Raw genomic sequence first — 113391 nt, forward strand, 5'->3', positions numbered from 1 at the left:
CCTGCGCGTGAACTCGCGCTGAGACCCGCTCGGGCGGGGATCCTCCGGCCGGAGGGTCCCCTGGTCCCCGGCCGGGGACCAGGGGACGGCTCCTACGTTCGGCCCGTTCAGGGCCGGTGGCTCACTCCGCCAGTTCGGCGAGGACGGCACCGAGCTGGTCGATCGCCCAGACGAGGTCCTCCTCGGAGATGACGATCGGCGGGGCGAGACGGACGGTCGAGCCGTGCGTGTCCTTGGCCAGGACGCCATGGGCCATGAGCGCCTTGGAGACCTCGCGCCCGCTGGCCAGGGACGGGTCGATGTCGACGCCCGCCCACAGGCCGCGCCCGCGGACGGTGACCACGCCCTGGCCGATCAGGCCGCGCAGCCTCTCGTGCATGACCTCGCCGAGCTCCCTGGCCCGCGCCTGGTACTCGCCGGTGCCGAGCATCTCGATGACCGCGTTCGCGACCGCGCAGGCGAGGGGGTTGCCGCCGAAGGTGGAGCCGTGCTGCCCCGGCCTGATCACACCGAGCACGTCCTCGTTCGCGGTGATCGCCGAGACCGGGACGACGCCGCCGCCCAGGGCCTTGCCCAGCACGTAGATGTCGGGGACGACGCCCTCGTGGTCGCAGGCGAAGGTGTCGCCGGTGCGGCCCAGACCCGACTGGATCTCGTCGGCGATCATCAGGATGTTCTCCGCGGTGCACAGCTCGCGGACCTGGGTGAGGTACCCGTCCGGCGGGACCAGCACGCCGGCCTCGCCCTGGATGGGCTCCAGCAGCACCGCGACGGTGTTGGCGTCGATGGCCTCGTGGATCGCCTCGACGGAGCCGTACTTTACGATCTTGAAGCCGGGAGTGTACGGGCCGAAGCCGTCGTGGGCGTCGGGGTCCGTGGAGAAGCTGACGATCGTGGTGGTGCGACCGTGGAAGTTGTCCTCCATCACGATGATGTTGGCCTGCTCGGCGGCCACCCCCTTGACCTCGTAGCCCCACTTGCGGGCCACCTTGATCGCGGTCTCCACGGCCTCGGCGCCGGTGTTCATCGGCAGGACCATGTCCTTGCCGGTGAGGTCGCCCAGCCCGGCGGCGAAGGTGGCGAACTGGTCGTGAAAGAAGGCCCGGCTGGTCAGGGTGAGCCTGGACAGCTGCTCCTGGGCCGCTGTGATGATCTTCGGGTTGCCGTGCCCGAAGTTCAGCGAGGAGTAGCCGGACAGGCAGTCCAGGAACCGCCTGCCCTCCACGTCGACCACCCAGGCGCCCTGCGCCTCGGATATCACGACGGGCAGGGGATGGTAGTTGTGAGCGCTGCGGCGCTCGCTGAGCTCGATGAAGTCGTTCGTGCTGGTCATTCGGTATCCGCCCCTCCTTGGTCCGTGGCCGTTTCGCCCGGCACTATCCCCTGATCTCCAGAGTGCAGCACTTCGGACCGCCCCCGGCTTTGCGGAGCTCCGACAGGTCCACGGGGATGACCTCGAAGCCCCGGCGCTTGAGCTCCAGCTGGAGGTTGGCGGCCTCGACGTTGATCACCACGTTGGTGCCGTCGCTGACCGCGTTGAGGCCCAGCACGGCGGCGTCGTCCTCACTCGCGATGATGGCGTCGGGGAAGAGGGTGCGGAGCACCTCCTGGCTTCCAGGGGAGAAAGCCCCTGGGAAGTATGCCACGTTGTGTCCGTTTAGCGGGAAGAGGGCGGTGTCCAGGTGGTAGAACCGCGGATCCACCAGCTGCAGGGTGACCACCGGTCGGCCGAGGAACTCCTGGGCCTCCTTGTGGGCGGTGATGTCGGTGCGGAAGCCGGTGCCGGCCAGCACCAGGTGGTCGAGGGTGAGGAAGTCCCCCTCGCCCTCGTTGGTGAAGGTCGCCTCGCGGACCCGCTGGTAGCCGTTGTCGACGAACCAGTCCAGGTAGGCGGGGCCCTCGGCCGCCCGCTGCGGGTGGGTGAACCGCGCGCCGTACACGCGGCCGCCGACCACCAGCGCCCCGTTGGCGGCGAAGACCATGTCCGGCAGGCCCTCCACCGGGTCGATGAGGCTGACGCGGTGACCGAGCTCCTGGTAGGCGCTCCTGAGCGTCTCCCACTGCCTGATCGCCACCTCACGGTCGGCTCCGGCCTCGGGATGCATCCACGGGTTGATCGCGTACTCAACCGCGAAGTGGTCGGGCCGACACATGAGGTAGTGCCTCGTCATGAATAACCCCGTATCGAAGGTCGTGAGTGAAATGCCGGCCCAGTGGCGGCGACATCAGCCTAGGAAACGGTGTTCTCGCAGGCCAAGAGCTTGCTCTTGCGTTCTGGCGCGGGTTTCTTGCGCGCTTCAGGCGATGAACGGTGATTCGTTGTGCGGGGCGACGAACGGTTCGCCGCGCGAGGTCATGAGCGGTGCCTCGATCAGCCGGGAGAGCACGATGGAGCTCTTGGTCCGCACCACGAACGGCTCCGAGGCGATGCGCTCGATCACCCTCTCCACGTGCCGCACATCGGTGGCCCTGACGTGCAGCAGCGCGTCGGCCTCGCCGGTGATGGTGCACGCCGAGACCACCTCGGGATGGCGGCCGATGGCCACTCCGATCTCCGACGGCGAGGTCTTCCCCGCGCAGAACAGCTCCACGTAGGCCTCGGTGGTCCAGCCGAGCGCCGCGGGCTCCACCCTGGCGGTGAACCCGGTGATGGCGCCGGTCTCGCGCAGCCGGTCCACCCGGCGTTTCACCGCCGACGCCGACAGGCCCACCCGCTGTCCGATCTCCGCGTATGTGGCTCGGGCGTCCTCGACGAGCGCCCCGATGATGTCGCGATCCAGCCTGTCCAGTTCCACGCTGACCTGTATATCGCTTCGGGTCCGTCCGGGCTCACGGCGAGTGGCGGCGACCCGCGGTCACCCCCGGTGAATCCGTGTCGCCGCGTGCCCGGTCCTGCTGATGAATGGAAATGCCGCCGGACAGGTGACCTGTCCGGCGGCATCCGCCAGGTGTGCGGTTTCCGGTCAGGTCTGCTCGGCCTCGCCGCTGGCCTGCTCCTGGGCCTCCTCGGGGGAGGCCTCCAGGTCGTCGCCCGCCTGGGCGAGCGCCGTCTGCTTGTCCAGGCCGACCCAGCTCGTCACGCTCTCGACGGCGAACAGCACACCGAGGTAGACGGTGAGCGCGGCCAGTACCCAGGTCAGCACGCCCAGCGCGGCGCCGGCGCCGATCAGCAGCAGCCTGAGCTCCCAGCCCAGGCCGGCCCGGAAGACCCAGGGGGCCGGCCAGATGCTCTGCCGCGTCCGGTACACCGTGTCGTAGGTGTGGTAGCCGATCACGTAGATCAGCACGTACAGCAGCCACTTGGGCGCGTCGGCCGCCAGGCCGATCAGGATGATCGTGAGGAACTCGGCCCCGCGGATCAGCGGCGGCGCCAGCCAGTCGAGCTTGCCGAGATGGTCGCGGGCCGCGGTGGGCAGCACCAGGACGATCATGATCAGCACCGGGACGAGCAGGATCGGCCCGTCCACCAGCATCCCGGTCACCGCCATCGCGATGGTCGCCAGCAGCGCGGCGAGCGTGGCGGGCACCGGGGGCAGCCCGGGTCCGACCTTGTCCCGCAGCAGCGTCACCAGCGGGCCGTCGTCGCGGTAGGCGAGCAGCCGCGCGGTCTGGACGCGCAGCCGCTCCTCGTACGGGTCCGGAGCGGGGATGGTCTGTGGCTGGGTGATCATGCGAGAGACCTCATCAGGCGTCCGGTGAGCGAGTAGGCGGCGCCGATGCCACCCCAGATGATCAGTGTCAGGAAGGTGATCCTGGCGTCGAACAGGGCGCTGACGATCGCGATGGCGGCGAAGCGCTCACCGATGGGGAACACGATCATCTTGCGGGCCCAGTGCACGGCCCGGAACCTGCCGGCCCTGCCCCACAGCTTCAGCAGGTTGCGGATCCCGCCGGCCTGGGCGACCCTGCGCTGCTCCAGCGCCTGGCGAAGGCCGGTGTCGGCGCTGACCGACAGCGGCACCGAGGGCAGCGGCGACGGGGGCTTGCGCCGGTTCGCCGCGCCGTAGGAGAAGTCGAGCAGGTGCTTGATGGACTGCACGCCGAGCGCGATCAGCGCCAGCGTCCACACGTCGCCCACACCTGAGACCGCCGCGCCGACCGCCAGACCGGCGAAGACCACGTACTCCTTGAACCGGTCGAAGGTCGCGTCCAGCCACGCCCCGAGCACGCCGAACTTGCGGGCGTACCGCGCCACCTGGCCGTCCACGCAGTCGAACACGAACGCGAAGTAGATCAGCACACCGCCCGCGACCATCCCGGCCCGCTCGCCGGTGGCGAAGCAGAGCGCCGCGGCCACACCCAGCGCGATCGAGATCAGCGTGACCTGGTTGGGGGTCAGTCCCCGCCTGGCCGCCCAGCGGGCGATGAACCGGGAGTAGGTGCTGACGAAATAGGTGGTGAAGAAACCGTCGGCGCCCTTCACCGCGTTGTTCAGCCTGGCCCGGTCCTCGTTGAACGTGGCCATCTCCGCCGGCGCCTCGGTGGCCTGCTCGGGAGTGGACACCCGGCGGTAGAACAGGTCCCGGCGGCCGCGGACGCCGACCGAGACGCCCTTGCGGACCAGGCCCAGGACCAGCAGCTGGACCAGGTCGTCGTCGGGGCCCAGCAGGTGGGCCATGTCGGCCAGCTCGCGGGCGGCCTCGGCGAGGACGGGTGCGTGCTTGTGGTGCAGGTGCAGCGGGCCGAGCAGGACCGCGTTGGGCCTGGTCACCGCATGGAAGGCCGAGCCCACCGAGATGATGCGGGACTTGCGGGCGCGTACCCGGACGGGCAGGTCCTCCAGCCTCCGGTCGCCGATCTCCGGCTGCGCCTCGTCGATCGGGACGTCGGGGACGATGGCGTCGCCGTTCTCGTCCTCCTCCCGCGGCTCCCTGACGATCAGCGCGAGCGCCCCGCGCTTCGACTTGGTGATCTGGTAGATCAGCTCGTCGTGGATCAGCGAGTTGGCGGGCAGGATGAGCAGGTTCTCGGTGGCGTCCTCGACCGCGTCGGCCAGGGCGCGCAGGTCGCCGGCCAGGTCGGAGGTCTCGACGAGCCTGCCGGGGAAGCCGCGGTAGGCGGCGGCCTCGCTCGATCGGGCGATCGTCACCGGCTCGGAGTCGAGCGAGGCGAGCTGGCCGTGCAGCTTGCCGATCACCGTGGGGCAGCCGGCGAGCGCGGGCAGGGTCAACGCGGCGGGCGGCGTCGCCTGGCCGGTAGCGGCATCGGGGCCGGGCGATGAGCCCAGCAGGACCACGCGGGGCATGGCACCCTTTCGTGCGGAGACGGGTGTGAGGCGGTGTAGCGGAGGATACGTTGCGTCAGAGGCCAAAGTTTAGTGAGTTTTGGGCGAACAACACGCACCAGTGATCTATCCGTGTCGTTTGATCATGGTTGCACCTCTGCCAAGTGAACCGTCCCGCGCCCCCACTACACTGAGCGGGTGAGTCTGTACCGTGATGACGGCATCGTGCTGCGCACCCACAAGCTGGGCGAGGCCGATCGCATCGTCACGGTCCTGACCCGGCGGATGGGCAAGATCCGGGGGGTCGCCAAGGGCGTCCGGCGCACGACATCACGATTTGGCAGCCGGCTCGAACCGTTCACCCATGTCGATCTCCAGCTGCACACCGGCCGTACCCTCGACGTGATCACCCAGGCCGAGACCATCCAGCCGTACGGCCGGCCGCTCGTCGCGGACTATCCGCGCTACACGGCGGGAACCGCGATGCTGGAGACCGCCGACCGTCTGATCATGGGAGAGAAGGAGCCGGCCCTTCGCCAGTTCCTGCTGCTGGTCGGCGGCCTGCGCACGCTCGGTTCCGGCGCCCACGAGGCCAGGCTCGTCCTGGACGCCTACTTCCTGCGCTCTCTCGCGGTCGCCGGTTACGCCCCCGCCCTGGAGGCCTGCGCCCGCTGCAAGGCGGTCTCGGTGCGGGCCTTCGCCATCGTGGCCGGCGGCGTGGTGTGCGGGGCCTGCCGTCCCGCGGGCGCGGCGGTGCCCGAGGGGGAGACCCTGGCCCTGATGGTCGCGCTCCTCAAGGGGGACTGGCCCACCGCCGACGCCTCGGGGCCCAGGCACCGGGCCGAGTGCAGCGGTCTGGTCGCCGCGTACCTCCAGTGGCACCTAGAACACGGCATACGCTCTCTTCGACACGTAGAAAGGGAGCTCGCCACGTGAACGTCCGCCCGCCCGTCCCGCACCCCTCCGGCGCAACCCCGCCCCCGATCCCGCGCGACCTCGTGCCGCGGCACGTGGCGATCGTGATGGACGGCAACGGCCGGTGGGCCAAGCAGCGGGGCCTGCCCCGTACCGAGGGGCACAAGGCGGGCGAGGCGTCGCTCTTCGACGTGATCGAAGGCGCGATCGAGCTCGGCATCCCCTACCTGTCGGCCTACGCCTTCTCCACGGAGAACTGGAAGCGCTCCCCTGACGAGGTCCGCTTCCTGATGGGTTTCAACCGCGACGTCATCCGCCGCCGCAGGGATCAGCTCCACGCGATGGGCGTGCGGGTCCGCTGGGCGGGCCGCCCCGGACGGCTGTGGCGGAGCGTCATCCAGGAGCTGCGCGACGCCGAGCAGATGACCGAGGGCAACTCCAAGCTGACCCTGCAGTTCTGCGTCAACTACGGCGGCCGTGCCGAGATCGTGGACGCCGCCCTGCGCCTGGCGCAGGACATCGCCGAGGGGAAGGTCAAGCCGGGCAGGGTGAAGGAGGAGACCTTCGCCCGCTACCTGGACGAGCCGCAGATCCCCGACGTCGACCTGTTCGTACGCTCCTCCGGCGAGCAGCGCATCTCCAACTTCCTGATCTGGCAGACGGCCTACGCCGAGATGGTCTTCCTCAACCGCCTCTGGCCCGACTTCGACCGCCGTGATCTGTGGGAGGCCTGCGAGACGTACGCCAAGCGCGACAGGAGGTACGGCGGAGCCGTGCCGAACGTGGTCGCGGAATAACGGCGTGTCCCGGGCGCCCTCGACGCGCCGCCAGGTGCGCCCGGCCGAACGCGGAGAGTGACGTCAGGCCCGGCGTCGCGCGCGATAGGCGGCCACGTGCATCCGGTTCCCGCAGGTGCGGCTGTCACAGTAGACCCGCGAGCGGTTGCGGGACTCGTCCACGAAGACGTGGTCGCAGTCCGGCGCCGAGCAGGTGCGCAGGCGCTCCCACTCGTCCTCGACGAGCAGGTGGGCCAGGGCGACCCCGATGTCGGCCGCCAGGTGCTCGTGGAGTGAGGCGTCCGGCGCGAAGTAGTGGACGTGCAGGGGGTGGCCGTCGTGCTCCGCCAGGCGCGGGGTGATGCGGGTCCCGCTCAGCAAGGTGTTGAGCCGGATGACCGCGGTGGGCTGGTCCGGGGCGGTGAAGACCTTGTGGAAGGCCTCGCGCAGGGCGCGCACCTGGGCCAGGTCGGCGGCGTCCAGTTCACCGATCCCGCTGACCTCCCAGCGTGCCACGAAGTCGCCGAGCTCCCGCAGATCGGTGAGGGTGTCCTCGCCTCCGGTGGAGGGGGAGGTGTTGACCAGGTCGACCGCGGTGGCGAGTGAGTGCACCATGTCATGTCCGAATGGCATGTTGACTCCTGTAGGAAGCGGTTACAGCGTGGGCTCGCGGTGGCTTGCCGTGTCGGAAGCGTATCTCTCCGGTGGACCTTCGTGCCTTCTCTCTCGCGCTCACATCGCGATGGCGCGCCATGTGAGCGCCCGGCGGGCGTGATCTTCAGTGGCGCTGCGTCCGGTGCGCCCCGCCGCGTGCGCCGTGTCGCCCGGTGCGGTGCTCCGGGCGCGGATCGGCCACCCGGGACCCGGCCCGCCAGGGGATCATCCCGGCGGGCTCAGGTGCGGCTCGGCGTACGGGCCGGTTTGGCGGCTGTGGAGCAGACGGTGCAGGTCCCGAAGATCTCCAGGGTGTGGGTGATCTCGGTGAACCCGTGCTCGGAGCCGATGGCCTCGGCCCAGCGCTCCACCGCGGGTCCGGCCACCTCCACCGTACGGCCGCAGGTGCGGCAGACCAGGTGGTGGTGGTGGTCGCCGCTGGCGCACGCCCGGTAGACCGACTCGCCGTCGTCGGTTCTCAGCACATCGACGTGACCGGTGTCGGCGAGCGCCTGGAGCGCCCGGTAGACGGTGGTCAGTCCGATCTTGGCGCCTTCCGCGCGCATCTCCGCGTAGACGTCCTGCGCGCTGCGGAAACCCTCGCTCTGACGGAGGACCGCGTGGACGGCGTCACGCCTGTTGCTCATGGGCTGGACTCCTGAGGTCGACTTCGGCGTATGAATCTACCGAGCCCGAGGGCGAGGACGAACCCCGTGAGAGCAACGATCACGATGACCGCGCCCGGCGGGACCTCGACGTAGAAGGAGGAGGTCAGGCCGCCGACCGTGGAGATCATCCCGAAAAGCATGGAAAGCAGCATCGTGCTCGTGAAACCCCGGGTGAGCTGCTGGCTGGTCGCCACCGGCACCACCATCAGCGCGCTGACCAGAAGCAGTCCCACCACGCGCATGGCGATGACCACGGTCAGCGCGGCGGTCACGGCGATCAGCAGGCTGAGGAAGCGGACCGGCAGGCCGCTGGCCCTGGCGACCTCCTCGTCCTGGCAGAGCACGTAGAGCTCCCGCCCGAAGACGGCCAGCACGCCGAGGACCGCCGCCGCCAGCAGGCCGATCACCCACACGTCCTCGACGGGAACGCTGCTGATCGAGCCGAACAGGTAGGACGTCAAGGTGGCGTTGCTACCGCCCGGGGCCAGCGAGATGAGCAGCACGCCCCCGGCGATGCCGCCGTAGAACAGCAGCGCGAGTGCCACGTCACCGCTGGTCCTGCCGCGCGCGCGGACCAGTTCGATGGCCACGGCGCCGAGCACGGAGACCAGCACGGCGGTCAGCACCGGGGCGGTCCCGGTCAGGAAGCCCAGGGCCACGCCGGTCAGCGCGACGTGCCCGATGCCGTCGCCCAGCAGGGCCAGGCGGCGCTGGACCATGAACGTGCCGATGGCGGGCGCGACCAGGCCGACGAGGAGGGCGGCGATCAGCGCCCGCCGCATGAAGTCGAACTGCAGAAGCTCGATCACGACGTGGGTCTCCAGTCGAGCGGGCTCACCGGCTCCTCCTCGGCGTGCGGGTGCACGTGGTCGTGGCCGGGCAGCGCGTGGGCGCCGACGGCGTGGGGCGGCGGGCCGTCGTGGCAGACGTACCCGTCCCGCAGGACCACCGCGCGGGTGATCAGAGGTTCCAGCGGGCCGAGCTCGTGCGCGACCAGCAGGACCGTCTTGCCCTGCTCCACGAGCACGGACAGGGTCTCGGCGAGGAGCTTCTGGCTCTCGGAGTCGACGCCGGCGGTGGGTTCGTCCATGACGAAGGTGTCGGGCTCCCCGGCGAGGGCGCGGGCGATCAGCACCCGCTGCTGCTGGCCGCCGGACAGGGCCTGCACCGGGTCGGCGGCACGATGGGCCAGGCCGACGGCGGCCAGCGCCCGGCCTGTCGCCTCCCGGTCGGCCGCGCTGGTCGGCCGCAGGCGCCGCTGCCTGGCGATCCGTCCCGAGGCGACGACCTCGCGGATCGTGGTCGGCACGCCGCCGCCCACCGAGAGCCGCTGGGGCACGTAGCCGATCCGCCACCACTCACGGAACCGGGCGGGTGGCCTGCCGTACAGCAGGGTCTCGCCGCCGGACAGGGGGATGAGGCCGAGCAGGGCGCGGATGAGGGTGGACTTCCCCGACCCGTTCGCGCCGAGCACGGCCACCGCCTCGCCGGGCTCGACGGACAGGTCGATCCCGCGGAGCACCGGGCGGCGGTCCAGGTTGACCTGGCCGCCGCTCATGGTGAAAACCGTTTTGCTGGATGTCACGTGTGGCCCTTACGAGCAGCTGAGCGCAGATTGGAGGACTTCAAGGTTCCGGCGCATGGCGGACGGGTAATCGCCGTTCGCCGGCTGGCTTTCGACCGGGTCGAGGACCGCGGTCTTCGCACCGACCTCCTGGGCGAGAACCTCGGCGACCTTGGGGCTGACGAGGGTCTCGGTGAAAATCGTAGTCACTTTCTCCTGCTTGGCCACTTTTGCCACTTCAGCGAGGCGGGCGGGAGAAGGATCGGCCTCGGGATCGATTCCGCTGATGCCGACCTGGTGGAGCCGGTAGCGGTTGGCGAGATAGCCGAACGCGGCGTGGCTGGTGACGATCGTGCGTGCGGAGCAGGTGGCCAGGCCCTTGGCCAGCTCGCCGTCCAGGGCGGTGAGGCCGGCCGCGGTTTCGGCGGCCCGCTCCCGGTAGCCCTGCGCGTGCGCGGGGTCGGCGGCGGCGAGCCTCTCGCCGAGCCGGGTGGCGACCGTCGCGAAGCGGGCCGGGTCGAGCCAGAGGTGGGGGTCGTAGTCGACCTCCTCGTGGCCGTGCTCCTCCTCGCCTTCGTGGCCCTCCTCCCCGGCCGCGGGCAAGGTCGGGACCGAGGAGGCCACCTCGAAGCTCCGGTCGGCGGCGTGCTGTTCGACCGCCTCGTCCACGGCGGGCTGGATGCCCTTGATGTAGACGACGAGCCTCGTCTCCTGCAACCCGGCCACCTGGAGCGGGGACAGCTCCAGGTCGTGTGGCTCGACGCCGGGCTTGGTCAGGCCGGTGACCGTCACGTCGGGGCCGCCGACCTGCTCGGCGAGCCACTGCAGGGGATACATGGCCGCGGTGACGACGGGCTTGTTCGCCGCGGAGACGCCTGACGCCCCCCCGGGCGATTCACCGGCCGAGCCGATTTCGGCGCCGCAGGCGGTGGTGGCGACAAAGGCGGCGGCCACGACCAGGCTCGCGTTACGTATGCGGATACGTCGGGAGGACTCGGACATCATGTCATCCAGTATGCGCGCAAATGAAAATGGTTGTCAAAATCACCTGCGGGCTCGATGATCACCGGCCCGGCGGACGGGGGCGGTCTCCGCGTCAGCCCGGTCGCCCCCGGTGCGACGGCTTCACGCGCGGGGTGCCTGCGACGTACGGGCGCCGCGGAGCCCGGGAGCGCGGCGAGGGCCGGGCGGCGTCAGAAGGCGCCGAAGCGGTCGGCGGCGAGCAGGATCAGGAAGGTGAGCAGCGCGACGCGCAGCAGACGGCCCCCGGTCCCCAGGGACGGCCACGACATGTAGGCGAGCCAGCCGACGAACCCGATCACCGGGAGCACGGCGACGCCACCCCAGAAGGAGGCCACCGCGAAGCCGGTCAACAGGAGGATCACCAGCACCACCGGGGCGATCCAGCGGGGGAGCTGGAACAGGAAGACCAGCGGGGCCGCGCTGCGCCGCTCGGCCCCGCGCCGCAGCCCGGTCGCCCCCGGTGTGAAGAACTGCTCGCCCGCGGGCAGCGGACGCCCGCCTCGCGGGCGTCGGGGCTGTGCCAGCGGATGTGCGGGGCGTTTCCCGTGCTTGTCGGCCACAGGCCGAGCCTAACGCCACAGCCCCCGCCGCGACACGCCCCGATGCCCGGTACGACACCGCGGCTCTCGCCCCGCCCGGTACGGGGCCGGAGGCGGGCTCTGGCATGCTGGGCGGATGCTCGCTCTCATCCGTTATTCGGTGCCGCCCGGCCAGACCGAGGAGTTCCTGGCCCGGGCCCACGAGATCGTCGACACGCTGGCCGGGCAGCCGGGCTACCTGCGCGGCAGGGTGTCGAGATCGGTGGACGAGCCGGAGCTGTGGGCGCTGGTCAGCGAGTGGGAGGGCGCCGGGTTCTACCGCAGGGCGCTGGGCGCGGCGCGGATGGCGATGTATCCGCTGATGACGCTCATGATCAACGAGCCGAGCGCGTTCGAGGACGTCGACCGTCCCTGAGATTCCGCGGAAGCTTTGCCGGAGTGAGGCGGGCGTCATGGTTTATCCGCACGTCCCGAGGGTCCGTCTCCCCTAAGCTGGATGTTCAATCAATTCCTCGCCGACCTCCAGCCGGATGGAGATTTTCCCTTATGGCACGCCGTACGGACATCATGGACACCATCGTCAGCCTCGCCAAGCGGCGCGGTCTTGTGTATCCCTCCAGCGAGATCTACGGCGGCCTGCGCGCGTCGTGGGACTACGGTCCACTGGGCGTGGAGCTCAAGAACAACGTGAAGCGGCAGTGGTGGAAGACCGTGGTGCAGGGCCGTGACGACGTGGTCGGTCTCGACTCCTGTGTGATTCTGGCCCGCGAGGTGTGGCAGGCCAGCGGTCACGTGGACACCTTCACCGACCCGCTGACCGAGTGCCAGGCGTGTCACAAGCGCTACCGCGCCGACCACCTCGAAGAGGCGTACAGCGAGAAACACGGGAAGGACCCCGTCAACGGCCTGGCCGACATCACCTGCCCCAACTGCGGTAACAAGGGCTCCTTCACCCAGCCCAAGCAGTTCAGCGGCCTGCTGAAGACCTACCTCGGCGCGGTCGAGGACGAGTCGGGCCTCGCCTACCTGCGGCCGGAGACCGCCCAGGGCATCTTCATCAACTACCTCAACGTGCAGCAGTCGGCGCGCAGGAAGATCCCGTTCGGTATCGGCCAGATCGGCAAGTCGTTCCGTAACGAGATCACCCCGGGCAACTTCATCTTCCGTACCCGTGAGTTCGAGCAGATGGAGATGGAGTTCTTCGTCAAGCCGGGCAGTGACGAGGAATGGCACCAGTACTGGATCGACGAGCGCTTCCGCTGGTACACCGACCTGGGTATCAACCCCGACAACCTGCGCATCTACGAGCACCCGCAGGAGAAGCTGTCGCACTACTCCAAGCGGACCGTCGACATCGAGTACCGCTTCAACTTCACCGGCAGTGAGTGGGGCGAGCTCGAGGGCATCGCCAACCGCACGGACTTCGACCTGACCGCGCACGGCAAGGCCTCCGGCACCGACCTCAGCTTCTTCGAGCAGGACACCGGCGAGCGCTACGTCCCGTACGTGATCGAGCCGGCCGCCGGTGTCGACCGCGCCACGCTCACCTTCCTGATCGACGCCTACACCGAGGACGAGGCGCCCAACGCCAAGGGCGTCATGGAGAAGCGCACGGTCATGCGGCTCGACCACCGGCTCGCGCCGGTCAAGGTCGCGGTGCTCCCGCTGTCGCGCAACGCCGATCTGTCGCCCAAGGCCAAGGACCTGGCCGCCCAGCTCCGCCGCCGGTGGAACGTCGAGTTCGACGACGCGGGCGCGATCGGCCGCCGCTACCGCCGCCAGGACGAGATCGGCACGCCGTTCTGCATCACCGTCGACTTCGACACTCTCGACGACCAGGCGGTGACCATCCGCGAGCGTGACTCGATGGCCCAGAAGCGGGTGGCCCTCGACCAGGTCGAGTCCTACCTCCGCCAGCACCTCAACGACTGAGGAAAGGCCCGCCCCGCGACGACACGGGAGCGGCGGGGGCGGGGACGGTGGTGGCAGCCGGGTTTCGGGCCGTGCACGATCTAGGTTCGTACCATGCGACTGCTCGTTGTCGAGGATGAGGAAGACCTGGTCGAAGCCCTGCGGGTGGGGTTCGTCCGGGCTGGTTACGCGGTCTGCGTCGCCCGGGACACGGCGCAGGCCGCCGAGAGGCTGCAGGCCGACCCGTACGACGTGGTCCTGCTCGACCTCGACCTGTCCGGCCGTGACGGCTTCGAGCTGTGCCGCGCGCTGCGGCGGACCGCCCACGGCCGGACCGCGCGGATCATCATGGTGACCGCGCGGGACCGGCTGGACGACCGGCTTCTCGGGCTGGACGAGGGGCCCGACGACTACCTGGTCAAACCGTTCGCCTTTCCCGAACTGCTGGCCAGGGTGCGCGCGCTGCCGCACCGGGAGCAGGGCGACGACACCGCGATCTTGCAGGTGGGGGACCTGCGGCTGGACATCTCCAGGGCCGAGGCCCGAGCGCGGGGACGGGAGCTGGGGCTCACCCCGAAGGAGTTCGGCGTGCTGCGCTACCTGATGGCCCGCTGCGGGCACGTGGTCTCGGCGGAGGAACTGCTCGAGCACGTCTGGGGCGAGCACGCCGACCCCTTCACCAACACCGTGCGGGTGACGGTGGGCAATCTGCGGCGCAAGCTCGGCGCCGAGGGCGTGATCGAGACCGTGATCAGTAGGGGGTACCGGCTGCGGGAGGGCTCCTGAGGCCGTCCCCCGGGGCTCTGTGTGAAAAGCCCGATTTATGTGGCGGTGTAGCTGTGAGAGGGATCCTGAGGCGGCTCCCTCCTACCACAGTTCTGTGTGAAAATCCCGAGTCATGCGGCGGTGTAGTTGATGCCCGGCCGGTCGCCGAGCGCGCCGTGAACGGCGTTGAAGCCAGAGAAATTGGTTTACACCAATTGGTCGGAGTCGGTTTCTGAGGTGATCAATATCATCGCGTATTTGGCCCAGATTTGAATTGGATTAGACCGGTTCACCTGCTCTGAGCTGGGACAATGCAGTGTTGCCTGATGGGTGCCGTTTCGTCGTCTTGTTCGTCGGTAGAGTCCGCAGGGAGGCGGAATCAGACGCCGGTTTTGAAGTCGAAGAAGGAGCAACCGTGCCCAAGTACGTTTACGACTTCACCGAGGGCAACAAAGATCTCAAGGGTCTTCTCGGAGGTAAGGGGGCAAACCTTGCGGAGATGACCAATCTCGGGTTGCCGGTTCCCCCCGGCTTCACCATCACCACCGAGGCCTGCCAGAACTTCCTGCGGGACGGGGTCATTCCCGAGGGAATGCGGGAGGAGGTCTCCGCGCACCTGGCCGCGCTGGAGGCCAAGATGGGGCGCCGACTGGGCCAGGCCGACGACCCACTCCTGGTGAGCGTGCGCTCGGGGGCCGCGTTCTCCATGCCCGGCATGATGGAGACCGTTCTCAACATCGGTCTGAACGACGAATCGGTCCACGGACTGGCCAAGCAGGCGAGTGGCAACGAGCGTTTCGCCTGGGACTCCTACCGGCGCCTCATCCAGATGTTCGGCAAGACCGTCCAGGGCATCGACGGTGAGCTCTTCGACGAGGCCCTGGAGGAGCTCAAGGCCGGCCGCCACGACCTGGAGCTGGAGGCGGCCGACTTCCGGCGCCTGGTCGCGACCTACAAGGACATCGTCCGTGCCCAGACCGGCGAGGACTTCCCCGCGGACCCCCACCGGCAGATGAGCATGGCGGTGGAGGCCGTGTTCAAGTCGTGGAACGCCCCGCGAGCCGTCCTCTACCGCCGTCAGGAACGCATCCCGGCCGACCTGGGCACTGCGGTCAGCGTCTGTTCGATGGTCTTCGGCAACTGCGGCATGGACTCCGGAACCGGTGTGGCCTTCACCCGCGACCCCGGCTCGGGACAACAGGGCGTCTACGGCGACTACCTGCAGAACGCCCAGGGCGAGGACGTGGTCGCGGGCATCCGCAACACCATGCCGCTGCAGGAGCTGGAGAGCCTCGACAAGGCCGTCTACGACGAGCTCATGCGGATCATGGAGACGCTGGAGAACCACTACCGGGACCTGTGCGACATCGAGTTCACCGTCGAGCGCGGCAGGCTCTGGATGCTCCAGACCCGGGTGGGCAAGCGGACCGCGGGCGCGGCCTTCCGTATCGCCGTGCAGCTCGCCGACCAGGGTCTGATCAACCTCGACGAGGCCGTGACCCGGGTGACCGGCCACCAGCTCGCCCAGCTCATGTTCCCCCGCTTCGCCGCCGACTCCGGCGGCGAGGTGATCGCCAAAGGGATGAACGCCTCGCCGGGCGCGGCCGTCGGCAAGGCCGTCTTCTCCACCGAGCGGGCCGTCGAGCTCGCCGCGCGGGGAGAGGCGGTCATCCTGGTCCGCAGGGAGACCAACCCCGACGACCTGGCCGGGATGATCGCCGCCCAGGGCGTCCTGACGAGCCGCGGCGGCAAGACCTCGCACGCCGCCGTGGTCGCCAGGGGCATGGGCAAGACCTGCGTCTGCGGGGCCGAGGAACTGGAGGTCTCGGTCAAGGACCGCAGGTTCACCACGCCTTCCGGCGTCGTGGTCTCCGAGGGTGACGTCATCTCCATCGACGGCACCAGCGGGACCGTCTACCTCGGTGAGGTGCCCGTGGTCCCCTCTCCGATCGTGGAGTACTTCGAGGGGGTGGGCGACCAGGACGACGAGCTCGTCGGCGCCGTGCACCGGATCATGTCCCACGCCGACGAGGTACGCCGGATGGCCGTGCGCGCCAACGCCGACAACGCCGAGGACTCCGCCAGGGCGCGCAGGTTCGGTGCCCAGGGCATCGGGCTCTGCCGTACCGAGCACATGTTCCTCGGCGAGCGTCGCAGCCTGGTCGAGGACCTGGTGCTGGCCACCTCCGAGGCGGGGCGTGAGCGGGCACTGGCCGCGCTGGAGCCGCTGCAGAGGGCGGACTTCACGGGGATCTTCCAGGCGATGGAGGGGCTGCCCGTCACGATCCGCCTGATCGACCCGCCGCTCCACGAGTTCCTGCCCGACTTCACCGAGCTGTCGGTGAAGGTCGCCCTCGCGGGCGACGGGGCGGAGAAGAAGGACCGCGAGCTGCTGGCCGCGCTCAAGCGGCTCCACGAGCAGAACCCGATGCTGGGCCTGCGCGGTGTCCGGCTCGGCCTGGTCATCCCTGGCGTGTTCGCCATGCAGGTCCGGGCGATCGCGGCGGCGGCCAAGGCCGTGCCCGGCAGCCGCGCGGAGATCATGATTCCGCTCGTGGCCGCGGTCCAGGAACTGGAGCACGTCAAGGACGAGGCGCGGAAGATCCTTGCCGAGGCCGGAGTCGAGGCGCTGATCGGCACGATGATCGAGGTGCCGCGCGCGGCGCTGACCGCCGGCCAGATCGCCGAGGCCGCCCAGTTCTTCTCCTTCGGTACCAACGACCTGACCCAGATGACCTGGGGTTTCTCTCGCGACGACGTCGAGGCCGCGTTCTTCTCCAAGTACTTCGAGCTTGGCGTCTTCGGTGTCTCCCCGTTCGAGACCCTGGACCGTGACGGCGTCGGCAGGCTCGTCGGCATCGCCGCGGAAGAGGGCCGCAAGGTCCGGCCCGACCTGAAGCTGGGCATCTGCGGCGAGCACGGCGGAGACCCCGACTCGATCCACTTCTGCCACCAGATGGGGCTGGACTACGTGTCCTGCTCGCCGTTCCGTGTCCCGGTCGCCCGGCTGGAGGCCGCTCGCGCCACCCTGGCCCGCGCCGGATCCGACACTCGCTGACCTCCGGATCTCACCCGGAACTTCGCGGGTGTGTCGCCTCCGGCACCGCCGGAGGCGACACCCGCGGAGCCGGGCCCCGTGGTCGTCCCACCGCACCGGGGCGGCCTCGGGGTCCGGTACGAGCCGGGGCAAAGGTCACGGGTCCCGGTAACCAGGTGTTTTCTCGCCGTTCCGCATAGTGCTCTCCTATCGCGGATAAAATCACTGCACTTATGCATGGCTATGACGAACACGACCAGGTCAGGTGGGTGCCGGAACCTCCCGGCAACCCTGGCAGAAACCCGTTCGGGCGTGATCGGGCACGCGTGCTGCACAGCGCCGGGCTGCGGCGGCTCGCCGCCAAGACCCAGGTCGTCGGCCCGGGAGAGACCTTCGGCAGCGGCCAGCACATCCCCCGAACCCGCCTTACCCACTCCCTGGAGTGCGCGCAGATCGGCCGGGAGATGGGGGAGGCGCTGGGCAGGAACCCCGACCTGGTGGAGACCGCCTGCCTGGCCCATGACCTCGGCCACCCGCCGTTCGGCCACAACGGGGAGACGGCGCTCAACGAACTCGCCGCCGGGTGCGGCGGCTTCGAGGGCAACGCGCAGAGCCTGCGCCTGCTGACCCGGCTGGAGGCCAAGGTGGTCACCGAGGACGGCCGTAGCGCCGGCCTCAACCTCACCCGCGCCGCTCTGGACGCGGCGGTCAAATACCCGTGGACCAGGGAAAGAAGTGCCAAGTACTGCGTCTACGACGATGACCTGCCGGTCTTCGAGTGGATCAGGGAGGGCGCACCCGAGGGACGGGTCAGCTTCGAAGCCCAGATCATGGACTGGGCCGACGACGTCGCCTACTCCGTGCACGACCTGGAAGACGCCCTCCACTCGGGCAACGTGGTGCTGGAGGCGATGCGCGACCCGGCGGAGCGCCGCGAGGTCTGCGCGACCACCCGCGAGTGGTACGCCCCCGACGCGGAGCCCGGCGAGCTGGAGGATCTCTTCGGGCGCCTGATCACCCAGCCGCTCTGGCCCCGCCACTTCGACCGCTCGCTCGCCGACCTCGCCGCGATCAAGGGGCTCACCAGCTCGCTCATCGGCCACTTCTGCAGGTCCGCCGAGGTGGCCACCCGCGAGGCGTACGGCCCGGCCGCCGGGCGCTACAGCGCCGACCTGATCGTGCCCAGGGCCACCCGGCTGGAGTGCGCGCTGCTGAAGGGGGTCACCGCCCACTACGTGATGGCCAGCGACGCGCACAACGCCAACCAGGCCAGGCAGCGCGAGCTGATCCACGACCTGGCCCACCAGATCATGCTGGGTGCCCCCGGCACCCTGGAACCGGCTTTCAGGCCCGCCTTCACCAGGGCGGCGGGGAACGCCGGTCGGCTCCGCGTGGTCATCGACCAGATCGCCTCGCTCACCGACACCTCCGCGGTCGCCTGGCACCGCCACCTGGCGGGTCACTGACCCGCTGTCGCGCTCAGCCGCCGCCCAGTGTGATCTGCTCCTGCTCCTCGGGCTCTTCCGGCTTCTTGGTGGGCTTCTTCGTCGGCGCCGGCTTCGACGCGCAGAGGGTGACGCACCTGGGAGCCGCCCCGGTCCGGTTCATCACGGCCCGCATCTCGTCGGCCGGAGAGAGCGTGGGGTTGCCCTTCAGCCAGGCGTCCAGATAGTCCCACGGCTTGACCATGCCCCGGCGGACCCACCACAGCGAGGGATCGGCCTTCCAGGAGATCGCGAAATAGAGGTTGCTGGCCGTGGAGCGGGCATTGCCCGAGTTGCCGATCTGGCCCAGGACCTGGCCGGCGCTGACGCGCAGCCCCGGCCGGACCTCCGCGGCCACCTTGTCCAGGTGGCCGCCCAGGTAGCGCACGCCGTCGTCGCCGATGACCGTGACGAAGCGCCCCTCACGGTCGGCGCCGCGATCGGTGGACGGCTTCCAGCGGTTCTTGACGTTGACCTCGTCGACCACGCCGTTCACCGGCGAGACGAAGGAGCAGCCCTTGGCCGCCCAGATCGTGGTCTTGGGCAGTACCAGAAGCCTGCTCTGGTAGTTGACCGAGCAGCCCTTCACCGGGAAGACATAGGTGTGTTCGGAAACCTTCGGCGGCGGAACCCGCACCGGGGGGTCGGCCTTGGGGCGGTCGACCGCCGTCTGCGGGGCGGGGGTCGGCGTCGCCTCGGGCATGGTCGCGGTGACCGAGGCCGGTGCCCCGGCGGCGGCCTCGGACTCGAAGCTCGGAGCCGCCGTGCCGATGCCCGCCACCCCACCCGGCGACGCGCAGGCTCCGGTGACGAGCACCGCACCTGTCACAGCGGCCAATCGTGCTATATGCCCCGATCGCATGATCTCCACCCGCGTACATTATCGAGAATCCGCCTTTACCTTTGTAACCGACGTCATGGTTGGTCACGACCGCTTCGGGAAAGTCATCGTTCCTCCTGTCCCTCCCATCCCGGCGGCACCGCTGCCACCCGTCCGGAGGCGGACCGGGCCGACTGCTCCGACCTGTCGGGGGGCCGGACTAGACTCGCGGCGTGGCAGGCCGGATCAGTGACGAGGACATCGCGCTCGTACGGGAGCGCTCACCGATCGCCGACATCGTGGGCGAGCACATCCAGCTCCGCAACGCGGGCGGCGGCAACCTGAAAGGGCTCTGCCCCTTCCACGAGGAGAAGAGCCCGTCGTTCAACGTGACCCCCACCCGGGGGTACTGGTACTGCTTCGGCTGCGCCGAGGGCGGTGACGTCATCACCTTCGTCCGGCGCCTGGAGCACCTGTCGTTCGGCGAGGCGGTCGAGCGGCTGGCCGGCCGGGCGGGCATCCAGCTCCGCTACGAGCAGGGCGGATACGTCCCGGGGCGCGAGCAGGGCGAGCGCATTCGCCTGATCGAGGCCCATCGGGCGGCGGCCGAGTTCTACGCCTCGAAGCTGTCCGCGCCCGACGCCGCGATCGGGCGCAGGTTCCTGTCGGAGCGCGGGTTCGAGCGGGTCGACGCCGAGCGTTTCGGCGTCGGGTACGCCCCGGCCGAGTGGGAGGCGCTCTCGCGGCACCTGATGGCCAGAGGGTTCACCAGCGCGGAACTGATCAAGGGGGGGCTGGCCAAGGAGGGGCGGCGCGGCCCGATCGACCGCTTCCGGGGACGGCTGGTCTGGCCTATTCGCGATATAACCGGCGATGTCATTGGTTTCGGCGCGCGGAAGTTGAACGACGCCGAAGACGGGCCGAAGTATTTGAACACCCCGGAAAGCCCGCTCTATAAGAAGAGCGAGGTTCTCTACGGCGTCGACCTGGCCAAACGCGAGATCTCCAAGCGCTCCCAGGCCGTGATCGTCGAGGGCTACACCGATGTGATGGCCTGCCACCTGTCGGGCGTGCCGACGGCGGTGGCCACCTGCGGCACCGCGTTCGGCGAGGAGCACATCAAGGTGCTCCGGCGGCTGCTGCTCGACCACACGGGCTCCCAGGGCGAGGTGGTCTTCACCTTCGACGGTGACTCCGCCGGGCAGAAGGCGGCGCTGCGCGCCTTCGCCGACGAGCAGAAGTTCGCCACCCAGACCTTCGTGGCGGTGCAGGCGGACGGGCTCGACCCGTGCGACCTGCGCATCAGGCACGGCGAGGCGGCCGTGCGCGACCTGATCGCCGGCCGGGAGCCGCTGTTCGCCTTCGCCATTCGCAGCGTGATCTCCCGCTACGACGCGAGCACCAACGAGGGGCGGCTCGCCGGACTCGACGCCGCGGCACCCATCGTGGCCCGGATCAAGGACCAGGGGCTGCGCAAGCTGTACGCGGTGAGCCTGGACCGCTGGCTCGGTTTCAACGACGAGAGCTTCGTGCTGGACCGGATCATGGAGGTGTCCCTGCGGGCACAGCCGGGCCCCCGTCAGAAGGCCAGGCCGAGGAAGGTCGCGGACCTGACCGATCCCACCGTCAGGACCGAGGCCGAGGTTCTCAAACTGGCGGTGCAGCGTCCCGCGCTGCTCGGCCCGGAGTTCGACGTGATGGGCGGGGAGGCGTTCACCCTTCCCGAGCATCTCGCCCTCTACAAGCTCATCGCCGACGCGGGCGGCACGGCGGCGGCCGGAGCCGGTGGGCGAGAGTGGGTGGACCGGTTGCTGAACGGCGTGAGCGACTCCCTGAGAGGGCTCCTGACCCGTTTCGCGGTCGAGGAGATCCGCGCCGACCTGACGAGCGAGGAGCGGTACGCGGCGGGGCTGCTGGTGGCACTCGAACTGATCGCCGTCACCCGCGTGCTCGATCAGCTCAAATCACGCATGGAGCGGACCAATCCCGTCGAGGAGCCGGAGGAGTACAAGCGGCTGTACGCGGAACTGGTCGCGCTTGAGCAGCAGCGGCGCGTGCTGAGGGAACGCGCCGCCGCGAGCTGATCGCGTAATTGGCTTTAATATCCGCGAGGCGATTCCACCAAACCCGAATAAGGTCTCAATTCGATAATGATCGCGGCCTTACCTTCGGTGACAAAAATAGGTCTGCCATTTAGGGGACCCAATACAGCAGACTGTCTCCCGTGGGTGCATCGGTGCTGCCAAGTGGGCCGCCATCGGTAGACCAGGTGGCCGACCTCGTCACGAAGGGAAGGGAGCGCGGAAGCGTCACGGTCGATGACGTGGCCGCCGCTCTCGACAAGTCCGAGCTGCCGTCCGACGCGCTTGAACGCGTCGTCCGCATGCTCGCCGAGCACGGAGTGGAGGTCCTCGAGCCTCAGAGCGACGAGGAACCCGCCCGGTCCGATGAGGAGGATATCGGGAAAAGGGCTCCTACCAGCGATCTCGTCCGGATCTACCTGCGGGAGATCGGTCGTGTGCCCCTGCTCACGGCCGAGGAGGAGGTGGAGCTCGCCAAGTCCATCGAGGCGGGCCTGTTCGCCGAGGACAAGCTGACCAGCGTCGTCTCACGCCTGGTCTTCCCGGAGTTCAAGGAGCTCGCCTGGCAGGGCACGCGAGCCAAGCAGCGGCTGATCGAGGCCAATCTGCGGCTGGTCGTGTCAATCGCCAAAAGATATGTGGGGCGCGGCATGCTGTTCCTGGATCTCATCCAGGAGGGCAACCTCGGGCTCATCCGGGCGGTCGAGAAATTCGACTACACCAAGGGCTACAAGTTCTCCACATATGCCACCTGGTGGATTCGCCAGGCGATCACCAGGGCCATCGCGGACCAGGCGCGCACCATTCGGATTCCGGTGCACATGGTCGAGACGATCAACAAGCTGGTGCGTGTCCAGCGCCAGCTCCACCAGGACCTCGGCCGCGAGCCCGCGCCCGAGGAGATCGCCCTGGAGATGGACCTGCCGATCGACAGGGTGATCGAGATCCAGCGGATCGCCCAGGAGCCGGTCTCGCTCCAGTCGCCGATCGGTGAGGAGGACTCCGACCTCGGTGACTTCATCGAGGACGCGGACGCGGTGGTCCCGATGGAGGCGGCGGCCTTCATCATGTTGCAGGACCAGCTCGACGACATCCTCGCGACGCTCTCGGATCGGGAACAGCGCATCATCCAGCTGCGCTTCGGGCTCGCGGACGGCCACCCCCGGACGCTGGAGGAGGTCGGCAGGGAGTTCGGCGTGACGCGCGAGCGCATCCGTCAGATCGAGTCGAAGACCCTCGCCAAGCTACGCCACCCGACGAGAGCGCAGATGCTCCGCGACTACCTCGACTGAGGAGCCGTACGGCGCGGGCCCCGGGAACCTCGGTTCCCGGGGCCCGCGCCGTTTCGTGGCCCTTTTTCCCGCGTCCGGAAAGGCGGGCTGTTCTCCCGGCCGATACAGGCGCAGACTGGGCGAATGGAGTCGCGAGCGGCGGTCGACGATGCCGCGCTCGGGCGCGAGGCGTGGTCCGTGCTCGACGCGAACTCGACGGGTGCCGCGACCGTGCCCGCGCCGGGCCTCTATCCGCACCAGTGGAACTGGGACTCCACCTTCGTCGCGATCGGCCTGGCCCGCTGGGACACCCGCAGGGCCGGGACCGAACTGCTCAGCCTGCTGGCGGGGCAGTGGCACACCGGGATGGTGCCGCACATCGTCTTCCAGCCCGCCCGCGAGGAGGTCTACTTCCCCGGCCCGGCCGTCTGGCGCTCGACGGAGCACCGGGCCGCTCCCCACGGCGTGTGCACCTCCGGGCTGACCCAGCCGCCGCTGCAGGCGCTGGCCCTGTGGTGGGTGTGGCGGCACGCGGCCGACCGCGACACGGCCGTGGCCCTCGTACGGCGGATCTACCCGATGCTGGTCGCCCAGCACGACTACCTCGCCACGTCCAGGGACCTGGGCGGGGGAGGGCTGGCCGCGATCGTGCATCCATGGGAGTCGGGGATGGACGACAGCCCCGTCTGGGACGCCCCGCTGGAGGCGCTGCCCCCGGTCCGTCACGCCTACCGGCGCGAGGAGCCCTCCCAGTGGCATCCCGACAGCCACCATGACCGCTACATGGCGCTGGTCCTGGGCTACCGGAACTCCGGCTACGACCCGGCCTACCTGAGAGACGAGCACCCGTTCGCGGTCGAGGACCCGATGTTCAACGGGATCTGGCTCGCCTCCTGCCAGGCGCTCGTCGAGCTGGCACCGGTGGCCGGAGCGGACGCGGGTCCGCACCGGGAGGCGGTGGAGCGGATCCGCGCCGCGCTGCTGGACCGGCTCTGGGCCGACGGCGTCTTCCGCGTCCGTGACCTGCGCGCGGGGCGGCTCAGTTCCATCCGCACGGTCGGCTCCTTCGGGCCGTTGCTCGACCAGGGACTGCCGGCCGACAGGATCGCGGAGCTGGTGGGGGTGTTGGAGTCGGCGAGCTTCATGGGAGCCGCGGGGTACCCGGTGCCGAGCTGTGAGATCCGCGCTCCGCAGTTCGACCGGTCCTGCTACTGGCGCGGGCCGTCCTGGGTGAACACCAACTGGCTGCTGCGGCGGGCGGCGGAGGTGCACGGCCTGGTGGGGCTGGTGCGGGTGCTGGGCTCGCAGACCCTGCGCCTCGTACGGCAGGCGGGTTTCCGCGAGTGCTTCGACCCCTTCGACGGCAGCGGACGAGGCAGCCGGGACTTCTCCTGGTCGGCCGCGCTCACCCTCGACCTGCTCGCAGATACCGTGGAGTGTTGAGGTACGGCCATCGCCGGACACGACACCGAACCATGCGGGGCCGCACCGCGCCTCTCCACGCTGTGAGGATTCAAATGAAGCTCTTCCGTCGCCTGCCCGCCGAGATCCGCGGGGCCATCGATCCCGGTGACCGGGTGCTCACCTATGCCGAGGGCCCGGGCGGTTACGTGATCGCCGCGGACAGGGCGCTTTACCTGGGCGGCGAGCGCCTGCCCTGGTTCCAGGTGGACCGCGGCGCCTGGGACGAGGAGGGACTGACCGTCGTCACCACCGACGGGCGGTCGTACCGGGCGCTGCTGCCCGAGCCCGGCCGGATCCCCGAGGCCGTGCGGGAGCGGGTGACCGCCTCGATCGTGGTCAACCACTATGTCCCGCTGGACGCGCGAGGGGGGGTGCGGCTGGTGGCGAGGAGGGCCGACGCCGACCGGTTGGTCTGGGAGTTCGTCTTCGACGCGGGTCTTGACCCGGACGACGCCGGGCTGCGCGCTCTCGCGGAGCAGGCGCTTGAGGAGACCCGCAGGAGCTTCGGCGTCTGAGCCGGGGTCTGAGGGTGCCCGGACACGCGAAAGGCCCCTGGAGGGGCCTTTCGCGCCTGCGGGCCGCTCACGGGGCCCGCGGGCGCCGACAGGGCGGCACCGGCAAGATCAGTGGGGCGTGTCGGTCCTCTGGTTCTCCGGCCAGCCGGTGCCCGTGTCGTCGTGCTCGTCGCCGGGCCAGCCGTTCGCCGAATGCAGGAAGGGCAGCCGGTTTCTGGCTGCGTCGCTCACCTTGGTCCTCGCCACGCCGGTGGCCTTGGAGACCTTGGCGCCCATCAGGCCGGCCGTCTCCTGCACGGTGGGGTTGTCGAAGACCCGCTGGGCCATCCTCTTGATCTGCTCGTAACGCTCCCGACCGGCGCGGCTCCCCAGGATGTAGCCGGCCGCGAAGCCGATCCCGAACATCAACCGATAACGCATGTCCACCTCCACAAGCATGTTCCGCCGGTCCCTGTCCTGTGATCACCCGCGGATGGCCATTCGTCTCGCACCTACCCCGGACTATCGATGCGACACACACCCATGGAGTGCGCTAATCTATTCCTGCGCCGCGAGGAACGGGGGACACCCGGTCCGACCAGCGCAAAGCGCAATCCCGTGTAGCTCAATCGGCAGAGCAGCCGGCTGTTAACCGGCAGGTTATAGGTTCGAGTCCTATCGCGGGAGCCAGCGTCAGAGCCCCGGAAGCCCGGCTTCCGGGGCTTTTGGCATCTCATGTCCCGGTTTGGTGGCCTGCTCATGCCCCGATTCAGCGGACAAACCACGGTGAATCACAGAAAATGAGTGAGGCCATGCCCGGTGTCGCCGCGATCGTGGCGAGTGAGCCGGTGCGCGGTCGCCGCGGACCAACAGTGATCGCAGCGGGGAAGGGCCGCCGCGTTCAGGGCACCACGCCGCCCGGAACGGCAGTCGTGCTCGTGAGCCACAATGGGTGGTTTTTCTGTGCTGACCTGGCGAAGGTCCCGGCGGCGTGCGCCGGATCCGTTCCACGAGGTTCCCAAGGTCCCCGAGGTGCCTCCAGCCGACGTGATGGCGGCGGCCGAGGACTACCTGCGGCTGTTTCACGCGGAGAATCCCGGTGCGGGGGTCCTGCGGGAGCGCCTGCGCGAGGTCCGGCAGGAGATCGCCGACACGGGAACGTACACGCACACCAGTGGTGAGCTGGTCTTTGGCGCCAGGGTGGCCTGGCGCAACAGCGGCAGATGCATCGGGCGGCTGTACTGGCGCTCGCTGCGGGTGCGCGACCGGCGGCATGTCACCACGGCCGAGGGCGTCGCCGTCGAGTGCGTGAACCACCTGCGGGACGCGGCGCCCGCCCGGCGGATCCGCCCGACGATCACCGTGTTCCCCCAGGACCGGCCGGGGGCGCCGGGACCGCGGATCTGGAACGAGCAGCTCATCCGGTACGCCGGGTACGCGATGGCGGACGGTTCGGTCATCGGGGACCCCCGCTACGTCGGCTTCACCGCGATGCTGCGCGAGCTGGGCTGGCCCGGCGGCCCCGGAAGCCCCTTCGACGTCCTCCCGCTGGCGATCTCGGTCGGGAACGGGCCGCCGCTGCTGTCCACGATTCCCGGCGACGCCGTGCTGGAGGTCGCGCTCTCGCATCCCCACCACCCGTGGTTCGAGCAGCTGGGGCTGCGCTGGCACGCGGTACCGGTCATCTCGAACATGTGCCTGGAGATCGGCGGCGTCTGCTACCGGGCGGCGCCGTTCAACGGCTGGTACATGGGCACCGAGATCGGCGCCCGCAACCTGGCCGACGCCGACCGCTACGACCTGATGCCGTTGATCGCCCGGCGTCTGGGCCTGAACACCGGCACCGACCGCTCGCTCTGGCGGGACCAGGCGCTGGTGGAGCTGAACGTGGCGGTCCTGCACTCCTTCGAGCGGGCGGGGGTGACGATGACGGACCACCACACCGAGGCCAGGCACTTCCTGATCCACCTGGAGCGCGAGGAGCGGGCAGGACGGGTCTGCCCCGCGGACTGGACCTGGATCGTGCCGCCCATGTCGGCCTCGGCCACGCCGGTCTTCCACCGTTACTACGAGGACAGGCAGCTGTCGCCGAACTTCGTCCACCACGCCGACTCCCTGGAGCGCGCGCTCGGTCACCGGACTGCAACGGGAGGTTAATTCAGGGGAAACGTATCGGCGCTGCACTTGCAGTGACCCACCGAGTGGTGGGGCGCATCTAGGGTTCCGCCGCCGCCGACGCCGGGCGTCACGACCGTGAGGCCGTACGGCGACGGCGCGGGACTGGTCCGAGAGGTGCAGGCGGCCGCGTGGCCGTTCCACGGCGGGACAAAAGCCCGGGAGGCCGGCCGATCCCGGCTGTCCTCCAGCCGGGGTCCGAGCTGATCGGAGCTCCATGCACTGGCACCCGTCCGCTTCCGACCCCGCCCGCCAGGGCCCCTCCGGCGCGGCCCCCTCGGGCCCCGACCGGTACGGTCCCGAGGCCCGCTTCGCCGTCGACCGCGAGGCCGAGCTGCCCACCGCCAACTGGGAGCGCGAGGTCGCCTGGGCCCTGGAGGTGGGCCTGCAGGGCGCCGACTCCATCGTCGACCGGCGCATCCCGACCTTCTCCCGCGGAGAGCTGCCGCACTTCGCCGGGATCAACACCTTCCTCAAGGCTCCGTACGTCGAGGACGTGCGGCGCTGCGGCGCGTACGACGTGGCGATCCTGGGCGCGCCGTTCGACGGCGGCACGACCTACCGCTCGGGCACCCGCTTCGGCCCGCAGGGCATCAGGAAGATCTCCGCCCTGTACGGCCCCTACAGCTTCGAGCTGGGGGTGGATCTGCGCGAGTCGATCACGATGGCCGACCTCGGGGACGTGTTCACCATCCCCGGCAACATCGAGAAGACCTTCGACCAGATCTCCAAGGCCGTCTCGCATGTCTACTCCAGCGGGGCGTTCCCGGTCGTGCTGGGAGGCGACCACTCCATCGGTTACCCGACCGTGCGCGGCGTGGCCGAACACCTGTCGGGCAACCTCGGGATCATCCACTTCGACCGGCACGTGGACACCCAGGAGACCGACCTCGACGAACGCATGCACACCACGCCGTGGTTCCACGCCACCGACATCCCCAACGTGCCGCCGCAGAACCTGGTGCAGATCGGCATCGGCGGGTGGCAGGCGCCCCGACCTGGGGTAAAGGTCGGTCGTGAGCGCGGCACCACGATCATGACGGTCACCGACTGCGTGGATATGGGCATCGAGGCGGCGGCCGAGCGCGCGCTGGAGGTCGCCTGGAAGGACGCCGAGGCCGTGTGGCTCTCCTTCGACGTCGACTGCCTGGACGCCGCGTTCGTCCCCGGCACCGGCTGGCCGGAACCCGGCGGCTTCCTGCCGCGCGAGGTACTGAAGTTCATCCAGATCATCGCCGACGCGGCGCCACTGGCCGGGATCGAGGTCGTGGAGTGCTCGCCACCCTACGACAACGCGGAGATCACCTCGCTGATCGCCACCCGCGTCATCTGCGACACCCTCGGCTGCCTGGTCCGTTCCGGGCACCTGCCCGCGAGGAAGGGAGCCGCGTGATGCTCCGCCGCCTGCTCGTCTCGCTCTGCCTGCTCGCCGCCTCCGCGGCGTGCGCGTCCGCCCCCGGCGGGTCCGCCGAGCCGGCCGCGTCCGGCGGGAAGAAGGTTCTCACCCTGGGCTTCTCCGCCTGGCCCGGCTGGTTCCCCTGGCAGGTCGCCCAGGAGAAGGGGCTGTTCGCCAAGAACGGCATCGAGGTCGAGCTGAAGTACTTCGACAGCTACACCGACAGCCTGACCGCGCTGGCCACCGGCAACGTCGACGCCAACAGCCAGACGCTCAACGACACCCTCGCCTCGGTGTCCGGCGGGGCGAAGCAGACGATCGTGCTGGTCAACGACAACTCCACCGGCAACGACCAGATCATCGCCAGGTCCGGCATCGCCACGGTGGCCGACCTGAAGGGCAGAACCGTCGCGGCCGAGCAGGGCACCGTCGACCACTACCTGCTGCTGCTCGCGCTGCGGAAGGCGGGGCTGACCGAGAAGGACGTCACCTTCAAGCCGCTGCCGACGGACGCCGCCGCGGCGGCCTTCAAGGCGGGCCAGGTGGACGCGGTCGGCGTGTTCGCGCCCTTCACCACCACCGCCCTGGGGCTGCCGGGTTCCACGGCCGTCGCCACCTCCAGGGACTTCCCCGGCGCGATCCCCGACCACCTGGTGGTGGCCGCCTCGCTGGTCGCCGAGCGGCCGCAGGAGGTGCAGGCGCTGGTGAAGACCTGGTTCGAGACCCTGGAGTGGATCGCGGCCAACAGGGCGGACGCCACCGCGATCATGGCCAGGCGGGCGGGGGTGAGCGAGGCCGACTACGCGAGCTACGACGCGGGAACCACGATCTTCTCCCTGGACGACAACCTGGCCGCCTTCGAGCCCGGCGGCACCGACGACCACCTCGACCACCAGGCCGCCCTGATCGCGAAGTTCCTCGTCGCGTCGGGCCTGGCCGACACCGAGCCGTCACTGGACGGTCTCTTCGAGCCAAGGTTCGTCAGGAGCCTCAAGCCGTGAGTGCGGGAGCGCCGATATGGAGAGCATGCCGGGCGGCCGGTTGCGGCCGGGGCGGGTTCAGCTCGCCCTGCTCGCCACCAGGAAGGTCGCGGCAGTCATGAGCGCGGGGACCGCGGAGCCCGTCGCGCCCCCCGAGGCGGGACGGCGGGCCTGGGAGCCGCTGCCCCGGCGCGCGGGCTGGCCGGGTCCGGCCTGGAAGCGGAGCTCCGGGATGTCCGTCCGTGCCCGCTGGGGCCTGCGGGCGGCCTCGGTGCTGGTCCCGCTCGCCCTCTGGACCGTCGCCGCCATGGCGGAGCTGGTCGATCCGACCTTCCTGCCGTCCCCGCTGGCCGTCCTGGAGGCGTTCGCGGAGATGCTGGGCACTGGCCTGCTGCTCGACGACACCCTCGCCAGCCTCGGCCGGGTCGGGGCCGGGTTCGGGCTGGCGGTGGCGATCTCGGTGCCGGTGGGCGTCGCGATGGGCACCTCGGCCGTGGCGCTGGCCCTGCTGGAACCGGCGGTCGGCCTGCTCCGCTACATGCCGGCCGCCGCGTTCATCCCGCTGCTGATCATCTGGCTGGGTCTCGGCGAGCCGTCCAAGGTCGCGATTCTGCTGCTGGGCGTGGTGTTCTTCAACACGCTGATGGTCGCCGACGCCGTACGGCGGGTGCCGGGCGAGCTCGGCCAGGCGGCCGCCACCCTGGGCGCCCGGCGCGGCGAGATCCTCCGGAAGGTGATCTGGCCGTACGCGCTCCCGGCGGTGGTGGACGCGGCGCGGATCAACGCCGCCGCCGCGTGGAACTTCGTGGTGGTGGCCGAGCTGATCGCCGCCGAGTCCGGGCTCGGCTACCGGATCGTCCGGGCCCAGCGGTTCCTGCAGACCGACAAGATCTTCGCGGTGCTCATCGTGATCGGGGCGGTCGGCCTGCTGATCGACGTCGTGCTGCGCGTGCTGCGCGACCGTCTCGGAAGGTGGACGGCATGACCCTCGTGCTGCGCGGCGTGGCCAAGGACTACGGGACCACCCGCGTCCTGGACGGCATCGACCTGTCGATGGAGCCGGGCGAGTTCGTGTGCGTGGTCGGGGCGAGCGGCTCGGGCAAGTCAACGTTGCTGTCGCTGATCGCCGGGCTCTCCCCGGCCAGCGCGGGCTCCATCACGCTCGGCGGGGCACCCGTCGTCGGCCCCGGTCCCGAGCGCGGGCTGGTCTTCCAGTCGGGAGCGCTGTTCCCCTTCCTCACCGTCGCGGAGAACGTGGCCTTCGGACTGCGGCTACTGCCGATCTCCGGGGCCGACCGGGAACGGCGGGTCCGCTGGTATCTCGGCGAGGTCGGGCTGTCGTCCCTGGCGGGCGCGCTGCCCCGGCAGCTGTCCGGCGGGCAGCGCCAGCGGGTGGCGATCGCCAGGGCGCTGGCGTGCGAGCCGGCCGTACTCCTGCTCGACGAGCCCTTCGGGGCGCTGGACGTGCAGACCAAGGAGGACATGCAGCTCTTCCTGCGCGAGGTGTGGCGCGACACGGGCACGACCGTGCTGATGGTCACCCACGACGTGGAGGAGGCGGTCCTGCTCGCCCAGCGGGTCCTCGTCTTCGCCTGCGGGCCCGGCAGGGTCGCCGCCGAGGTCCCGATCGACCTGCCCGCCTACCGGGCCCTCGCCGTCAAGCGGACCTCCCTCTTCCTGGGCCTGCGCGCAGGCGTCGAGGACCTGGTCCGCTCGCACATGCTGACACCGGGGAGGGAAAAGGTGTAGAACGATATTCTGTAGCTCTCCGGGCGGGGAGCTCCTGTGCGGGAGCGCCCCGAGGGCTTCCGGGAGGGAGAGGCGATGGTCGACCTGGTGCTGCCGTCGATCGAGCGGGGCGTGCTGACGCTGACGTTCAACCGGCCGGACCGGCTCAATGCCTGGACCGACGAGATGGGCCGCCGCTACTTCGACCAGCTGGCCGAGGCGGAGAAGAATCCCGAGGTCCGGGTGATCGTGGTCACCGGGGCGGGAAGGGGCTTCTGCGCCGGGGCGGACTTCCAGACGCTCACCGCCATCCGGGACGGCTCGTACGCGGGGGAGCCCGACCGGCGTCCCAACACCTTCCCGACCACGATCCGCAAGCCGATCATCGCCGCGGTCAACGGTGCCTGCGCCGGGCTCGGCATGGTCCACGCCCTGGTCTGCGACCTGGTCTTCACCGCCGCCGAGGCCAAGTGGACCACCGCCTTCGCCCGGCGCGGCCTGGTCGCCGAGTACGGCCTGTCGTGGATCCTGCCCCGCCTGGCCGGGCAGGCCAGGGCCATGGACCTGCTGCTCTCCGGGCGCACCTTCACCGGTGCCGAGGCCTGCGAGCTGGGCCTGGCCAACCGGGCGGTGCCGGGAGAGCGGCTGATCGAGGAGACCCTGGCCTACGCCCACGAGCTGGCGACGTACAGCTCTCCGGCCTCGATGGCCGTGATCAAGCGTCAGATCTGGGGCGACTGGCAGCGAACCCTGGAGGCGTCGGAGTCGGCCGCGGCGCGCCTGATGGTCGACTCCTTCACCCGGCCGGACTTCGCCGAGGGCGTCGCCAGCTTCGTCGAGCGCCGCACCCCCGGCTTCCCGCCGCTGTAGTCACTTCGGCGCATCTCAGCTGACCAGAGTGAGCCAGCGCGGGGCGGCGTCGAAGGGGGCCGTGCGGGCGGTGACGGCCTCCATCAGCCAGGCGGCCGAGGCGCGGGCGCTCCGGACGACCTCGGGCGGGTAGGCGTACCTGACCCGGTGCTCCTCGAACTCGTCCTCGTCGTCCAGGAAGACCCGGCTGGTGCGGCCCTTCGCCGGGTTCCGGCGCGTCCGGATCACGTCGAGGTCGAGGTCGACCATGGTGACCTCGCCGTCGCTCCACCGTGGCACCGTGGAGATGTCGCAGTAGATCTCGTGCTTGTGCGGGGCGGAGTTGAAGGCGGCGGTCCACCAGGCGTCGCGGGGGAAGAGCATCACGAAGGCGTGCGGGGAGGCCACCTCGGGCCCGTGGCCCTTGCGGCCGACGGAGTTGGCCGCGCAGCCGGTCCACACCCCGTGTTCGTCCTCGCCGAGCAGGAGGCCGCTGTGGTTCCAGTGCAGTGATCCGTCGTATTTGCGGTAGACCACCTTCACCATCTCATAGGACATTCCCCAACATTAAGCCTTGACAGAGATCTATGTATTTCCTACCTTCTAAATAGGTTAAGAGTGTCAGTGCGAAGCCCCGGCTGGCTGACCGGCAACCCTCGCACCGCGGCGGGGTGCCCCCGGGGGAGACCTGGCGGCACGGTCGGCGTGCCGCAAGCGCGGACCCCCTCACCGGGGTCACCGAGACATGTCCGGGAGTGCCACATGTCGAAGACCAGCACACTGAACTGCGCGAGCCCCGTCGACCCCGACACCCACGGCCACTACCGGCCGCACCGTAGAGCCGCCGTATGAGCGCCTCGATCGCCGTCGTCGGCGCCGGCCCGACGGGCACCTGCCTGGTGGAGCGCATCTGCGCCAACGCCGCCGACCTGCTCGGCTGGCCCTCGCTCGACGTCCACGTGATCGACCCCCACCCGCCGGGGGGCGGCCGCGTCTGGCGCCGTGACCAGCCCGAGCTGCTCTGGATGAACTCCGCCGCCGCCGACGTGACGCTCTTCACCGACGAGTCGGTGCGCTGCGAGGGGCCGATCCGTCCAGGCCCCACGCTGGCCGAGTGGCTCGGCGGGGACCCCGGCGCCTTCGCCTCCCGCCCGGCCCAGAACGGCTACCTCTCCCATGTCTTCAGGCACGCGGTGGCGACCGCCCCGCGCGGGGTCCGGGTGCACGTGCACCCGGTCCGCGCCGTCGATCTCGCCGACATCCCCGGCGGCCAGGCGGTACGGCTGGAGGACGGCCGGACGATCGAGGTCGACGCGGTGATCCTGGCCCAGGGACACGGCGACGTGACCCCGAGCGGGGAGGAGCGGGCGCTGGCCGACCTGGCCGCGCGCGGCGGGCTGCGTTACCTGCCCACCGGATACGCGGCCGACCTCGACCTGGACGGCATCCCCGCCGGAGAGCCGGTGATCGTGCGGGGGATGGGGCTGGCCTTCGTCGACCTGATGGTGCTGCTCACCTCGGGCCGGGGCGGCCGGTTCGTCCGCGAGTACGACGGGGAGCTGGTCTACCTGCCCGGCGGGCGGGAGCCCCTCCTGCACGTGGGATCGCGGCGCGGCGTGCCGTACCACTCCAAGACCGGCTACCCCTTCGGGGGCGCACACCCGCCGGTGCCGCGCTTCCTCACCCGTGAGGCGCTGGGCGAGGGCCCGTGGAACTTCCGCCGGGACGTGTGGCCGCTGGTCGCCAAGGAGCTCGCCTTCGCGTACTACCACGAGCTCATCACCGCCCACCCCAAGCGCGCCAGGCTGGACTGGGCGGCGTTCGCGGAGGCGTTCGCCGACCAGGAGTGGCGCAGCCCGGGCATGCGCAAGCTGATCCGTACGGCCGTGCCCCGGCACCTGGACCGGCTCGACTTCGACCGGCTCGACCGGCCGTTGGAGGGCATCAGGTTCGGTGACCGGGCGGGGCTGCAGAAGTGGATGCACGGCTACCTCGCGGTCGACCTGGAACGGCGCGCCGACCCGGCGCACAGCGCCGACCACGCCCTGATCCTCGGGCTGCTCTCCGTCTACGGGGTCCTGGCCGAGCTGGGCATCTCCGATCCGTGGTTCCACGGGTTCTTCAGCTACCTCGCCAGCGGCCCGCCGGGACCCCGGCTTGCGGAGCTGCGCGCCCTGGCCAAGGCAGGGGTGCTCACCTTCCTCGGCGCCGGCCTCAAGGTCGACCACCACGAAGGGCGCTGGCGGGCACAGAGCCCCACCGTGCCCGGCGGCGTGACGGCCACGACCCTCGTCGAGGCCAGGCTGCCCGCGCCCAGCGTGAGCCGGGCCACCGACCCGCTCATCGGCGCGCTCCGCGACCGGGGCGAGCTCGACGAGAAGTCGGGGCTGGTGAACGTGCGGGCCGCGGACCGCCGCCTGGTCGACAGGTCCGGCACCCCGCACTCGCGCAGGTTCGCCTTCGGCCCCTGGGTCGTCGGCGGCCAGGTCACCGGCGGTTTCGCCAGGCCCCGCCGCAACGCCCCGCTCTTCCGCCACGCCGACGCCCTCGCCCGGATCGTCCTGTCCGAGGCCGTCGGCACCCAGATAAGGCGGCACGTCGCGTGAACCCCGCGACAGATCGCATGGACCCGGTCCCGAACGAGCACGACGCACCACAGCACAAGGAGAAGAACGTGAAGTTGCGATGGGGCGCTCTGACGCTCGCCGGGGTGCTGGCGCTCGCGGCCTGCGGAGCCGAGAGCGGGACCCCGACCACGGCGGCCGGCGCGAAGGGCGGCACCGGCGGCGACGGAGGATCGCTCGTGTGGGCGGTGGAGACGCAGCCGATCACCTTCAACCCGCACCAGTGGGGCCAGAACAAGGCGCGCCTCCTGGTCCACAACCAGTTCGACGCGTTGATCGCCCGAGGCGGGAACGGTGATTTCCTGCCGTGGCTGGCCACCTCCTGGCAGGTTTCCAAGGACGGTCTGACCTACACCTTCGAGCTCCGTGACGACGTGACCTTCCACGACGGTGAGCGGTTCGACGCCGCCTCGGTGAAGGCCAACCTCGACCAGCTCGTCTCGCCCGGCTACAACGCCGCGGTCAGCGCCATCCAGCTGCGCAACTTCGACCACGCCGAGGTGAGCGCCCCGTACACCCTGAAGGTCACGCTGAAGGCCCCGGACGGACTGTTCCTGGACTTCCTCTCCTCCCCGCTCGCCGGCCAGGTCTCCCCGAAGTCGCTGAAGAACGCCAAGGACCTCAAGGCGGGCGGCGTCGACGTGGTCGGCACCGGGCCGTTCATCCTCGACCGGTTCACCCCCGGCCAGGAGGTCCACTACCGGCGCAACCCGAACTACAACTGGCCGCCCGCCGGCGCCGCCCACCAGGGACCGGCACACCTGGCCGAGGTCACCTACCGCTTCCTGCCCGAGGCGGCGGTGCGGGTCGGCGCGCTCACCTCCGGGCAGGTACAGGTGATCGAGGGCGTGCCCGCCACCGAGATCGGCCTCATCAAGGGCAACCCGGAGTTGAAGCTGGAGACCAGTCTCAACTCCGGCAGCGCGTTCTCCTACTACTTCAACGTCTCCCGCCCCCCGTTCGACGACAAGCGGGTCCGCGAGGCGTTCCGCGACGCCGTCGACGTGGACGCCGTGCTCAACTCCGTCTACCAGGGCACCGCCAAGCGGGCCTGGAGTGTCATCGGCCAGGGCAGCCCGCAGTTCTACGACCCCTCGCTGGAGAACACCTTCGGCAACGACCCGGCACGGGCCAACAAGCTGCTCGACGAGGCCGGCTGGAACGGACGTGACGCCGAGGGCTACCGGGTCAAGGACGGCAAGCGGCTGACGGTCCGCACGGTCAGCGCCGCGCCGTTCGTCCGCGACCGCCGTGACATCCTCGCCCAGGCCGTCCAGGCGGCGGTCAAGCAGAGCGCCGGCATCGACTTCCAGGTCAAGCTCGTGGACCAGGGCACCGCGCAGAAGGCGGCCGACGAGAACGAGTACGAGATCTTCGAGAACTCGCGCGGCGACACCGACGCCGGGGCGGCGCTCAACCTGATCCTGCCGAAGGGCGCCGCGATCAACCGCACCAGGTTCGAGAGCGCGGAGCTGGACAGGCTGCTCGCCGACGCGTCGGCGACCTCCGACCTCGCCGAGCGCAAGGAGCTCTACGCCAAGGTGCAGAAGACCGTGGTCACGGACGAGGCGCTGCTGCTCCCGCTGTACGTGCCCGCAGACCAGATCGCCTACGGCGCGGGCGTCACCGGCATCACCTTCGAGCCGGTCTCCGGCACCCCCAACAGTGCTTATGACCTCCGGATCGGGACATGAGCACCCTCATACTCACCCGGCGGCGGGGGCTGGCCGCCGCCGGGTGGCTCGGCCCGGTGGCCAGGCGGCTCGGAGCGGGTGTCGCCGTGCTCTGGGCCGCCGCCACCGCGGCCTACCTCGCGCTGATGCTCGCCCCCGGCGACACGATCGACGTGCTGATCGGCGACGGTCTCGACACCCCCGAACGGCGGGCGCAGATCATCGCCGAGTGGGGGCTGGACCGCTCACCGCTCCAGCAGTACGGCGACTACCTGCTCCGCCTCCTCCAGGGCGACCTGGGCCACTCCTACGTCCTGCAGCGCGGTGTGGGGGAGATCCTGGCCTCCCAGATCTGGCCGACGGTCCAGCTCGCGCTCACCGCCGCGACCTTCGGGGTGCTGCTCGCCCTGGTGCTCGCCCTGGCCACCGCCGGGCGCCGGTCCTGGCTCGGCGGCCTGGTCGGGCTCTCGGAACTGGCCGTCGTCTCGGTCCCGCCGTTCCTCGTCGGCATCCTGCTGCTCGCCGTCTTCTCCTTCACCCTCGGCTGGTTCCCCGTCTCCGGTGACCGGGGGTTCGTCTCGCTCGTACTGCCGGGACTGGCGCTCGGCCTGCAGATCGCCGGGGTGCTCGGCCAGGTGCTCCGCGAGGGCCTGGAACGCGCGCTGGAGGAGCCGTTCGCGGTGACCGCGCGCTCGCGCGGCATCACCGAGTGGCGGCTCGTCGCCCGGCACGCCCTGCGCCACGCGCTGCTCCCCGCCGTCACCCTCACCGGCTGGTTCACCGGCTTCCTGCTCGGCGGCGCGATCATCGTGGAGGCCGTGTTCGGCCGCCCCGGGCTCGGCCAGATCACCGTCGGCGCGGTGAACAGCAAGGACCTGCCCCTGGTGATGGCGGTCGTGCTGATCTCCGCCCTCGCCTACGTGACGGTCAGTACGATCGTCGACCTCGCCTACCTCGCGATCGACCCCCGCCTGAGGAGGAGCAGATGAAAATGCCGATGGCGCCCCGGTCGCCGTACCGTCCGGGGAGAAGCCGATGACGACGGTCGCCGAGATTCCCGGTGTCGTGACCGCGGCTCCCGCCCCGGCGCGGCGCCGCCACGCCTTCAGGGTGCCGCTGGCCGTGCCGCTGCTGTTCCTGGCGGTGGCCGCGGTCGCCGCCGTCGCGCCCGGCCTGCTGACCGGCGTCGACCCGTTGGCCGCCGACCCGCTGCACGCGCTCGCCGGGCCGAGCGCCGAGCACTGGTTCGGCACCGACCATCTCGGCCGCGACGTGCTGTCGCGCGTCGTTCACGGCGCCGGGCACTCGCTGAGCATCGGCGCCGCCGCCATCGGCCTCGCAGCCGGGGCAGGTGCCCTGCTGGGCGTCCTGGCCGGACTGTCCCCCCGCTACCTCGACGAGCTGCTCAGCCGCCTGTTCGACGTGGTGGCCACCTTCCCGGAGCTGCTGCTCGCCCTGCTGGTCATCGCCGTCACCGGTCCGGGAACCGGCAACGTGATCCTCGCGATCGGCATCGCACAGATCCCCAACTATGCCCGCGTGATCCGTGCCCAGACGTTCGTGGTGCGCCGCTCCGGCTACGTCGAGCAGGCGGTCACCTTCGGCCTGGCCAGGCCGGTGCTCGTCGCGCGCCACGTGCTGCCCAACGTGCTGGGTCCGCTGCCGGTGCTCGCCACGATCGGCATGGGCACCGCCATCATCGCCACCTCAGGTCTCAGCTTCCTCGGCATGGGGCCGCAGCCGCCCAGCCCCGAGTGGGGCTCGATGCTGTCGGAGGCCCGTAACTACCTGCGCGTCGCCTGGTGGACCGTGCTCTTCCCCGGGCTCTCCGTCACCCTGACCGTCATCAGCCTGACGCTCGTCGGGCGCCGCCTGCAGCGCCGTTTCGAAGGGAGAGACCGGTGAGCCTCATCGACATCGAGGACCTGCGGGTCGGCTTCCCCGGGGCCGGGGTGGAGGCCGTACGGGGGGTGAGCCTGTCGATCGAGGCGGGCGAGTGCGTGGCGATCGTCGGGGAGTCGGGCTCGGGCAAGAGCGTCACGGCCAGGACCCTGGTCGGGCTGACCGGCCCCGGTGCCTCGGTCACCGCCTCCCGGTTCACGGTCGACGGCCGGGACGCGCTCGGGTTCGGCGCCCGGGACTGGCGGCGGCTGCGCGGCCGGTTCGCCGGGTTGGTGCTCCAGGACGCGCTGACCTCGCTGGACCCGCTCCGCACCGTCGGCGACGAGATCGCCGAGGTGCTCGCCACCCACGATGTCGTAACCCGTGCGGCCCGGAGGGAAAGGGTGCTCGAGCTGCTGGACGCGGTCGGGGTGCCGGAGCCGGAGGTGCGCGCCCGGCAGTACGCCCACCAGCTGTCCGGGGGGTTGCGCCAGCGGGCCCTGATCGCCTCCGCCATCGCCGCCGACCCGCCACTGATCATCGCCGACGAGCCGACGACGGCGCTCGACGTCACCGTGCAGGCCCAGATCCTGCGCCTGCTCGCCGCCCGCAAGACCACCGGGACCGCACTGCTCATGATCAGCCACGACCTCGCCGTGGTCTCCGCCATCGCCGACCGGGTACTGGTCATGAAGGACGGGGTGATCGTCGAGGAGGGGGAGACGGGGCGGGTGCTGGCGCGGCCCCGGCACGACTACACCAGGCTGCTGCTCGCGGCCGTACCCTCCGCGATCTCGCGCGGCACCCGGCTGTCCGCCATCGCCGCCGGGGGCGTCGCGCTGCGCACCCCGCTGCCGGAGCGGACCGTGGACCACGCCGCGCCGATTCTGGAGGCCTCGGGGCTCTCCGCCGCGTACGGCTCGCGCACCGTGGTCGACGACGTGTCCTTCGAGGTCTTTCCCGGCGAGACGCTCGGCATCGTGGGGGAGTCCGGTTCCGGCAAGACCACGGTGGCCCGGCTCGTCCTCGGCCTGCTCGAACCCGCCTCGGGAGAGGTCCTGCTGGGCGGTGAGCCCTGGTCGGGCATCCCCGAGCGCGGACGACGCACCCGCAGGTCCCGCATCCAGGTGATCTCCCAGAACCCGCTCGGGTCGTTCGACCCCCGCTACACGGTGGGCCGTCTGGTCGCCGAACCGCTCCGCGGCGCCTCCTCCGGGAGCGGATCCCACCGCGGGGCCTCCTCAGGGAGTGGTTCCCGTCGCGGGGCCCCGGCCTCGTGGCGGAAGGACCGGGTGGCCGAGCTGCTCGACCGGGTCGGGCTACCGGCCGACGTCGCGGGACACCATCCCCGGCGCCTGTCGGGCGGCCAGCGCCAGCGGGTGGCCATCGCCAGGGCGCTGGCCACCCGTCCCGACGTGCTCGTCTGTGACGAGCCGGTCTCCGCGCTGGACGTGTCGATCCAGGCCCAGGTGCTCGACCTGCTCGCGGAGATCCAGGCGGCGGACGGGACCGCGCTGATCTTCATCTCGCACGACCTGGGGGTGGTCCACCACGTCGCGGACCGGGTGCTGGTCATGCGCGCCGGGCGGGTCGTGGAGGAGGGGTATGTGGATGAGGTGTTCTTCCTGCCCGAGCACGACTACACCCGCGAGCTGCTCGGCGCGGTGCCCAAGCTGGTCTCCGCGGGGCCCTGACCGAGAGCGCGGACGTCGGGCAGGAGCAGGACGCCCAGGCAGGAGACGGCCAGCAGCGCCGCCGCCCCGTAGAGGGTGGCCGCCGCGCCCGCCGCGCCGGCCAGCGGTCCGGCCAGGGCCATGCCGAGGGGCGTCAGCCCGAGGGAGAGCAGCCAGTCGTAGGCGGACACCCGTGAGATCGCCTCGGTGGGGATGTGTTCCTGCACGGCGGTCTCCCAGAGCGGGGACATGAATGCCAGGCCGCCGGTCGCCAGCCCGAAGGCCGCCGCGACGGCGAGCGCGGGCGCGCCGGCGGCGAGCAGGGTCAGCGGGAGCGCGCCGAGCGCGAGCGCGATGTTGGCCACCACCAGGGGGCGTCGGGGCCTCGCCCGGAGTGCCAGCAGCGCGCCGCAGAGGGCGCCGACCGTGCCGCCCTGCACGATCGTGCCCCAGGCGAGCTCACCGCCGAGGCTCGTGACGGCGATTACCGGCCCGATCGTGATCATGGCGCAGCGGGCCAGGTTCCACAGCGAGTGGCCGATGAGGTTCGTCCAGTACCACCGGTGGCTGCGCAGCAGCGCCCAGCCCTCGGCGAGCTGCCTGAGGAACCGCTCGTGCGGCACGGGCGGGATCGGCCCGAGCCGGAGGCGGCCGAGCAGCACCGCGCTGGTGGTGAAGGTCGCGGCGTCCAGCAGCAGTGCCCAGCCGGGGCCGGCGGTCAGCGCGAGGGCGGTGGCGATCCCCGGGCCGAGCAGTACGGACCCGCGCTGGGCGATCGCCATGAGCGCGTTGGCCCCGGGGAGGTGCTCGGCCGCCACGGTGGCGGGCACCAGACCGGTCGTGGCGGGCAGGAAGAACGCGGAACCGGCGCCGGAGATCGCGGCCAGTGCCGCCAGGTGGACGATGTCGACGGTGCCGGTGACCAGCTCGACGCCCATGGCGGCGTGGGCGAGGCCGCGGACCAGGTCCGCGCCGATCATCACGCGACGGCGCGGCAGCCGGTCGGCCCAGACGCCGCCGGGCAGCATCAGCGCCACCATGGCGATCGACTGGGCGGCCAGTACCACCCCGAGGTCGGTGACCGAGCCGGTCGCGGTGACGATCGCCAGCGCGAGGGCCACCGAGGTGACGGAGTCGCCGAGGCTCGACAGGGTCTGGCCGGCCCACAGCAGGCGGAAGCGGGGGTCCCGTAAGGGGACCCAGGAGTCTCGCAGGGGGGTCATGGGGCGAAATTACTACGAAATCAAAATATATGCATCCGTATAAATGATGACCCGATGGAGCGCCGTGTCACCCGAGGGCGACCGGGACGGTTCCCGGCATCGCGGCGGCGAGGGGTCGCGGGTGTCCACCGTGATGACGCCGTGATGACAGCCGTGATGACAGCCGTGATGACAAGGGGGCATTGGTGCACCGGCCCGTCAGGGCCGCGGGCGACCGCCTCGGCGGCGGTTCGGGGTGCCGCCGGGGCCGAGGCCGGGCGCCGCGACGAGGGCCGCGTTACCCTGTGGGCATGTCAGAGCCTGACTCCGTCGACCGGCACATCGCGCACTGGTCCCGGGAGCTGTCCGACCTCGACCCGCAGATCGAGGGGATCTTCACACGGATGCAGATGATCGTGCGGCTGCTCAGGCGCAACAAGGACAGCTGGCTGGCCGCCGGAGGACTCAAGCACTGGGAGTTCCAGGTCCTGCAACACCTGGTCGCGGCAGGGCCGCCCTACCGGGCGACCCCGTCTCTGCTGGCCGAGTGGCTCGACACCCACCCGGCCACGATGACCAACCGGCTCGACCGGCTGGAGCAGGCCGGATACGTCGACCGCGTGCACGACCCCGGCGACCGCCGCCGCCTGCTCGTCGCGCTGACCCCGGCCGGGCGTGCGATCTGGCAGGAGCGGATGGACGACAGCGGCCTGGAGGAGCAGGTCCTGCTCGCCCCGCTCGACCCCGGCGACCGTGAGCTCCTCGACGACCTTCTACGCCGGATGGTCCGCGCGGCGGAGGCGGGCGGACCGCCGCTGATGCCCGACTGGCCGTCAGGCCCGGACGCGGAAAACCGCATGTCGAACCGGAGAACGGGTGGTTAGCATGAGAGCATGACCTTCTTGGTGATGCTCTCCCCCGCAGCCGGGGTCACCTGACGTCTTCTTGAGGCCCTGAAACGGGGCCTTGATCTGTTTTCGGGCTCCAGCGGAGGTTCCGATGTCCCGAATCCTGCTCACCACGACCATCCCGTACGTCAACGCCCGTCCCCACCTGGGCTTCGCCCTGGAACTCGTCCAGGCGGACGTGCTCGCCAGGCACCACCGCCTGCTCGGCGACGAGGTCAGGTTCCAGACGGGCACCGACGACAACTCGCTCAAGAACGTGCGGGCCGCCGAGGCCGAGGGGATCGCCGTACGGGATCTCGTCGACCGCAACGCCGCCGAGTTCGCCCGGCTGGCGGGACCGCTCTCGCTCTCCTGCGACGACTTCATCCGTACCAGCGCCGACCCCCGGCACCGGCCCGGTGTCGAGCGGTTCTGGCGGGCCTGCTCCGCCGACCTGTACCGCAGGCACTACGAGGGCCTCTACTGCGTCGGCTGCGAGCAGTTCTATCCGTCCGACGAGCAGTGCCCCGAGCACGACGCCCCGCTCCAGCGCGTGTCCGAGGAGAACTGGTTCTTCCGCCTGTCCCGCTACCGCGACGAGCTGTACGGCCTGATCGACAGCGGCCGCATTCGCGTCGAGCCCGCCGAGCGCCGCAACGAGATCCTGGCCTTCATCGCCGCAGGGCTGTCCGACTTCAGCGTCTCCCGCTCCCAGGCACGGGCACGCGGCTGGGGCATCCCGGTGCCGGGCGATCCCGGACAGGTGATCTACGTGTGGTGGGACGCGCTCGGCAACTACCTGACCGCGCTGGACTACGCGAAGGGAGAGCACGACGACTGGTGGTCCGGCGCCGACCGGCGGATCCACGTGCTCGGCAAGGGCGTCCTGCGCTTCCACGCGGTCTACTGGCCGGCGATGCTGCTGTCGGCGGGGGAGTTGCCGCCGACGGACATCCTGGTCCACGACTATCTGACCGTGGACGGCCGGAAGATCAGCAAATCGACCCTCTCCGGCGGTGTGGGCGCCTCCACCGGAGTCCTCGACGTCTCCGGCGGTCCCGGCGCTTCGGGAGGCCTCGATGTCTCCGGCCGCTCCGGTGGCGGCTTCGCGGGAACCGATCTCTCGGCCGTCGACCCGGTCGGACTCGTCGAGGCGTACGGCGTGGACGCGGTCAGGTGGTGGCTGCTGCGGGAGGTGCCCAGGGTCGGCGACGTCGACTTCACCGCGAGGCGGCTCATCGCCCGCCACGACGGCGAGCTGGCCGACGGGCTGGGCAACCTCGTCAACCGGGTGGTCAGCATGGTTCACCGCTACCGGGACGGGATCGTGCCCGAAGAGCGTGAGACGGCTCTGGACGAGGTCAGAGGTCAGGCCCGAGGCGTGATGATCGAGGCCCTGGAGGCGTTCGACTTCCGCGCGGCCACCGCCGCCGTCTACGCGGTCGCCGAGGAGGCCAACCGGTACGTCAACCGCACCGAGCCGTGGCGCCTCGCCCGTGAGGGCTCGCCCCGGCTCGATGCGGTCCTCGGCACCCTGGTCGCCACCTGCAGGGAACTGGCGGACCTGCTGGCCCCCTTCCTCCCGGACGCCTCGGCGCGGATCGCCGGCCAGTGCAGGGGAGAGCGGCTTGCCGACCCGGTCCCGCTCTTTCCTCACCACCGCCCTCGGGGTCCCGCTCCGGCCCGTGCGGAACAGCGGAACGAGGACGCGCGGCTGACGTCATCCGTGTCCGCACCGCACTCAAACACCGTCACCGCGAGGAAATCCGGCGGGTGAAGCGGGTTTCGGAAGCCGCTCGCGGGGAGAAACGCCACCGACGATCTTCTCGGCCCGCGCGGCGGCCGCCGTACGCCGCGTGATCCCGAAGCTCTCGGCACCGGTTCTCGTGGGGCCGGTTCCCACCAGGAGGAAAAGAAGGCGCGGTCTACGCGATGGAGTACGGGCCTTTTCGGCGAGCAGGGACACGGCAACGGAAAGGAGAGAGCGTGAGTCGTTCGTATGTGGTGACAGGAGGAGGCAACGGCATCGGCAGAGCCGTGGTCGAGCGCCTCCTCGGCGACGGAGGCACCGTGGTCGTCATCGAGCGCGACCCGGCGGCGCTGGCCTGGCTGGACGGTCATGGTGCCGGCCCGCGCGCGGTCGGCGTCGTCGGTGACGCCGCCGACGAGACCGTGGCGGAGCGGGCCGCCGATGCCGCCCAGGCCACGGGCCCGCTCGCCGGCTGGGTCAACAACGCCGCGGTGTTCCGGGACGCCTCCATCCACTCCGCCACCACCGGAGAGGTGCTGGATCTCATCACGCTGAACCTCAACGTCGCCCTCGTCGGGTGTGCGACCGCGATCCGCCGCTTCCTCGCGACGGGCACGCCGGGGGCGATCGTCAACCTCTCCTCGCACCAGGCGCGGCAGGCGGTCAGGGGCTGCCTGCCGTACGTGACGGCCAAGGCGGCCATCGAGGGGATGACCCGTGCGCTCGCGGTCGAGTACGGGCCGCGCGGCATCCGGGTCAACGCCGTGGCGCCGGGCTCGGTGGACACCGAGCGCTATGCGGAGTTCCTCGGTTCCCAGAAACCCGATGTCGTCGCCCGCATCGAGCGGGAGATGGCGCTCCTGCACCCGCTGGGCCGGGTGGCGCGAGCCCGGGAGGTCGCGGCCGCGATCGTCTACCTGCTCTCCGACGACGCCGGCTTCATCACCGGTGCGACCGTGCCCGTCGACGGCGGGCGGTCGGTGCTCGCCCGCGATCCCGAGTCATCCGGATGAGCACGGAGTGTGATGGACCCATCGCGTCGGGGCCGGCCGGGTGGGCCGCTCAGGCCAGTCGCCGTGCTCCCGCCGCCGGGGTCGCCGGGTAGATCTCCGGTGCGGCCCAGCCACGCTCGGCGTAGGCCCGGGTAACGGCCTCCCGTACGGACTCCACCCGCTCGTCGGTGACCAGTGCGATCGCCGAGCCGCCGAACCCGCCGCCGGTCATCCGCGCCCCCCGGGCGCCGCCCCTGACCGCCGACTCCACGGCCACGTCCAGCTCGGCGCAGGACACCTCGAACTGGTCGCGCAGCGACAGGTGGGAGGCGTTCAGCAGGGCACCGATCTCCCGTACCGCTCCGGCCCGCAGCAGCCCGATCACCGCCTCGACCCGGTGGTTCTCCGTCACCACGTGCTGGGTGCGCCTGCGCTCGTCGCCGCTCAGCCTGGCGAGGGCGCCACCCAGGTCGGTGACGTCGCGAAGCGCGTCGAGGCCCAGATACTTCGCGGCGTTCTCGCAGTCACGGCGGCGGCGGGCGTACTTCCCGTCGGGAAGCTCGTGGCGCACCCCGGTGTTGATGATGAGCAACTGGAGGCCGTGGCTCGCCAGGTCGAACGGGATGCTCCTGGTGCTGAGGCTCCGGCAGTCCATGAACAGGGCCTTCCCCTCCTCCGCGAGGGCCGAGGCCGCCTGGTCCATGATCCCGCACGGCATGCCCACGAAGTCGTTCTCGGCCTTCTGCGCGTCCAGCGCGATCTCCATCTTGGTGAGGCCGAGCTCGTACAGCTCGTTCAGCGCCGTACCGACGACCACCTCAAGCGCCGCGCTCGACGACAGCCCCGCTCCCTGGGGCACGTCCCCGTCGATCACCACGTCCGCGCCCCCGACCGGGTGCCCGGCCCCGCGGAGCACCCAGAACATCCCGGCCACGTAGCGGGTCCAGCCCTCGGCCTGGTCGAGCGTCGCGAGCGTGACCGGCTCGTCCACCTGCAACGACCGCAGCCGGATCACCTCGTCCTCGCGCGGTGAGACCGCCGCGGTCACCCCCCACGGCACCGCGAACGGCAGCACGAATCCGTCGTTGTAGTCGGTATGCTCCCCGATCAGGTTGACCCGCCCCGGCGCGTGCCACACCCCGGCGGGCTCCGTTCCGTACGACTCCCGGAAAGCTTCAACAACGCGCATGATCCAACACTCCTCAACAAGGTCCACCGTTAGGGTAGCGAGTCCCTGGAACCAGGCTCCGCCAAAGGTCACATCTTGAACCCGTCCCGCCCGGCAAGTGTGCGAACAGCGCCCACGTTTGGTTGAATGCCGCAGTACGGCGTGCACGAGGGGCGGTAGCTCAGCCGGTTAGAGCAGGGGACTCATAATCCCTGGGTCGCGGGTTCGAGTCCCGCCCGCCCTACCCCTTGTGATCATAAGAAAAGCGCCCCTGACCTGCGTGTTCGCGGTTGGGGGCGCTTTTTCGCGTCCGGTGGTGTGCGGCTGTCGCCGGCTGTGGTCACGTCCGTGGACGTGGCGTACGAGCATCCAGAACCCGCACGCGGGGCGCCACGCCGGAGGGTGGGCCGCTGTTGAAGGTGCGGCACCGCGCATGGTGAGAAGCGCGGCGAGGGTGAGTGGAAGGTTCGAGGCCGCGCTCATCGGGACCCGGCGGGTGCCAGGCGGAAGGTGATGGCCGGTGTCGAGGGGTGGGGTGCGGGTGATCCCACGCGATCAGGTGGCTCCAGAGTCAAGTGTCAGTAAAGAAGTCAAGAGTTTGTATGGCCAGGTCAGCGCACTCCTTGACCAAAACCGTAAGGATTTAGTAGAAAATCCTAGTAAATCCGGATTGGAGGAGTTCGAACATGCGAAGTCGACTGGCCGGCGCCCTGGGCGTGGTGGTCCTGGCGCCGGTGATCGTTGCGATCCTCGGGGTCGAGGCGGCCGGGGCCTCCACGTGCACGGCGACGTACCAGGAGGTCAACTCCTGGTCCTACCAGGAGAACGGGTCCTGGGTGACCGACAACATGGTCGAGATATCGATCAAGAACACCAGCACCTCGATCATCGACGAGTGGCAGCTGAACTGGACGTGGCCGGGCAAGCAGAAGGTCGCCGTCTCTCTGGCCGGCCGGACGGATCAGTCGGGGGCCGATGTCACCGTCCACAGCAACGGGTCGTGGAATCCCATGAAGCCGAACACCGCGGTCCAGCTGGCCTTCATCCATCGGGGGGCTTCCGCCGTCCCTGCCCCGACCGTGACCTGCACTCCCGTCCAGTAGCACCCGGGACCCGATACCTTGACCCTCCTCACCCGATCTCCATCCGCAGCGGCGGACGGCATCGTCCATCGGGCCGCTCGCTCGCGTCGCCAAGTAGGAGGGCGGCATCCGCGTCTGGGGGCGCACGTGGAGCGAGATCGTCGCTGCCCACCCCCTCTCCCCGGGCGTGAACCCGCGTACGCACAGGTCGGTGGCAACCGCTGAACCTCGCCCGCCGGGTGGAACCACCCTGGCCATGGCTCGTCCCCCGAGACGAGCCGGCAGGGGGCAGGCGACCTTCGAGGCGGGAGCCTTCCAGGTGTTGCAGGCGCCCGGCTTCTTCGACGCGTAGCCCTGCTCGAACCAGTGGAGACGGTTGGCGGGCTTGCCGTACCAAGGGAGGGCTTGATGCCCCCCGGTCTCGGCCTCGACGGTTTCTCCTGACCGAGACGGGGTCAGCGGTCGAATTCGCCGGCTTTGATGCCGTGGACGAAGGCGGTCCACCCGGTGGGGGTGAGGAGCAGTTTGGGGCCGTTGGGGTCTTTGCTGTCGCGGATCGCGACGACTCCGGGCAGGTTGGCGGCCACCTCGACACACTGGCCGCCGTTGTCCGAGGAACGTGATGATTTTCGCCAGATGGCAGCGCTCAGGTCCATTCCCGCTTCACTTCCTCGATTTTTTTGAGGGATATGTGCTCAGGATAAGCCCATAGCCTTATTGCCTCATAGCGCTTCCAAATGGAAGCCACAAGATCTTGATTGGTCGTGATGTGTCCCTGAGCGGGTGAGTCTGAATGGACAGCGTCTGGTTCCCCGTTCGGAAGCTCGGCAATCATGAAGGCTCCTGCCAGGCCCGCCACGCACTCCGAATCGACGACCTGGATGGAGATGGCGGACCGCTGTGCGGCCTCCAGCAGATGACCAAATTGCTCCCGCATCAACTCGGGGTTACCGATCCGACGATGCAGTACACCCTCATCGATAAGGGCGAGGAGCGTGGGTGCATCTTCCTGATCAAGGATCCGTTGCCGCTGCATGCGGGCTTCGACACGTTGCTCCAACTCCTCAGACGTGATTTGTGGTCCTCGGCTGAAGAGATACCTGGCATATGCCTCCGTCTGAAGCAGGCCGGGTACCAGGAGAGGATCCCAGGAGCGGATGACGGTGGCTCTGGGTTCGATCTCCTCGGCCCAGTTCCAGAACCAGGCCGGTCCGCCGGGTTGGGCGACGATGTGCTCACGTATCCCGGTGAAGGAGATGCCGTTGGCGGTCCCGTAGAGCAGATCCAGTCTTTCGGCGTCGGACTTGGACGGCGTTCGGCTGGCGCTCTCCAGGCGGCTGATCTGGGTCTGGGTGCAGCCGAGGCGTCTGGCCACGGCGGTCTGCGAGAGCTGTGCGGCCTCCCGCAGGCGGCGCATCTCGGCGCCGAACCGCACTCGGGGGGATCCAGGGTCGAGAGACGGCGCACTGTCCATCGTATTTCCTCTCGAATTGGAAAAAACGGACTTAATATCCAGCCGGTGATATCGAATCCAGTCCGGGTAGACCAACGGCTGTCATCATCCGCTCTAGCCTGGACTGCCGATCCGGTAGCAGGCCAACTACCGGTAAGGCAGTCTAGGCACAGAAATCCTCTTCACGAAAGCACAAGAAAGAAAGTGGTTAATCACCTTCTTGATCAGAGAAAGGTCGGGCCGCACATGAATAAGACAGCACTCTTTCACTCTCCGGCCGCGAACATCGGAAATCACCCGAAAAGGAGGCCCGCGACGGCAGGTGACCTTTCGGTTGGCCAGATCGCAGCTTTGGTCGGCGAGAACATCCCTCCGCCGGGGTCGGCGCCGGTGGCCGGAACCTGCGGATCGCTTCGAAGTCACCCTTTTCTGCGGACGGGCATGTGAAGGGTGTGGCGAAGGCGGGCCGGGTGAGTGAAGATTGGTACGTCTCGACGTCAACCGCCTCGGAGGTACCGTATGCGCGTCGCCCGGTTGTTGACCGTCAGCCTGGCGCTGGTGATGCTTACCTCGGGATGCACTTCCGAGCCCTCTCTGGGAGAGGCGGTGGCGGAGCTACAAAAGGACACCCAACGCCTGGAGGGCAATAGTATCTTTAAGAATCCGCTCAAGAAACTGCGCATTGTGCAGCGCCCGGACAAGGACATCCGCTGTGACAAGGATAAGTTCAAACGATCGCTGCGAGCTACGGCCGATTATGAGCGCGTCGATGAACCATTGGATGTTCACCTGGATCGAGCCCAAACGCTGATGGAGAACACCCTTGCCCGAGTTCTCGGCTACAAGCTGGAGTTCGATTTCAGTCAAATGGAGACAGAGGAAGGGCGGTTCATCTATGGTGTAAAGAAGGATCCTGATATAACGATGACCGTATATGTGGCCCCCGAGGCTCCCACCTGGCGGCTGCATGCGGTGACTGCCTGTCTGTCGCGGTAAGGAAGCGGCTCAGTCCCAGATGCTTATCTCCTCCTTGGATCGTTCGCTGGCCTGGTAGGTTGAGGCGTCCTCAGCCTTGTCGTCGAGTTTTCTGTTGCTGTCCATCCAGCGTTCATAAGGTTCCAGCTTCTCCTGTAACACCTGCTCCCATTTCTTGTCATCGCTGGCTTCTTGTTTCGCCTCTGCCGTGAGTTCGTCATAAGACTTGAGGTTTCCGGTGTTTTTGTTGATGAGTTCGGCAGGTGGGGTGCTCGCTGGATAATCGGCATTATGAAGGAGGCTGGCCATATTGTATTTCAGGCGCAGAACGAAGTCCGCCCGAGCTCCGGTAGCTTTCTCTACCCGTGACTCGATGCTGTCAGCCACATCGAGGATTGTGCCGACGCCATATGCCTTGGTCAGTTCCCATCCCGCTGCGACGACCTCACCCGCAATGGGGATCCCGTCGATTCCGAAGGAGACGGTGTTCTTGACGATGTCACGGATCAGGTCGTCAGTGGCGTCCATTTCGCCACGTACCTCCAGTGTCGCCTTGAACTGCACGCCGGCCAGGTCACCGAACATCTTCGCTGTGTCCTCGAAATATCGGGTCGAGCCTTGCGCATCCAAACGAGCTGCTGCTGTCAGCGTGTCATGACGGAACTGTGCTGCGGTCGCGTCGAAGTCGTCGGTAACCCTCTTGTCGCCAACAAAGGTCTTCAGAAAGCGATACGTGTCGCCCGGGCTGAGGTAGAACATCGGGGTCACGACGGAAAGGGCGCGCCAATTCTCCGGGACCTCCATGCCAGAGGTTCGGTAGACGGCCTTGTCGAATCGGGCTCCCGATGCCAACTCATGGATGTACGACTTCGCGATCACGCCCATGGAGTCGCTGGCGACCGTCGGCAGGTCGGCGCCGAAAGAGCCCGTGACCCTTATCGCGTCCAGGGCGAAGGCGGCGGCCTCCGGGCTGTGCTGCCCGGCCTTCTCGGCCGTGGCCTCGGAGCCCGCCTCCAGCACCCGGCCGAAGGCGTCGGCCACCTGATCCCCGGTGCCCGCCTCCTTGGCGTAGTCGAAGAACAGCTTCATCTTGTCGGTCCGGCTCAGTGTGACCTCTGCCCCGCCCATTTTGGCGAATGCGTCTCGTACCGCCGTACCGTCTCCGGCGAGCACCTCCAGCCCCATGGCGACCAGGTCGGAAGGCAGGCCGTACGCCTTCGTCTCGGCAGGCCCGCCGGCGCGCCAGTCCTGCCGGGGCTTCTTCGCGAACTCGTCCAGGACCAGTGCGTGGGCCGCCGCGCTGCGAACGGAGGAGGGGGCGTTGGCGCCGCTGAGCAGCGCGAGCCGGTTCCAGGCGGCGGCCTTGTTATCGGCGGGTTTCACCAGGTCGTCTTTGACCTTGGCGAAGGCCGGGACCAGGGCGGGGGCGTTCAGAGCCGCGCCGAGGGCCTTGCTGAAGGCGGCCAGGTCCTGCTTGGCGGTCTTGCTGCCGGTGCTCGCGATGAGGTCGGGCAGGCTGTTGCGGACCTTTGGGGAGAGCAGGGCGAAGAAGGCGGCGGCGGCCTGGGGGTTGTCGGCGAGTTCGGCGACGTCGTCGATGTGCTCGTGGATGAGCTTGGCCTGCGACTCGCCGTGGAAGTTCACGAGGATGTCCTCGCCGTACATTCTGGCCAGACCTTGGGCGATATCAAAGTCCTTCAGCTCGTCGGGGAGCCGGATGAGCCCCTGTCCGCCCGCCGCCATCGAGGCCGCGCCCCCCGCCCCGCCCAGCTCCGGGGCGCCGTTGCCCAGGTTTTTGATCAGGTCGATCCGGTCGTGGAGCATGGAGACCTGCCTCCCGCCCCAGTCGGCGATGTCGGTGATCTCCCGGAGTGCGGGGGCCTCGACCCCGTTCTGGCGGAGCTTTCCCTCGAACTCCATGCTGAACGCGGTCAGCCGGTCGGCGGCGCCGCGCAGGGAGGTGGCGAGCTGACCCATCTGTTCGGGGTCGATTCCGCAGAACTCGGCGGTCGATGCCATGGAACGTTCCCCCTCATGGTCATGACGGTCACGTGCGTCCGGCCATCTCCCGGCGCATGGCGTCCGCCTCTGCCTCGGTCACCAGCGGGGGAGAGCGGCGCAGCTCCTCCTCGACCGCGTCCACCACGTTCTGGGCGAGCCGTCCGAGCCGTTGATGCCGGTCTTCCAGCTCGGTGGTCCAGGTGGTGGCCGTCGGCCCCGTCCACACCCGCCCTGAACGCATCGCCGAGGAGGCGTGCTGGTATGCCTGCCGCACCTCATGAGCCCTGTATTCGGCTTCGACGAGCAATTGCCTCAGCCGTTCGTGCCGGGGACTGGGCACCATCCGCTCGGCCACGCCACCCCCGTCCTTTTCATGACCCCGTGATGAAGGAAAAAGTCGCATACCAGAGTAGGTATTGATCATCTAAATCGGCAAGTCCCGTACCCGGCTGGCATCGCGCTTCCGCTGCTGGAACCATGACCACCCGAACGGGCGAAACCAATATTTCGGTCATTCCTCTCATGCTGGAGCGACTACTCCCCCCAACACCATCGGAATAAGGGATGACGCTGTTCGAAAAGCACATCGATGCGATAGAAATCGCTGTCAAGACCGCGTACTGGATGTGTTTCGTCGCCGGTTTCGTGCTGTTCTTCGCCGGTCACGTGACCGTGCTCATGGCCATCGCGATCGGCATCGTGTGGCTGTCCCGCGTCACCCTGCATCACATCCAGGCGACCCGGGCGCGCTGGGACGACGCGACCGCCGAAGAACTGGAACTACGGCGCGAGCAGCAGCACGCGCACCGTGAACGAGAACTGCGCCTCCAGATCCGGCGACTACAGCAGCCGGAGGGCCGTAGCGGTGGGTCATCCGCCGACGGCACATGAGCCATGCCGCTTACCCTCCGGTGAGCGCCTGCGGAATGTCATGGTCTGCCCCCACAGCGATCGGCCTGAGCAGTGACACGATGCTCGAACGTCTAGATGAGGCCCCGATCCGGGATGAGCTGGAGAAGCCGGTTGCCCACGATCTCCACGGTTCTTCGGAAAGGCTCCCCGCCGGGGAACGAGGGCGAAGTCCCTCCCGGCGGCTCGGCCTCGACCCGGTTCAGCCGTTCCCCGGCGCCAGCTGCTCGTGGAGGGTTCTGATATGCCGGAAGAAGCGACCGGAACCCTTGCGTGCCGCGAAGGCGGCCAGCTCGGGGATTCGCCCCCGCGCCTGTGACCGTCGGGCGAGGCGGGCGGCCAGGGCGACCAGGTCGATGTGGGCGGTGGTGGGGCGGCTGCCAGGGGCGGGGAGCAGGGAGGGCAGCGCCGCGGCGAGGGCTCGCCAGATGTGACGGTGGGTTCCGTTAGCGGACTCGGCCTCCAGGGTGTCGACCAGGAGGCGGAGCGTGATCTCACCCTCGAGCACCCGCCGGGCGAGTTCCGCGCCGATCTCCTCGGCGGGCAGGTCGCCGGTGGCGGCCAGGCTCCGCAGGGCGCGGAACGCGTGGGAGGTGTCGCCGGAGGTGAACGGGCCGGGGAGGATCCGGTTGGCGAGGAGAACGCCGATGGCCCGCCCGGCGGGTCCCGCCGCGCCGGCCAGGTCGATCAGGCGCAGGGAGTCCATCGCCGCGCTCCAGCCGGGCACCGGCTGGTGTGGTACGAGGTGGGCGGCGACCACCTCCCGGTGCGAGGGCAGGACGGCGGCCCACCACTCCATCATCCCGCCGAGGTGCCCGCCCGTCACGGGGTTGACGTGCCGGGGCTGGTCGGCGAGCAGTTCGTCGACCAGCGGCAGGCCGGTGGGGGTGGCCTCGACGGTGCATGCCATCCAGACGCGCGAGCCGAGCCCGTCGTCCTCTCCCGACCGGTTCACCCGCACCTCGGGGTCGGGCATCCCGCCCTCGGCCAGCCAGCGGGCCGCCCGGCGGCCCGCCTCCGATGTCAGCGCCCCGGCCCGTACGGTCACCGCCGGGTCGACCCGGCGGGGCAGCCTGAGCAGAGCCTGCTGGAAGTCGGCGGGCAGCGGCGTCGCGCCCGACGCCTCCAGGACCTCCAGTCTGGCCACCAGCTCGGCCGGGTCGAGGAGGCCGTTGGACAGGCTCGGCGTGGCGAGCAGCAGTGGCGGCAGGGATCCGGCACGCAGCGCTGTGAAGATCTCCGCGTGGCGGAGCAGCACGAAGCGGTGCAGAGGCGAGACGCGCCGGCGCTCCGGCAGGTGGTCGGCTTCCTCGTACGCCAGGGGAGGGAGCCCGTGCTCACGACGGGCCTGGTTGACGAACGCGGTGCGGCGGGTCTCGTACGTCCGCCCGGGGTCGGCCAGTTCGGCCGCGAAGGCGATCATCCAATCGCCGTGCTCCTGCCACTCGCCCAGGCGCGGCCGCCGCTCGTCGCGCTCGACGAGCGGCGCCAGCGCGATACGCAGCGACTCCCTGTCCCGCGCGACGAGCCGGACAAAGGCGGACAGGCAGCGTTCGGCCGCCCGCCAGTCGTCGTGCAGGTACATGATGGCGAGCCGGCTCGGAGTGTTCGGTGGTGCGATGGCCGGCACCGGCCGGAGCGGCGCGGGCAGCGGACGCGGCACGAAGACCTCCTCGGCCTCGGCCTCGGCCTCGGGTTCCGGCTCCTCGACGCGCTCGCCGCCAATGGCCGCGGCCAGCCGGTTGTGCAGGTCGGGTGGCAGCGTGCCCGTGCCGCCGCGGAGGGTCTCGGCGCCGAGCGGGGTGAGGCGTCCGGCGTGCCGGACCGCCAGGTGCACGGCCCGTTCCTGCACGGCCCGTGCCCGGTGGCCGAACGCCATGGCCAGGGCAGGGGCCAGATCGTCGGCCCGGTCGGGCGCCCGCCGCACGGACTCCTCCAGCCAGGCCAGACCTGCGCGCACCAGTCCGCCCTCCGCGCGGAACAGCAGCCCCTCCAGCCCCTCCACCACGTCCGCCGGATCGAGGCCGGTCAGCCGGCGCAGGTGCCCCAGCGACAGCTCGGCCACCGGCCCCGGCGTGGCCGGCAGGAGCCGCAGGTAGTCGACGGCGTGCGGCTCGATCTCGGCCGGAGTGGGATCCAGCAGCTCGTGGAGGCGTGCGAAGAACCGAAGGTCGGGGCCCTCGCCGCCAAGCAGGAAGCGGCGCCGGCAGCCATCGAGCAGCAGCGCTCGCGGCACTCGGCCCTCGGCGGCGAGGGTGTGGAGGGCGCCGAGCCAGGAGGTCGTGCCGTCAGGACCCGACCGCTCGTTCCGCAGCGCCCGGCCGACGCCCTCGGCCTCGAAGAGGCTGGGCAGCAGGTGGCCGAGCAGCGGATCGGCCCGCAGCTCGCTCAGCCTGGCATCCCGGGACACCCAGCCGACCACGAGCGGGTCGTGCGCGGGCGGGGTGGTGCCGGTACGGCGGAGCAGAGCGAGCGCCAGCGGCAGGTTCCGGTCGCGAGGGGCGCGGCGGCGCCGGGGACGGAGCCGGCGCACGAGCCGTACGGCCAGGTCGGTCTGCCACGCGGCGGGCCGCGAGGCGATCACCTGAAGCAGCGGCTCGATCTCGTCGGCCATCGGGGCGCCGGCGAGGTCCCAGCGGTCGAATTCCCTGCGGTTGATCCACGTCACCACGGCCGCCGCGCCGCCGATCGTGCCCGCGCCCGCGACCCGCATCGGCTCGGCCCAGCCGTCGTCCCCGGAGCCGCCCTCCTCGTCGTCATCGTCGTACCAGGTCATGGACCACGCCTGCTGGTAGTGATGCTCGGAGATCTCCCCGCTGTCGCGCCGCCCTTGCAGCTCCGCCTGCAGGGTCTGCCGAACCTGGTCGCGTTCGGCCTCGCGCTCCGCCAGGGTCCGCCGCTCCCTTTCCTGGAGCACGGTGACGTATCCGGGCAGCTCGCGCGCCACCTCGCGCCGTCCGGCGTCGTCGAGCGCCGTCACCGCCTTCACGACCCCGGCCACGTCGCCGATGTCAACGCGCTCGCGGACCTCGTCCCAGGCGGCCGGCCTGACGTCCTTCGCTTCCATGACGCGGATCTCCAAGATCGTGTGTTCGGTCGGGTGGCGCGATCCTGGCAGGGCCCGCCGACATTTTCGGTGCCGCCGCCAGGGCTCGGCGCTGCGTGCGTGTTGATTCCCGGGCCGCTCGGTCGTCGTGTTCGCAGACGGCAAGGGTCCCCTGGAACTTCCGGGGCGCGCCTGTCGGCTGTCGATTTCGCACATGCCCGTGCGTCCTGGTCGGTGAGGACCGACCCACGCGTCCGTACAACAGGCAGGACAGCTCACATGCCGCAGTACGCGATTCCGATCTACGAGGAAGTCCCCGTCGCGGACATTCCGGCCGACGTCACGGAGGCCGACATGGCCGTCACCGCGAAGATCGAAGCGAGGGTACGAAGGTCGTCGGCATGGCGACGACGATCCGGAAGGGCGGCATGGTGACGGATGGGCCGTTCATCAAGAGCAAGGAGGTGTTCGCCGGGATCTTCCCGGCCGAGGCGAGGGACCTGGACCAGGCGATCGCCATCGGCGAACCGCCCCCCAGCGTGGAGGGCGGTGTCGAGATCCGGACGCTGTACGAGGAGTGAGTGTCTCGAACCCGCCCGTCGGCCTTGCGATCCGGCGGTGCCATCCCCGCTCCCGGCCCTCGCGTCCGCGAGTCCTGTCTCACGACTCGGTGTCCAGGGCGTCGCGGGCGTCCATGAGGGCGAAGCCGAGCAGGTTCAGGCCCCGCCAGGTGGTGGCGGAGGTGGCGCGTTCGTCGTCGGCGGTGAGGCCGATGCCCCAGATCCGGTCGACGGGGCTGGCCTCGACCAGCACGCGGGCCCGGGTGCCGAGCAGGAAGTCCTTCAGTTCGGGATGCTCGCCGAACTTGGCGATGTTGCCGCGTACCACGATCCCGTAGCGGTGCTCGTTCCAGATCGCCTCGTCGAAGCCGCGAACCTCGCGGCCGAGTTTCTTCGCCTCGCCGGGGTGCTCGGCGGCGAGGACCCGCGTGGCGGTCTCGTCGTCGCCGAACAGCCACGCCTTGTGCGCCATCATGTAGTGCTCGGCGGACCGGAAGAGGTGCCCTTCCGAGGTGAAGCCGATCTCCCACCACTGGCTGAGGCATCCGGCGCCGACCCCGCCGCCGCGCGCCGGCCGGTGGCCCCAGAAGAACAGGTAACGCAATCGCTCACCGTCCCGTTCGGCGGCGATGGCCTCGGCGACCGAGCGGGGAAGTCTGCTGAGATCGGACACCGGTACACCGTGTCATGGCCGATCATTGTCCGGCCAGTCCGTTTTCCGCACGTGAGTGATCTTCAGAGGAGTTCCGGGGGATGGCGGATGGTGACTGGCCGGGCGCGACCGGCAGAAGCCCTCGGACGGCGTCGGCGATCACGGCGTCGACGGCGAACCGCTCCTCCAACCAGGCCAGGGTGACACTGGCGGCTTGCCTGTTGTGCTCGTATCCGGGAACCATCTCGGCCAGCGGCAACACGTCCGGCGAGTACGCCTGCTCCACGCGCCGGCTCGGCTCGAACGGGTCGCGGCGGTGGTGCGCCCGAGCGGAGGTGAGGTGCAGCAGGGCGATCACCCGATCGACGGCGAACGACTGGATGAAGCGGGCCGCGGCCAGCCGCTCGCCGCGCAGCTCGCGGTGCAGGCCGATGTAGAGGTTGGTCAGGGCCTCGTTCAGGTGGAACTCGACCGTGTCGCACCACGGGCCGGCGGGTGGCGTTCCGTAACCCGCCAGGTCGGTGGGCGCGTCGTCGCGCTGCCAGACGACCCGCACGCCGTGTAAGGGGAGCAGGGCCAGCTCATCGAGCGTGAAGATCGCGTACTCGACGAAGATCCCGTCGGCGAACAGCGCCTTGCGCCCGTCGCGGTCGTTGCTGAAGCTGTACGCCACCGGGCAGGGCGCCCGCAACCAGTCGATGGACTCCAGGTAGCGGGGCTTGGCGGTGTCCTCGACGACGACGAAGAAGTCCAGGTCGGAGTGTTCGTCGAGCCGGTCGTGCTCGGCGCCGGCCGAGCCGAGGCCGAGCAGCGCGAGAGCGTCCCCACGCGTGGCCAGGTGGGCGGCGAGGTCGTCCAGCCGTCGCAGCATGGGGTGCATCCACGTCGTCCCTTCGGGAGAGTCGACGTTTCAGCCCGTACGGCCCCTGTGGCCGCCGAGGTCGCGACACCTGCTCCTGCGAGCGTCGGCGAGGCGGCACATGGATGTCAAGTGACGGCGCACGACTCAGGAGGCGGGCGGTGGTGCGCTTCCGTTGTGGAACGGGTTCTCGGGCAGGCGTTCGGGGGTGACGAGCAACCGGATCACGCCGGCCTTCACCTGCCACGCGTGCCAGACGATCCAGCCGCGTCCGACCCGGTCCGCGGGTAGCGGCTCGAAGGACAGGCCGCCCGTCTCCTCGTCCGTCCGAATGAGGCTGAACACCGCGGTCAGCTCGCGCTTGCGCGCCTCGGCCAGCATGTCGTGCACGGAGCGGCCGTCTCTCAGCCGGACCCCGGCGAACATCTCACCCGGGGCCAGGGCCGCGTCGAAATTCGCATACTCCTCTCCCGGCTTCGCCTGGCGCCCCAGCCTGACATTCACCCCGCCGGCGAAACCTGCGGGGATCCGCATCACCATGACGCAGTGGCTGCTCCGTCCCGGATGGCATCCCCTGGGCGCCGTCTCCACCGAGAGGGCGACACCCCCGAATCGGGGGCCGGAGGGGTCTGGTGTGCCCTGCGGGTCGGGGGCGAGAGAGTCCTTGCCGGTGATGACCATCCCCAGGGTCTTTCCCACCGCGCCCGGCGAGACGGGCACCGGGCGCAGATCGACGTTCAGGCCGACCGCGTGGAACGCCTCGGTGTACCTGTCGTAGTCGGCGAACGGATCCTTGATGCGGGCGACGTACTGGTCACCTTCCCGGTGGATCTCCACCGCGGAGTTGGCGTAGGAGGTAGCCGCGCCACCCCCGTCCTCCAGCAGGCTCGGCCCCACGACGATGCCTGTCGCGAGCACGACCGCGGCGGCCAGGATCGGCGCGAGACGGCGGGGGCCGCGCGGGAGGAGGCCGGGTCGACGGGCACGTCCCGGCTCCCGGACCGTGATCGAGGTCAGCAGCGCCCGTGCCCCCGCACCGGACGCGTGGCCGTCCGGCTGCCCGGGTTCGATCCGGGACAGCGGCCTCAGCAGCTCACTGATCTCATCGGCGTTCCTCACAGCGACCTCCCCGCCGGAACCATCCGGCTTTCCGTGGTGGACCGGACACCGGCTTCGTCGAGCGCGCGGGAGAAACGCCTGCGGGCACGGTGCAGCCTGATGCGTACGGCGTTGCGTGACAGACCCAGCATCGTGGCGATCTCCTCGCGTCCCAGGCCCTCCCAGGCGACCAGCGAGAGGAGCTCACGGTCGTCATCGGACAGGCTCCCGAACACCTGGGCGATCACGCTCAGCTCGACGCCGCTGTCGGGTGAACTCCCGTAGAGGTCGGCCATCTCGGTGTCGAGCTCGACGCTGCGCTGCCGGCGCCGGGCCGCGCTCCTGCGGTGGCCGGCCAGCACCTTGCGCGCCACGCCGTACAGCCAGAGCCTGGCCTCCGGTCCCGGTGGCAGCTCGCTCACCCGGCGCCAGGCGATGGTGAAGGTCTCCGCCACGACGTCGGCCGCGTCCTGCGGCGAGTCACAGCGGCGTACGGCGTAGGCCGTGATCTGGTGGTATGTCTCCCGGTAGACGGCCTCGAACCTGGCCAGCCAGTCGTCATCCACGGGCGCTTCCCAAGGCAGGTCTCCTTCGTGGGTACGAAAAGTGGACACTCCCTACATGGCGCGGGCGGCCCCATCATTTCGCGCGGATTCCGGAAATCTTCGGCGTGTCTTCCTGCCGTGGCTCACCATCGCCGACGTCGACAATGGGGCATGCCTTTCACACTGAGCCATACCGTTGCGATCCTGCCGCTGCGGCGCCGGCTGCCCCCCTCGGCATTGGCGGTAGGTGCGATGGTGCCCGATCTGCCGTACTACCTGCCGTTGCCCTTCTCCTCGAACACCACCCACGGCTGGCCGGGCGGGTTGCTGGTGGCCCTGCCGGTGGGAGTCGCGGTGCTCGTCGTGTTCCACCTGCTGCTCCGCGCGCCGTTGACGGCGCTGGCCCCGCAAGGGTTACGTGATCGGCTACCTGATCGGGCGCCCTCCGGGATCGGGATCGCGGTGCCGGCCGCGCTGCTGACCGGTATCGCCACGCACCTGGTGTGGGACGGGTTCACCCAGGTGGGCGGCTTCGCCGTGGTGCACTGGCCGGCGATGCGCGTCTCGGTCGTCGGAGCGCACCGGGTGTTCAACGTGGTGATGTACGTCAGCTCGCTGGGCGGGCTCCTGGTCCTGGCCGGTTGGTTCGCGCTGTGGTACCGGCGCGCCGCCGTACGGCCGGGACGCCGGCCCGGCGTGACGGGACGGGTGCGCGGGTGGGTCCTGGCCGTCGGCGTGGGCGCCGCCGTCCTCGGCGCGGCCGTGCTGGGGAGCGGCGACCGTGCCGCGGTGAGCCTGTACGACCTGGTGCGCTGTGTGATTCTGGGCGGGATCGGTGGGTTCGGCGCGGTGATGGCCGGCTACACGGCCGCGTGGCACGTGTGGTCGGTAGTGCGCTCCAAACAGTGGGGTCAGGTCTGAGGGTCCAGGTGCGTCCTGACCGCTTCGAGCACCTGGCTCTTCGACGGGTTCACCATCGCCTTTCCGGCCACGGTCACGGTCGGTACCGTCTCGTTCCCGTCCGCGACCGAGCGGACGAACGCCGCCGCCTCGGGATCTCCCCAGATGTTGACCTCGCTGTAGCGCAGCCGCGTGAAACGCAGGCGCGTACGCAGCCTCATGCAGTACGTGCAACCGGGCCGCCAGTAGACGACCACGCCCCGGTGGTCGGCGTCCTGGTACGACGTGGCCCGACCTCGGCGAGGCAGGTTCGTGATGACCAGCACCACGAACGCGATGATGAGGAGGAAGGTTGTGGGGGACATGGGACAAGTATCGCAAGTCCGCCCATCCGGGCACCCTCACCTCCCGCGGACGGGTAGTGCTCAGCCGATGAGCAGGGGAGCCAGCAGTCGCAACTGTTCCAGTTGCTGATCGAGTGTCCGGGCAAGGGGTTGCACGGCGACGTGGTCGGCGCCGGCCGTGTGGTGGGCGCGGACACGTTCGGCGACGGTCTCCGCGTCCCCCGTGGGCACGATCGCGTCGACGAGCGCGTCACTGCCGCCTTCCTCGAAGTCCGCGTCGGAGAAGCCCAGGTCACGCAGGTTGTTCAGATAGTTGGGCAGGGCCAGGTACAGGGCCATGTAGTGGCGCGCGGTGGCACGGGCGCGCTCGGGGTCGGTGTCGACCACCACCGCCTGCTCGGGAGCGAGGACGGGGTCGGGGCCGAGGATCCTTCTGGCCTGGGCGGTGTGTTCGGGGGTGACGAAGTAGGGATGCGCTCCCTGGGCACGGGTCGCGGCCAGTTCCAGCATCTTCGGGCGCAGCGCGGCCAGCAACCTCGGTGCCTCCTCCGTCAGGGGCGCGCTGAAGGCGGTGGTGTCCATGGCGTCCAGGTAGGCGCGCATGGCGGACACCGGTCTGCTGTAGTCGTGCCCGCGACTCGTGACCAGCGGGGCGTGGCTCACGCCCAGGCCCAGGACGAAGCGCTCCGGCCACGCGTCGGCCAGGGTTCTGGCCCCGTTGGCGGCGGCGGTCGCGTCTCGTCCGTAGATGTTGGCGATGCCGGTGGCCAGGATCAGGCGCTCGGTGGCGCACAGCAGGACCGCGGCGTTGGCCAGGGCCTCCTTGCTGTTCGGGGTCTCACCGAACCACAGCGTGGAGTAGCCGAACCGCTCGATCGTGGTGGCCGCGCGCCGCGCCTCGGCCGCGGGCACCGCTGAGATCGACCCCAGCCACACACCTGTGCTGCCGAGGCGCCGCTTGAGCGCGGGCAGATCCACCGGAGGCGGCACCGTACGTTCGGCCATCTTCGCGTACCTTCTTTCCGAGCCCCTGCCAAGATCGGCGGAGGATCCCCACGTTCGCCGGGTGCCGCGGAGCGGAGAGCTCCAGGCCGCCTGGCTCGGCGGCCCGGCCTCCGTCACCGGGGCGCAGCAGGTTCTGTACCCGGTCGCGGGTCGGGGAATCGGCTGCCGACCTGCCATGAGCAGGGAAAACCGTCCTATCGGCGATCTCCATGCCGGAGTGGTGCGCGGTCTCGCACGATTTCCCCGCTCACGTCGCGAGGGCCAGTCGACGCCGGCGGAACCCCCGCACATCGTTCATGTCGGTGAGAACGCGGTCGAGTCGTGCGGCGCGGGCACGGAGTGGACACCTCTGGCCATCGACCTTCGGCGGATGAGAGGTCGTACCCGAGTGTCAACCGATCGGTTGAGGTGATTTCGAGCGTGACGGGCGATGTGCCGGACCGCCGCCCACCAGGATTCTCAAGGTATGACGATCATCGAAGTCAGCGGGCTGCGCAAGGCGTACGGGGGCAGACCCGCCGTGGACGGGGTGTCCTTCGCCGTGCAGGAGGGGGAGATCTTCGGGATCCTCGGCCCGAACGGCGCGGGCAAGACGACGACCGTGGAATGCGTCGAGGGACTGCGGGTGCCCGACGCCGGCACGGTCCGGGTCGCCGGTCTCGACCCGGTCTCCGAGCACGCACAGGTGACCCGGTTTCTCGGCGCCCAGTTGCAGGAGAGTGAGCTGCAGGCGAAGCTCACCGTGCGAGAGGCGCTGGAGCTCTACAGCGCCTTCTACCCGAGACCGGCCGACTGGCGCTCGCTCGCCGACCGGCTCGGTCTCACCGATCGGCTGGCCACCCGCTTCGGCAAGCTCTCGGGCGGTCAGAGGCAGCGGCTGTTCATCGCCCTGGCCCTCATCGGCAACCCCAGGGTCGTCGTGCTCGACGAGCTCACCACGGGCCTGGACCCGCGCGCTCGCCGCGACACCTGGAAGCTCATCCAGGAGGTCCGGGACGGAGGGGTGACCGTCCTGCTGGTCACCCACTTCATGGAGGAGGCCCAGCAGTTGTGCGACCGCGTCGCCGTGATCAACGCGGGCAGGGTCGCCGCCCTGGACACCCCGGCGGGACTCATCGGCCGCACCGCGAACTCGACGGTCATCTCGTTCACGCCCTCGCGGCCGCTGGACGACGGTGAACTGGCCATGCTGCCCGCGGCCACCTCGGTGGAGCGGAAGGGCGACCGGCTGGTCATCAACGGGACCGACGAGACGGTCAACGCGGTGATCTCACTGCTCGCCCGGCATCAGATCACCGCCCGGCAACTGCGCGTCGCCGACGCCACGCTGGACGACGCGTTCCTCGACCTCACGACAGACCTCACGACAGACCTCACGGAACAGGAGGACTGACATGTCCGCATCCACCGCCGTGCTGAAGTCCGAGACCAGGCTCTTCGGCCGCGAGCTCGGCAGCCTGTTCTGGATAGTCGTCTTCCCGACCCTGCTGCTGACGATCCTCGGCCTGATCCCGTCCTTCCGGGAGGCCGACCCGGAGCTCGGTGGCCTGCGGGTCATCGATCTGTACGTCCCCGTGGTCGTGCTCCTCGCCATGATCATGGCCGGGCTGCAGGCCATGCCGCCCGTCCTCACCGGCTACCGGGAGCGTGGCATCCTGCGTCGCATGTCGACCACCCCGGTGCGGCCCGTCTCGCTGCTGGGGGCGCAGATCGTGCTGCACGGCGCGGCCGCCCTGTGCGCGGCGGTCGTCGCGATGGCCGTGGGCCGCCTCGCCTTCGACGTGGCGCTCCCCGGGCAGCTCTTCGGTTACGCGCTGGCACTGGTCCTCACCACGCTCGGCGCGCTCGCGATGGGAGCGACGATCGCCGCGTTCTCCCGCACCACGAAGATCTCCGCCGCCCTCGGCTCGGTGGTCTTCTTCCCGGCCATGTTCACCGCGGGCGTCTGGTTTCCGGTCCAGGCGATGCCGGATATCCTGCGGCGCATCGTCGAGTTCACCCCGTTCGGGGCGGCCTCGCAGGCGCTGAACCAGGCGGCGGCGGGTGACTGGCCCGGTTGGTCGCACCTCGGTGTCACGGCACTGTGGACTGTGATCCTGCTCGGTGCCGCGTCACGCTGGTTCCGTTGGGAGTAGCGCAGATAAGGAGGGCCGCGCGGATGGCGGGCGACACGACTGCCGAGAAGTGGGGGAACCAGTTCTTCCGCTGGGGGCCGTACGCCCTGCTCGGTCTTGCCAGCCTGGTCTCGATCGCCTCGGGCGACATGCTGATGACCCGTGACGAGAGGCACGCGGTCTTGGCGCTCGCCGTGGCCGCGCTGGCCCTGCAGCTGTGGTGGAGCGGCACCGGTCCCGGCCTGTCCGAGTACGACATGGTGGGCCGGGTCTACTACGTCGCACGCCTCGTGCTCGGCTCCGTGCTCACCTGGCTGAACCCGTTCTTCGCCATCTACGTGGTGATCGGCTACTTCGACGCCGAGCGGCTGCTGCCACGCCGCCAGATGTACGCCGGACTGCTCGCCACCGCCGTGACCATGGCCGGTTCGCAGTCCGGCGGTATGCCGCCCGCCGACGGAACGCAGTGGGTCGCCTTCGGCGCGCTCTTCGCGCTCAACGCCTCGCTCACCCTCGTCTTCGGCAGCATCGGGGTCAAGGAGGCCGGGCACGCCAGGGCGAGGGCCGCCACCATCGCGGAGCTGGAGGGTGCCAACACCCGTCTTGAGCAGGCAATGAGGGAGAACGCGGGGCTGCAGGCCCAACTCCTCGTCCAAGCCCGCGAGGCAGGTGTCAACGACGAACGCAGGCGCCTGGCCGCCGAGATCCACGACACCATCGCCCAGGGCCTGGCCGGTATCGTCACCCAGCTCCAGGCGGCCGCCGACAGCGCCGACCCCGCGGTCGCCGGCGACCACGTCGAGCGCGCCGCGGCCCTCGCCCGCCACAGCCTGGGAGAGGCCCGCCGCTCGGTCCAGGACCTCGGCCCCGGAGCGCTGGAGCACGACACGCTGCCCGAGGCGCTGAAGAACATCGTCGAGACGTGGTCCGTCTCGACGGGCGTGCGGGCCGAGTTCACCGTCACCGGTACCGTCGAGGCGCTGCACGGTGAGATCGAGGCGACCGTGCTCCGCATCGCCCAGGAGACACTCGCCAACGCCGGTCGGCACGCCCGTGCCACGCGGGTCGGCGTCACCCTTTCGTACATGGAGGACGAGGTGAGCCTGGATGTCCGCGACAACGGCTGCGGCTTCGACCCGCACGCGCTGCCCCGGCGCGAAACCGCACGCGGCTTCGGCCTCGGCGGCATGCGCGCCCGCGCCGAACGCATCGCGGGAACGGTCGAGATCGAGTCCGAGCCGGGACACGGCACAGCCGTCTCGGCTCGCGTACCGTTGCTGAGCCATGGCTGAGCGGATCATCACCCTGCTGATCGTCGACGACCATCCCGTGGTACGCGACGGGCTGCACGGCATGTTCGCCGCGTCCGCTGACTTCGAGGTTCTCGGCGAGGCCTCCGACGGAGCCGAAGCGGTCGCGCTCACCGCCCGCCTCGACCCAGACGTGGTCCTGATGGACCTGCGGATGCCCGGCGGCGGCGGAGTCGAGGCGATCGCCGAGCTGACCCGCCGCGGGCTGCGTAGCAGGGTGCTCGTCCTCACCACCTATGACACCGACTCCGACACCCTGCCGGCGATCGAGGCCGGTGCCACCGGCTACCTGCTCAAGGACGCGCCGCGCGACGAGCTCTTCACCGCCGTACGAGCGGCGGCCGAGGGCCGGACGGTGCTGTCACCCGCGGTGGCCTCGCGCCTGGTCTCGCGGATGAGGGCGCCGGGCAACGAAACGCTCAGCGCCAGGGAGCGTGAGGTGCTCGTACTCGTCGCCAAGGGCACGTCGAACCGCGAGATCGCCGCCGTGCTGTTCATCAGCGAGGCGACCGTCAAGACCCATCTCACCCATATCTACGGCAAGCTGGGGGTCAAGGACCGGGCCGCGGCCGTCGCGGTCGCGTACGAACGCGGCATCCTCGGCTGACCGATCGCTCCTTTCCGGGCCGTCGTGCACGCGCACATGGTGTTCTCCGGGGCGCGGCCGGGTGATCCGAGTACCGCCCTCCCCGGAGTCACAGTGGCATGACAGGCTGAACGCATGGATGAGTCGACGCTCCGGCTGAGCGCTCTCGCTGTGGGCTGGGCCAAGGACGGGCACGGGATCTCGTGGGCAGCGGTGTGTCGCGGATGAGCGAGCCGATGATCTGCTCGGCGAAGGGTTGCCAGGAGGCGGCGGTGTACGCCGTGATCTGGAACAACCCGAAGATTCACCCGCCCGAGCGAGAGAAGATCTGGACGGCCTGTGAGGAGCACCGCCGGTCGCTCGCCGACTTCCTGGACGTGCGCGGATTCCTGCGCAGGGTGGACAGGCTGTAGGCATCGGCTCCGGACGGAGGGTGGAGAAGCTCGAAACAGCCGTTGCGGAGTCGCTGAGGGGCCACCCGCGGCATCCCCCGAACCGCCGGGCCCGCGCCCTTGCCGGACAAGTCGTTCGACGTCGGACCGGCGATCCTCACGGTTCATCACTGGACCGATCTGCGTGCCGGGCCATCCGGCCGGGTCCCGCGCGGGTGCTCACGGATGGCCGGGGCCGGTTACGGTGGGAGGGATGGATGAGAATCGGGCCAGGCGGGTGGTCGACGCGTTGCGTGACCGTGGCATCAACGCTCAACTGGCGAGAGGCGGCTACCAGTTCGGGGTCCGGGTCCTGCTGCCCGGTGGGCGTGAGGCGGACTGGGACACCGACGGTACGGCGGGGCTCGAAGCACTGGTGATGCGGAACGGGATGCTGGTCGGTTTCGTGCCGGTGATCGAGGGGTCCGAGGACTTCGACGAGGCCCAGATCGTCGACGCCATCGCGCGGACCGACTACGATCAGCCCATCGCCAGGCAGCGCGCGGTGGCACCGCCGCCGGCCGAGCCCCTGCCCCGGGTGGGCGGTGTCTTCCGCCGGTTCCTCGACGGCTTCCGCTACCGGTGACGCCGGTTCCTCCCCAACGGCTCTCGTTCGAGTGTGAATATCTCTGATTTTTCGTGAATAGTCCGGCTGGGCTTTTCCTGAAAGCTGTCAGAATTTCTCGTTCTTTGGTTTTTTTGTTGCTCCGCTACGGGTATTTCGGCCACAGAAGTAGGCCGTCATATGAATGGAGCAAATAATGGCTATAGACGCTATTGCCCGCAAATCGGACCACTGGTTCAAGCTGGTCGACGTCAACGGCGACGGCAGGATCCAGCACAGCGACCTGCAGGCTCTGGCGGACAGGACCCTCAAGCACTTCGGCTACGAGAAGGGATCCGCCAAGGGACGCCGCCTCACGGAGGCGTACGACCGGGCCTGGGTGGCCATGGCCGAGGCCATGGACGCCGACAGGAACGAGGAGATCTCCAAGGAGGAGTTCCGCTCCTACATGGAGAACAACGCCAAGAAGGAGAACGCCGAGAAGCTCCTTCGCCCGGTGACCGATGCCGAGTTCGCGGCGGCCGACATCGACGACGACGGACTCCTGTCCCCATCCGAGTACGCGAAGCTGCTGCAGGCCTGGGGGCTGTCCAGCAGCGAGGCGGAGAAGGCGTCGGGCAATATCGACACCAACCGCGACGGCCAGATCAGCAGCGAGGAATACTTCAGGGCCTGCCGCGACTTCTTCGTCGGCGAGCTCACCTCACGTACCGGCCAGGTCTTCGGTCAGGTGAAATAGCCAGGATGATGAGGGTGGCGGTCGTGCGGTCGGCGACCGCCACCTTTTTCACGCGGTCCTTCTCCGGCGAGTGCCGGGCGCGGCGTCACCGGGTGACGGGCAGTGTCTCCACGCGGCGGATCAGCAGATCCGAGCGCCATGGCAGCTCGTCGTCCGAGACGGCGAGGCGCATCGGCGGGCACTCCGACAGCGAGGAGATCGCGACCCCTATCAGCATGCGCACCAGGGGCGCCCCCATGCAGTGGTGCGTTCCGTACCCGAAGGACAGGTGCGGGTTGGAACCGCGGTGGAAGTCGAGCTCGCCGGGGTTGGCGAACACCGACGGATCGTGGTTGCCCGAGGGGAGGGCGGGTAGCACCTGCTCTCCCGCGCGCACCAGCGTTCCACCCACCTCCACGTCCTCGGTGGCGTAACGGGCGAAGGTGACGTGTGAGGGGAACGGTGCGTAGCGTATGAGTTCGTCGACGGCCGCCGGGATGAGCCCGGGATCCGCGCGCAGCTCCGCCAGCTTCCCGGGCGAGGTGAGCAGGAGATAGAAGGCGTTCGTCAGCTGTGTCGAGACGTTGTCGATCGCCAGCAGGATGTCGTTGACCAGTTCCTTGATCTCCGCCTCGGCGAGCCCCCCGTCCTCGGCGGGAGCGCCGTCGGGACCCTCCTCGTCCAGGGCGTGGGCGAGGACGCTGACGAGGTCGTCCCTTGGCTCCGCGCGCCGGGCGGCGATGAGCCGGTCGGTGTAGCGGGAGATCTCCTCGACCCTGGCCTCCACGACGTCGGCGGCCAGTGTGGTGCTGGCGAACCCCTCGAACCAGTTAAGGAAGATCGCGAGGTCCTGCTTGGGGATCCCGATCAGCGGACACAGCACCTCCACGACCAGTGGCTTGATGTAGTCGCCGACCAGATCGTACGGGGGAGGCGTGTCGGCGAACCCGGCCATGAGCGTAAGGGAACGCTGCTCGGCGATCGATCGGAGCAGGTGGATCCGCTCGGTGTTGAATCTGAGCCCGCTCGCCAGCACCCGGCGCAGCCGGGTCTGCTGCGGCGGGTCGGTGTTGAGGATGCTGTCCTGGAGCGGCAGGACGGTGAGGCGCGCCTCGTCGCCGCCGGTGGGGGGCGTCCGGACGAAACGGCGGTCGCGCAGCACCGAACGCATGTCGTGGTAGCGGGTCACCAGCCAGGCGTCGTCACCGTAGGGTGGGCGGACCCTGGTCAGCCCCGGCCGCTCGCGGCACCGCGTGTATTCGGAGTCGACGTCGAGACGGATGGGCTTACCGAAAGGGTAGTCGACGGGCTCGGGAATGATGTCCACGGTCTCTCCGGTGAATGACTCGGTTCGCTGGCTTGGGTTCAAGTCCGGAATCGGCCACCGCGCCGGACCTCGGCGTCGCCGTTGACGCCCATCAGCCTGAGTCGGTTATCCGTTTTGTGGGCAATGGTGCCGACAGTCGTTTGGTTCACCATCCGCGGAGGCGGTCCGGCTTCCGTAGCGGGATTACCCGTGAAGCGGGAAAGGCAAAACCAAGAAAGACAGATCCGATTTTCGGTGCCCTTTGTCGATAAATGGTTTTATGGCGAAAGGGTGGTGTACCGGTACCGACGTTCGTGGAAGTGTTGACCCGAATGGGTGGGAAACCGATATTCGAGGTCGTCGACTGTGTCGGCCCCCGCTGCTACTGTTTCGCTCGGCCGGGGAATTAATTCGATCGGCAATTTAAGGTTATTGGTGCCGGTTCGGGAGGTTTCTCATTTCTGGTCTGGATGGTGAGGACTCCGAACTCCGGGTGGACGCGGGAAACGTCAGAACGGCTCCCTCGGAGATCGAGTCAACCTACAACGAGCTCGCCGCACTGGTGGGCGAGACGGCGGGACCCGACCGGCACTACGGCTTCTGGGCGGGGCCCGACGACGACACCACAATCTCCGAGGCCACGGAGCGGATGACCGACTTCGTGCTGGCCCGGCTGGACGTGGGCCCCGGCTCGCAGGTGCTGGACGTGGGCTGCGGCAACGGCCGTCCGGCGGTGCGCCTGGCCCGGACATTCGGGGCGCGGGTCGTCGCGATCGACATCGACCGGCAGGCACTGCGCAACGGGGCGGAGCACGCCGCGGCGCACGGGGTGGCGGAGATGGTGGACTTCCGGCGCGTCGACGCGCTGGACCTGCCGTTCGCCACCGCCTCGTTCGACGCGGTGCTGGCCTTCGAGGTCACCCCGCACTTCGACATCGCCGATCTCTACCGGAACGTCGCCAGGGTCCTGCGCCCGCAGGGGCGCCTGGTGGTCGAGACTCCCTACCTGCGGGTTCCGATGACGGAGGAGATTCGCGGGCGCATCGGCCCCTATCTGGCCATGCTGAACGCCGTGTCGCTCGACGCGCCCGAGGACCACCTGTCGGCGGCGCGGGAGGCGGGGATGGCGATCACCGAACTCGTCGACATCACGGAGAACGTGCGCGGTTCCTTCCCCCGGCTCGTATGGGCGCTCCGGGAGCGGCTTGAGAGCAGGGCCGGCACCGAGCGGCTGCTGGACACCTTCGCAGCCTGGGCGGACGCCACCGAGGTCGGTGGAGTGGTCATGACCTTCAACAGGATGGAGCACTGACATGGCGGACATGACAGTCATCGGAACCGGCGTGATCGGTTCCGCGGTGGTGCGGGCCTGCGCCGACTCCGGCCTTGAGGTCTCGGTCTGGAACCGCACGCCCGAACGGTCGGAGAGGCTCGCGGGAAGGAACGTCCACATCCACGAGAAGGCGGCCGCCGCGATCGAGGACTCCCCGATCGTGCTGTTCTGCCTGCTCAACTACGAGATCACCCACCGGGTCCTGGACGGGGCCGCGGCCGATCTCTCCGGCAGGCTCGTCGTGCAGAACGCCAGCGGCGTCCCCGACGACGTCACCCCGCTGCGAGCGCGGGTCGAGGCCGCGGGAGGCAGATACCTGGAGGCGGCGATCCTCAACTACCCGGACGCCATCGGTACCGAGGACTGCTTCACCGTCTACGGCGGGGCGGCCGAGGACTTCAAGGAACTGGCGGGCGTGACCGAGGCGCTCTCCGGCAAGCAGGTGCGTCTGGGCTCCGATCCCGGTTACGCGAAGGCCTACCACGTCGTGTCCAGCGCCTTCTACTACGCGTTCGTCAACGGCTTCCTGGAATGCTCGGCCATCGCGGAGAGCCTGGGCGTCCCCCTCAACGACTTCGCCGAATCCGTGCCGCTCTACGACCCCGGTTTCCAGAACACGATCGGCGTCGGTCTCGGTCTCATCGCGCGCCGTGACTACACCTTCGAGCAGGCTCCGCTGACCTCGCACCTGGACGTCCTCGACAACCTGACCGGCATCGCGGAGCGGGCCGGGATCGACCAGTCCTACCTGGGTGTGATGCGTGAGCGCGTGCAGAGGGCGATGGACCAGGGCTACCGGCGCGAGCACGTGGCGGTGCTCACCGAACAGTTCCGCAGCCGCCGAGCGGCCGTCCATAACCGCTGAGGGGAAGCATGCACGGGTTTGAACCGGCCGGCGGCGCGGCCGGTGCCGGCCGCCTCTGCGAGGGGTGGGCAGAGGTGGGTGCCGACCATCTCTTCGAGAGATGGGCCGAGGTCGCGCCCGAGCGTGACGCTCTCGTCCACCCGGGCGGGCGGATGACGTACGCGGAGCTGCGCGAGCACGCCACGGTCCTGGCCGGTGAGCTCGTGGCGGCGGGGGTGCGGGCGGGCGACACGGTGGGGGTGCTGATGGAGCGCTCCTTCCTGCTGCCCGCTGCGGTCCTGGCCATCTGGAAGGCCGGTGGCGCCTACGTGCCCCTGCCGCCGTCGCACCCGGTGGGACGGAACGAGCTGGTGCTGTCCGACACGGGCGCCCGGATCGTCGTCGCCGACCGGGACCCGGAGGAACTGCTGCCGGGACACGGCCTGCGCTCGGTACGGCCGGACCTCGGAAGGCCGGATCCCGCCACGGGATCGGCGAAGGGAAGCGCCGCACCGGCGACCCGGGCCGACAGTCTCGCCTACGTGCTCTACACCTCCGGATCGACCGGTACCCCCAAGGGCGTGCTGGTGGACCACGGCGGCGTGACCAACCTGGCGGAGGGGCTGCGGCTGCTCTTCGGCGACCTCGAAGGGGCCCGCGTCCTGCAGTTCGCGCCGGTCACGTTCGACGCCTGGGTCTGGGAATTCGCGATGAGCCTGCTCAACGGCGCGACCCTGTGCGTCCCCGGGGCCGGGGTGCCGCTGTACGGCCGCGAGCTGAGCCGCGTCCTGTGCGAGCTGGACATCACCCACCTGTCCGGCGCTCCGTCGCTGCTGGCCACCCTGCCCGAGGACGTCCCGGTACCGGTCACCACCCTCACCTCGGGCGGCGAGGCGCTGCCGGAGTTCCTGGTGGAGCGGTGGGCGTCCAGAGTGCGCCTGTTCAACGCCTACGGTCCGACGGAGGCCACCGTGTCCGCGACGGCGGGGCGCTGCCGGCCGGGGGCGGGCAGGCCGTCCGTCGGACGCCCGCTGGCCGGGGTCGAGGTCCACATCCTCGACGCGGCGGGTGACCCGGTCGCGGAGGGGGAGACCGGCGAACTGTGCGTCGGAGGGCGCGGTGTGGCGCGGGGATACCTGAAGCGGCCCGACCTGACCCGCGAGAGGTTCGTCCCCGACAGGTTCGCGAGGCGCCCGGGCGCGCGCCTGTACCGTACCGGCGACCTCGCCCGGCGGCTGCCCGGGGGAGAGATCGACTTCGTGGGGAGGATCGACGAGCAGCTCAACGTCCGGGGATACCGGATCGAACCCGGCGAGGTCGAGGCGGCCCTGATGCGCCACCCGCGCGTCACCGGAGCGGCGGTGACCACCACCGGTGAGGAGACCGGAACCGCCAGGCTCACCGCGTACGCGCAGCTCTCGCGGGGGCCGGGGGTTCCCGCCGGCGAGTTGCGCGAGCTGCTCGCCGGTCAGCTCCCCCCGTACATGATCCCGTCGCTCTTCGTGACGCTGGACCGGCTCCCGCTGACCTCCCACGGCAAGGTCGACCGCGCGGCGCTGCCGAGCCCGGCGGGCGGCCGGCCGCGGCACGGCCACGCGGTGTCCTCGCGTCCGGGAGAGCGGGAGGTGGCCGAGATGGTGGGGCTGCTCCTGGGACTCGACGAGGTCGGCGCGGAGGAGAACTTCTTCGAGCTGGGCGGGACCTCGGTCGATCTCATCACCCTCCAGGCCGACATCCACGAACGCCGGGGGGTCCTGCTCCCCGTCGCCGACCTCATCGCGGCCCCCGACGTGCGGTCGCTCGCGGCACTTCTCGACACGCGCGCCGGGGATCGTGACCGGTCCGGGCGAGACCTCGCGACGGCCGCGGCGAGCAGGAGGAACCTGCTCGCCGGAAGCCGGTCACTGGAGGAACGCCGCTGGAAAGGACGACAGAGTTGAAACCGACGAACGCGGACGGCGCCGACATCGCGGGTGTCGGCGTCTCGGGCGCCGACATCGCGGTCGTCGGCATCGCCTGCCGCTTTCCCGGCGCGCGCGACGTCGCCGAATACTGGCGCCTCATCGCCGAGGGCCGCCGGGGCATCTCCGAGCTCACCCCGGACGAGCTGCGGGAGGGCGGGGCGAGCGAGGCGCGCCTCGCCGATCCCGAGCTCGTTCCCGCCGGTGGCATCCTCTGGGACGCCGACCGGTTCGACGCCTCCTTCTTCGGCTACTCGGCGCGCGAGGCGGCCCTCATGGACCCGCAGCAACGCATGTTCCTCGAAGCCGCCTGGCACGCCCTGGACGACACCGGCCACGCGCCCGACCACTTCCCCGGCACCATCGGCGTCTACGCGGGGCAGACCCTCGGCACGCACCGGGACAGGGACCGCGGGGCCTTTCTCGGCACCTCCGCGGACCTCCTGGCGGCCGCCGACGACAAGGACTTCCTCTCCACCCGGGCCTCCTACAAGCTCGGCCTGACCGGGCCGAGCATCACCGTGCAGGCCGCCTGCTCCACCTCGCTCGTCGCGATCCACCTCGCCTGCCGGGCGCTCATCACCCACGACTGTGACATGGCCCTGGCCGGCGGGGTCTCCTGGACGCCGCTGCGCAGGCAGGGCTACCTGCACCAGGAGGGCGGCGTCTGGTCCGCCGACGGCCATGTCCGGTCCTTCGACCGGGACGCGTCGGGGTTCGTCCCCGCGGACGGCCTCGGGATCGTGGTGCTGCGCAGGCTCGGGGACGCCCTGGCCGACGGCGACCGCGTCTACGCGGTGGTCACCGGAAGCGCGGTCACCAACGACGGTTCGGACAAGCTCAGCTACGCGGCACCCGGCGTCCGCGGCCAGCAGGCCGCGGTGGAGGCCGCGCTCGCGGTCTCCGGTGTCGACCCGGACACCGTCGCCTACGTCGAGGCCCACGGAACGGCCACGGCGCTCGGAGACGCGGTGGAGGTCACCGCGCTGACCCGGGCCTACCGGGCGGCGGGGGCGACCGGGCGTGGATACTGCCGGCTGGGCTCGGTGAAATCGAACATCGGGCACACCGACGCGGCAGCCGGAGTGGCCGGTTTCATCAAGGCCGCGCTGATGGTCCAGCACGGCCGGATCCCGCCCAGCCCCGTCGTCTCACCGCACCCCAACCCTGAGATCGACTTCGAGACGAGCCCGTTCCGTCTCGCGGCGGCGGAGGAGGACTGGCCGCTCACGGATGTCCCCCGCCGGGCGGCCGTCAGCTCCTTCGGTATCGGTGGCACCAACGCCCACGTGATCCTTGAGGAGCCGCCGCCGCGCCCGCCCACCGCCCCGGCCCCTCCGTGGCAGCTCGTCGCGCTGTCCGCGCGTGACGAGACGGCCCTCGCCGAGATGGCCGGAGCCTGCGCGAACGCCCTCGGTGACGTCTCCGATCCCGAGTTCGCCGACCTCGCCCGTACCCTCGCGGTCGGCCGTCGCCATCTCCCCTTCCGCCATGCCGGAGTCTTCCGCGACCGCTTCCACGCCGTGGCGGAGCTGCGCGGGCGCGCGGCCGGCGGAACCGCCTCCGCTGGCCGTGCGGGCAACGCCGACGTGGTGTTCATGTTCCCCGGTGGCGGAACGCGGTATCCCGGGATGGGGCGCGAGCTCTACCACGAGGAGCCGGTCTTCCGCGTGGCCGTGGACGAGTGCCTGGACCTGCTGCCGGACCGCTCCGCCGCCGGGCGGTTGGGTGCCCTGTGGGCGGACGGGCCCGGCGCGATGCCGGTCGCCGTCCCGGACGGGGAGAGCGACCCCTCCCTGGAGCTGCCCGCCGTGTTCGTCATGGAGATCTCGCTCGCCCGGCTCCTCATGTCCCAAGGGGTGATCCCCTCCCTGCTGATGGGGCACAGCCTCGGTGAGTACGCGGCGGCCTGCGTCGCGGGCGTCATGTCGCTGCGCGACGCCCTCGCCGTCGTGTCCAAACGCGGCGAGCTGCTGGCCTCGCTGCACGACGGGGCGATGCTGGCGGTTCCGGCCTCCGAGCGGGAGGTCGAGCCCTTCCTCGGAGAGGGAGTGTGCCTGTCGGTGGTCAACGGCCCGGCGTCCTGCGTGCTCGCCGGCCCCGCCGCCTACATCGCCGAGGTCAGGGAGCTGCTGGACCGGCGCGGGATCACCGGCCGCCTCCTGCCGCTCGGCACCGCCGCGCATTCGGCCCTGGTCGACCCCGTACTCGGGGAGTTTCGCGGCTTCCTCGCCGGGATCGCGCTGCGTGCCCCCTCGATGCGCCTGATCTCAGCTGTGACGGGGACCGACGACGCCGACTTCGCCGACCCTGAGTACTGGGTGACCCATCTGCGGGCGACGGTCAGGTTCGACGCCGCACTCGACCACGTCCTGGCCGACGGGCCGAAGATCCTCGTCGAGGTGGGTCCCGGCACGACGCTGAGCACGCCGGTCCGGGTACGGGCGGGCACGGACTCCGTGGTCGTCAACGTCACCCGCCACCCGATGGAGGAGCGGGCCGACAGGGAGGTCCTGCTCCGCGCGCTGGGCCGGTTGTGGGAGGCGGGCGTCGAGGTCGACCTGCCCTCGCTCTGGCCGGAACGGCGGCTCCGGCTGCCCGCGGTGCCCTATCCCTTCGCGCCCACCGTCACCCGCCCGCCGGACCCGGTGCGCGCCACAGAGCCCGCCGCCCTCTCCGGTGCGGAACGCTCACCCGACGGCCTGTACGGGGTCACCTGGAGGAGGGCCGTGGAGGTGCCGGCGGATCCGGGGCCGGCGGTGCGGGAGCACCGCTGGATCCTGCTCTCCGACTCCTCGCCCCTCGCCGAGGCGATCAGCGTGAAGCTGGCGGAGTACGGGGCCACCACGGTCGTCGTCACCCCGGGACGCGCGTTCCAGCGCGCGGCCCCGGACCGGATCACGATCGACCCCGGGTGCGGGGAGGACTACGAAAGGCTCCTGAAGACGGTGGAGGCCGACGCGGCCGGACCGCTGCGGATCGTCTGCCTCTGGGGATCGCCGCCGCTCTCGCGGACCTGCCCGCCGCTGGGCCACGTCGTCGGCCTGGCCCGTGCCCTGAGCGGCCGGCCGCGGGCCGATCTCTCCCTGGTCACCAGGGGTGCCCTGGAGATCACCGGAGGCGAGCGGCTCGACCCGCGCGCGGCCCTCACGATCGGAGCCGCGGGGCCGCTCCGCCACGAGCTGGCCGACGCGCGCATCCGGCTCGTGGACCTGGATCCCGGTGACGGAAAGGAGCACGGAACCCGGGCCACGGAGCTCCTCGCCGAGCTCTGCCGCCCTTCCCGCGAGGATCCGGGCGGGGATCCGGGCGAGGACCCGATCGGCCTGCGGGCAGGACACCGCTGGCTGCGCCACTTCGAGCCGCTGCGGGTGACACCGGGAACGGGCCCCCGGATACGCCGGGGCGGGACCTACGTGATCACCGGGGGGACGAGCGGGATCGGGCTGCGGCTGGCCGGGCACCTCGCGGACACGTACTCGGCACGGCTCGTCCTGATCGGGCGCGGAGCATCCGGGGAGTTCCCGCCGCACGGGCCCGGAAGCCGGGAGGGCGAGGCGGTGACGGCTCTCCTCGCGGGCCGGGGAGACGAGGTCCTGGTACGCGGCGCGGACGTCGCCGACGCCCGGCGCCTCGGGGAGGTTCTCGACGAGACGCGGTCGCGGTTCGGCGAGATCCACGGAGTGATCCACGCCGCCGGTGTGCCGGGGGGCGGCATGGCGGAGTTCCTGGCCGAGGACGACGTCGCCACCGCGTTGCGGGCCAAGACCGAGGGGACCTCCACCCTGGTCTCCGTCCTGCGGGAGGTCGGCGCGCTTCCCGACTTCGTCGCGCTGTTCTCCTCGCTGGCCTCGTTCTCCGGGGTTCCCGGGCTCACCTGCTACGGGGCGGCCAACGCCTTCCTCGACACGTTCGCCCTCTGCGCGCGGCGCGACGGCCTGCCGGTGCTGTCGATCAACTGGGACCGCTGGAACGGGGTGGGAATGGCCCGTGACATGGAACTGCGCCACCGTGAGCTCACCGGTGAGGGGCTGAGCGGCGGGTTGAGCCCCGAGGAGGGAGTCGAGGCCTTCGAGAGGTGCCTGGCGGCCCTTCCCCTGGGACAGGTGGTCGTCTCCGCCCAGCCGCCGGGGAGCGCGGGGCAGGCCGCGCGGCGCCCCGCCGTGCCCGCCGCCCGGTCACGACCTCCTCGCCCGCGCCACCCCGCCGTGCCACCCGCCGGTGGCACCGACGAGTGGAGTCCTCGCGAGCTGGAGCTGCTGGCCGTCTGGCAGGACGTGCTCGGCGTCGACACGATCGGGAGGCGCGACGACTTCTTCCTCCTGGGCGGGCACTCGCTGAGCGCGCTGCAGGTGGTCCAGCGCTGCAAGGAGCGATTCGGGGTTCAGCTTCCGGTCAAGGCACTGTTCGTCGCTCCGACGATCGAGGGCCTGGCGAAGGCACTCGCCGTGACGTGGGCGGACGGCGAGGGAGAGACCGGGGCGGGCGGTCCGCGCCCGGTTCTCGAAAGGAGTGATCTTTCATGACCGAGACGATCCCGGCGGATCAGTGCATGTGGCTGCGCCGGCGGCAGGTGCTCGCCGAGCCTCGGCTGCGCCTGATCTGCTTTCCCCACGCCGGGGGGTCACCGAGTTTCTACCGGGGATGGCAGGACCACCTGCCCGAGGACATCGAGCTGTCCGCCGTGTGCTACCCGGGCAGGCAGAACCGCATCAACGAGCGGCCGATCGACCGGATGGAGCCCCTCGTCGACCATGTCTGCCAGGTGCTCCTCCCCATGGCCGACCGCCCGCTCGTCCTGTTCGGGCACAGCATGGGCGCCGTGGTCGCGTACGAGGTCGCGGTCAGGCTCGCCGGGGAGCACGGGATCTCCCCGGCGTCGCTGCTGGTGTCCGCGCACGCGGCGCCGCACCTGTGCGCGAGCGACGCGCGGCGGATTCCCATCGGTGACGAGCAACTCGCCGAGCAGGCCGCGGCCGCGGATCCGGCGCTGCTGCGCTTCCCCGAGCTGATGGACCTGGCGATGATCGCGTTGCGGGCGGACCACGACCTGCTGTACGCCTACCGGCCCGCCGCCACCCCGAGGATCGCCGCTCCGATCACCGCCTACCTGGGGGCGGACGACCGGCGCGTGAGCCACGACGAGATGCGCGCCTGGAACCGCGTCGCGTCCGCGGGGTTCGAGCTGCTGACCTTCCCCGGGGACCATTTCTATCCGGTGGACGCGGAGGCGGCACTCGTCACCGACATCGTGACCCGCCTCGGCGACCTCGGTGTGCGGCACCGCGACGACCCGCTCTCCCCCTCCCCGCACGCGTGACCGCCGTGATCGACGACGGCCCGCCGGTACCGCTCTTCGTCCGCCGCTCCAGCGTCTGCCCCCTCGACCCGGCCGAGGAGTTCGCCCGGTTGCGGGCCGAGGAGCCGGTGGTCCGGGTCACCCTCTCGACCGGGGCGAGCGCGTGGATGGTCACCCGCTACGCCGACGCCCGCCGCGTGGTCGCGGACCAGTGGCGATTCAGCTCCAGGGCGGCGGTCGACGGCCCGATCCCGCCGCCGGAGCCTCCGGGAGGGTTCCCGCCGCCGCGCCCCGGCTTCTTCTCGACGTACGCCCCCCGCGAGCACGCGCGCCTCCGGCGGATGCTCAACGCGGAGTTCGGGGCCCGCCGGCTGCGGGCGCTGCGCCCGCGTGTCGAGGCCGTGGCCGACGAGCGGATGGCGGCGATGTGCCGTTCCGGGCCTGGCGCCGACCTGATCGCGGACTTCGCGCTCCCGGTCCCGGCACGGATCTTCCTCGAACTCCTCGGGATCCCCGAGCCCGACCGGGAGGGGCTGCGGCGCAATGCCGACGTCCTCCTCGACTTCACCCCGAGGCCGCTGGAGCAGGCGGTCGCCTTCGCAGAGCTGGACACCTACCTGAGCGCGTTCGTCTCCCGGTGCCGCCGCGATCCCGGCGACGGCGACGGCCTTGTCGGCAGGCTGATCTCGTCGTACGGCGCGGATCTCTCCGACGCCGAGCTGGCCGGGATCGCCGCCCAGTTGCTGCTCGCGGGGTACGCGACGACGGCCGGCACGATCGGGCTGGGAGCCCTGCTCCTGCTGCGCCACCCCGGCCAGGCCGCGGCGCTGCGCGCCGGTTCGGCCGACGTGGACCGCGCGGTCGAGGAGATGCTCCGCCATCTGTCGGTGGTCTCCTTCGGCAAGGTCTTCACCGCCGAGGAGGACGTCACGGTCGGCGGCCAGGAGATCCGGGCGGGGGAGTACGTCCTGTGCTCCCTGCCGTCGGCCAACCGTGACGCCGTCCTGGGGCCCGACACCGACCGGTTCGACATCACCCGCGAGCCGCTGCCCCATCTCGCCTTCGGGCACGGCGCCCGTTACTGCCTGGGCGCCGAGCTGGCCAGGCTGGAACTACGGGTCTGCGTTCCCCGCCTGCTGAACCGCTTCCCCGGCCTGCGGCTGGACGTCCCGTTCGAGGAGCTCCGGTTCACCCCGATGAACGCGGCCTACAGCCTCGAATCACTGCCGGTGTCCTGGTAGCCGGTGAGCCGGATCAGCGTACGGAGGAAAGATGCCCAGCACGCCGTATCCCACGACGGGTTCCTACGACTACCTGGCCTCATTGACGGAGAAGGTCGGCGGGCTCGACCTGCACTACGGCTACTGGTCGGGACCCGACGACGACACGCCGATCGAGGAGGCCACCGACCGGCTGACCGGGGTCGTGGTCGACCGCCTGGACGCGCGGGCCGGTGAGCTGGTGCTGGACGTGGGCTGTGGGAACGGGCGTCCCGCGGTGACGGTGGCGGAGCGCACCGGGGCGCGGGTGACGGCGATCGACGTCGACGAGCGGGCGCTGGAACGGGGGAGGGCGTGGGCGCGCGAGCGGGGCGTGGAGCCGCTGGTCTCCTTCGAGCGGTGCGACGCGCTGGCCATGCCCTACCCCGACGGTGCGTTCGACGCGGTACTGGTCTTCGAGTCGACGCCGCACTTCGCGCCGGAGCCGCTCTTCGCCGAGCTCGTCCGGGTGCTGCGGCCCGGTGGCCGGTTGGTGGTGGAGGCCCCGTGCCTGCACGTTCCCGTCACCGACGACCTGCGGCCTCGGCTGGCGACGTACTTCGAGATGTTCCAGGTCCACTCCATCGAGCAGGCCGGGGTGTACCTGGAGATCCTGCGCGCGGCCGGTCTCGGCGTCGACGCCGTCGAGGACCTCACCGAGCACACCGAGCCGTTCTACCGGCGGATCCTGGAGCGGCTCGACGCCCATCGCGCGGAGCTGGCGGCCGAGTACGGCGCGGGGACCGTGGCCTGGATCCGCGACGGCATCGCCGACTGGGCCACGATCCCCTCGGGCAGCGTCCTGATCACCGCCCGCGGACCGAACCGTCCCGCCTCAGCGGACGGGGTCGAAGTCCCGTAGGGCCACGGGCTGCTTTCCGGTGGTGATCTGCTCGGCCAGCATGCGACCGGTGACCGGCCCGTGGGTGAATCCCCACATGCCGTGGCCACCGGCGACGTACCTGCCGGGGGCACGGGTGGCGCCGATCAGCGGCCTGCCGTCGGGGGTGACGGGGCGCGGACCGACCCAGGTGTCGGTGCGCTCCTCCCAGGAGACGCCGCTGAGCAGCGGCCGGGCGGACGCGATGATCGCGTCGACGCGCCTCTGGTACAGGGGGGCGTCGGCGTCCCGGAACTCCATCGTGCCGGCGACGCGCAGCTTGCCCTGGTAGGGCGTGCAGGCCACCCGCACGGCGGGCAGGTAGATCGGCCCGGGTACGGGCTCGTCCGTCGGCACGGTGAACGAGTAACCGCGTCCGGCACGTACCGGCACCCGGACGCCCCAGGAGGCGCCGAGCTGGTTCAGCCAGGCGCCGGTGGCCAGCACGACGGCGTCGGCGCTGACGGAGTCCCCGTCACTCGACCGGACGGCGATCCCGCCGGAGTGGGAGTAGACGTCGATCACCCGGAAGCCGGACCGGATCGTGGCGCCCCGGGCGACGACGGAGCGGGCGAGAGACCGGGTGAACTCTCCGGGGTCGACGTAGCGCTGCCCGTCCAGCCGGATCCCGGCCCGCGCGCGCGAGGAGAGCTGCGGCGCCTGCCTGCCGAGATCGTCACCCTCGAACGCGCTGTACTTGATCTCCAGGCCGGACTCGTTGATGCGCTGGAGCTCGTGCAGGAGCGCCACCGCCTGCCGCGGGGTCTCGAAGGCGGCCATGATCGGGGCCTCGACCGTGGGGGCCTCGACGCCGTTCGCGGTGAGCACGTCGAACGCCTCCAGGCACTCCTCGTTGAACGGGAGGTTGGCCCGTACGGCACGGCCCCAGGACTTCCAGCTGCAGTTCAGGGCGAACCGGGTGAGGAACGACAGCAGCGCCGGGTCGGGGGTGGCCGGTATGTGCAGCGGGGCGCTCGGGTCGAGCAGGGAGCGCAGGCCGTAGCGGAGGATGCCGGGCTCGTTCAGCGGTATGGCCAGCCCAGGGGAGAGCCAGCCCGCGTTGCCCCACGACGCGCCCGCGGCCACGTCGTCCCGGTCGACGACCGTGACCTCCACGCCGCGCTCCTGCAGGAACCAGGCGGTGGACAACCCCACCACGCCGGCGCCGATCACCACCGCCGTACGCGGCCCACCGTCGATGCCCATGACCATTTTCTCCGCTCTGACATTCATTGCCTGTTTCGAGCATCGCTGGCATGGACAGAGAACGGTGTGTGCGTTTCGGACAAGCACAATGATGTGTTTTGTCGTGCGGCGACAAGCGCCGGGAGCTGGGCCCCGGATCTGGCGCCCACCGCGGCTCCCTCCTCCGCCCCGCGAGGCTAGGCCCGGCCGACGGCCAGCGCGATGATCATCGCCAGCCGCTTCTCCGGTAGTTCGAGCTGGAGGTTCGTGATCTCGGCCATCTTCCGCAGCCGGTAACGGACGGTGTTCGGGTGGACACTGAGGCGGCCGGCGGCGACGGCCAGATCGCCCTGCGCCTCCAGCCACGCGCGCAACGTCGCGATGTACTGGGTGCCGTGCTCGGAGTCATGCCGGGTCAGTTCGGCGACCGGCCCGCGGGCGGGGGTACGCCCCGCCGAGGCGGCGGACCGGAGGCGTTGCAGCAGGATCTCGTCCCACGCCTCGTCGTAGACGACCGCCGGGGCGCCGGCGGGCCGCACCGCCCGGAGGGCGAGGCTCTCGTCGGCCTCCTGCCTGCTCGCGGCCAGCTGGGTGGGCCCCGCCGGGCCGCCGACACCGGCGAGCACGGTGACCCGCCGCGGCAGCACGTTCGCGATCGCGGTGAGCCAGTCCAGGACGGGCGTGGCGTCGTTGTCGCAGGGCAGCACCGTGTACAGGGTGTTGCCGAACAGTGCGCTCCGTCCCGGCCGCGACCAGCCGAAACCGGTGGTCGCGCGTTCGAAGGCCAGCAGGATCGCGGCATGCCGCTCCTCGGCGATGTGCGCCTGGAGCGCGATCACCCGGAACCGCTCCCGGGGCAGGCCGAGCCTGCTGATCACCGCGGCCGCGTCGGCGGTTCCCTCCAGCAGCTGGATGACGAGATCGGACTCCACCTGACGCTCCAGGTCCGCGCTGACCCGGGAACGCAGCAGGTGCAGTGCGACCGCCCGCGCCCCGTCCTCCAGGATGGTCCGGCGGGTGTCGGACAGCGGGCTCTCGCACTCGACCCAGATCGATCCCAGCAGCTCGCGCCCCGCCCGCACCGCGACCACCATGCGGCCTCTGAGGCCGTGTGCCGGTGAGGGGTCGACGAACAGCGGCTCGTCGGAGGTCGCCAGATGGGCGAAGACGCCCTCCCGCTCGAACAGCCGGCGCATGGCGTCCGGCACCCGCCTGCCCAGGATCGTCTCCAGCCGTGCCGGATCGGCGGTCTGCTGCGAGCCGGAGTAGGCCAGGACCCGCGACATCTGGTCCTCGATCGTCACCGCGTAGCCGAGTTCGGCCGCGAGCGTGTCCGCGAAGGCCAGCAGATCGTTCGGCCCCCGCCCGGCCTGGCTGCCTTCGAGCACCAGGCCGTACACCACGCCGAGGAGCTGGCTCCAGGACACCGCCGGTTCGACGAGCAGCACGGCGATCCCACCGGCACGAGCCTGTTCCAGCGCGCTCTCGTCGAGGGGAGGGTTCCCGTGCACCAGCACCGTGACGGCCCGTGCCGCCTGTGCCAGGCGTACGGCGTCGGACGCCGACTCCACGCCCACCGCCAGGAACACGTCACCGGTCGCGGGGCGGGTGTCGGTCGGATCATGCACCACCACGCTGCGCAGCTCGACGTCCCGCGACGCCGGAGCGCAGCACAGCCGAGCCCCGTAGCCACCGAGAACGTTCACCAACCGGTCCAGCTTCAACATCTACGCGACCTCTGCGTGCCCTCTGTGGTGCCCGCCTGCCGGCGGGTTTGCGGCATGAACACCGTTCTAGCAGATCAGCGGTACGGCGATCCGCCGGGAACCGCCGAGGACCTGTGCGGCTTGGGCCGAGGTGAAATTTTCACCGGGCGGCGGGTGGGCCGGGGCGAGTCCGTCCAGGTAGCCCGGTGAATGTCGGGACGGCAGGCCGGTGAGGAGGTGGAGTTCCCTTGGCCCCCGTTCTATGGTGCGAGATGTGGGAGCGCTCCCACAGTGGCCTGTGCAAGCCGTGCCGCCGGTTCGTCGGCCATCGCGCCGCCCTGCACCGTCCGACCCGCTTTTCCGGAAGAACTCCCCGAAGGGGCCTGATGTGCGCACCTCCCTCCTGACCGACCGGCCGGGCCGGCCGGGCCGCCGTCTCCGCGTCGGGCTCGCCGCACTGCTGCTGGCGGCCGGGATATCCGTCCCGGCGACGGCGACGGCGACGACGGCCGTGAATCCCTACCAGGATCCCGGCCTGCCGGTGGCGACCAGGGTCGCCGACCTCCTCTCGCGGATGACGCTGGATGAGAAGATCGGCCAGATGACCCAGGCGGAACGCGGCTCGGTCGGCAACTCCGACGTCACCACCTACCGGCTCGGCTCGGTGCTGTCCGGCGGCGGTTCGGTGCCCTCGCCCAACAACGCCACCTCCTGGGCGAACATGTACGACGGCTACCAGAACGCCGCCCTCGCGACGCCGCTGGGCATCCCCATGATCTACGGCGTGGACGCGGTGCACGGCCACAACAACGTGGTCGGCGCGACGATCTTCCCGCACAACATCGGGCTCGGCGCCACCCGGGATCCCGCCCTGGTGCAGCAGATCGGCCGGGCGGTCGCCGAGGAGGTCACCGGGACGGGCGTCGACTGGAACTTCGCCCCCTGCGTGTGCGTGGCGCGCAACGACCGGTGGGGCCGCACCTACGAGTCCTTCGGGGAACTGCCGGAGATCCCTTCGTCGATGACGAGCTTCATCACGGGCACGCAGGGCGCGGCGCTGAACGGGCCGGCCTCGGTGCTGGCCACCGCCAAGCACTATGTCGGCGACGGAGGCACCGCGAACGGCGTCGACCAGGGCGACACGCGGCTGACCGAGACCGAGCTGCGGGCGGTCCACCTGCCGCCGTTCAGGGCCGCGGTGGACCGCGGGGTGGGTTCGGTGATGGTCTCGTTCAGCAGCTGGAACGGCAGCAGGCTGCACGGGAACCAGTATCTGGTCACCTCGGTACTCAAGGGCGAGCTGGGCTTCACCGGCTTCGTCGTCTCCGACTGGAACGGCGTCGACCAGATCGACGGCGCTCTCGGGCTCTCCGCCGTCGACGTGCGAACCGCGATCAACGCCGGCATCGACATGGTGATGGAGCCCGAGGCCTGGCGGCAGTTCATCGACCTGCTCCGCGCCGAGGTGCAGGCGGGGCGGGTGCCGCTGTCCCGCATCGACGACGCCACGAGGCGCATCCTGACCAAGAAGTTCGAGCTGGGACTCTTCGAGAAGCCACTGGCCGACCGGACCTACACCTCGACCGTGGGCAGCGGCGCGCATCGCGCCCTGGCCCGCCAGGCGGTGGCGAGGTCGCAGGTGGTGCTGAAGAACGGCGGGAACGTCCTGCCGCTGGCCACCGGCGGCGGCAAGATCTTCGTCGCGGGCAGGAGCGCCGACAACATCGGCTACCAGAGCGGCGGCTGGACGATCTCCTGGCAGGGCTCGTCGGGGAACATCACTCCCGGCACCACCATCCTGCAGGGGATCCGCAACACCGTCGGATCCTCCACGACGGTGACCTACAACCAGACCGGCAGCGGCATCGACTCCTCCTACCGGGCGGCGATCGCGGTGGTGGGCGAGACCCCGTACGCGGAAGGTCAGGGAGACCGCACCGGAGCCATGGGGCTGGACAGCGCGGACCTGAACACCATCAACACGCTGCGCGCCTCCGGTGTGCCGGTGATCGTGGTCCTGGTCTCCGGCCGCCCGCTGGACATCTCCTCCCAGCTCTCCGGGTGGAACGCACTGGTGGCCTCCTGGCTGCCGGGCACCGAGGGGCAGGGCGTCGCCGACGTGCTCTTCGGCCTCACCCAGCCCACCGGCAGGCTCCCGGTGACCTGGATGAACAGCGCCGGCCAGCAGCCGATCAACGACGGGGACGGCAAGACCCCGCTCTTCCCCTACGGCTACGGGCTGACCTACGAGTCCGCCGTGGACACCAGCCCGCCGACGGCGCCGGGCACCCCGACGGTGTCGAACGTGACCTCGTCGTCGGTGAACCTGTCGTGGACGGCGTCCGGCGACAACGTCGGCGTGACGGGCTACGACGTGGTGCGGGTGCAGGGCACGACCGAGACCACGGTGGCGACGCCGACGACCAACTCGGCAGCCGTCACAGGGCTGTCGGCGAGCACCGCCTACACGTTCGCGGTGTACGCGCGTGACGCGGCGGGCAACCGCTCGGCCCGCTCGGCCACGGTGACCGCGACCACGGGCGGCGGTGGCGGCGAGGGCGGCACCTGCAAGGTCACCTACACGGTCAACGACTGGGGAGGTGGCTTCAGCGCCAACCTGGCCATCGCCAACACCGGCACCTCGGCCGTCAACGGCTGGACGCTGCGGTTCACCTTCCCCGGCAACCAGAAGGTCACCCTGCCCGCCTGGTCGGCGACCTGGTCGCAGTCGGGCGCCGCCGTCGCCGCGACGAACCTGTCGTGGAACGCGAGCATCGCGCCCGGCGCCTCGACCGGCATCGGGTTCAACGGCACCTACACCGGCGCCAACCCCAGGCCGACCGAGTTCACCCTGAACGGCACACCCTGCACGGTGGGCTGACCCGCACCTCACCGCGGCCGACCGGCGGATCCACGTAGCCGAATGCGTGGATCCGCCGGACCCGGTCACTTCCCGGTGGTCGCCTCGATCTTTACCGCCACCTCGCCCTGGAGCATCACCTTGGCGTTCAGGGGCTTTCGCGCGTTGAGCGCCCTCTCCAGTTGTGCCGCGGTGCACCTGTGCGGGACCTTGCCCGTGTCGCAGATCGTTCCCCGCGCGTCGAGCACCACCGCGTCCGGGCTGAGCATGACCGACTGCACATCGCCGTCACCGGTCTGCACGGTGATCCAGCCCGGCTGTCCCGGACTCGTGCCGAGTGGTCCGAGCAGGTAGACGGCGGGTCCGGTGTCCCCGGCGCCGTCGCCCGGCTCGTCCACCGCGAGCTCGGCGGGGGAGTCGGTCGAGCCGGCCGGAGACGAGGGCTCCGCGGTGACGGTGACGGTGACGGCAGGAGCAGGGGTGGGGGTGCTCTCGGGGCCGGAGGGAGAGGCGGAGACGGCCGGAGCGGTGGAGGAGGCGGACGAGCCGTCCGCCGCCGAACAGGCGGAAAGGCCGGCGGCGAACGCGGCCACCAGCAGGATGTGTGTCATCTTCAACGACCTACTCATAAGCCGCAACACTCCCACGGAGTCCGGCACAACAACGAATCCGCCGCGACGGTCCGTGGGAAAACCGGTCTGGTGCGCTCGAACGGGCGAAAGGGGGAGGCGGGCAGGACGGTTCCTCCGGCGCCGGGTGCGCCAGTCGACTCCACGCGGGCCATAAGCGTCCGGGATCACGATGAGGACGTCCTGATTCTCCGGAAAGAAGGAGTGGCAATGCGAAAGATCGCACGCCTGTACGCGCTGATCCTCACGGCGGCGGTACCCGTCCTCCTGGTGCTGCAGACCGGCAGCGCCACCGCGGAGGCCATCCGCATCGCCAATCACTGTGAGCCGTCTGCCTGACGGTGTTCGAACGAGTCGTCCGCCGTCATCGGATCAAGGTGATCCGCCGGTGCCTGCTGCGCGGTGCGTACTGCCGAAGGCGCGGCTGGTACGCCGAGGGTGAGCGGTGGGCGCGGCGGGCGGGTGAGGTGGCGGGCCAGGTGGATCTCACCGGACATGCCGCGCTTCTGGTGGATCTGGCGTCACTCTGGCACGGGCTCACCCGCTACCCGCAGGCACACGAGTGGGCCCGGCGGGCTGTGGAGTCGCTGGCCTCGGCACCCGCCGGGGCGGACGCGACGCATCACTCGCCGACGCGCTGATCCGGATGGGTGACATCGAGCGCAGGCAGGCCCGGCACACCACCGCGGAGGCGCACCTGCGCCGGGCGTTCGAGCTGGTGGACGAGGCGGAGCGGCCGCGGGGCGCGACGGTGCGGCTGGCCCTGGGAGTGCTCTGCAAGGAACTCGGCCGCTACGGCGAGGCCGAGACCCACTACCGCGGAGCGCCGGCCTGCCTGGAGCGGCACGAGGTGGACGACCCCCTGGCACGCGCCGACGTTCTGCACAATCTCGCGGGGCTCGCGCATGCCCGAGGTGACGACGATCCCGCGGGAGAGCACCACGCGCGAGCCGCGATCGAGATCCGGCGCGGGGTGCTCGGTCCCCGTCACGACCAGGTCGCGGCGGACCTGGCGGTGCTCGGCGCGGTACTCGCGAACCAGGGCAGGCTCGCGGCGGCGGAGGAGGCGCTGAGCCGGGCCCTGGACATCTTCGTTGAGCGCCTGGGCGCCGATCACTACGAGGTGGCGGTGTGCCAGGTGAATCTGGCACACCTGGACGATCTTCAGGGCCGTCCGGAGGAGGCGGGGCGACGCTACCGGGACGCGCTGCGCGTCAAGCACCTCGCCCTCGGGCCCGATCACCCTGAGGTGGAGCGCCTGTCCGCGCTGCTGAGGGCGAGGTCCGGGCGGTGAACCGGTCTCATGCCCCGTCGGGTGCGTTCACATCCGGGGGCGGTGCGCCGGAAGGTCGAACCAGACGCCGGTTCCGATCTGCCCGGTGCCGCACAGCCGGGTCCAGCGCGCCCCGCAGCGCCCGGAGGTGAACTCCTCGACGATCCGCAGGCCCCGTCCGCCGAGTGACAGCTCGTCCAGGTGGCCGGGGAGTGTGAACGGGCGACGCAGCAGACGTTCGATCAGCGGGACCCCGCCGCCGGCGTCGGCCACCTCGGCCCTGATCGGCAGGTCGCGGTCGTGCAGGACGCGCAGCTCGTAGGGGCCGGGGGCGTAACTGCCGGCGTTAGTGGCGAGCTCGGTCACCACGACCTCCAGGTCGGCGACGTCGTCGGGGGCGAAGGGCGGCCGGGACAGCAGGTCGTGCAGCAGCTTGCGGGCCCGGCGGGCGGCGTTGCCCGGGGGGAGACACCAGGCGGTCACTCGAAAGCGTCCGCGGTGCCTGCCGCGCACGCCGACCTCCAGAGCTGGAGCGTGCTCGGTGAGCATCGTTGCTCCTATCGAGTAGGACACCAGGGCCGCGGGATCGCGCTCGCTGGTCTGAATCCCCCATCCTGAGGGACAAGGCCGATATACGGAGAGTCGCAGGACCAATACTGTCCGCAGATCGGTCGGGTGATAGGCCGAGCCGATCACCTTGGGTGATCGGTCGCACCGATACGGCTCCGGCGACGCCGCATCGCTGGTTACCTTGGCGGCAAGGGAACTCCGCCGTGGGAAGATCGGGATGAACGTCAGCAACGCGAACGCGCGGGAAGTCGATCCCGCACTCTGGGAACGCCCGCAGATGCGACAGGCTCTGGCCGCCCGCGACATGGCCACCGTATACCGGTTACTGCAGCGGATCGGCGTCTCACAGCGTCACATCGCCGCCCTCACCGCGCAGTCCCAGTCGGAGATATCCGAGATCCTCAAGGGCCGCCAGGTGATGGCGTACGACGTGCTGGGCCGGATCGCCGACGGTCTGGGGATTCCCCGTGGCTACATGGGTCTGGCCTACGACGCCTCCTGCACGACACTGGCCCCGGCGGCGGCGGCCGACCAGCGCGACGACTCCAGCGAGGACGAGCAGGTGCGCCGCCTGCTCGCGCACGCCGCGCAGGTGACCATCGGCGCGGCATCCGGGGACGCGGAAGAGTGGACCGAGCCGGTCACGCCCACGGAGACCCCCGTCCCGCACCGCATCGGCATGGCCGACGTCGAGCAGATCGAGACGGTGACCCGCACGCTGCGCGCCCTGGACTACCGGCACGGGGGCGGGGTCTGCCGCGACGCGGTGGTGGCACAGCTGGCCTGGTCACAGCGGCTGCTGCGGGCCTCATGCCCGGAGTCGGTCACCCTCCGCCTGCACCAGGCGCTGGCCGACCAGCACAACCTCGCGGGCTGGACCTCCTTCGACGTCGGCCTGTACGGCTCGGCCAGAAGCCACCTGGCCCGCGCGCTCGAACAGGCCAAACACGCGAGGAACTCCTCGCTGGCGGCCAACGTCCTGTACCGGATGGGCCGCGTCCACCTGCACTGCGACCGAATCCTGGACGCGCTGCGGTTCTTCCAGCTCGGACAGATCTGCGCGCAGGACGCCAGCTGCGAGCGGACCGTGGCGATGCTCTTCGCCAACGAGGCGTGGGCCTACGCCCTGCTGGGCGACAGCGATCTCGCGCTCAAATCGATCAACCGGGCGGCCGACGAGTTGGCTCGCGCCCGTGACCGCGAGTCTCCGGCCTGGGTGAGCTTCTTCGGCGCCGCCGACCTCGACGCCACGAGCGGCATGGTGCACGCCGACCTCGCCGAGACCCACCTCGACAGCCACCTCGGCATCGCCGAGCGCTTCCTCGCCGACGCGCTCGGGCAGCGCGATCTGAGCATGGCCAGGAGCAGGGCCTTCGAGCTGACCGCTCTGGCGACGGTGCAGCTCAGAGCCGGTGACATGACCGCCGGGATCGCCAACGGCAACGAGGCGGTCACCCTGGCGACCGAGATCCGCTCGATGCGGATCACCGACCGTCTCGCGCCGCTGCAGGCGGTCGCCATGATGCGGGCGCACGCCGGTGACGCCCAGGACCTCGCCCGGCGCATCTCGGTGGTGCGTGCGGCATGACGATGACCACCGACCATGCCGCCGGTCAGGCCGGCGGCCTCACCCGCGACCGGCTCCACTCGCTGCTGGCATCGGTCTGTGACCGGGCCGGGCTCGCGCCCGGTGACGCCGAGCTGATCAAGTTCACGAACAACGCGGTCTTCCGCCTGCGCCGGGCGCCCGTCGTGGTGCGCGTCGCCGGATCCTCGGCCGCCCGCTCGCGGGTGCCGACCGTGGTGCGGGTCGCCCGCTGGCTGGCCGACCACGACTTCCCCGCGGTGCGGCTCTGGCCGGGCTGCGAGCAGCCGCTCCAGGTGGAGGGCCACCTGGTCACGCTGTGGAAGTACACCCCCGAGGTGGGCCCGCGCCCCGGCGGAGGCGAGCTGGCCACCCTGCTCAGACGCCTGCACAGGCTGCCGGACCCGCCGGTGGACCTGCCGGAGTGGGCCCCGATGACCGAGGTCCGTCAGCGGCTCGCCGAACCGGAGGACCTGTCCGCGGGCGACCACGCCTTCCTGCTGGACGAGTGCGACGAGGTCGAGGAGCGGCTCGCCGCGCTCGACTACGCGCTCCCCGCCGGGGTCATCCACGGTGACGTGTTCATGGGCAACGTCATCGCCGGGCCCAGGGGGCCGGTGCTGTGCGACTTCGACAGCACCGGGATCGGCCCGCGTGAGTGGGACCTCGCCCCGGTGGCGGTCGGCCGCCTGCGGATGGACTACCCCGCCGACGAGCACACGTCGCTCGCCGAGGGCTACGGCTTCGACGTCACCCGCTGGCGCGGTTTTCCGGTGCTGCGCCGCCTCCGCGAGCTGAAGCTGGTCACCAGCGTCCTGCCCGTGCTGCGCAGCAACCCGGGTATCCGGTCGCAGTGGGAACACCGGATGCGCAGTTTCAAGGCCCGTGACCAGACGGTCAGGTGGCAGCCGTACCGGTGACGGAGCCGGGCGGATCACCGGCGGTTGGTGTCGTACCGCGGCGGCACGGGTACCCAGCCTAGGGGGAAAGCCCAGGTGAGGGCGTTGGTCGGCGGGGGAAGGGGGTGGGACGATGCCACTGAGGCGGCCTGGTCACACCGGGCGGGGAAGCCGCGATCTGGAGGTCAACCCGATCTTCAGCCGGGAGCCGGTCCGGGTCCCGCGCTACGCCATGCCCGCCGGGGAGATGGAGCCGGAGACGGCCTACCAGCTGGTGCACGACGAGCTGATGCTGGACGGCAACGCGCGGCTGAACCTGGCGACGTTCGTCACCACCTGGGCGGAGCCGCAGGCGCGGCGGCTGATGGCCGAGTGCGCCGAGAAGAACATGATCGACAAGGATGAGTATCCGCAGACCGCGGAGCTGGAGATCCGGTGCGTGGACATGCTCGCCCGGCTCTGGCACGCCGAGGAGCCCCATCGCGCGGTGGGCTGCTCGACGACCGGTTCGAGTGAGGCGGCGATGCTGGGCGGTCTGGCGCTCAAGCGGCGCTGGCGGCACCGGCGCCAGGCCGAGGGACGGCCGGCCGGGCGGCCCAACCTGGTGATGGGCGTCAACGTGCAGATCTGCTGGGAGAAGTTCGCCGACTACTTCGACGTGGAACCCCGGTACGTGCCGATGGAGGGCGACCGGTACCACCTGAGCCCGGAGACGGCCGTCGAGCTGTGCGACGAGAACACCATCGGGGTCGTGGCCATCCTGGGCTCCACCTACGACGGCAGCTACGAGCCCGTCGCCGACATCGCCGCGGCCCTGGACGACCTGCAGGCCCGTACCGGACTCGACGTGCCGATCCACGTGGACGGCGCCTCCGGCGCGATGATCGCGCCCTTCCTCGACCCCGACCTGCACTGGGATTTCCGGGTGCCGAGGGTGGCGTCGATCAACACCTCCGGGCACAAGTTCGGGCTGGTGATGCCGGGAGTGGGCTGGGCGCTGTGGCGCGACTCCGAGGCGCTCCCCGACGACCTGGTCTTTCACGTCAACTACCTCGGCGGGGACATGCCGACCTTCGCGCTGAACTTCTCCCGCCCCGGCGCCCAGGTGGTCGCGCAGTACTACAACTTCCTGAGGCTGGGGTTCGACGGCTACCGCAGGGTCCAGCAGACCTGCCGGGACGTGGCGACCCGGCTGTCCGGGGAGATCGCCAGGCTGGACCGGTTCGAGCTGATCACCGACGGCGGCCAGGCTCCGGTGTTCGCCTTCCGGGTACGGGAGGGGATCGACAACTTCACGGTCTTCGACGTCTCCGCCGCGCTGCGCGAGCGCGGCTGGCTGGTGCCCGCCTACACCTTTCCGAAGAACCGCACGGACCTGGCGGTGCTGCGCGTCGTCGTCCGTAACGGTTTCAGCAACGACCTGGCCGACCTGTTGCTGCAGGACCTGTGCCGGGTCCTGCCCCGCCTTTCCGACCAGGACCGGCCGCGTCACACCGCCGAGGACGCCGGTGGGTTCGCGCACGGCGCCGGGGCCGGGAGGCCCCGGCGCCACGGCTGACGGCGCCAGGTCGGGTACGGGCCGGTGCGGCCGGAGCAGAAGTGACGGAGAAGGAGACCCTGAGATGTGCCGTCTGTTCGGCCTGAGCAGCACCCCTGAACGTACGCGTGCCACCTTCTGGCTGCTGGACGCCCCGGACAGCCTGAGTCACCAGAGCCACCGCGACCCCGACGGGACCGGGCTGGGCTACTTCGACGCCGACGGCACCCCGCACATGCACAAGGCTCCCATCGCCGCCTACGAGGACCGGTGCTTCGCCGAGGAGGCCAAGGAGGTGGAGTCCACCACCTTTCTGGCGCACGTCCGGTTCGCCTCCACCGGCGACCTGGAGGTGCGCAACACGCATCCCTTCCTGCAGGACGGGCGGCTCTTCGCGCACAACGGGGTGATCGAGGGCCTGGACGACCTCGACGCGGAACTGGGGAAGGACCGGGAACTGGTCCAGGGGGACACCGACTCGGAGCGCTTCTTCGCGCTGATCACCCGTGAGACCAGGGCGCACGGCGGCGACGTCGCCGCCGGCATCGAGAGCGCCGCACGCTGGGTCGCCAGGAACCTGCCCGTCTACGCGCTCAACCTGGTCCTCACCACGCCACGTGACCTGTGGGCGCTGCGCTATCCCGACACCCACCGGCTTTACCTACTCCGGCGTGCCGCCGGTGGGCAGCACGGCGTCCGGCACCTCGACCACAGCGGCAGCAACGACCGGATGCGGGTCCGTTCCCGGGACCTGGCGGGCACCTCCGCGTCCGTGGTCGCCAGCGAGCGCATGGACGACCATCCCCAGTGGCATCTGATGGAGCCCGGCGAGCTGTTCCACATCGGACCGGACCTCAGCCCCACCCGCCGGGTCGTGCTGCCGGAGGAGCCGGCGCACCGGCTGAGCCTCGCCGACCTGCGCCCGGAGGCCGCCGCCTCACAGCAGGCGACCTGAGGGGGCGTCTGAAAAGCGAAGTTCATGATTGATTGCCGGTTATGTAGCTGGCCAGGTTGGGGGGTGGTGGGCCGCGCTCCGCACGGATCGCCTTGTCGCGGATCAAGCGATTCCTGTCCGGTGCCGTGGGCTGCGAAACGCCTTTGCGCCGCGACGCTGGAGGAGTCCCTGACGCTCAACCAACCAGGAGGTCCCGTGACCGAGACCATCGCAGGAATCCAGATCCCCGACACCGCCCTTGTCCGCGCGGCAACCGAGGTGGTGCGGAGTGCCACAGACGATGCCGTCGTGGGCGACACACTGTTCCACCATTCGCGACGCGTCTTCTTGTGGGGGATGCTCAAGTCGAAAGCGCGCGGCGTCGAGGTCGACCCGGAGTTGGCCTACGTCGGCGGAATGTTCCACGACCTGGGCCTCACCCAGACGTTCCGCAAGTGCCACCAGCGCTTCGAGATCGACGGCGCGGACGCCGCGTTCGACTTCCTCCGCGACCACGGCCGTTCCGAGGAGGAGGCACGCAACGTGTGGCTCGCCATTGCCCTCCACACCACCCCCGAAGTGCCGCTCCATCTCGCTCCCGAAGTCGGAGTCGTCACGCTCGGGGTGGAGACTGATGTACTGGGCATGGATCTCGGCCAGATCAGCGACGCCGATATGCAGGCGGTGGTTGAGGCTCACCCCCGTCCGGACTTCAAGCGTCAGATCCTGCACGCGTTCTACGAGGGGATGGCGGATCGCCCGGACACTACCTTCGGCACGATGAACGACGATGTACTCGCCCACTTCGACCGGCGGTTCAAGCGCGCGAACTTCGTCGACATCATCCAGAACAACGCCTGGCCGGAGTAACCGGTCAGTTCGTGCCCGCCGGGGTCCGAGATGACCCCACGGCCGGGCCGGGCCCTGAGCCCGGCCCGGCCTGGGTGGTCGTCTTGAAACGGGCCCGGTACTGGCTGGGCGAGATTCCGAATCGGGTCACGAATAGCCGGCGCAGGGTCTCGGCGCTGCCGAATCCAACCAGTCTCGCCGTTTCCGCGACGCCGTGTCCGGAGTCCAGGAGCGCCTGAGCGTGGTCGAGCCGTGTGCGTTCGACGAACTTGGCCGGCGAGATGTCGAGTTCGTTGGCGAAGAGGCGCGCGAGATGGCGCGGACTGACCCCGGCGTGCGCGGCCAGCGAGCTTGTGCTGTGCGCGAGCGCCGGCTGCGCAGAGACCAAGTCCACCACGGCGCGCAGTGTGGGCGTCCGTGGTGCCCGAATCTGGAGTGGAACTGCGAACTGTGACTGTCCTCCAGGCCGCTGCATGAACATCACGAGGCTGCGCGCCACGTCACGGGCCAGGTCGGGCCCGTGATCCTGCTCGACGAGAGACAGTGCCAGGTCGATGCCGGCGGAGACACCGGCAGAGGTGTAGATGCCGCGGTCATGAACGAAGAGCGCATCCGGTGACACCGAGACCTTTGGGAACGCTCGAGCGAGCAAACCGGCATACCTCCAGTGCGTGGTGGCCCGCCGCCCGTCGAGCAGCCCCGAGGATGCCAGCACGAACGACCCGGTGCAGATGGACACCATCCGAGTACAGCGAGCCTGTAGTGCGGCCGCGGCAGCGACCAGGTCAGGCGGGATCGGTTTCGTGGGGAGGTCGTCGCCGCCCGAGACCACGACGGTGTCGGCCCGTTCGACCTGGCTGACCGCCTGATCGACAGCGAATGTCGTTCCGATCGACGTTGCCACAGCCCGCCCGGAAGTCGACGCATACGTGAGTTGGTAGTGCGCTCCGAAATGGTTCGCCTCGGAGAAGACCTCGGCGGGACCACAGATGTCGAGCATCTTCATGCCGTCGAACACCAGGAACACGATGTGCCGCGTCCTAGGCATGACGTCGCCTCCTTCAGCCGGTCCGGTCGGCCCGGTCCAATGTCCAGAACTGTGCGATCTTTGGCCGGCCTCGGCACCACACTCCCTCTGCCCCAGCACAAAGACTGGACCGGGTCAGGGAGGAGGAGGAGATCCCGATGGTGCAGCTTCCCGCAACCGCGGCACATGCCTACCAGCGGCTCGACCCGCGCATTGAATGGCGGGGGCGTCTCGCGAACCACGGTCTACGCGCGACGCGCGCACGCGTGGCAGTGCTTGAGGGTCTGGCCGAGGTCAGGGTCGCTGACGTGACCCAGGTGCGATCGCACCTCCAGGGAGCGGCTCCGGGGCTGTCGAAACAAAGCATCTACACCATCCTCCACGACCTCGAAACATGCGGGCTCGTCTTCCGTGTGCCGGTGAGCGGTCCGCGCCGTCACGCCCTCGATGCGGACCGTTCTGCCTACCTCCGCAGTGAGTGCGGCCAGCCTAGGGACGGCAGCCTCCGCCATGCCAGCCGCCAGTTCAACAACACCCACGAGGAGAAGTGATGACAGAGAACGTCACGACCACCCAGACCGGCACGCCGGTCGCCGGCGACGCTCACTCACTCACGGTTGGCGCCGACGGTGCCACCGTGTTGCACGACCGCTACCTGGTCGAGAAGCTGGCCCAGTTCAGCCGCGAGCGGATCCCGGAGCGAATCGTGCATGCCAAGGGTGGCGGCGCATTCGGCGAACTCGTCATCACCGAGGACGTCAGCCGCTACACACGAGCCGCACTCTTCCAGCCCGGGACGCGGACCCGCCTTCTCCAGCGCTTCTCCTCGGTCGCGGGCGAGCAGGGATCGCCCGACACCTGGCGCGACGTACGCGGCTGGAGCCTGAAGTTCTACACAAGCGAGGGAAACTACGACATCGTCGGCAACAACACCCCCGTCTTCTTCATCCGCGACGGCATCAAGTTCCCCGACTTCATTCACTCGCAGAAGCGACTGCCGGGATCCGGGCTACGCGGCGCCGACATGCAGTGGGACTTCCTCACCCTGTCGCCCGAGTCGGCTCACCAGGTCACGTACCTCATGGGTGACCGCGGACTTCCACGATCGTGGCGCACCATGTCCGGCTACGGATCGCACACGTTCCAGTGGATCAACGCCGCAGGAGAGCGGCACTGGGTGAAGTACCACTTCAAGCCGCTGCAGGGAAACGCCGATATGACCGAGGCCGAGGCCGAGGCGATCGCCGGTGCCGACGCCGACTACTACCGACGCGACCTCTACGAGGCGATCGAGCGCGGTGATCTCCCTTCCTGGGAGGTCAACGTGCAGGTGATGCCGTATGAGGACGCGAAGACGTACCGGTTCAATCCCTTCGACGTCACCAAGGTCTGGCCGCACGCGGACTACCCGTTGATCAAGGTCGGCACATACACCCTGAACGAGAACCCGCAGAACTTCTTCGCCCAGATTGAACAGGCGGCCTTCTCCCCGGCGAACACGGTGCCGGGCATCGATATCAGCCCCGACAAGATGCTCATGGCGCGGGTCTTCTCCTACCCGGACGCCCAGCGATACCGCGTCGGCACTAACTATGCCGAGATTCCGGTCAATGCGCCCGTGGCACCCGTCCGTTCGTACAGCCAGGACGGCCTCGGTCGACACCACTTCAAGCCCGCATCCGCCCCTGTCTACGCTCCGAACTCCTTTGGCGGGCCAGTGGGCGACGCCGCCGCCGCAGGCAACGGTGGTTGGGAGTCAGACGGGGAGTTGCTGCGGTCCGCTGCCACCCTGCGCACGGACGACGACGACTTCGGCCAGGCTGGACGCCTGTATCGCGACGTCTTCACCGACACCGGCCGCGAACGCATGATCGCCACGCTCGTCGGTCAAGGACTCCAGATTCGTGACGACGACATCCGCGATCGGTTCGTGCAGTACTGGACCAACGTGGACACGGACCTCGGTGCCGACATCGCCGCCAAGCTGTAGCCCAAGGGCGATTTGCGCAGTGGTGGATCGTGCTGGGATCGCGGGTGATCTCAGCGTGCGCGCCTCGTTCTCCCTGAGCCATGCGGCCCTGAGCGCGGAGGAGCAGTCGGCGTTCCGGCTGCTCGGTCTGGTCAGAGCACCCGACTTCGCCCCCTGGGGGCTCGCGGAGCAGCTCGTCGATCTCCCGATCGCTCAGGCCGGGTTTGATCTCGCGCTCGATACGGCGCACGAACTCCGGTCCCGCCGACAGCAGGTCGCGCCGGTCCAGCGGCGGATCTCCCACGTAGGTGCCGGCAACGAAATACACCCCCTGTCCGGCCGGCGCGCGCAGTTCCAGCTCTCCGGGAAACGCGAGGACCTCCCCGCGCGGCATCGGGCGCGTGTCGGAGTCCGGCGTAGCAGTACCTGGGCGTCGAGTGCCGCCGCGACCAACGCCGCGATGTTCGGCCCCGCCCTGTACGAGACCCCCTCCGGGATCAGGAGCCTTTCCAGCCGATCCCGATCCGCCGGTTCATCGGCCGGGAGAGCAGGAGAACGGCGGCGGTCCCGGGCGGGTCTCCGCGGGTTCGAGGATCGCGGGCCGTGGTGGTTCACCTCAGCGGGGGGCGGCCGGTTTCGCGCAGGAGGAGCGCAGGACGAGCTGGGCGCCCACCCGGTAGGCCCGGCCTGCCCGGCCGGTCCGTGCCGGAGCCGTCGACCGGTCGGTCCGTTCGATCTGCTGGAGCAGGAGGTTCATGGCGAGATCCCCGAGCTCGTGGGCCCCGTTGTCGACGACGGTGATGGGGGGCTGCCACCAGCGCAGCCAGGGGATGTCCTCGTAGCAGATCAGCGAGAGCTGCTCGGGAATGACGACGCCGGCACCGACGAGTGTGGGCAGCATGCCGAACACGGCCTCGTGGTTCGCGGCGAACAGCGCCGTCATCTCCGGGTTGCGGCGCAGCAGCCGCTCCGTCGCCTCGGCGCCGAAGGCGGAGTCGAACGGCCCGCGTTCGACGAGCGACTCGTCGACCTGACGGCCGCGTTCCCTCAGTGCCTGCTCGTAGCCGGCGAACCGCTCCAGGCCGGAGTTGGCGCTCAGCAGGCCGCCGATGAAGCCGATCCGCTCGTGACCCAGGTCGAGCAGGTGTGAGGTGGCCGCGTGGGCGCCCTCGCGGTCGGAGGCGAGCACCGACGGCGCGGCGCTCTCGGCGGCGGCGCGGATGACGTTGACGACCCCGATGCCCTCGGCGAGCAGCGCGTTGGCCATGGCCGTGTTCTTGCCCGTACCTATCATGATCAGCCCGTCCACCCCGTGCGCGGCGAGGGTCCGCAGGAAGGACTCCTCCCGCCGCGGGTCCGCGTCGGTGATGCAGAGCATCACCTGGTAACCCTCGGCCGCGGCGCGACGCTGCACGACCTCGGCGATGGTGTGGAAGGACGCGTTGATGAGGTTGTTCAGCACCAGTCCCACGACATGGGACTGCTTGGAACGCAGCGCGCTGGCCGCGCGGTTGGGGCGGTAGCCCATCCGGTCCGCTACCTCCTTCACCGCCACCCGGGTCTCCGGGGCGATCAGCGGTGAGCCGCTCAGTGCGCGGGAAGCCGTGCTGCGTGACACCCCGGCCGCGGCGGCGACGTCCTTCAGCGTGATCGCCATCATCCTTCTTCCTGGGATCGATCCCATCCGGGGGAAAATTTTGCCACAAGATCATGAACACTTGGTGAGGCGCGAGGAAATTTACCCAGGTTAAAAACATATTTCGGCCTTGACCTGAATCTCCCGAGTACTGCAACCTAATGCAAGCGATCCCAAAAAATGACTACAACATTGATCCTCGGGGGTTCCATGGACCGCGACGACGTCACCTGGCACGGTTACTGGCCGGCCGCGCCCACCCCTTTCACCAGCGAAGGCGGGCTGGACGAGGACGCGTGGCGCGCGCTGCTCCGGCTCTACGCCGCCCAGGGCGTGCACGGAGTCCTGGTCAACGGGAGCACCGGTGAGTGGTTCAGCCAGAGCGCGGCCGAGCGCCGCCGGGTCGCCGAGATCGCGGTGTCCGAGCTCTCCGGCAGGGTCCCGGTGGTCGTCGGCGTCACGGCCTACACCGCCGCAGAGGCGATCGAGTTCGCGCGGCACGCCACCGAGGCGGGCGCGGACGGCGTGCTCGCCACGCCCCCGCCGTACGTGCACCCGGGGCCTGAGGACATCCTCGCCTTCTACCGGCAGGTCAGCTCCGCGACGGAGCTGCCGTTCATGGTCTACAACTGGCCGCGCGGGGTGGCCGTCGACATCTCCGCCCACCCCGGGCTGATGTCGAGACTGGCCGACCTGGACAACGTGGTGGCCATCAAGGACAGCACCGGTGACTGGCTGCGGATGCTCGGCACGGTTGAGGAGGTCGGCGACCGGGTTCGGGTGTTCGGCAGCTTCCTGCACCGGCGGGGCCTCGCCGTCCTGCTGGAGCTGGGCGGGGACGGGAACATCGACGGCGGCGGCATGGGCGCCCCGTTCGCCGTCCCCTACTACGAGGCGGTCGCGGCATCCGATCGCGAGGCGGCGCGCGGCTGGGTCGACCGGTACGCGGGGCTCTCCTCCCGGCTGATCAACCCCGACTACAGCGGTGTGTACGGCACGCCCATCGCCCAGCTCAAGGCCGCCATGGCGATGCTCGGCCAGCCGGGCGGGCACGTCCGCCCGCCGCTCCTGCCGATCACGGACCCGGAGAGGCTCGACGCGATCGGCGCCGCGCTGAAGGAGTCCGGCCTGGTCGAAGCCCTTTCCGGGGGCAGCGCGGACACCGTCTCGGGGCGGGCCGGGCGATGACGACGGCGCAGGGCCGCACCGGCCGGCGTGCCGGGCCGAGCCGGGCTCCGCAAACGGAGATCGTCGTCGACGGCGACTCCGTGCAGGCCGTCGACGGCATCAGCCTCGCCGCGGTCCTCGTCGGTGAGCGGCGGTGGAGCCTGCGGCGCAATCCGGTGGGCGGCGACCTTCGCGGCCCGTTCTGCGGGATGGGCGTGTGCTTCGAGTGCGAGGTGACGGTGGACGGTCGTCCGGGGGTCCGCGCCTGCATCACCAAGATCTATGCCGGCATGCGGGTCGAGACGGCCACAGAGGGAGAGGTTCCGCATGACCGCTGAGCGCAGCGCGGCCACGTACGGCGAGGTCGTCGAACGGGATGTCGTGATCGTCGGCGGCGGCCCCGCGGGGCTCAGCGCCGCGGCCCGGCTTGCCTCCGCCGGTCTGGCCGTGACGATCCTCGACGAGCAGCCGGAACTGGGCGGGCAGTACTACCGGCGGCCCGCGCCCGCGGTGGCGAGGCACTGGGGCGACCACCGGCCCGAGGGCGGCCGGCTGATCGCCCAGGTGCGCGCGGCCGGCGCCGAGTGCCGCACCGGCCATCTGGTCTGGGGTGTGGAGGACGACGGGTGCACGCTGCTCGCCTCCGACGCCGCCGAGCATCCGGTGCGGTTGCGCGCCCGCTACCTCGTGCTGGCGACCGGTGCCTTCGAGCGGGTGTTCCCCTTCCCCGGCTGGCAGCTTCCCGGAGTGACCACCCCGGGCTTCGCCCAGCACCTGGCCGCGAGCGACCACACCACCATCGGAGACCGGGTGGTCCTGGCCGGTTCGGGGCCGTTCCTGCTGCCGGTCGCCTGCTCGCTGATCGAACTCGGCGTGAGCGTGGCGGGAATCGCCGAGGCGGGCAGGCCGTACCGGCCGAGCCCGCGGGCGCTGGGCACGCTCGGCCATCCCGCGCGACTGCGCGAGCTGGCCACCTACGCCGCGCGGCTGGCCCGCGCCCGGGTGCCGATCTGGCAGGAGACCGTCGTGCTCCGCGCCGACGGCCGCGACCGGGTCTCCTCGGTGACCCTCGCCGCCGCGGCCAGGCCCGCGCGCCCGGTCCGCACCGTCGAGGTGGACGCGCTCTGCGTCGGATACGGCTTCCGGCCCCAGACCGACCTGGCCCGCATGCTGGGCTGCCAGGTGCGGGTCGACGTGGCGAGCGGGGACGCGGTGCCGGTGACCGACGCGGCGGGACGCGCCTCCCGGGCCGATGTGTACGTGGTGGGCGAGGCGGCGGGAATCGGCGGGGTGCACGCGGCGAAGGCCAGAGGGCTCGCCGCCGCGCACGACATCCTGACCCGTGAGGGCCGCGCGGCCGTACCGGTGTCCGAGACCCGGCGGGTGGTGTCGGCCAGGCGCCGTCTGGCACGTTTCACCGCGCTGACCGACTCCCTCTATCCCGGCCCGGCGGCACTGCTCGCCACGCTGGCGCCCGCGCTGCCCGCCGACACCATGGTCTGCCGGTGCGAGGCGGTCCGCGCGGAGGAGATCCGCACCACCGCCGCGGGAAGCGCCGACGGCGACCTCAACGCGACCAAAGCCTGGACCCGCGCGGGAATGGGCCCCTGCCAGGGCCGGGAGTGCGGGTTCGCGGTCGCCGGACTGGTCCGGTCCGTCATGCCCCACCGGGGCGCGGGCGACGGCGAGTCCCGGGTGGAGATCTTCCCCTCCCGGCTGCCGGTGCGCCCCGTCCCCCTCGCCACGCTGCTGGAGCTGGCCGGACCGGAATCGCAGAAGGGCGACGCATGAGCACGCGGACCGCGGACGCGGTGATCGTGGGAGCCGGGGTGCTCGGCGCCTCGGTGGCCAGCCACCTGGCCCGCAGCGGCCATCGGGTGCTCGTACTGGAACGCGGCGCCCCCGGCAGGGAGGGCTCCGGCACCACCGCCGGCAACCTGCACATGCAGGCCGTGCACACCAAGCGCCCCGGCCAGGCGGTGCCGCTGGACAGCGCGCGGTTCCTGCCGCTGCAGCGCGCCGCGAGCGACCGGTGGGAGACGCTGGAGGAGGAGCTGGAAACCTCGGTGGAGGTCCGCCGCACCGGTGGCTTCACCATCGCCGAGACCGAGGAGCAGTGCCAGGAGCTGCGCGACAAGCACGGCTGGGAGGCCGCCGCCGGGATCCACACCGAGATCCTCGACGGAGACGCCGCGCGGGCCGCGCTGCCCCTGCTCGGACCGACGGTGGCCGCCGCCACCTGGTGTGACCTGGACGGCTACGCCAACCCGCTGAAGGTCACCCCCGCCTACCTGGACTCGGCGACCAGGCACGGCGGCCGGACCGTGGCGTTCGCACCGGTCCGGCGGATCACCCGCAACGGCGACGGCTGGCGGGTGGTCGCCGGGCGCGGCGCCGCCGAGCGGGTGGTGGACACCCCCGTGGTGGTCGACGTCGCGGGGCCCTGGCTGGGGGAGATCGCGGCCATGGCCGGGATCACGCTGCGGATGACACCGGTGGCGATCCAGATGCACGCCACCGTGCGCTCCTCGGCCACCATGTCCCACCTGGTCCAGCACATCGGCGAGGGACTGTCGGTGAAGCAGGTCGCCGCGGGCAACCTGCTGATCGGCGGCGGCTGGCCGGCCCTGAGCATGGACCTGGCCGGCCGGAGCGACGCCAGCCTGGACAGCCTGGTGGGCAACGTCGCGCTGGCGGTCCGGGTGCTGCCGTTCATCCGGGACCTGCGGCTGCTGCGGATGTGGGCCGGGCCGCTCGCGGCCACGCCCGACGAGATGCCGGTGATCGGCGAGGTGCCCGGCGCCCCCGGGTTCTACGTGGCCGGAGGCACCTACGCCTTCACCTTCGCCCCGCTGTGGGGGGAGACGCTGCGCTGCCTGATCGAGGGGAAGCCGCCGCCGGTCGACGTCTCCGACCTCGGCCCCGGCCGGCTGATGGAGCGGTGGAGTCAGGAAGACAACGGCCCAGAGCAGGAAAACCACCAGGACAGAAGGAGTAAGCGGTGCTGACATCACCTCGGCTGCGGCCCACGTCGGAGCCCGAGACCCTCTGGTTGACCGGTGGGCACGTCGTGGACGTCCGATCAGGACGGATCCGCAGGAACGCCAACGTGCTCGTCGCGGCCGGCCGGATCGAGAAGATCACGGCGGACGCCCCGCCCCCGGGAGCGCGGACCGTCGAGCTGGGCGGCAGGTACCTGATGCCCGGCCTGATCTCGGTGCACACCCACCTGTCGGTGCTCTACCCCTTCTCCGCCACCGACGAGTCGGAGAACCCCGGGCTGACCGCGCTGCGCGCGCTGTCCCGGGCGCAGGACGCCCTCGTCGCGGGGGTCACCACGATCCGCTGCGTGCACGAGCAGAACCGCGCCGACCTGCTGGTGCGCACCGCCGCGGACCAGGGCTGGGTGGCCGCGCCGCGGATCGTCGGAGCGGGCCGGGCCATCTCCACCACCGGCGGCCACGGCAAGGGTGCCGACTGCTCCTACGCCGACGGGCACGACGGCTTCCTGCGCGCGGCCAGGCAGGAGCTGGACGCGGGCGCCGACCTGCTCAAGATCTTCATCACCGGCGGCATCGCCCACCAGGGCGAGTCGTTCACCGGCGCGCAGATGACCGCCGAGGAGATGCGGGCCGTGGTCCGCGCCGCCGAGGAGCACGGCAGTTACGTGACCGCGCACGCCGGCGCCGGCTCGGCGATCCGCGAGGCGCTCGCCGCCGGAGTCCGCGGCTACGAGCACGCCTACGACCTGGACGACGACACGGCCAGGCAGATGGCGGACCGGCGGGTGTTCCTCACCCCGACCCTGTGCGTCACCCGCTGCCCCGACTGGATGGCCGAGCACAGCTTCACGCCCTGGCAGATCGAGCGGGCGGTGGAGGTCGGCCCCGGCCACCTGGCCAGCATCCGGCGGGCGGTCGCGGCCGGCATCGCTGACCCGGACGACCCCGGCGCGCCGGGCATCACCATGCTCGCCGGCACCGACTACCCGCCGGGCGAGCCCATCGAGGACACCGTCGTGGCGGTCCGCGAGATGGAGTTCCTCACCGACGCGGGACTCAGCCCCATCCAGGCGGTACGGGCCGGCACGTCCGAGGCCGCGCGCCTGGTCGGGCTGGCCGGCCAGGCCGGTGCCGTCGAGGAGGGCTACCTCGCCGACCTGATCGTCACCGAGCGCGACCCGCTGAGCGACGTCTCCGCGCTGCGCCGGATCCCCTTCGTCATGCAGGCCGGCCGGATCGTCCGTGACGATCTGCCGGTCGTCCCCGCCCCGCAGCAGGTCCCTGGAGGTGCCCTGTGAATTCCCCCGACACTCCGGCCGGACGTACCCGGTTCGCCGTGGACATCGGCGGCACGTTCGTCGACGCGATCGCCTACGACGAGGAGACCGGGCAGATCCGGCTGCACAAGGCCTCGACCACCCCCGGTGCCCCCGAGCGGGGCGTCCTGGACGCGGTGGGCGGCCTCGCCACCCGGCTGGACGGGGTGGAGGCGTTCGTCCACGGCACCACGCTCGGCCTGAACGCGATCCTGCAGCGCCGCGGCGCGAACCTCGGCATCATCACCAACGAGGGCTTCAGGGACCTGCTGGAGATCGCCCGCGCCAACGTCCCCGGCCAGCACATGTACGACTTCTCCTACGCCCCGCCGCCGCCGCTGGTGCCGCGCCGCCGGCGGATCGGCGTACCCTGCCGGATCGACGCGCAGGGCGACGTGGTGCAGGACCTGGACGAGGACGCCGTGCGCGAGGCCGGCCGGATCCTGGTCGAGGAGCAGGGACTGGCCTCACTGGCCATCTGCTTCCTGCACTCCTACGCCAACCCCGAGCACGAGCGGCGGGCCGCGCGCATCCTGCGCGAGCTCTACCCGGACGTGTCGATCTCGGTCTCCACCGACATCACCCGCGAGTACCGCGAGTACGAGCGGACCAGCACCGTCACCCTGGACGCCTACATCCGGCCGGTGCTGAGCGACTACATCGGCACCCTGGAGGCCAGGCTGACCGAGGCGGGGCTCACCCACCCGCTGCACATCATGCGCTCGGGCGGCGGTGCGATGACCGCGGAACTGGCCCGCCGCGCCCCGCTGATGACCGTGCTGTCCGGCCCCGCCGGGGGAGTGGTGGGCGCCTCCTTCCTGGCCCGCGAGCAGCGGCTGCCCAAGCTGATCTCCTTCGACGTCGGCGGCACCAGCGTGGACTGCTGCGTCATCGAGGACGGCGAGCCCGGCGAGGTGCACGAGGCGGGCATCGACGGCTTCCCGCTGCTCATCCCGATCTTCGACATCCGTACCGTGGGCGCGGGCGGCGGCTCGATCGCCTGGATCGACGAGGGGCTGCTCAAGGTCGGCCCGCACAGCGCCGGCGCCGTGCCGGGGCCGGTGGCGTACGGCGCGGGCGGCACCGAGCCGACCGTCACCGACGCCGCGCTGGTGCTCGGCTACCTGGACCCCGCCGCGTTCCTCGGCGGTGACATGTCCATCGACGCGGACGCGGCCCGCGCCGCGATCGAGGCCAAGCTGGCCGTTCCCCTCGGGGTGAGCGTGACCCAGGCCGCCGCGAGCGTCTTCCAGGTGCTGCTGGCCCGCATGGTCGGCGCGCTGCGCGAGATCACCGTGGAGCGGGCGCTGGATCCGCGCGAGTTCGCGCTGCTGGCCATCGGCGGCGCCGGACCGCTGCTCGGCCCGATGCTCGCCAGGGAGATGGGCATCGCCACCACGATCGTCCCGCAGGTGCCCGCCGCGTTCTCCGCCTTCGGCATGCTGATGTCCGACCTGGAGTACGAGTTCGCCGCCACCGTGCTGCGCTCCCTCAGCGACGACAGCCTGGCCGCCCTGGAGAGCGAGTTCGCCGACCTGGAGGCGCAGGGCGACGAGGTGCTGTCCGCGCAGGGCATCAAGCCGGAGGACCGCACCCTGATCCGCAGGCTGGACATCCGCTACCACGGCCAGGAGCACAGCCTCGGCATCGACCTGCAGCCCGGCGACACCGCCGCGAGCGTGCTGGCCCGGTTCAACGCCCAGCACGAGGCGCGCTACGGCCACGCGATGGCCGACACCGGGCAGATCCTCACCCTGCGGGTGCGGGCGGTGGGACGGCTGGCCAAGCCGGCGCTGCGCGAGCTGGCACCCGCCGGGCCCGGCGGGCCCGAGGCGGTCGGCGAGCGGCCCGCCTTCGACGTCGCGGTCGGCGAGATCGCCGTGTTCCCGGTCTACGACCGGACCACCCTGGCGCCCGGTCACGAGGTGAGCGGCCCGGCGATCGTCGAGGAGGGCACCTCGACGACGGTGATCTTCGGTGATCAGCGGCTCACCGTCGACACCTATGGACAGCTGCTGGTGACCGGTACCGGAGGAACCCTGTGAACAGCCCTGAGCGTCTGGACGGCGCGACCGTCGAGGTGATCCGCAACTACCTGGTCTCGGTGGGCGAGCAGATGCGCCGCACCCTGGTGCGGGCGGCCTTCAACCCGGTGATCTACGAGGTGCTCGACTTCGGTATCTCGATCTACAACGCCAACCTGGAGCTGACCGCCGAGGCCGCGGGGATCACCTCGTTCCTCGGTGCCAACGACCACGCCATCGTCAAGGGCGTGGAGTACGTCGGCCGGGAGAACTTCGCGCCGGGCGACGTCTACCTGCTGAACTATCCGTACTGGAGCGGCGCGCACTCCTACGACGCGATGCTCTTCGCGCCGGTCTTCCGTGACGGGCACGAGGGCCCCGCGGCCTACCTCGCGGTGCGCGCGCACTGGATGGACCTCGGTGCCAAGTCCCCCGGCTACGTCCTGGACTCCACGGACATGCACCAGGAAGGTCTCATCTTCCCGGGCACCAAGATCGTGAGCCGCGGCGAGGTGGTCCGCGACATCGTCGAGCTCATCCGGTTCAACTCCCGGCTGCCCGACCTGACCATCGGCGACTTCCACGCCCAGCTCGCCGCCCTGCGCACCGGAGAGAACCGGCTGGCGCAGGTCTGGGAGAAGTTCGGCGGCGAGACCGTCGACCAGGCCATCAGGCAGGTCATCGAGCACGGCGAGCGGGTCGCCAGAAAGGCCCTGGCCGCGCTGCCCAACGGCACCTGGACGGCCTTCGACTACTGCGACGACGACGGCATCACCGAGGACCTGATCCGGATGGAGGTCAAGGTCACCATCGACGGCGACCGGATGGAGGTCGACTTCAACGGCTCCGACGGCGCGGTGGCCGGCCCGGTCAACCTGCCGATCGGCTCCACCGAGAGCCTGGGCAAGGCCATCTTCAAGGAGCTGACCACGCCCAGGGAGCCCTCCAACGCCGGGCACTACCGGGCGCTGGAGGTCAAGGCCGATCCCGGTAACTTCTTCCACGCCGTCTACCCGGCCGCGACCTTCACCCAGTGGAGCGCCATCGTCGCGTTCGAGCTGATCCACAAGGCGCTGGCCCAGGTGATGGACTCGATCCCGGCCTCCTCCGGTGGTGACGAGCCGGGCTTCATGGCGCTCGGCCACGACCCGCGCACCGGCGCGGACTTCGTGATCAGCAACAACGAGGGCATCGGCTGGGGCGCGCGCAAGGACCGCGACGGCGCGAACGCCCAGCAGCACCCCTCCCAGAGCGTGGTCCGCAACACCCCGGTCGAGGTGCTGGAGCACAAGTCCACCGTGTTCCACGAGCGGCTGGAGCTGATTCCCGACTCCGGCGGCGCCGGCCGGTTCCGCGGCGGCGTCGGCGTGCTCAGGCAGGTCCGCTACCTCGCCGACGGCGAGGTGCTGTCGATGAAGAAGAAGAGCAAGACCCGGCCCTGGGCGCTGGACGGCGGCCAGGAGCCCGAGCCCAGCGAGATGGTGCTGTGGCCGGACACCGACCAGGCCAAGCGGGTCGGCATGTACCGGGCCGCGATGAAGGCCGGCGACCGGTTCGTGAACCGGACCGCCGGAGGCGGCGGCTACGGCGACCCCCTCGACCGCGACCCGGCCGCGGTGGTGGCCGACGTGCTCAACGGCTACGTCAGCGCCGAGGCCGCGGAGCAGTCCTACGGCGTGATCGTGGACGGCGACGGCTGGCGGCCCACGCCGGCCAGGGCCGCCCGACTCAAGAGTGAAGGGTAGACGACAGTGCACCGACCCCCCGCCACCCCGGTGGCACGTGGCCGCAAGGGCACGCTGGGCCTGACCTCCGTCCTGCTCGTCGGCGCGCTGGCCCTCGCGGCCTGCGGCCAGAGCACTCCGGGCGGCTCCGGCGGCTCCGACGTCCGCAAGCAGACGCTGATCATCGCGGAGAACGAGCCGCCGGCCACCTTCGACCCGGTCCAGGCCGACAACTCGACCGTTGACGAGGTGTCCATCCCCGCCTACGACACCCTGGTCAAGTACGGCAAGGGCGGCGTGATCGCCCCCGCGGTGGCCACCGAGTGGACGTTCTCCAAGGACGGCAGGACCCTCGACCTGACGCTCCGCGACGACGTGACCTTCCACGACGGCACCAAGCTGACCGCCACCGACGTGAAGTACACGCTGGACCGGATCGGCAAGCTGCAGATGGGCGTCGCGTCGCTGCTGACCGCCTACGACTCCGCCGAGGTCGTCGACGACACCCACCTGGCGATCAGGCTGAAGCAGTCCTACGCGCCGTTCCTGGGTGCGCTGTCGCGGGTCTACCTGCTCAACTCCAAGCTCGTCCAGGCCAACGCCGGCTCCGACGACGGCCGTCAGTGGCTGGCGGCCAACGGCGCGGGGTCCGGGCCGTACAAGCTGACCGGGTACACCCCCAACCAGGAGGCCAAGTTCACCCGGCACGACGGTTACTGGGGCGGTTTCACCAACCAGGCCAAGGACGTGGTGATCCGCTACCTGCCGCAGGCGGCGACCCAGAAGACCGCGCTGAGCAACGGTGACGTGGACATCGCGATGGACATCGACCCCAACGACTGGGCCGGTCTCGAAAGCGGCGGCTATGTGGTGGACAAGGCCGACACCAACGTGCAGCTCTACGTCTTCTTCAAGATGAAGGACTCGCCGGCGGCCGACAAGGCGCTGCGCGAGGCCATCACCTACGCCTACGACTACGACCAGCACCAGTCGGCCATCCTCAAGGGCGCGGGCAAGAAGGCCGCCGGAGTGCTGGCGAGCACGATGGCCTGCGCCGACCCCACGGTCGCGCAGGCGGGCTACGACCTGGACAAGGCCAAGAGCATCCTGGACGCCGCCGGCCTGAAGAACGTCACGCTGACGATGAGCTACCTCAAGGCCACCGCCGAGATGGAGCAGGCGGCCACGCTGCTCCAGTCCGACCTCGCCAAGATCGGCGTGAAGGTCGAACTGTCGGCGGTCACCTACCCGCAGTACGTCGAGATGCTCAAGAGCAACGAGACCACGCCCGACCTCGGCATGATCTACGGCTTCCCGCCCTACCCGGACCCGGACTCCGTGCTGCACCTGCAGTTCAACTCGAAGTTCATCAACAACGGGCAGAACAGCGGCGGCTACCACAACCCGAAGGTCGACAAGCTGGTCGAGGACGCTCAGAAGCTGACGGACGAGGAGGCCCGCTGCGCCCTCTACAAGGAGGCCCAGCAGACCATCGCGGCCGACCACCCCTCGATCAACATGTCCAACCCGCAGTACGTGACGGTTCACCGCAAGGGGCTCACCGGCTACGCCTATGACCCCGCGCACCACCAGACCGTGGACGTCTACCAGGTGCAGGTCGGCTGACCCGCCGGGCTCGGCGCGGCCCTCCGCGCCGAGCCCGCCCATCATCGGAGATCACCACTGAGGGGAGGTACCCCATGGCTCGTTTCCTGCTACGGCGGCTCGTGACCAGCGTCGTCGTTCTGGCAGGCCTGGCCGTCGTCACCTTTCTGATGACCCAGGTACTGCCCGGCGACCCGGCCAGGACCGCCGCGGGGCGTAACGCGACCGCCGAACAGGTGGCACAGGTACGGATCCAGCTCGGCCTTGACCGGCCTCTGTGGCAGCAGTTCACGGGGTATCTGGACCGGCTGCTCCACGGCGACCTGGGCATCTCGGTGTTCACCCAGCGGCCGGTGCTCGATGACATCGCGGCCATGCTGCCCTCCTCGGTGGAACTCGTGCTCGCCGCGATGGCGATCAACATCGTGGTGGCGGTACCGCTGGGCGTGTACGCCGCCTACCGGCGAGGCCGGCCGGCCGACATCGCGGCCCGGCTCATCGCCCTGCTGGGCGCGGCGGTCCCGGTCTTCTGGCTGGGCCTCATGCTCCAGCTCGTCTTCGCCGCGGAACTCAGGTTGCTGCCGCTGACCGGCCAGCTCGCCTTCGGCCAGGACGTGCCGAGGATCACCGGAATGACCTCGCTGGACGCGCTGCTCGGCGGGAACCTGCCCGCCTTCGGCGACGCCCTGCAACACCTGATACTTCCCGCCCTCACGCTGGCCGCCTCGTTCGTCGCGGTGGTGGCCCGCACGGTGCGCTCCTCAATGATCACCGCGCTGGACTCCGACTACATCACGCTGGCCCGGGCGACCGGCGCCTCGGAGTTCCGCGTGGTGGTACGGCACGGCCTGCGCAACGCCATGGTCCCGGCCAGCACGATTCTCGGCATGCAGCTCGGCTGGATGCTCGGCTCCACGGTCCTGGTGGAATCCATCTTCGGCAGGACGGGAATCGGCGCCCACGCGGTCGCCGCCGTCCTGCAGAGCGACCTCTACACCGTGATCGGCACGGTTCTCGTGATCGGAGTGGTCTTCGTGGTGGCGAACATCGCCGTGGACCTGATCCAGCTCTGGCTCAACCCGCGGCTGCGCAGGACGAAGCGCCGCACGGGCGAGCCGGCCGTACCCGCTCTCGCGGAGGTGAACGCGTGAGCGCCGGCGCCACGGCGGTCACCGGCGCGCGCCGCCGTATCCTGCCCCGCGTCCCGATCGTCGAGCGCGCCGCGGTGACGGTGGCCGTGGCGATGGTGTTCCTCGCCGTCGTCGGGCCGCTGATCGCGCCGCACGACCCCTACGCGGTCGACCTGTCCAAGGCCCTGCTGTCCCCCTCGGGCGACCACTGGTTCGGCACCGACGCCAGCGGCCGTGACGTGCTCAGCCGGGTGCTGTCCGGCGCGCGGGTCACCCTGCCCGCCACGATGATCGTGATCGCCGCCGCGGCGCTGATCGGGACCGTGGTCGGCACGGTCGCGGCCCTCGGCGGGAAGGTCGTCGACGAGGTGCTGATGCGGATCACCGACATCGGCCTCTCGCTCCCGTCGATCATCCTGGCCCTCGGCCTGGCCGCCGCGCTCGGCTCCGGCCTGCAGTCCGCGGTGATCGCCCTCTCCCTCACCTGGTGGCCCGGCTACGCGCGGCTGGTGCGCACGCTGGTCCGCGACGTCAAGGACGCCGAGTACGTCGACGCGGCCAGGATGCTCGGGGTCTCCAGGACCCGTCTGGTCTTCCGGCACATCCTGCCCAACGCGCTGAACACCCTGTACGTGCAGACCACGCTGGACGTCGCCGCGGTGATGCTGGTCATCTCTGGCCTGTCCTTCGTCGGCGTCGGCGCGCAGGTGCCGTCCGCCGAATGGGGGGCGATGATCGCCGCGGCGGCCAACAACCTCACCAACGGCTGGTGGGCGGTGGCCTTCCCCGGCCTGGCCATCATGCTGACCGCGATCTCCTTCAACCTGCTGGGCGACTGGCTGCGGGTGCGCAACGACCCGACGATCCGCGAGGGGGCCGGCCGATGACGGACACACCACTGCTCGCCGTACGGGATCTGCGGGCGAGCTTCCCCGGGCCCGAGGGGCCGGTCGAGGTCGTGCACGGTGTCGACCTGGAGCTGGCACGCGGAGAGAAGGTCGCGCTGGTCGGCGAGTCCGGCTCCGGCAAGTCGGTCACCGCGCGAGCCGTACTGCGACTGGACGCCGGCGCCACGCTGACCGGGCGGATCGAGCTGGACGGCACCGACCTGCTGACGCTGCCGCCGCGCCGGATGCGCGAGGTCCGCGGTTCGGGGGTCGGCCTGGTCTTCCAGGACCCGCTCGCCTCGCTCAACCCGGTGATGACGATCGGCTGGCAGATCACGCAGCCGCTGGTCATCCGAGGGGTGTCCAAGAAGGTCGCCAGGCGGCGCGGCGTCGAGCTGCTCTCCCGGCTGGGCGTGCGCGACGCCGAGCAGCGCTTCGACGACTACCCCCACCAGTTCTCCGGCGGGATGCGGCAGCGGGTGGTGATCGCCATCGCGATCATCGCGGAACCCGCGCTGCTCATCGCCGACGAGCCGACCACCGCACTCGACGTGCGGGTCCAGGCGCAGGTGCTGCGGCTGCTGCACGAACTGGCCGACGAGCGGGACATGGCGGTCCTGCTGATCACCCACGACCTGGGCATCGTGGCCGGATTCGCCGAACGGGTGGTGGTGATGCGCCACGGCCTGGCGGTGGAGAGCGGCCCGGTCGAGGAGATCTACGCCCGGCCCCGCCACCCCTACACCAGGGCGCTGCTCGCGGCCGTGCCCCGGATCGGGGGAGACCTGTCCCGGCCGCTGGCCACCATCGGCTCCGCGGTGGAGACGGCCGAGGAAGGAACGGTGAGCCCGTCATGAGCGAGCCCCTGCTGCGGGTGCGGAACCTGGTCAAGACGTTCGAGGGCAGGCGCGTGCTGGACGACGTCTCCTTCGACATGATGCCGGGCGAGGTGCTCGGCCTGGTCGGGGAGTCGGGCTCCGGCAAGTCCACCACCGCGCGGTGTGTGGCGCGGCTGACCGAACCGGACTCCGGCCGGGTGGAACTCGGCGGGCGCGACGTGCTGGCGGCCGGCCGCGGGGAGCTGCGCTCCCTCCGTCGCGAGATGCAGATGGTGTTCCAGGACCCGTACTCGTCGCTGAACCCCCGGATGACCGTGGCCGAGCTGCTTGAGGAGCCGCTCGTCGTGCACGGCCTTGAGCCGGACCGGCGCCGGCGCAGGGAGCGCGCGGCGGCCCTGCTGGAGACGGTGAGCATGTCCGCCGAGCACCTGGACCGCTACCCCAGGTCGTTCTCCGGCGGGCAGCGCCAGCGCATCGCCATCGCCCGGGCCCTGGCGGTCGAGCCCCGGCTGCTCATCTGCGACGAGCCGATCTCCTCCCTGGACGTCTCGGTCCAGGCCCAGGTGCTCAACCTGCTCCGGGACCTGCGGCTGCGGCTGAACCTGTCGATCCTGTTCATCGCGCACGATCTTGCGGTCGTCTACTACCTCTGCGACCGGATCGCGGTCATGGAACAGGGACGGCTCGCTGAGATCGGCACCCGGGAGCAGGTGTACGGGGCGCCGGAGCACCCCTACACCCGGTCGCTGCTGGCGGCCGTCCCGATCCCCGACCCCGCCGCAGAGCGTGCCCGCCGCGCGGCCGAACCCCAGTACTGAAGGAGGACCCGTGGAGAATCTGCGGATGTTCGTCAACGGCCAGGCGATGTCGGGCGGCAGCCTGAACACCGCGCTGAGCGGCGCGGTGTTCGTCGGACCCGTCGAGACCGCCCCCCGCTACCGGTTCTACTCGGTGCGCGACGAGTTCCCCGGCCTGTACCCGGTGACCTCCGACGGGCACGCCGTGCCCGGCGAGCTGTACGAGGTGAGCTACCAGATCCTGCGCGAGCACCTGCTGCCGAACGAGCCCGAGGAGCTGGAGCTGAGCGTGATCGAGCTCGCCGACGGCAGCGGATCGCTGTCCATGCGGATGCGCGACGGGTCGCTGACCCTGCCGGGGGTCACCGACATCAGCACGGCCGGCGGCTGGCGGGCCTACCTCGCGTCCGGCCGGACGCAGGGCGCGATCGGATGAGAGACGCCGAGCTGGTGGTGCGGGGCGGCACGGTGGTCGAGGCGGGCTGGTCCGCCCCCGCCGACGTGTTCGTGGCCGGTGGTGTCGTCGTCGCCCTGGCCG

General features: G+C 70.4%; 103 protein-coding genes, 2 tRNA genes and 1 riboswitch (1 of these 106 only partly in view). Of the genes, 71 read left to right on the forward strand and 34 right to left on the reverse strand.

Annotation, left to right across the window (positions count from 1 at the left end; all coding sequences use genetic code 11):
- Nucleotides 1–121: 121 nt before the first annotated feature.
- The 5 genes from rocD to ACWD3H_RS27525 all read right to left on the reverse strand — a co-directional run bounded on the left by rocD (nucleotide 122) and on the right by ACWD3H_RS27525 (nucleotide 5245).
- On the reverse strand, nucleotides 122–1333 hold the full coding sequence (gene rocD, locus ACWD3H_RS27505; RefSeq protein WP_355566453.1) for an ornithine--oxo-acid transaminase: 1212 nt from the start codon (nucleotides 1331–1333) through the stop codon (nucleotides 122–124).
- A gap of 43 nt (nucleotides 1334–1376) precedes the next feature.
- The gene (gene ddaH, locus ACWD3H_RS27510; protein WP_355566450.1) at nucleotides 1377–2171 is read right to left on the reverse strand and encodes a dimethylargininase; all 795 of its coding nucleotides are present in this window, start codon (nucleotides 2169–2171) and stop codon (nucleotides 1377–1379) included.
- 126 nt (nucleotides 2172–2297) lie between these two features.
- Nucleotides 2298–2795, reverse strand: coding sequence for an Lrp/AsnC family transcriptional regulator (locus ACWD3H_RS27515; RefSeq protein WP_350913324.1), 498 nt, complete (start codon nucleotides 2793–2795; stop codon nucleotides 2298–2300).
- Between the two features lie 168 nt (nucleotides 2796–2963).
- Nucleotides 2964–3671: a DUF5941 domain-containing protein gene (locus tag ACWD3H_RS27520; protein ID WP_355566446.1), complete on the reverse strand. Its 708-nt coding sequence runs from the start codon at nucleotides 3669–3671 to the stop codon at nucleotides 2964–2966.
- Complete coding sequence (locus tag ACWD3H_RS27525) at nucleotides 3668–5245, reverse strand: CDP-alcohol phosphatidyltransferase family protein (protein WP_355566443.1); 1578 nt, start codon at nucleotides 5243–5245, stop codon at nucleotides 3668–3670. Before ACWD3H_RS27525 ends, ACWD3H_RS27520 begins: the two co-directional genes overlap by 4 nt.
- Nucleotides 5246–5422: 177 nt before the next feature.
- Here ACWD3H_RS27525 and recO point away from each other — a divergent pair, with 177 nt between their 5' ends.
- Complete coding sequence (gene recO / locus ACWD3H_RS27530) at nucleotides 5423–6160, forward strand: DNA repair protein RecO (protein WP_350913331.1); 738 nt, start codon at nucleotides 5423–5425, stop codon at nucleotides 6158–6160.
- Complete coding sequence (locus ACWD3H_RS27535; protein ID WP_355566437.1) at nucleotides 6157–6936, forward strand: isoprenyl transferase; 780 nt, start codon at nucleotides 6157–6159, stop codon at nucleotides 6934–6936. Before recO ends, ACWD3H_RS27535 begins: the two co-directional genes overlap by 4 nt.
- 63 nt (nucleotides 6937–6999) lie before the next feature.
- Here the strand turns inward: ACWD3H_RS27535 and ACWD3H_RS27540 are convergent, their stop codons facing one another.
- The 6 genes from ACWD3H_RS27540 to ACWD3H_RS27565 form a co-directional block, all read right to left on the reverse strand.
- Nucleotides 7000–7548: a CGNR zinc finger domain-containing protein gene (locus ACWD3H_RS27540; RefSeq protein ID WP_343978465.1), complete on the reverse strand. Its 549-nt coding sequence runs from the start codon at nucleotides 7546–7548 to the stop codon at nucleotides 7000–7002.
- 260 nt (nucleotides 7549–7808) lie between these two features.
- On the reverse strand, nucleotides 7809–8216 hold the full coding sequence (locus tag ACWD3H_RS27545; protein ID WP_355566433.1) for a Fur family transcriptional regulator: 408 nt from the start codon (nucleotides 8214–8216) through the stop codon (nucleotides 7809–7811).
- Nucleotides 8213–9046, reverse strand: coding sequence for a metal ABC transporter permease (locus ACWD3H_RS27550; RefSeq protein ID WP_355566430.1), 834 nt, complete (start codon nucleotides 9044–9046; stop codon nucleotides 8213–8215). Before ACWD3H_RS27550 ends, ACWD3H_RS27545 begins: the two co-directional genes overlap by 4 nt.
- Complete coding sequence (locus tag ACWD3H_RS27555; protein WP_355566427.1) at nucleotides 9043–9795, reverse strand: metal ABC transporter ATP-binding protein; 753 nt, start codon at nucleotides 9793–9795, stop codon at nucleotides 9043–9045. The genes ACWD3H_RS27550 and ACWD3H_RS27555 overlap by 4 nt, the downstream gene beginning before the upstream one ends.
- Before the next feature lie 36 nt (nucleotides 9796–9831).
- Complete coding sequence (locus tag ACWD3H_RS27560; RefSeq protein WP_451957029.1) at nucleotides 9832–10806, reverse strand: metal ABC transporter substrate-binding protein; 975 nt, start codon at nucleotides 10804–10806, stop codon at nucleotides 9832–9834.
- Between the two features lie 188 nt (nucleotides 10807–10994).
- Nucleotides 10995–11384, reverse strand: a complete 390-nt coding sequence (locus ACWD3H_RS27565) for a DUF6703 family protein (RefSeq protein WP_355623222.1) — start codon at nucleotides 11382–11384, stop codon at nucleotides 10995–10997.
- A 115-nt stretch (nucleotides 11385–11499) separates the two neighbouring features.
- Here ACWD3H_RS27565 and ACWD3H_RS27570 point away from each other — a divergent pair, with 115 nt between their 5' ends.
- The 5 genes from ACWD3H_RS27570 (at nucleotide 11500) to ACWD3H_RS27590 (ending at nucleotide 18542) form a co-directional block, all read left to right on the forward strand.
- On the forward strand, nucleotides 11500–11778 hold the full coding sequence (locus ACWD3H_RS27570) for an antibiotic biosynthesis monooxygenase family protein (RefSeq protein ID WP_030903876.1): 279 nt from the start codon (nucleotides 11500–11502) through the stop codon (nucleotides 11776–11778).
- A 131-nt stretch (nucleotides 11779–11909) separates the two neighbouring features.
- Nucleotides 11910–13295, forward strand: coding sequence for a glycine--tRNA ligase (locus tag ACWD3H_RS27575; RefSeq protein ID WP_355566417.1), 1386 nt, complete (start codon nucleotides 11910–11912; stop codon nucleotides 13293–13295).
- 93 nt (nucleotides 13296–13388) lie between these two features.
- Entirely contained in the window at nucleotides 13389–14060 is a 672-nt protein-coding gene (locus ACWD3H_RS27580; RefSeq protein WP_350913357.1) for a response regulator transcription factor, read from the forward strand.
- A 394-nt stretch (nucleotides 14061–14454) separates the two neighbouring features.
- Nucleotides 14455–17097 carry a pyruvate, phosphate dikinase gene (gene ppdK, locus ACWD3H_RS27585; RefSeq protein ID WP_451957030.1) on the forward strand — a complete coding sequence of 881 codons (2643 nt, stop codon included), beginning with the start codon at nucleotides 14455–14457 and terminating at the stop codon, nucleotides 17095–17097.
- A 212-nt stretch (nucleotides 17098–17309) separates the two neighbouring features.
- Nucleotides 17310–18542, forward strand: coding sequence for a deoxyguanosinetriphosphate triphosphohydrolase (locus ACWD3H_RS27590; RefSeq protein WP_355569166.1), 1233 nt, complete (start codon nucleotides 17310–17312; stop codon nucleotides 18540–18542).
- A 13-nt stretch (nucleotides 18543–18555) separates the two neighbouring features.
- Here ACWD3H_RS27590 and ACWD3H_RS27595 read toward each other — a convergent pair whose 3' ends face one another.
- Nucleotides 18556–19389: a M23 family metallopeptidase gene (locus ACWD3H_RS27595; protein ID WP_451957031.1), complete on the reverse strand. Its 834-nt coding sequence runs from the start codon at nucleotides 19387–19389 to the stop codon at nucleotides 18556–18558.
- A gap of 224 nt (nucleotides 19390–19613) precedes the next feature.
- Between ACWD3H_RS27595 and dnaG the strand changes: the two genes are divergently transcribed.
- The 4 genes from dnaG (at nucleotide 19614) to ACWD3H_RS27615 (ending at nucleotide 24711) form a co-directional block, all read left to right on the forward strand.
- The gene (dnaG, locus tag ACWD3H_RS27600) at nucleotides 19614–21464 is read left to right on the forward strand and encodes a DNA primase (RefSeq protein ID WP_355569172.1); all 1851 of its coding nucleotides are present in this window, start codon (nucleotides 19614–19616) and stop codon (nucleotides 21462–21464) included.
- 185 nt (nucleotides 21465–21649) lie between these two features.
- Entirely contained in the window at nucleotides 21650–22753 is a 1104-nt protein-coding gene (gene rpoD, locus ACWD3H_RS27605; protein ID WP_386271728.1) for an RNA polymerase sigma factor RpoD, read from the forward strand.
- Between the two features lie 123 nt (nucleotides 22754–22876).
- Nucleotides 22877–24175 carry an MGH1-like glycoside hydrolase domain-containing protein gene (locus ACWD3H_RS27610; RefSeq protein WP_451957032.1) on the forward strand — a complete coding sequence of 433 codons (1299 nt, stop codon included), beginning with the start codon at nucleotides 22877–22879 and terminating at the stop codon, nucleotides 24173–24175.
- A 74-nt stretch (nucleotides 24176–24249) separates the two neighbouring features.
- The gene (locus ACWD3H_RS27615) at nucleotides 24250–24711 is read left to right on the forward strand and encodes a hypothetical protein (protein ID WP_350913371.1); all 462 of its coding nucleotides are present in this window, start codon (nucleotides 24250–24252) and stop codon (nucleotides 24709–24711) included.
- 108 nt (nucleotides 24712–24819) lie between these two features.
- On the opposite strand, the gene ACWD3H_RS27620 is transcribed toward ACWD3H_RS27615, so the two are convergent.
- Nucleotides 24820–25131, reverse strand: a complete 312-nt coding sequence (locus ACWD3H_RS27620; protein ID WP_355560894.1) for a YtxH domain-containing protein — start codon at nucleotides 25129–25131, stop codon at nucleotides 24820–24822.
- Between the two features lie 173 nt (nucleotides 25132–25304).
- On the opposite strand from ACWD3H_RS27620, the gene ACWD3H_RS27625 reads away from it, so the two are divergent.
- The 7 genes from ACWD3H_RS27625 to ACWD3H_RS27655 all read left to right on the forward strand — a co-directional run bounded on the left by ACWD3H_RS27625 (nucleotide 25305) and on the right by ACWD3H_RS27655 (nucleotide 31839).
- Nucleotides 25305–25380: transfer RNA gene (locus ACWD3H_RS27625), tRNA-Asn, on the forward strand.
- A gap of 342 nt (nucleotides 25381–25722) precedes the next feature.
- Nucleotides 25723–26847, forward strand: a complete 1125-nt coding sequence (locus ACWD3H_RS27630; RefSeq protein WP_355631687.1) for a nitric oxide synthase oxygenase — start codon at nucleotides 25723–25725, stop codon at nucleotides 26845–26847.
- Nucleotides 26848–27082: 235 nt separating this feature from the next.
- Nucleotides 27083–28258: an agmatinase family protein gene (locus ACWD3H_RS27635; protein ID WP_355560900.1), complete on the forward strand. Its 1176-nt coding sequence runs from the start codon at nucleotides 27083–27085 to the stop codon at nucleotides 28256–28258.
- Entirely contained in the window at nucleotides 28258–29262 is a 1005-nt protein-coding gene (locus tag ACWD3H_RS27640) for an ABC transporter substrate-binding protein (protein WP_451957033.1), read from the forward strand. Before ACWD3H_RS27635 ends, ACWD3H_RS27640 begins: the two co-directional genes overlap by 1 nt.
- A 16-nt stretch (nucleotides 29263–29278) precedes the next feature.
- Nucleotides 29279–30226 (forward strand): ABC transporter permease, encoded by a 948-nt coding sequence (locus ACWD3H_RS27645; RefSeq protein WP_451957034.1) that lies wholly within the window; start codon nucleotides 29279–29281, stop codon nucleotides 30224–30226.
- Entirely contained in the window at nucleotides 30223–30990 is a 768-nt protein-coding gene (locus ACWD3H_RS27650; RefSeq protein WP_355560908.1) for an ABC transporter ATP-binding protein, read from the forward strand. The genes ACWD3H_RS27645 and ACWD3H_RS27650 overlap by 4 nt, the downstream gene beginning before the upstream one ends.
- A gap of 36 nt (nucleotides 30991–31026) precedes the next feature.
- Complete coding sequence (locus tag ACWD3H_RS27655) at nucleotides 31027–31839, forward strand: enoyl-CoA hydratase-related protein (protein WP_451957035.1); 813 nt, start codon at nucleotides 31027–31029, stop codon at nucleotides 31837–31839.
- A 15-nt stretch (nucleotides 31840–31854) separates the two neighbouring features.
- Here the strand turns inward: ACWD3H_RS27655 and ACWD3H_RS27660 are convergent, their stop codons facing one another.
- On the reverse strand, nucleotides 31855–32376 hold the full coding sequence (locus ACWD3H_RS27660; RefSeq protein WP_451957036.1) for a DUF402 domain-containing protein: 522 nt from the start codon (nucleotides 32374–32376) through the stop codon (nucleotides 31855–31857).
- A gap of 52 nt (nucleotides 32377–32428) precedes the next feature.
- Nucleotides 32429–32541: riboswitch (SAM riboswitch) on the forward strand.
- Nucleotides 32542–32666: 125 nt separating this feature from the next.
- On the opposite strand from ACWD3H_RS27660, the gene ACWD3H_RS27665 reads away from it, so the two are divergent.
- The 5 genes from ACWD3H_RS27665 to ACWD3H_RS27685 all read left to right on the forward strand — a co-directional run bounded on the left by ACWD3H_RS27665 (nucleotide 32667) and on the right by ACWD3H_RS27685 (nucleotide 39690).
- Nucleotides 32667–34424, forward strand: a complete 1758-nt coding sequence (locus tag ACWD3H_RS27665; RefSeq protein ID WP_451957037.1) for an FAD/NAD(P)-binding protein — start codon at nucleotides 32667–32669, stop codon at nucleotides 34422–34424.
- Nucleotides 34425–34492: 68 nt separating this feature from the next.
- Nucleotides 34493–36136 carry an ABC transporter substrate-binding protein gene (locus tag ACWD3H_RS27670; protein WP_451957038.1) on the forward strand — a complete coding sequence of 548 codons (1644 nt, stop codon included), beginning with the start codon at nucleotides 34493–34495 and terminating at the stop codon, nucleotides 36134–36136.
- Nucleotides 36133–37104, forward strand: coding sequence for an ABC transporter permease (locus ACWD3H_RS27675; RefSeq protein WP_355560923.1), 972 nt, complete (start codon nucleotides 36133–36135; stop codon nucleotides 37102–37104). The genes ACWD3H_RS27670 and ACWD3H_RS27675 overlap by 4 nt, the downstream gene beginning before the upstream one ends.
- 46 nt (nucleotides 37105–37150) lie before the next feature.
- Nucleotides 37151–38020: an ABC transporter permease gene (locus ACWD3H_RS27680; protein ID WP_355560927.1), complete on the forward strand. Its 870-nt coding sequence runs from the start codon at nucleotides 37151–37153 to the stop codon at nucleotides 38018–38020.
- Entirely contained in the window at nucleotides 38017–39690 is a 1674-nt protein-coding gene (locus tag ACWD3H_RS27685) for a dipeptide ABC transporter ATP-binding protein (protein WP_451957039.1), read from the forward strand. Before ACWD3H_RS27680 ends, ACWD3H_RS27685 begins: the two co-directional genes overlap by 4 nt.
- On the opposite strand, the gene ACWD3H_RS27690 is transcribed toward ACWD3H_RS27685, so the two are convergent.
- On the reverse strand, nucleotides 39636–40892 hold the full coding sequence (locus ACWD3H_RS27690; protein WP_355560933.1) for an MFS transporter: 1257 nt from the start codon (nucleotides 40890–40892) through the stop codon (nucleotides 39636–39638). The genes ACWD3H_RS27685 and ACWD3H_RS27690 overlap by 55 nt on opposite strands.
- A gap of 290 nt (nucleotides 40893–41182) precedes the next feature.
- On the opposite strand from ACWD3H_RS27690, the gene ACWD3H_RS27695 reads away from it, so the two are divergent.
- The 3 genes from ACWD3H_RS27695 (at nucleotide 41183) to ACWD3H_RS27705 (ending at nucleotide 44521) form a co-directional block, all read left to right on the forward strand.
- Entirely contained in the window at nucleotides 41183–41755 is a 573-nt protein-coding gene (locus tag ACWD3H_RS27695) for a MarR family winged helix-turn-helix transcriptional regulator (protein WP_451957040.1), read from the forward strand.
- A gap of 115 nt (nucleotides 41756–41870) precedes the next feature.
- The gene (locus ACWD3H_RS27700; protein WP_451957041.1) at nucleotides 41871–43535 is read left to right on the forward strand and encodes a methionine--tRNA ligase; all 1665 of its coding nucleotides are present in this window, start codon (nucleotides 41871–41873) and stop codon (nucleotides 43533–43535) included.
- A 209-nt stretch (nucleotides 43536–43744) separates the two neighbouring features.
- Nucleotides 43745–44521: an SDR family NAD(P)-dependent oxidoreductase gene (locus tag ACWD3H_RS27705; RefSeq protein WP_451957042.1), complete on the forward strand. Its 777-nt coding sequence runs from the start codon at nucleotides 43745–43747 to the stop codon at nucleotides 44519–44521.
- Between the two features lie 49 nt (nucleotides 44522–44570).
- Here ACWD3H_RS27705 and galK read toward each other — a convergent pair whose 3' ends face one another.
- On the reverse strand, nucleotides 44571–45689 hold the full coding sequence (galK, locus tag ACWD3H_RS27710; RefSeq protein ID WP_355560945.1) for a galactokinase: 1119 nt from the start codon (nucleotides 45687–45689) through the stop codon (nucleotides 44571–44573).
- Nucleotides 45690–45838: 149 nt separating this feature from the next.
- Here galK and ACWD3H_RS27715 point away from each other — a divergent pair.
- Both ACWD3H_RS27715 and ACWD3H_RS27720 read left to right on the forward strand, forming a co-directional pair.
- Nucleotides 45839–45912: transfer RNA gene (locus ACWD3H_RS27715), tRNA-Ile, on the forward strand.
- A gap of 442 nt (nucleotides 45913–46354) precedes the next feature.
- A complete protein-coding gene (locus ACWD3H_RS27720; RefSeq protein ID WP_451957043.1) occupies nucleotides 46355–46771 on the forward strand; it encodes a cellulose binding domain-containing protein in 417 nt (138 codons plus the stop codon).
- 434 nt (nucleotides 46772–47205) lie between these two features.
- Here ACWD3H_RS27720 and ACWD3H_RS27725 read toward each other — a convergent pair whose 3' ends face one another.
- Nucleotides 47206–47406 (reverse strand): DUF397 domain-containing protein, encoded by a 201-nt coding sequence (locus ACWD3H_RS27725; RefSeq protein WP_451957044.1) that lies wholly within the window; start codon nucleotides 47404–47406, stop codon nucleotides 47206–47208.
- Nucleotides 47397–48299 carry a helix-turn-helix domain-containing protein gene (locus ACWD3H_RS27730; protein WP_451957045.1) on the reverse strand — a complete coding sequence of 301 codons (903 nt, stop codon included), beginning with the start codon at nucleotides 48297–48299 and terminating at the stop codon, nucleotides 47397–47399. The genes ACWD3H_RS27725 and ACWD3H_RS27730 overlap by 10 nt, the downstream gene beginning before the upstream one ends.
- 423 nt (nucleotides 48300–48722) lie before the next feature.
- Here ACWD3H_RS27730 and ACWD3H_RS27735 point away from each other — a divergent pair, with 423 nt between their 5' ends.
- Nucleotides 48723–49199 (forward strand): hypothetical protein, encoded by a 477-nt coding sequence (locus tag ACWD3H_RS27735; RefSeq protein ID WP_451957046.1) that lies wholly within the window; start codon nucleotides 48723–48725, stop codon nucleotides 49197–49199.
- A gap of 9 nt (nucleotides 49200–49208) precedes the next feature.
- Here the strand turns inward: ACWD3H_RS27735 and ACWD3H_RS27740 are convergent, their stop codons facing one another.
- Together ACWD3H_RS27740 and ACWD3H_RS27745 are read right to left on the reverse strand one after the other, a co-directional pair.
- Complete coding sequence (locus ACWD3H_RS27740; protein WP_451957047.1) at nucleotides 49209–51197, reverse strand: hypothetical protein; 1989 nt, start codon at nucleotides 51195–51197, stop codon at nucleotides 49209–49211.
- A 28-nt stretch (nucleotides 51198–51225) separates the two neighbouring features.
- A complete protein-coding gene (locus ACWD3H_RS27745) occupies nucleotides 51226–51534 on the reverse strand; it encodes a hypothetical protein (RefSeq protein WP_451957048.1) in 309 nt (102 codons plus the stop codon).
- A gap of 209 nt (nucleotides 51535–51743) precedes the next feature.
- On the opposite strand from ACWD3H_RS27745, the gene ACWD3H_RS27750 reads away from it, so the two are divergent.
- A complete protein-coding gene (locus tag ACWD3H_RS27750; protein WP_451957049.1) occupies nucleotides 51744–52070 on the forward strand; it encodes a hypothetical protein in 327 nt (108 codons plus the stop codon).
- Between the two features lie 220 nt (nucleotides 52071–52290).
- On the opposite strand, the gene ACWD3H_RS27755 is transcribed toward ACWD3H_RS27750, so the two are convergent.
- Nucleotides 52291–55155 carry a hypothetical protein gene (locus ACWD3H_RS27755; protein ID WP_451957050.1) on the reverse strand — a complete coding sequence of 955 codons (2865 nt, stop codon included), beginning with the start codon at nucleotides 55153–55155 and terminating at the stop codon, nucleotides 52291–52293.
- A gap of 380 nt (nucleotides 55156–55535) precedes the next feature.
- Between ACWD3H_RS27755 and ACWD3H_RS27760 the strand changes: the two genes are divergently transcribed.
- Nucleotides 55536–55715 (forward strand): YciI family protein, encoded by a 180-nt coding sequence (locus tag ACWD3H_RS27760; protein ID WP_451957051.1) that lies wholly within the window; start codon nucleotides 55536–55538, stop codon nucleotides 55713–55715.
- Between the two features lie 79 nt (nucleotides 55716–55794).
- Here the strand turns inward: ACWD3H_RS27760 and ACWD3H_RS27765 are convergent, their stop codons facing one another.
- From ACWD3H_RS27765 to ACWD3H_RS27780, 4 genes are all read right to left on the reverse strand, one after another.
- Entirely contained in the window at nucleotides 55795–56367 is a 573-nt protein-coding gene (locus ACWD3H_RS27765) for an NADAR family protein (protein ID WP_451957052.1), read from the reverse strand.
- 22 nt (nucleotides 56368–56389) lie between these two features.
- The gene (locus ACWD3H_RS27770) at nucleotides 56390–57217 is read right to left on the reverse strand and encodes a hypothetical protein (protein WP_451957053.1); all 828 of its coding nucleotides are present in this window, start codon (nucleotides 57215–57217) and stop codon (nucleotides 56390–56392) included.
- A 135-nt stretch (nucleotides 57218–57352) separates the two neighbouring features.
- Nucleotides 57353–58324: a hypothetical protein gene (locus ACWD3H_RS27775; protein ID WP_451957054.1), complete on the reverse strand. Its 972-nt coding sequence runs from the start codon at nucleotides 58322–58324 to the stop codon at nucleotides 57353–57355.
- A complete protein-coding gene (locus ACWD3H_RS27780) occupies nucleotides 58321–58869 on the reverse strand; it encodes an RNA polymerase sigma factor (RefSeq protein WP_350955532.1) in 549 nt (182 codons plus the stop codon). Before ACWD3H_RS27780 ends, ACWD3H_RS27775 begins: the two co-directional genes overlap by 4 nt.
- Before the next feature lie 150 nt (nucleotides 58870–59019).
- Here ACWD3H_RS27780 and ACWD3H_RS27785 point away from each other — a divergent pair, with 150 nt between their 5' ends.
- Nucleotides 59020–59769: a DUF4184 family protein gene (locus ACWD3H_RS27785; protein WP_451957055.1), complete on the forward strand. Its 750-nt coding sequence runs from the start codon at nucleotides 59020–59022 to the stop codon at nucleotides 59767–59769.
- Here ACWD3H_RS27785 and ACWD3H_RS27790 read toward each other — a convergent pair.
- Nucleotides 59760–60113, reverse strand: coding sequence for a glutaredoxin domain-containing protein (locus tag ACWD3H_RS27790; RefSeq protein WP_451957056.1), 354 nt, complete (start codon nucleotides 60111–60113; stop codon nucleotides 59760–59762). The genes ACWD3H_RS27785 and ACWD3H_RS27790 overlap by 10 nt on opposite strands.
- A 60-nt stretch (nucleotides 60114–60173) precedes the next feature.
- Complete coding sequence (locus ACWD3H_RS27795; protein WP_451957057.1) at nucleotides 60174–61097, reverse strand: TIGR03620 family F420-dependent LLM class oxidoreductase; 924 nt, start codon at nucleotides 61095–61097, stop codon at nucleotides 60174–60176.
- A 466-nt stretch (nucleotides 61098–61563) separates the two neighbouring features.
- Between ACWD3H_RS27795 and ACWD3H_RS27800 the strand changes: the two genes are divergently transcribed.
- From ACWD3H_RS27800 to ACWD3H_RS27830, 7 genes are all read left to right on the forward strand, one after another.
- Nucleotides 61564–62490, forward strand: a complete 927-nt coding sequence (locus tag ACWD3H_RS27800; RefSeq protein WP_451957058.1) for an ABC transporter ATP-binding protein — start codon at nucleotides 61564–61566, stop codon at nucleotides 62488–62490.
- Between the two features lies 1 nt (nucleotide 62491).
- The gene (locus ACWD3H_RS27805; protein WP_451957059.1) at nucleotides 62492–63232 is read left to right on the forward strand and encodes an ABC transporter permease; all 741 of its coding nucleotides are present in this window, start codon (nucleotides 62492–62494) and stop codon (nucleotides 63230–63232) included.
- Between the two features lie 23 nt (nucleotides 63233–63255).
- The gene (locus tag ACWD3H_RS27810; protein WP_451957060.1) at nucleotides 63256–64503 is read left to right on the forward strand and encodes a sensor histidine kinase; all 1248 of its coding nucleotides are present in this window, start codon (nucleotides 63256–63258) and stop codon (nucleotides 64501–64503) included.
- Complete coding sequence (locus ACWD3H_RS27815) at nucleotides 64496–65128, forward strand: response regulator transcription factor (RefSeq protein ID WP_355559048.1); 633 nt, start codon at nucleotides 64496–64498, stop codon at nucleotides 65126–65128. Before ACWD3H_RS27810 ends, ACWD3H_RS27815 begins: the two co-directional genes overlap by 8 nt.
- Nucleotides 65129–65331: 203 nt before the next feature.
- Nucleotides 65332–65520, forward strand: a complete 189-nt coding sequence (locus tag ACWD3H_RS27820; protein ID WP_355559094.1) for a hypothetical protein — start codon at nucleotides 65332–65334, stop codon at nucleotides 65518–65520.
- A 232-nt stretch (nucleotides 65521–65752) separates the two neighbouring features.
- Complete coding sequence (locus ACWD3H_RS27825; protein WP_350915481.1) at nucleotides 65753–66124, forward strand: hypothetical protein; 372 nt, start codon at nucleotides 65753–65755, stop codon at nucleotides 66122–66124.
- Between the two features lie 175 nt (nucleotides 66125–66299).
- Nucleotides 66300–66842 (forward strand): EF-hand domain-containing protein, encoded by a 543-nt coding sequence (locus ACWD3H_RS27830; RefSeq protein ID WP_451957061.1) that lies wholly within the window; start codon nucleotides 66300–66302, stop codon nucleotides 66840–66842.
- Nucleotides 66843–66927: 85 nt separating this feature from the next.
- Here ACWD3H_RS27830 and ACWD3H_RS27835 read toward each other — a convergent pair whose 3' ends face one another.
- Nucleotides 66928–68148 carry a cytochrome P450 gene (locus tag ACWD3H_RS27835; protein ID WP_350915477.1) on the reverse strand — a complete coding sequence of 407 codons (1221 nt, stop codon included), beginning with the start codon at nucleotides 68146–68148 and terminating at the stop codon, nucleotides 66928–66930.
- Between the two features lie 472 nt (nucleotides 68149–68620).
- On the opposite strand from ACWD3H_RS27835, the gene ACWD3H_RS27840 reads away from it, so the two are divergent.
- The 7 genes from ACWD3H_RS27840 to ACWD3H_RS27870 are packed head-to-tail and all read left to right on the forward strand — an operon-like array spanning nucleotide 68621 to nucleotide 79685.
- A complete protein-coding gene (locus tag ACWD3H_RS27840) occupies nucleotides 68621–69439 on the forward strand; it encodes an SAM-dependent methyltransferase (protein ID WP_451957062.1) in 819 nt (272 codons plus the stop codon).
- A 1-nt stretch (nucleotide 69440) separates the two neighbouring features.
- On the forward strand, nucleotides 69441–70325 hold the full coding sequence (locus ACWD3H_RS27845; RefSeq protein WP_355559039.1) for an NAD(P)-dependent oxidoreductase: 885 nt from the start codon (nucleotides 69441–69443) through the stop codon (nucleotides 70323–70325).
- A gap of 8 nt (nucleotides 70326–70333) precedes the next feature.
- Nucleotides 70334–72244 (forward strand): non-ribosomal peptide synthetase, encoded by a 1911-nt coding sequence (locus ACWD3H_RS27850; protein WP_451957063.1) that lies wholly within the window; start codon nucleotides 70334–70336, stop codon nucleotides 72242–72244.
- Nucleotides 72241–76791 (forward strand): SDR family NAD(P)-dependent oxidoreductase, encoded by a 4551-nt coding sequence (locus tag ACWD3H_RS27855; protein WP_451957064.1) that lies wholly within the window; start codon nucleotides 72241–72243, stop codon nucleotides 76789–76791. The genes ACWD3H_RS27850 and ACWD3H_RS27855 overlap by 4 nt, the downstream gene beginning before the upstream one ends.
- Nucleotides 76788–77585 (forward strand): thioesterase II family protein, encoded by a 798-nt coding sequence (locus tag ACWD3H_RS27860; RefSeq protein WP_451957065.1) that lies wholly within the window; start codon nucleotides 76788–76790, stop codon nucleotides 77583–77585. The genes ACWD3H_RS27855 and ACWD3H_RS27860 overlap by 4 nt, the downstream gene beginning before the upstream one ends.
- Nucleotides 77582–78805 (forward strand): cytochrome P450, encoded by a 1224-nt coding sequence (locus ACWD3H_RS27865; RefSeq protein WP_451957066.1) that lies wholly within the window; start codon nucleotides 77582–77584, stop codon nucleotides 78803–78805. Before ACWD3H_RS27860 ends, ACWD3H_RS27865 begins: the two co-directional genes overlap by 4 nt.
- 31 nt (nucleotides 78806–78836) lie before the next feature.
- The gene (locus tag ACWD3H_RS27870; RefSeq protein WP_451957067.1) at nucleotides 78837–79685 is read left to right on the forward strand and encodes a methyltransferase domain-containing protein; all 849 of its coding nucleotides are present in this window, start codon (nucleotides 78837–78839) and stop codon (nucleotides 79683–79685) included.
- Here ACWD3H_RS27870 and ACWD3H_RS27875 read toward each other — a convergent pair.
- A complete protein-coding gene (locus ACWD3H_RS27875) occupies nucleotides 79659–80909 on the reverse strand; it encodes an NAD(P)/FAD-dependent oxidoreductase (RefSeq protein ID WP_451957068.1) in 1251 nt (416 codons plus the stop codon). The genes ACWD3H_RS27870 and ACWD3H_RS27875 overlap by 27 nt on opposite strands.
- 176 nt (nucleotides 80910–81085) lie before the next feature.
- Entirely contained in the window at nucleotides 81086–82615 is a 1530-nt protein-coding gene (locus ACWD3H_RS27880) for a PucR family transcriptional regulator (RefSeq protein ID WP_451957069.1), read from the reverse strand.
- 367 nt (nucleotides 82616–82982) lie between these two features.
- Here ACWD3H_RS27880 and ACWD3H_RS27885 point away from each other — a divergent pair, with 367 nt between their 5' ends.
- Nucleotides 82983–85475 carry a glycoside hydrolase family 3 N-terminal domain-containing protein gene (locus ACWD3H_RS27885; protein ID WP_451957070.1) on the forward strand — a complete coding sequence of 831 codons (2493 nt, stop codon included), beginning with the start codon at nucleotides 82983–82985 and terminating at the stop codon, nucleotides 85473–85475.
- 65 nt (nucleotides 85476–85540) lie between these two features.
- Here ACWD3H_RS27885 and ACWD3H_RS27890 read toward each other — a convergent pair whose 3' ends face one another.
- The gene (locus ACWD3H_RS27890; RefSeq protein WP_451957071.1) at nucleotides 85541–86071 is read right to left on the reverse strand and encodes a hypothetical protein; all 531 of its coding nucleotides are present in this window, start codon (nucleotides 86069–86071) and stop codon (nucleotides 85541–85543) included.
- Nucleotides 86072–86293: 222 nt separating this feature from the next.
- On the opposite strand from ACWD3H_RS27890, the gene ACWD3H_RS27895 reads away from it, so the two are divergent.
- From ACWD3H_RS27895 to ACWD3H_RS27905, 3 genes are read left to right on the forward strand one after another with little or no spacing between them, the layout of a single operon-like run.
- Nucleotides 86294–86422, forward strand: coding sequence for a hypothetical protein (locus tag ACWD3H_RS27895; RefSeq protein WP_355559012.1), 129 nt, complete (start codon nucleotides 86294–86296; stop codon nucleotides 86420–86422).
- Between the two features lie 2 nt (nucleotides 86423–86424).
- Nucleotides 86425–86724 carry a hypothetical protein gene (locus ACWD3H_RS27900; RefSeq protein WP_451957072.1) on the forward strand — a complete coding sequence of 100 codons (300 nt, stop codon included), beginning with the start codon at nucleotides 86425–86427 and terminating at the stop codon, nucleotides 86722–86724.
- A 5-nt stretch (nucleotides 86725–86729) separates the two neighbouring features.
- Nucleotides 86730–87377, forward strand: coding sequence for a tetratricopeptide repeat protein (locus ACWD3H_RS27905; RefSeq protein WP_451957073.1), 648 nt, complete (start codon nucleotides 86730–86732; stop codon nucleotides 87375–87377).
- Between the two features lie 27 nt (nucleotides 87378–87404).
- Here ACWD3H_RS27905 and ACWD3H_RS27910 read toward each other — a convergent pair whose 3' ends face one another.
- Nucleotides 87405–87905, reverse strand: a complete 501-nt coding sequence (locus ACWD3H_RS27910) for an ATP-binding protein (RefSeq protein WP_355559007.1) — start codon at nucleotides 87903–87905, stop codon at nucleotides 87405–87407.
- 238 nt (nucleotides 87906–88143) lie between these two features.
- On the opposite strand from ACWD3H_RS27910, the gene ACWD3H_RS27915 reads away from it, so the two are divergent.
- From ACWD3H_RS27915 to ACWD3H_RS27935, 5 genes are all read left to right on the forward strand, one after another.
- Complete coding sequence (locus ACWD3H_RS27915) at nucleotides 88144–89514, forward strand: helix-turn-helix domain-containing protein (protein WP_355559005.1); 1371 nt, start codon at nucleotides 88144–88146, stop codon at nucleotides 89512–89514.
- Nucleotides 89511–90431, forward strand: a complete 921-nt coding sequence (locus ACWD3H_RS27920; protein ID WP_451957074.1) for a phosphotransferase enzyme family protein — start codon at nucleotides 89511–89513, stop codon at nucleotides 90429–90431. Before ACWD3H_RS27915 ends, ACWD3H_RS27920 begins: the two co-directional genes overlap by 4 nt.
- A gap of 112 nt (nucleotides 90432–90543) precedes the next feature.
- The gene (locus ACWD3H_RS27925) at nucleotides 90544–91968 is read left to right on the forward strand and encodes a glutamate decarboxylase (protein ID WP_451957075.1); all 1425 of its coding nucleotides are present in this window, start codon (nucleotides 90544–90546) and stop codon (nucleotides 91966–91968) included.
- Between the two features lie 64 nt (nucleotides 91969–92032).
- On the forward strand, nucleotides 92033–92902 hold the full coding sequence (locus tag ACWD3H_RS27930) for a class II glutamine amidotransferase (RefSeq protein ID WP_355558998.1): 870 nt from the start codon (nucleotides 92033–92035) through the stop codon (nucleotides 92900–92902).
- A 195-nt stretch (nucleotides 92903–93097) separates the two neighbouring features.
- The gene (locus ACWD3H_RS27935; protein ID WP_451957076.1) at nucleotides 93098–93751 is read left to right on the forward strand and encodes an HD domain-containing protein; all 654 of its coding nucleotides are present in this window, start codon (nucleotides 93098–93100) and stop codon (nucleotides 93749–93751) included.
- Between the two features lie 4 nt (nucleotides 93752–93755).
- Here the strand turns inward: ACWD3H_RS27935 and ACWD3H_RS27940 are convergent, their stop codons facing one another.
- Complete coding sequence (locus ACWD3H_RS27940) at nucleotides 93756–94778, reverse strand: GlxA family transcriptional regulator (RefSeq protein WP_451957077.1); 1023 nt, start codon at nucleotides 94776–94778, stop codon at nucleotides 93756–93758.
- 137 nt (nucleotides 94779–94915) lie between these two features.
- Here ACWD3H_RS27940 and ACWD3H_RS27945 point away from each other — a divergent pair, with 137 nt between their 5' ends.
- Nucleotides 94916–95308 (forward strand): transcriptional repressor, encoded by a 393-nt coding sequence (locus ACWD3H_RS27945; protein ID WP_451957078.1) that lies wholly within the window; start codon nucleotides 94916–94918, stop codon nucleotides 95306–95308.
- On the forward strand, nucleotides 95308–96747 hold the full coding sequence (locus tag ACWD3H_RS27950) for a catalase (RefSeq protein ID WP_355555221.1): 1440 nt from the start codon (nucleotides 95308–95310) through the stop codon (nucleotides 96745–96747). Before ACWD3H_RS27945 ends, ACWD3H_RS27950 begins: the two co-directional genes overlap by 1 nt.
- Nucleotides 96748–97342: 595 nt before the next feature.
- On the opposite strand, the gene ACWD3H_RS27955 is transcribed toward ACWD3H_RS27950, so the two are convergent.
- Complete coding sequence (locus ACWD3H_RS27955; protein ID WP_355555225.1) at nucleotides 97343–98386, reverse strand: LacI family DNA-binding transcriptional regulator; 1044 nt, start codon at nucleotides 98384–98386, stop codon at nucleotides 97343–97345.
- A 156-nt stretch (nucleotides 98387–98542) separates the two neighbouring features.
- Here ACWD3H_RS27955 and ACWD3H_RS27960 point away from each other — a divergent pair, with 156 nt between their 5' ends.
- The 14 genes from ACWD3H_RS27960 to hydA all read left to right on the forward strand — a co-directional run.
- Nucleotides 98543–99550: a dihydrodipicolinate synthase family protein gene (locus ACWD3H_RS27960; protein ID WP_451957079.1), complete on the forward strand. Its 1008-nt coding sequence runs from the start codon at nucleotides 98543–98545 to the stop codon at nucleotides 99548–99550.
- Nucleotides 99547–99867 (forward strand): (2Fe-2S)-binding protein, encoded by a 321-nt coding sequence (locus ACWD3H_RS27965; protein ID WP_355555229.1) that lies wholly within the window; start codon nucleotides 99547–99549, stop codon nucleotides 99865–99867. The genes ACWD3H_RS27960 and ACWD3H_RS27965 overlap by 4 nt, the downstream gene beginning before the upstream one ends.
- Nucleotides 99857–101320, forward strand: coding sequence for an FAD/NAD(P)-dependent oxidoreductase (locus ACWD3H_RS27970; RefSeq protein WP_451957080.1), 1464 nt, complete (start codon nucleotides 99857–99859; stop codon nucleotides 101318–101320). The genes ACWD3H_RS27965 and ACWD3H_RS27970 overlap by 11 nt, the downstream gene beginning before the upstream one ends.
- Nucleotides 101317–102537, forward strand: a complete 1221-nt coding sequence (locus ACWD3H_RS27975; protein ID WP_350915411.1) for an NAD(P)/FAD-dependent oxidoreductase — start codon at nucleotides 101317–101319, stop codon at nucleotides 102535–102537. Before ACWD3H_RS27970 ends, ACWD3H_RS27975 begins: the two co-directional genes overlap by 4 nt.
- On the forward strand, nucleotides 102531–103829 hold the full coding sequence (locus ACWD3H_RS27980) for an amidohydrolase family protein (protein ID WP_350915409.1): 1299 nt from the start codon (nucleotides 102531–102533) through the stop codon (nucleotides 103827–103829). The genes ACWD3H_RS27975 and ACWD3H_RS27980 overlap by 7 nt, the downstream gene beginning before the upstream one ends.
- Complete coding sequence (locus ACWD3H_RS27985) at nucleotides 103826–105892, forward strand: hydantoinase/oxoprolinase family protein (protein WP_451957081.1); 2067 nt, start codon at nucleotides 103826–103828, stop codon at nucleotides 105890–105892. Before ACWD3H_RS27980 ends, ACWD3H_RS27985 begins: the two co-directional genes overlap by 4 nt.
- Complete coding sequence (locus tag ACWD3H_RS27990; RefSeq protein ID WP_451957082.1) at nucleotides 105889–107616, forward strand: hydantoinase B/oxoprolinase family protein; 1728 nt, start codon at nucleotides 105889–105891, stop codon at nucleotides 107614–107616. The genes ACWD3H_RS27985 and ACWD3H_RS27990 overlap by 4 nt, the downstream gene beginning before the upstream one ends.
- Nucleotides 107617–107622: 6 nt before the next feature.
- Nucleotides 107623–109221 (forward strand): ABC transporter substrate-binding protein, encoded by a 1599-nt coding sequence (locus ACWD3H_RS27995; protein ID WP_451957083.1) that lies wholly within the window; start codon nucleotides 107623–107625, stop codon nucleotides 109219–109221.
- 74 nt (nucleotides 109222–109295) lie between these two features.
- Nucleotides 109296–110351, forward strand: coding sequence for an ABC transporter permease (locus ACWD3H_RS28000; protein ID WP_355555241.1), 1056 nt, complete (start codon nucleotides 109296–109298; stop codon nucleotides 110349–110351).
- On the forward strand, nucleotides 110348–111217 hold the full coding sequence (locus tag ACWD3H_RS28005) for an ABC transporter permease (RefSeq protein ID WP_451957084.1): 870 nt from the start codon (nucleotides 110348–110350) through the stop codon (nucleotides 111215–111217). The genes ACWD3H_RS28000 and ACWD3H_RS28005 overlap by 4 nt, the downstream gene beginning before the upstream one ends.
- Entirely contained in the window at nucleotides 111214–112074 is an 861-nt protein-coding gene (locus tag ACWD3H_RS28010; protein ID WP_350956642.1) for an ABC transporter ATP-binding protein, read from the forward strand. The genes ACWD3H_RS28005 and ACWD3H_RS28010 overlap by 4 nt, the downstream gene beginning before the upstream one ends.
- Nucleotides 112071–112874 (forward strand): ATP-binding cassette domain-containing protein, encoded by an 804-nt coding sequence (locus tag ACWD3H_RS28015; RefSeq protein ID WP_326637650.1) that lies wholly within the window; start codon nucleotides 112071–112073, stop codon nucleotides 112872–112874. The genes ACWD3H_RS28010 and ACWD3H_RS28015 overlap by 4 nt, the downstream gene beginning before the upstream one ends.
- 10 nt (nucleotides 112875–112884) lie before the next feature.
- Nucleotides 112885–113289 (forward strand): allophanate hydrolase-related protein, encoded by a 405-nt coding sequence (locus ACWD3H_RS28020; protein WP_350915395.1) that lies wholly within the window; start codon nucleotides 112885–112887, stop codon nucleotides 113287–113289.
- On the forward strand, nucleotides 113286–113391 hold the start of the coding sequence (gene hydA, locus ACWD3H_RS28025) for a dihydropyrimidinase (protein WP_451957085.1). The gene runs 1304 nt beyond the window's last position; only the first 106 of its 1410 coding nucleotides appear in the window; it begins with the start codon at nucleotides 113286–113288; the stop codon falls past the right edge of the window. The genes ACWD3H_RS28020 and hydA overlap by 4 nt, the downstream gene beginning before the upstream one ends.

The organism is Streptosporangium sp. NPDC002607, from assembly GCF_053592655.1.

Excerpts from the sequence above, each read along its gene's own strand:
- ACWD3H_RS27940 (WP_451957077.1), bottom strand. The coding sequence starts at position 94,778 with ATGCCTAGGACGCGGCACATCGTGTTCCTGGTGTTCGACGGCATGAAG.
- ACWD3H_RS27945 (WP_451957078.1), top strand. The coding sequence starts at position 94,916 with ATGGTGCAGCTTCCCGCAACCGCGGCACATGCCTACCAGCGGCTCGAC.
- ACWD3H_RS27930 (WP_355558998.1), top strand. The coding sequence starts at position 92,033 with ATGTGCCGTCTGTTCGGCCTGAGCAGCACCCCTGAACGTACGCGTGCC.
- ACWD3H_RS27815 (WP_355559048.1), top strand. The coding sequence starts at position 64,496 with ATGGCTGAGCGGATCATCACCCTGCTGATCGTCGACGACCATCCCGTG.
- rocD (WP_355566453.1), bottom strand. The coding sequence starts at position 1,333 with ATGACCAGCACGAACGACTTCATCGAGCTCAGCGAGCGCCGCAGCGCT.
- ACWD3H_RS27620 (WP_355560894.1), bottom strand. The coding sequence starts at position 25,131 with ATGCGTTATCGGTTGATGTTCGGGATCGGCTTCGCGGCCGGCTACATC.
- ACWD3H_RS27750 (WP_451957049.1), top strand. The coding sequence starts at position 51,744 with ATGACGCTGTTCGAAAAGCACATCGATGCGATAGAAATCGCTGTCAAG.
- ACWD3H_RS27665 (WP_451957037.1), top strand. The coding sequence starts at position 32,667 with ATGAGCGCCTCGATCGCCGTCGTCGGCGCCGGCCCGACGGGCACCTGC.
- ACWD3H_RS27925 (WP_451957075.1), top strand. The coding sequence starts at position 90,544 with ATGCCACTGAGGCGGCCTGGTCACACCGGGCGGGGAAGCCGCGATCTG.
- ACWD3H_RS27700 (WP_451957041.1), top strand. The coding sequence starts at position 41,871 with ATGTCCCGAATCCTGCTCACCACGACCATCCCGTACGTCAACGCCCGT.
- ACWD3H_RS27695 (WP_451957040.1), top strand. The coding sequence starts at position 41,183 with ATGTCAGAGCCTGACTCCGTCGACCGGCACATCGCGCACTGGTCCCGG.
- ACWD3H_RS27520 (WP_355566446.1), bottom strand. The coding sequence starts at position 3,671 with ATGATCACCCAGCCACAGACCATCCCCGCTCCGGACCCGTACGAGGAG.
- ACWD3H_RS27645 (WP_451957034.1), top strand. The coding sequence starts at position 29,279 with ATGGAGAGCATGCCGGGCGGCCGGTTGCGGCCGGGGCGGGTTCAGCTC.
- ACWD3H_RS27725 (WP_451957044.1), bottom strand. The coding sequence starts at position 47,406 with ATGGACCTGAGCGCTGCCATCTGGCGAAAATCATCACGTTCCTCGGAC.
- ACWD3H_RS27805 (WP_451957059.1), top strand. The coding sequence starts at position 62,492 with ATGTCCGCATCCACCGCCGTGCTGAAGTCCGAGACCAGGCTCTTCGGC.
- ACWD3H_RS27650 (WP_355560908.1), top strand. The coding sequence starts at position 30,223 with ATGACCCTCGTGCTGCGCGGCGTGGCCAAGGACTACGGGACCACCCGC.
- ACWD3H_RS27555 (WP_355566427.1), bottom strand. The coding sequence starts at position 9,795 with ATGAGCGGCGGCCAGGTCAACCTGGACCGCCGCCCGGTGCTCCGCGGG.
- ACWD3H_RS27690 (WP_355560933.1), bottom strand. The coding sequence starts at position 40,892 with ATGACCCCCCTGCGAGACTCCTGGGTCCCCTTACGGGACCCCCGCTTC.
- ACWD3H_RS27920 (WP_451957074.1), top strand. The coding sequence starts at position 89,511 with ATGACGATGACCACCGACCATGCCGCCGGTCAGGCCGGCGGCCTCACC.
- ACWD3H_RS27830 (WP_451957061.1), top strand. The coding sequence starts at position 66,300 with ATGGCTATAGACGCTATTGCCCGCAAATCGGACCACTGGTTCAAGCTG.
- ACWD3H_RS27570 (WP_030903876.1), top strand. The coding sequence starts at position 11,500 with ATGCTCGCTCTCATCCGTTATTCGGTGCCGCCCGGCCAGACCGAGGAG.
- ACWD3H_RS28015 (WP_326637650.1), top strand. The coding sequence starts at position 112,071 with ATGAGCGAGCCCCTGCTGCGGGTGCGGAACCTGGTCAAGACGTTCGAG.
- ACWD3H_RS27580 (WP_350913357.1), top strand. The coding sequence starts at position 13,389 with ATGCGACTGCTCGTTGTCGAGGATGAGGAAGACCTGGTCGAAGCCCTG.
- ACWD3H_RS27825 (WP_350915481.1), top strand. The coding sequence starts at position 65,753 with ATGGATGAGAATCGGGCCAGGCGGGTGGTCGACGCGTTGCGTGACCGT.
- ACWD3H_RS27675 (WP_355560923.1), top strand. The coding sequence starts at position 36,133 with ATGAGCACCCTCATACTCACCCGGCGGCGGGGGCTGGCCGCCGCCGGG.
- ACWD3H_RS27640 (WP_451957033.1), top strand. The coding sequence starts at position 28,258 with ATGCTCCGCCGCCTGCTCGTCTCGCTCTGCCTGCTCGCCGCCTCCGCG.
- ACWD3H_RS28010 (WP_350956642.1), top strand. The coding sequence starts at position 111,214 with ATGACGGACACACCACTGCTCGCCGTACGGGATCTGCGGGCGAGCTTC.
- ACWD3H_RS27845 (WP_355559039.1), top strand. The coding sequence starts at position 69,441 with ATGGCGGACATGACAGTCATCGGAACCGGCGTGATCGGTTCCGCGGTG.
- ACWD3H_RS27950 (WP_355555221.1), top strand. The coding sequence starts at position 95,308 with ATGACAGAGAACGTCACGACCACCCAGACCGGCACGCCGGTCGCCGGC.
- ACWD3H_RS27895 (WP_355559012.1), top strand. The coding sequence starts at position 86,294 with ATGCGAAAGATCGCACGCCTGTACGCGCTGATCCTCACGGCGGCGGTA.
- ACWD3H_RS27910 (WP_355559007.1), bottom strand. The coding sequence starts at position 87,905 with ATGCTCACCGAGCACGCTCCAGCTCTGGAGGTCGGCGTGCGCGGCAGG.
- ACWD3H_RS27965 (WP_355555229.1), top strand. The coding sequence starts at position 99,547 with ATGACGACGGCGCAGGGCCGCACCGGCCGGCGTGCCGGGCCGAGCCGG.
- ACWD3H_RS27800 (WP_451957058.1), top strand. The coding sequence starts at position 61,564 with ATGACGATCATCGAAGTCAGCGGGCTGCGCAAGGCGTACGGGGGCAGA.
- ACWD3H_RS27540 (WP_343978465.1), bottom strand. The coding sequence starts at position 7,548 with ATGCCATTCGGACATGACATGGTGCACTCACTCGCCACCGCGGTCGAC.
- ACWD3H_RS27905 (WP_451957073.1), top strand. The coding sequence starts at position 86,730 with ATGGGTGACATCGAGCGCAGGCAGGCCCGGCACACCACCGCGGAGGCG.
- ACWD3H_RS27975 (WP_350915411.1), top strand. The coding sequence starts at position 101,317 with ATGAGCACGCGGACCGCGGACGCGGTGATCGTGGGAGCCGGGGTGCTC.
- ACWD3H_RS27735 (WP_451957046.1), top strand. The coding sequence starts at position 48,723 with ATGCGCGTCGCCCGGTTGTTGACCGTCAGCCTGGCGCTGGTGATGCTT.
- ACWD3H_RS27970 (WP_451957080.1), top strand. The coding sequence starts at position 99,857 with ATGACCGCTGAGCGCAGCGCGGCCACGTACGGCGAGGTCGTCGAACGG.
- ACWD3H_RS27560 (WP_451957029.1), bottom strand. The coding sequence starts at position 10,806 with ATGATGTCCGAGTCCTCCCGACGTATCCGCATACGTAACGCGAGCCTG.
- ACWD3H_RS27760 (WP_451957051.1), top strand. The coding sequence starts at position 55,536 with ATGGCGACGACGATCCGGAAGGGCGGCATGGTGACGGATGGGCCGTTC.
- ACWD3H_RS27790 (WP_451957056.1), bottom strand. The coding sequence starts at position 60,113 with ATGTCCCCCACAACCTTCCTCCTCATCATCGCGTTCGTGGTGCTGGTC.
- ACWD3H_RS27960 (WP_451957079.1), top strand. The coding sequence starts at position 98,543 with ATGACTACAACATTGATCCTCGGGGGTTCCATGGACCGCGACGACGTC.
- ACWD3H_RS27795 (WP_451957057.1), bottom strand. The coding sequence starts at position 61,097 with ATGGCCGAACGTACGGTGCCGCCTCCGGTGGATCTGCCCGCGCTCAAG.
- ACWD3H_RS27870 (WP_451957067.1), top strand. The coding sequence starts at position 78,837 with ATGCCCAGCACGCCGTATCCCACGACGGGTTCCTACGACTACCTGGCC.
- ACWD3H_RS27615 (WP_350913371.1), top strand. The coding sequence starts at position 24,250 with ATGAAGCTCTTCCGTCGCCTGCCCGCCGAGATCCGCGGGGCCATCGAT.
- ACWD3H_RS27545 (WP_355566433.1), bottom strand. The coding sequence starts at position 8,216 with ATGAGCAACAGGCGTGACGCCGTCCACGCGGTCCTCCGTCAGAGCGAG.
- ACWD3H_RS27785 (WP_451957055.1), top strand. The coding sequence starts at position 59,020 with ATGCCTTTCACACTGAGCCATACCGTTGCGATCCTGCCGCTGCGGCGC.
- ACWD3H_RS27720 (WP_451957043.1), top strand. The coding sequence starts at position 46,355 with ATGCGAAGTCGACTGGCCGGCGCCCTGGGCGTGGTGGTCCTGGCGCCG.
- ACWD3H_RS27860 (WP_451957065.1), top strand. The coding sequence starts at position 76,788 with ATGACCGAGACGATCCCGGCGGATCAGTGCATGTGGCTGCGCCGGCGG.
- ddaH (WP_355566450.1), bottom strand. The coding sequence starts at position 2,171 with ATGACGAGGCACTACCTCATGTGTCGGCCCGACCACTTCGCGGTTGAG.
- ACWD3H_RS27680 (WP_355560927.1), top strand. The coding sequence starts at position 37,151 with ATGACGACGGTCGCCGAGATTCCCGGTGTCGTGACCGCGGCTCCCGCC.
- ACWD3H_RS27880 (WP_451957069.1), bottom strand. The coding sequence starts at position 82,615 with ATGTTGAAGCTGGACCGGTTGGTGAACGTTCTCGGTGGCTACGGGGCT.
- ACWD3H_RS27610 (WP_451957032.1), top strand. The coding sequence starts at position 22,877 with ATGGAGTCGCGAGCGGCGGTCGACGATGCCGCGCTCGGGCGCGAGGCG.
- ACWD3H_RS28000 (WP_355555241.1), top strand. The coding sequence starts at position 109,296 with ATGGCTCGTTTCCTGCTACGGCGGCTCGTGACCAGCGTCGTCGTTCTG.
- ACWD3H_RS27755 (WP_451957050.1), bottom strand. The coding sequence starts at position 55,155 with ATGGAAGCGAAGGACGTCAGGCCGGCCGCCTGGGACGAGGTCCGCGAG.
- ACWD3H_RS27575 (WP_355566417.1), top strand. The coding sequence starts at position 11,910 with ATGGCACGCCGTACGGACATCATGGACACCATCGTCAGCCTCGCCAAG.
- ACWD3H_RS27820 (WP_355559094.1), top strand. The coding sequence starts at position 65,332 with ATGAGCGAGCCGATGATCTGCTCGGCGAAGGGTTGCCAGGAGGCGGCG.
- ACWD3H_RS27740 (WP_451957047.1), bottom strand. The coding sequence starts at position 51,197 with ATGGCATCGACCGCCGAGTTCTGCGGAATCGACCCCGAACAGATGGGT.
- ACWD3H_RS27850 (WP_451957063.1), top strand. The coding sequence starts at position 70,334 with ATGCACGGGTTTGAACCGGCCGGCGGCGCGGCCGGTGCCGGCCGCCTC.
- ACWD3H_RS27770 (WP_451957053.1), bottom strand. The coding sequence starts at position 57,217 with ATGCTGCGACGGCTGGACGACCTCGCCGCCCACCTGGCCACGCGTGGG.
- ACWD3H_RS27955 (WP_355555225.1), bottom strand. The coding sequence starts at position 98,386 with ATGATGGCGATCACGCTGAAGGACGTCGCCGCCGCGGCCGGGGTGTCA.
- ACWD3H_RS27875 (WP_451957068.1), bottom strand. The coding sequence starts at position 80,909 with ATGGGCATCGACGGTGGGCCGCGTACGGCGGTGGTGATCGGCGCCGGC.
- ACWD3H_RS27915 (WP_355559005.1), top strand. The coding sequence starts at position 88,144 with ATGAACGTCAGCAACGCGAACGCGCGGGAAGTCGATCCCGCACTCTGG.
- ACWD3H_RS27810 (WP_451957060.1), top strand. The coding sequence starts at position 63,256 with ATGGCGGGCGACACGACTGCCGAGAAGTGGGGGAACCAGTTCTTCCGC.
- galK (WP_355560945.1), bottom strand. The coding sequence starts at position 45,689 with ATGCGCGTTGTTGAAGCTTTCCGGGAGTCGTACGGAACGGAGCCCGCC.
- ACWD3H_RS27660 (WP_451957036.1), bottom strand. The coding sequence starts at position 32,376 with ATGTCCTATGAGATGGTGAAGGTGGTCTACCGCAAATACGACGGATCA.
- ACWD3H_RS27590 (WP_355569166.1), top strand. The coding sequence starts at position 17,310 with ATGCATGGCTATGACGAACACGACCAGGTCAGGTGGGTGCCGGAACCT.
- ACWD3H_RS27635 (WP_355560900.1), top strand. The coding sequence starts at position 27,083 with ATGCACTGGCACCCGTCCGCTTCCGACCCCGCCCGCCAGGGCCCCTCC.
- ACWD3H_RS27525 (WP_355566443.1), bottom strand. The coding sequence starts at position 5,245 with ATGCCCCGCGTGGTCCTGCTGGGCTCATCGCCCGGCCCCGATGCCGCT.